Source organism: Shewanella maritima (assembly GCF_043643735.1).
Lineage (GTDB): Bacteria > Pseudomonadota > Gammaproteobacteria > Enterobacterales > Shewanellaceae > Shewanella > Shewanella maritima_A.
In genome coordinates this window covers 1-115,343 of record NZ_JBHZSM010000011.1, presented here as the reverse complement: position 1 = coordinate 115,343, position 115,343 = coordinate 1, and the positions used below count along the sequence as shown (strand labels likewise).

Sequence of the window (115,343 nt, the reverse complement as noted above, 5' to 3'; positions counted from 1 at the left end):
AACTAAATGGATACCCAAGAAGTTAAATACCCAATGCTGGATGATACTGTTGCTCATTGCTAAGTAAGCAAGCGTAGCCACGAATAAACTACCGCCACCGGCGACAAATACTGAACGGGGGCCTTCTTCTTCCCAAAGGATAGACATACGTTCGATTGTCCAAGCCAGAATGATCATAGGGAAGAAGGTTACCGTTAACCCTTCACTGAGACCAAGTTTGAATGACAGCAACGTAAACAGGCCGATTATAAATATCACCACGATAATCACTGCTGATATTCGGGATATGAGAAGCAGATTTAACTGGGATAAATATGAACGGATCATCAAACCAAAGGCAACGATCAACAAAAAGCCAATTAAACCAGTTAACAGTGTTGTTTGGATAAATGCCATGGCAATTAACACCGGCATAAAGGTACCTGATGTTTTAATACCAATGATCACACGCAGGAATACAACAACCAACACACCAATAGGTATTAACAAAATACCTTTGAATAAGCTTTGCTCTTCAAGTGGCAACTGGTACAAAGAAAAATCCCAACCATCCTGTGCATTTTGCATCATATCAATCGAAGTTGATAAAGCAGGGCGGGTATCCTGTAACATGGAGAAATTAACTTGTGAGTTACGTCCACCAATAACATCTAGCGGTGACTTACCACTGCTATCCCAAATAACCAAATTGTCATTACGACCACTAATGTTATTTGTCACATCAAACAGTTCCCAAGTGCCCTTATGGTATACTTGCACGTACTTTTGTAATTGCTGCCGACGGCGCTGATCTTCTAACGACAGACCATAAACGATTCTTGCAGGGATACCTTTGGTGCTCATCATATTAACGAACAAGTTAGTCTTGGTATTTGAAGAAAGCAGCAAAGACATATTTTGGCTTTGATTAGCGTCGTTTATATTGGCCATTAATTGCTGGCCAAAAGATAAATTGGATGCACTCCGGCTCCAAACCTCTTCAATAATTTGTTCAGCCGCAGAACGTTCAGTCACAGGCCATAAGTATGGCTCAGAAGCTTGAGGCTCTTCAGTGTTAACTTCTAACTTACCTGTAGGGACAAGTGTTACACGGTAATATAACGATTGATTACCTATCGCTTCACGAATTGACCAGACAGCACGTCTAACACCATTATCTTCATTAATACTTAAACCATATCCCGGTGAAGAAGCATTTTCGATGAGAATATCGAAAGCAGGATCATTGGGAAGAGCGAAGTCAACTTCAGCGGCATCACCTGTACCGTTAAAACTGACTTTGGCATCAATAGCCCAGCTTTGTACCTGCTCACCAGGTAAGAAAGGGATGTTATGCTCGATACCACGGTAAATGCTTGATACCAAGCCTGATATGAACAATAGCGCAACGAGAATGTAAAAAGGCTTACGTGAATGCATTACGGATCCTATTTATTATTTGCAGACGTCACTTGTTTATCTGACTTTCCATGAATGAACTGCTGACTAACATCGACTACGGCAATGTCTTTCATAAACTTACGGCCCAGAAGTAATGGATATTCTAAGTGGCTACGATCAGTTAAGTTAACATCGGTTTCTGCTGAATATTTTCCAATTTTTAAATGAGTGTGAATAACCGGTCGGCGATCCTCAGGTGAATCAGCATCCTGTTTGATGCGAACAAAACGAACAACTTTAGACTCAAAGGTATTAGCTGGCTGATCTTTTATATGGCTTAATACATCGAATCTAACCCATTGAGCCCCGTTACGCTCAAATAAAACGATATTACGTGCATCTAATGAAGAAGACTCTGCACCAGTATCAATTCGTGTGGCAAAGTGTGATTTAACTTCTTCGACATAAACACTCTCTACTTCGCCGAGTAAAAACTTTTCACCGATTGTTGATTCTGGACATTGAGAAATGATCTTTAATTGGGTGTCATCTTCAACAGGTATTACAGCGGCTTTGTTATTAACGGACTTAATTGCATCTCTGAGTTCTGTTGTCAGTGTTTTCACTTCTTCAGTTAAAGCGGTAAGCTGCTCATCTTGTTGTCCACATTGCGCAGTTAACGCATCAACAATGCGTTGTTCAGTAGACTGTACATTCTGATTGAGCTCAATGTTTGATAATGTTGGTTCTTCAGCAGTTTTTGGAGTGTTGCTGCAACCTGTTAATAATACTGCTGCAATTGATACAGCAAGAATTGGCTTTAACATAAACCGTCCCATATATGTTTTAAATTAAATCTAAATTCGGTTGGCCTTTCTTAGCGATAATCGTAGCCCGTTTAGGTGCAGGGTAACCTTCAACAGTTAAACTCACATCATTTGGGTCTAAATAATCAACTAAGGATTCATTTTTCATCCAATCAGTAGAGCGTTGTTCTGCTAATGATGTGACATCAATATCAACACATTGGACATCGATAAATTCACACTTCTTAAGCCACAGTACCAGAGCTTCAACTGAAGGTATAAACCACACGTTATTCATCTTTCCATAACGGTCTTCAGGTACCAGTACTTGGTTGGCATCACCGTCTATAACCAATGTTTCTAAAACGAGTTCTCCACCAACCCGTAATTGATCTTTAAGTTGTAATAAATGATCGATAGGAGAGCGGCGGTGATAAAGGACTCCCATAGAGAATACAGTATCAAAAGCGTCTAACGGTGGAAGATCCTGAATACCAATTGGTAAAAGGTGTACTGGATGATGATTACCCGCAACACGCTTAACCGCTTCAAATTGACATAAAAATAAGGGAGAAGGGTCAATACCTACTACTTGTTTAGCGCCTTCACCCAGCATACGCCACATATGGTATCCACTGCCACAGCCAACATCTAACACGGTACGGTTGTTTAATGGTGAAATATGCTTGCTTACACGATCCCATTTCCAGTCACTTCGCCACTCGGTATCAATGTCGATACCATGAATAGTAAAAGGGCCTTTACGCCATGGCTGAAACAAACCTAAAAGATTACTCAGTTTTTGCTGTTGTCCAGCTTCGAGTTGATCACCGCTGCCAATTGTCACTCCATCTTTGAAATTGGTCATATCAGGCTGTGGGTAATTGAGCTTGTTGAGTACTTTTTCCCACTTAGGTAAATTTCCGTGCTTATGTTCACGTTGCCATTTGCCAAGGATTGAAGGGAGGTCTTCTAGCCAATGCTGTAATTCAGAATCGGCTATTTGTTTGTAAAAGGAACTAAAACTGATCACTTGATGGCCACCATTGAACAAAAATTAAAACACTGATACCAGACCGAGAAATGACTAAACCCAGCGCTTTGAAAGCGGCGTTGGTGCGTCGTAAGTGGATCAGGGAGCATGACATTTTCTAAGGCACTGCGTTTTTGACTGATTTCAAGTTCACTATAGCCATTTGAACGCTTAAAGTCTAAGTGATGTTTATCAAGTAATTGCTGAATGGCATTGTCTTCAAAGCATAATTTTTCAGAAATGATCAACGCACCACCAGATTTTAAGCCTTGGTATATCTTATTAATCAAGGCGTCTCGATCTACTGATGGCAAAAACTGTAAAGTGAAGTTCAGAATCACTAACGATGCATTGCTAATGTTAATATCCCGGATATCACTGCATATTAAGCTGACAGGTGTTTCACTTTTAAATGCGTTAAGGTTTTCTCTGCAGCGGTTTATCATTGACTCACTGTTGTCTATCGCATAGATATGACATTGCTTGTCTTCAACACGACGACGTATTGAAAGTGTTGCTGCTCCTAATGAGCTACCGAGATCATAAATATTGCTATTTGGCGTGACAAAATCCGAAGCAAAATTGCCTATGGTATTAATAATTTGACTATATCCGGGCACTGAGCGACGGATCATGTCATTAAACACGCCCGCAACTTGGTGATCAAATTTAAAATCATCTACCTTTTCTGCAGCAGTTGCGTAGATATTGTCTTGTTGATCAATCATGAAAGCTAATTTTATAAAATGATGTGATTATTTTAGCTAATGACTAATAAAGGCAGCAAGTTAAAATGCAAATTAAATCAACCAATTTAATCGTTTTTACATTGCCAGTGACGATGCGATGTATTTGCAAGTGTAACTTATGTAAAGAAATGTAAATCGGCTCTGTTGTGTCTTTGTTAATTGTCGCATTGGGATCGCTTTTAGATTAACATGCTTATTTTATAAACCATTAATCATAAACAGTTGTAGTTTAGGAAAAAGATTGAAACAGATAATATGGATTTTATCACTGTCATTTTTGTGTTTACTATCAATGTTTCCACCGGCATATGGACAGTATAAATACTCTGAAGCAGCAGAGGAACAGCGTCATTTCACCATTGTCATGAGTCAAAACACTTATCCATACCAATTTGTGGATGATGATGGTTTACCCCGAGGTGTTCTTATTGACATTTGGCGTGAATGGGCCAATAAAACAAACTCACAAGTGACGTTTAAACCTATTCGTTGGGAAGAGACGCTTGATTACGTTTCACAACATGAAAATATTATCCACGCCGGTTTAGCTATCACGGATTCCAGACTAGAAAACTTCTCATTTAGCGAAACCATTTCAAACTTATCTTCTTATCTCTTCATACATGAGTCTGTTGATATTAGACAACAAGTGTCTGATTTAGTCCCGTTTCGAATTGGTATTGTGTCTGGGTCAGCTCACCAAGATAACTTACTTGCAATAGAACCTAAATTAACCTTTAAAGCGTATCCAACACGTAATGATTTATTAGATGCAGCTGCCAATGGTGAGGTCTATGTTTTTGCTGGCATAGAAGGTTATCAGCGTAATTTGACTCGAGAACAAAAAATTACTCACGATTTTAACAATGCTTCTAGATTACCCATTAAACAAATCGCTTTAGCTGCAGCTGTTGCAAAAGGGAATAATGAGTTAGTTAAATTCATCAATGACGGTTTTTCACTCATCGACCCCGTAATCGTTAAGCAAATTGAACGTCGATGGTTAGGTTACAATAATGCAGAAAAAGCAGTGTTGATTGCGATGCAAAGTGGTGTAGAACCCTATGCTGATATTGGTGCGGATGGTTTACCTCATGGGTTGCTGGTGGACTTATGGCAGTTATGGTCGGAAAAAACAGGGATCAAAATTGATTTTGTGAGTGGTGATATGAACAGTTCAGTCGATCTTATTAAAAGAGGTTTAGCTGATGTGCATATTGGATACCCTGAAAGTAACGAATTAAGAACAGGTTTAAAGCAAGCTTGGCATATCACTTCTGCAAAGAGCCGATATTTTAGCTTGCCAGATAAACTGAATACGCTAAACCCAAATGCCAACCTTCGTATTGGTGTATTCCCTACATCACCCTATATCAATGAAGTTAAGAGCTATTTTCCTAACGCACAGGTTAAGTTTTTTGAAGATATTGAGTTAATGACGCTTGCAGTACAAAAAGGCCAGCTAGATGGTTTTGTGGCATCATCAGCGATGACATCTCATCATCTATTAACTCACAAATTATGGGCCGAGTTCACTCAATATAGTGATGTTGAGTTCAATACCATGATGTATAGCTTAACGCGCCTGGATGACAGTGGGCTGTCGACTCGTATTAGAGAAGGTTTTAATCTCATCACCGCAGAAGAGCAATTTGCCATTGAACGTAAATGGCTTATTAATCCTGAAGACCGTTACTTTGATTCTTCAAACTACGCTATTAAATTAACGTCCCAAGAGCAGGCTTATTTGTCTACCATAGGTGCAATCAAAATGGGCTATGTAAAAGATTGGCCTCCTATGGAATATCAAGGTGCTAATGGTGAGTTTTTGGGGATAAATGCTGATATTAAAACTAAGATATCAGAGCAGTTGGGGCTGACTATCGTTCCTGTGGCTTATGGTGACTTTCGTGATGTACTGGCTGACTTGATAAGCGGTGAAATTCAAATGGTTGCATCAGTGGCATATACCCCAAAAAGAGCAACACAATTGTCATTTTCTGAGCCCTATTGGCCATCACCATGGGGCATCGTAACCAGTTTAACTCAGCCTCCAATATTTGATATAGGCCAAATAACTGGTCAAAGGTTAGCGGTTATCGAGGGTTATCACTTAGTCGATAAAATTAGACAAAGATACCCCAATGTGCAGATTGTACAGGTTGATAATATTCAGGCTGGTATGCAAGCGGTTGTGGATGGCAAAGCTGATATGTTTGTTGAAAAAGTATCTGCTTTAGCCACACTGCTTAACACTGGCACCTATCCATCGCTTAAATTGTCTTTAATTTCTGACCTAGCAGAACAACACAGTCAGCTAGCATTGTTTCCTGATCTTAAGAATTTAATGCCACTTATTGATCGTGTAATTGGTTCGATTGATGAGAATGAACAGCATAAAATTAATCAAAAATGGAATAGTTTAACGGTTAAAACAGACACGACAGTATATCAACGCTGGATAAAAATTATGATGTTCAGCTTGGTACTACTAACAGTGATTGTGTTAACGGTGGTATTTGCTAATCGACGATTGAATTTTGAGATTAAGCGTCGTGAATTGGCCGAAGAAAAACTTAAACACATGGCAAATCATGACAATGTAACTCAACTGCCCAATAGAATGTTGTTTAATGATCGCTTGTCACAGTCCGTGTTAACTCATCAAAGGCAAGGTAATCGTTTCGCTGTGTTGTTTATGGATCTTGATGGATTTAAAACGGTAAACGATGTTCATGGGCATCACGTCGGTGATAAATTACTAAAGATGGTCTCTGAGGTATTGAGTGATTGTGTGCGAGAGTCAGATACAGTGGCGCGTTTTGGTGGTGATGAGTTTGTTGTGATTTTAAATAACATTCAGTCAAAAGAAGCCGCCAAACAAGTTGCTGATAACATTTTAAATAGACTTAACCTAATCAATCATGTGGATGATTACCGGATTGCTATTTCTGCCAGTATTGGCATTGCGATATTTCCAGATGAAGCGTCGTGTGCGAGTGAAATACTCAATCTTGCAGATAAATTGATGTACCAGGCTAAAAAGTTTGGTGGTCATCAATGTAAGCTGAGTTAAGGGATAGTATTTTTTTACTCAGCATAATTATGCACACACGTTTTTAGTCTAATTTCTAACAATGCACTTGTCACTTGTCTGCGTCATATTGTTTATGTTCAATTGTTTATCATAATCCTTTTATCAATACGGTAAAGTGCTGAGTTTTTATACGATTAAGCGGATTTACTGCTTCTTTGCTAGATTCTTACTCCATTCTAAAAGATACTGCGCACTATATACGTTGGTTTGTGGTTGTATAGCAGTATATAATGCCACGTTTAATCATAATAATTGTCACACTACTTTGTGGATGAAAGGATAAAGTTCAATGCGCAGTCATTATTGTGGAGACGTAAACAAGTCTCACTTGGATCAAGAAGTTACCTTAGTCGGTTGGGTAAACCGTAGTCGTGATTTAGGTGGGGTAATTTTCCTAGATTTACGCGATAGAGAAGGGCTTATTCAAGTTGTTTACGACCCAGATCTTGCAGACGTCTTCGAAGTGGCTAGTAGCCTGCGTAGCGAATTTTGTGTACAGATTAAAGGTATCGTGCGTGCTAGACCGGATAGCCAAATCAATTCACAAATGAAAACCGGTGAAATTGAGGTGCTAGGTAAAGCATTAACGATTATCAATACTGCTGCACCATTACCACTGAGCATGGATAATCACCAGAACAACAGTGAAGAGCAACGTCTTAAGTATCGTTACTTAGATTTACGTCGTCCAGAAATGGCTGAGCGTTTAATCTTCCGCTCTAAAGTGACCAGTGCAGTACGTCGCTTTTTAGACGACAGTGGCTTCCTAGATATGGAAACGCCAATCCTGACTAAAGCGACACCTGAAGGTGCTCGTGATTATTTGGTGCCTAGCCGAACTTATAAAGGTCAGTTCTTTGCATTACCTCAGTCACCACAAATCTTCAAACAATTACTGATGATGTCGGGTTTTGACCGTTACTATCAAATTGTTAAATGTTTCCGTGATGAAGATTTACGTGCTGATCGCCAGCCAGAATTTACCCAAATCGATATCGAAACGTCGTTTATGTCATCTGAACAGGTGATGCAAAAAACTGAAGAAATGGTGCGTGGGTTATTTAAAGATTTACTGAATGTTGATCTTGGTGAATTCCCACGTATGCCATATTCAGAAGCAATGGCACGTTTTGGTTCTGATAAACCAGACTTACGTAACCCACTTGAATTAGTTGACGTTGCGGACTTAGTTAAAGATGTTGAATTTGCAGTGTTTAGTGGCCCAGCTAACGATCCCGAAGGCCGAGTTGCAGCACTTCGTATCCCAACAGGTGCTTCATTATCTCGTAAGCAAATTGATAATTACACTAAGTATGTTGGCATCTATGGCGCTAAAGGCTTAGCTTGGATGAAAGTGAATGATTTAGCTGCCGGTATGGACGGTATTCAATCACCTGTTCTTAAGTTCCTAAATGAATCAATTGTTCAACAAATCATTGAGCGCACCGGTGCACAAACAGGCGACATCATTTTATTTGGTGCAGACAATGCTATGACCGTTGCAGAGGCAATGGGTGCATTACGTCTTAAAGCCGGTGAGGACTTCGAGCTGCTTCAAGGTGAGTGGAAACCTTTATGGGTTGTTGACTTCCCAATGTTTGAGAAAATTAAAGGTAGTTTCCATGCGGTTCATCACCCATTTACAGCACCGCGTGGTGTGAGCCCAGAACAGTTAGCCGCTGACCCAGCTGGTACCGTATCTGATGCGTACGATATGGTATTAAATGGTTGTGAACTAGGTGGTGGTTCAGTGCGTATTCATGATGCAAAAATGCAGGCCACTGTGTTTGATATTTTGGGTATTGATGAGCAAGAAGCTAACGAAAAATTTGGTTTCTTACTTGAAGCCTTGCGTTACGGTACTCCACCACACGCGGGTTTAGCGTTTGGCCTAGATCGCATCATTATGTTGATGACAGGTGCAAGCTCTATTCGCGATGTCATGGCATTCCCTAAAACCACAACGGCAGCATGCCCGCTAACCAATGCACCAGGTGAAGCAAATCCACAACAATTAGTGGAACTTGGCGTAAGAGTGATTGAGACACCAAAAGAACAGTAATAATTTTTTGTTTTTGTTCTAAATATAAGCACATATTTAACGCGTTTAGATATGTGCTTTTTTATCGCTGCAACTCAAGGTATGGTATTCATACTTAGCGCTATGTATAACGGGGTAACTCCATGGCTGGACACAGTAAATGGGCCAATATTCGGCATCGTAAAGCTGCACAAGATTCTAAACGTGGCAAACTATTCACAAAATTCATTCGTGAGTTAACAGTAGCGTCCAGAGAAGGCGGCTCAGATCCTGACTCTAATCCACGATTACGTGCCGCCATTGATAAATCTTTATCAAATAATATGACCCGAGATACTATCGAGCGTGCCATCAAACGAGGCGCAGGTGAGCTTGATGGTCAACAGCTTGAAACCATCGTTTATGAAGGTTATGGCCCAGGTGGTACAGCTGTTATGGTAGAAACCATGACAGACAATAAGAATAGAACTGTTTCAGGTGTACGTAATGCATTCAGTAAATCAGGCGGAAACCTTGGAACAGATGGTTCAGTGTCATATTTATTTACTAAGCAAGGCATGATTTCATTTGATGATACTGTTGATGAAGATACGCTAATGGATATCGCCCTTGAAGCGGGTGCAGAAGATGTTATCTCTCACGAAGATGGTTCACATGATGTATGTACTACTCCTGAAGCGTTTGGTGCAGTAAAAGATGCATTAGATGCTGCTGATCTCACAGCCATCAACGCTGAAGTCACCATGGTTGCCTCTACCAAGTCTGAACTTGATGCGAGCACCGCAGAAAAGTTTTTACGATTAATTGATAATCTTGAAGATAATGATGATGTTCAAGAGGTATATCACAATGCGGATATCTCAGAAGATGTTATGCGACAACTTAGCGATGCTTAAGCGTAATTAATGGCAATTATATTAGGTATCGATCCAGGCTCAAGGATTACCGGCTATGGCGTAATCAAATGCCAAGGTAGGCAACAACTGTACCTTGGAAGTGGCTGTATTCGTACCTCTGGCGATAATTTAGCAGAGCGTCTACAGCAAATTTTTACTGGGATCAGTGAGATCATTCGCCAATATCAACCCGAGCAATTTGCCATTGAAAGAGTGTTTATGGCAAAAAATGCTGACTCAGCTTTAAAGCTCGGTCAAGCGCGTGGGGCGGCCATTGTTGCCGCCACGAATGCAGGATTAACCGTAGCAGAATATAGTGCTACACAAATAAAAAGCGCGGTGGTTGGTACTGGACGTGCGCAAAAGTCGCAAGTTCAACACATGATAACGCAAATGCTTAAATTACCTTCAGCACCACAGGCTGACGCAGCAGATGCATTAGGTGTCGCTTTATGTCATTACCACACGAATCAAAGTTTGGTCGCTATGGGTGGAAAAGCCACCTTAAGAACATATGGAAGATATAAATGATAGGTCGTCTACAAGGATTACTTGTTGAAAAGCAGGCTCCTGAAATAGTTTTAGATGTGAATGGTGTTGGTTATGAGCTACAAGTGCCAATGACTAGCTTTTATGAGCTCCCTGAGTTAAATCAGCAAGCTACACTTTATACCCATTTTGTTGTGCGGGAAGACGCTCAGTTGTTATATGGCTTCATCACTAAGCAAGAGCGATCATTGTTCCGTCTATTAATTAAAACTAACGGTGTTGGCCCTAAATTAGCACTCACCATCTTATCTGGGATGAACGCCAATGAGTTTGTTAATTGCGTTGAGCGTGATGACATTGCAACGTTAGTAAAATTACCAGGTGTTGGTAAAAAGACGGCTGAAAGATTAGTCGTAGAAATGCGCGACAAACTGAAGAACCTATTGGAGGCATCTTCTGGTTCTGAACGTGAATTCGTATTACAAAGTAACTATAAGCCGGCACCTGTCACTGATACTGTTGAAGAAGATGCAATTGCTGCATTATTATCATTGGGTTACAAACCTACGCAAGCCAGTAAAGCTGTTGCAAGTGCATTCACAGAAGGTATGGATTCAGAGATGCTTATTAAAGCAGCTCTAAAGTCTATGCTGTAAATTCGTAACGCGAAGGGTAATCTAATTTATGATTGAAGCTGACCGCCTCATTGAGCCACAAATACAAGGACAGGACGAATCTATTGATCGTGCTATGCGTCCCAAATTATTGGATGAGTATACTGGGCAAGATGAATCTAGAGCTCAGTTAAAAGTGTTTATTGAAGCAGCAAAAAATCGTAATGAAGCATTAGATCATATGTTGATTTTTGGCCCTCCAGGACTAGGTAAAACAACATTAGCCATGATTGTTGCCAATGAAATGGGGGTAAATATTAAATCAACCTCTGGTCCTGTATTAGAAAAAGCAGGTGATTTGGCCGCTCTTTTAACTAACCTTGAGCAAGATGATGTACTTTTTATTGATGAAATTCATCGCTTGAGCCCTGTGGTTGAAGAAATTCTTTATCCCGCAATGGAAGATTATCAGCTCGATATCATGATTGGTGAAGGGCCTGCAGCGCGGTCAATAAAACTAGATTTACCGCCTTTTACATTGATTGGTGCTACTACCAGAGCTGGCTCATTAACATCACCTTTACGAGCAAGGTTCGGTATTCCGTTACGTCTTGAATTTTATAATGTCAAAGATCTTACATCAATCGTCAGTCGCTCAGCTGATGTAATGGGAATTGAAGTTGAAGCAGAAGGCGCGGTAGAAATCGCACAACGCTCCCGTGGCACACCGCGTATCGCTAATCGATTGTTACGGCGCGTACGTGATTATGCCGAAGTAAAACATGATGGCATTGTCACAAAGGCTGTTGCTGAACAGGCGTTGGATTTACTTGATGTAGATATCCAAGGGTTTGATTATTTAGATCGCAAACTGTTGCTTGCTATTATTGATAAATTTATGGGTGGCCCTGTTGGTTTAGACAACCTTGCCGCTGCTATTGGTGAGGATCGTGAAACGATTGAAGATGTACTGGAACCGTTTCTCATTCAGCAAGGTTTTATCCAGCGAACACCAAGAGGCAGGGTAGCAACAGAACGTGCTTATCAGCATTTTAATGTGTTCATGCCTAGTAAGTAGCATTATTTTCAAACCATCTGTTCATATTATTAATGAGTAGATGGTGCTCTCCAAATTGGTCTAACACTATTGGTTAAATCAACCTCATTAATATCACACACGCTGTTGAATTTTCACGAGCCAATCATTGTTTTAATACAGCATCTGGGTGACAAATCTAGCTAAATATCAGATCTCACCTATTCTTTTAAATAGAACCTAGTAGTAAATTTATTTATCTAAGTTTTATATGGGTATAGCTATTAGAGATGGCACAAAACAATAAGTACATTAGACGAGTGAGTTAATGAATATAAGTCGAAGATTTAAAATCATTTTTTCACTATTAATCCTTCAATTGGCAGGCATTATTATTGTTATGTTCCTTTGGATTGATAGTGCTCGAAAAGTTGCTGAAGCGGAGTCTCAAGGGCACCAGCTAATGGACTTAGCCCACATACTAAGACAAAGTTCAGACGATCTTACCCGAATGGTAAGAGTGTATGTCACAACAGGGGACAAGGTTTATTTAGAATATTATGAACAAATTTTAGCTATTAGAAATGGAAAGCAACCTCGTCCTAGCAATAAGTATGACTTGCATTGGGATACGTTGGTCTCACAGCAAAATTTTGACAGCTCAGCGATCTCAGCTTCAACAATGGAACAAATGATATTGAATGCACCGCTAGATAGCCAAGAGCGGGCTTTATTGTTTGATGCATTAGCTCAATCAAATGAGCTGGTCAGTTTTGAGTTAAATGCTATTGAATTAATTAAAAATCATACATACGAACAATTGCCATTATCGGTTAAATTATCTGCCCAAGATAAAGTTTTTAATAGTTTATACATATCTCAATAAGCACAAATCATGATACCAATCCAGCGCTTTTATGAACGTATGGATATTAAAAAAAACGAGATGGTCTCACAGTTATCTTCCAATCAAGTTCTTTTTCAGAACCTTACCATAATGCTGGTGATATCATCTTTATTGACAGTGATCTTAGGTTACATGCATTTAATGCATTGGATTGTAAAACCGATATTATCGCTATCAACACAAGTTAACCGTATCAAACAAGGCGATAGTAAACTCAAACCTCTGCAAGTGTCACAAGATGAAATAGGTGAGCTAGCTGCTAGTTTGAATAGTATGAATGTCACTATTTATACACAAATTAAACAGTTAGAAGCCATCTCACTATTAGATAGCCTTACACAACTAGCCAATAGACGTGCATTTGATCTAGCTATCACTTCTGAATGGGGCAGGCACCAGCGTATGAATGAAAACTTGTCTTTACTTGTGCTAGACATTGACGATTTCAAGACATTCAATGATAAATATGGGCACCTATGAGGGGATAAATGTATTCAAATTGTCGCCAATGTGCTCAAACAGTCAGTGAATCGAGCTGGTGACGTGGCAGCAAGATTTGGAGGTGATGAGTTTGTCATCCTTTTGCCAATGACGAATGCATTGGGTGCTAAAAACATAGCTGATCATATTCAGCAAACCATTGATAGTGTGTCCATTAACTTAGCATCATTGAAAATCTCAAATGGTATTACAGTCAGTATTGGCTGTGCCACGCTAACTCCCAGCCATGAGAATAGTGTTGAAGAGCTAATACACAGAGCTGATGAGGCGTTATATCAAGCAAAAGCTTTGGGGAAAAACCAAGTTGGACTGTCTACTGTTAGGCAGTCAGAATCTTAAAAGGAGTTGAAAGAGTCATGGCATCATTGTTGAACATGATTGTCTAGTCGATGCAATTCTATCGTGAACGAATGCGCATATCAGCCTGTGTTCATATGATTAAATCAAGTGTTTTGGTTTTATTCAATAATATGTAAATGATAGACTTATATAGTTTATCTAAAATTATTCATTTCTTTCCTAACAGTATTAGGAGCATCTTTTTAGATATAACCTGCCTTATACATTGCTAATAAACATTTAATTGTAGGGTTCAATCCATCATCTGAGATTAAATGATTGGACATAACATCAGTAAACTGCAGCCCAAATCAACTCACCAACAAAATAAACAAGTCAATTTTAATGGAATTTAGATTCTCATTAATTACCACGTTTATCCCAAAAAGGGGGAAACGCGACTTGGTAACTCGATTAGGGCAGATAGCATGTTTACTATTTTGAAAGTCAAAAACCAACTTCGAATAGGGTTGTTAGCGGTATTACCGTTTTTACTAAACATCTCTTATGCAAAAGATAATCAAGAGAACGAATTACACACACTTAAAGGAAAAGCTGTGTTTCAGCATTATGGTATTGATGAAAGTCTACCAAAATTGGCAATGAGTTCATTGATGCAAGGTGAACACCTTGTCGAGTTCGCAACTAGGAAAATTGAAATTGGTGATGATGTAAAGGAATCACATGTGTATTTGGTCAAAGATACTGATACTAAGGGCAATATTGATCTACGCATTAAGTATCGACCAGATCAAATAGCAGATCACGAGAATGTTGTCGATGAAATTGAAACATTTACTCGTCGAGAATATCGCTTACGAAATTATGCAGAAAGTTTTGATAAATCATCTGTAAAGGCGACTGAATTAAGTGGGCATCAAGTGTTAGTGACATTTGATTATTCTAAATATGGTCTACCACAGGATATTTCTTATTTTCGTTTTTTAAGCGTTAAGTTGTTTGTTGAACATGGCAAACCTACACAAATGGTTATTTACAACAAAAAACCATTTACATTTGATAATTACAAAGTGGAAAACTATCGACAAACGATTGATTTTAAACACTTAGCCTCAGGGAAGATTATTTTGGCACGAAAACATACTGAGGCTACAGGTACTAGCAAGAAAAAACCTTTGAAAGTCACCATTGATGTGACTCCAGTCGCAATCTATGACGACGAAGAAGGGGTGAATATTTTAGACCACGATAAATTGGACGATGTTTCTGATCCTCGTATGCGTGAGCAGCGTGTTGAGTTACATAGATTGTTTCCGTTAATGGGTGACATGGTTAGGCGTCAGGGGATCGACTTGCCGTTACCATTTGGTGTGTCAATTGCTTATCGCAATCAAGATATGAACATTCCCTTTAATGATTTTACGATAGACGGTATCCGTTTAAATGACTTTTTTGATCCAGCTGACACGATTGGGGTGGTGAATGCGCAGAGTCTCACCTTAAGAGGTGATGTAAATATTCTGCCGTTTTGGAATGTGTTCGGTTATGTCGGTCAAATTGATGTTGATGCACAAGTTGATGCTGCTTACACAGGTAAAGCAGGGCAAATTATAAAAGAGAAACTAAATAACAAATTTCCGCATTTGGGAGATGCATTTTGCAAGGAGTTAAGTGCCATTTGTCAACCTGGAAATCTTAATGTGCCATTACATTTACAATACGACCTTGCCGGAATTGGTACCACTTTATCGGTTGGTTATAGAGAGTTTTTCGCTTCTGTTACGGGTACATACAGCATAACCCGAATGAAAGGAACGGATAGATGGGGTGATGGTATTGTTACAGTACAACCTATGTTGGGCTATCAGCTAGCCGATTACAGAGCACAATTGTTTGTGGGTGCTGAGTATCAAGGTCTTGATTCTCGGATGGACGGCCGAGTAGTGAGTGGAAATATCGCGTTCGACTATGACATTGGTGTTGAGTTGAATCAGTGGGCATATTTAGTCGGCTTTAATAAGCAGTTTGGTAAAAACTACAATTTATCAGTGCTTTACAATAAAGGTGAAACCCGTGAGGCATTCACTATCAATTTTGGTTACCGTTTTTAGGCCTTTCCTTGTGCTTAAAAAATTGAGCACAAGCTAATGCATATTAGCCGGTCATTGGTTCAAATCGAAACTAAGTAGCAATATGAAAAAACTAAATTACCCATATACAATATACCTGTTCATCTGCTTTTTTCTTGTTGCATGTGCAACACCACACAAAGCAGAACAACGTGTTAGCCAAGCCCATTACAAACAAGTAGTGGTGCCAAATTTTGACAAGTCAAATGAGCCTATTCGAGTATTTGATACAGACTCTACACAACTGTTTTTTGATGACGTAAACAATACAACACCAATAGCCGTGCAGGGTGAGCAAATGTATGTACTGGTGCTATCTGGTGGGGGAGTGAATGGCGCTTACGGTGCCGGTGTGATTAATGGGTTACATGAATCTAATCAACTACCAAACTATAGCATTATCACGGGAATAAGTGCCGGGGCATTGATGGCGCCATTTGTTTTTGTTGGGGATGAAAACATAAAACATATGAAGCAATTGATATTAGGCATAGATGATAAAAGCATTATTGGTAAAAAGCATTTTCTAAATACAATTTTCAAAGATGCACTATCAGAAGGCCAACACTTATACGACCTTATTGAGCAGCACTACAGTGACGAACTGATTGATCAAATCTCAGTTATGCATCAACAAGGGAAAAGGTTGTTGATTGGCACCACACATTTCGACTCAAATGAACTGGTTGTTTGGAATATTGGTGAAATTGCCTCCAGCCAAGTTGTTAATCGATATAAATTGATTCGCCAAATCATTGCTGCAAGTGCATCTATACCAGCAGTTTTCCCGCCTCAATTTATTGATGTTGAACTGAATGGGGAAACAATGGAAGAAATGCATGTCGATGGTGGATTAGCTAATCAACTATTTTTATTTGCTGAACATATTGATTTTAATGCTATTAATAGCAGTTTAGGTTTATCAACGCAGCCAGTAGTGCAAGTTATCCGTAATGGGGTATTAGATATGCCTTATCAAAAAATAAATGATAAAGGTATCGACTTGATTACACGCACCGTAAAGTCGATGACAGTCAATCAAGGCGAAGGAGATTTATACCATATTGCTTATATGTGCCGACAACAAAATCTGGCGATGAGATACACCAGTATTGATCAACAAAATGTACCTGAAAAAGGGAGTAAAGACATGTTTGATCAGCAGTATATGCAAGCACTGTTTAATATGGGGTATGAAAAAGCCGTTAACGGGCAACTTTGGCAAAGGTTATAAAGTTAGTTTGCAGTGTTAATTACGTTAAAACTGCATCAATTAGGGTTTAGATGTTTAAGATACCAACATGAATACAAGTGATTATATTATTGAAACAATTACAGTATTAGGGACAGCAGCATTTGCCTTATCTGCGGTATTGGCCGCATTAGATAAGCAATTAGATATATTCTCAATCACGGTACTTGGGATTATTACGGCAGTAGGCGGTGGCACAATTCGTGATTGTATTTTGAGTGTGCCAGTTTTTTGGGCATTGGACATTTCATATATTACCATTGCAATTGTCGCATGCATTATCGGTTTTTTCGCCTTTCCGCTGGTGCAACTGGGTAGAGCGAACAAGTTATACCTTTACATTGATGCAGTAGCCATTGCCATGTTTGCGATTCAAGGGGCAAATAAAGCCTGGGAAATGGGTTTTGGCTTGCCCGTTGCACCTGTGATGTTAGGTGTGATTACGGCAACTGGTGGAGGTGTTATCAGAGATGTGCTATTGCACCGGCCGTCATTATTACTCAATAAAGAATTATATGCGATTCCAGTCGCTCTAGGCTGTATCTTCTATACCATTATATATTTATTTTTACCTGAATATATCGAGTTCGGCGCGGTTGCTGCTTGTAGCTTGATTGTATATTTACGTCATTTGTCCATTCAAAAACACGTGTGTGTACCCCAGTGGGCAATTATCAAACACCATTGAAATAACTAACAGTAATTTAGCGCTAACGTTTATTGTCACGGCTAAACAAATAATTAGGCAGAAAATGAAAAACATATTTAGTCAATATCAAGTTTTATTCGCAATGACCATTTTGCTTTTTTCTCAGCATTCAAATGCCTCATCAATGTTCATGGATGAAGTTGATGGACGTTTTGATATGGGGGGATATATCGCTGAAAATGCTCATGGTTTTTTACCGGTTCCCATCATCATCACTGAGCCTGCTGTAGGCTATGGCGGCGGTTTAGTTGGTGTATTTATGCATGAATCAGCTGAAGAAAAACAAAAACGCAAACAAGCGGCATTGGAAGCGATTGATGGTGGAGCAAAACTGATCCCATCGGCGATTACTGTTGCTGGTGCAGCGGGTACACAAAATGGTACCTGGTTTGCATTTGGCGGTCATCGACGTAGTTGGAATAATGATGCGATTAGATATATTGGTGGTGCTGGTGCGGGTAGTGTGAATTTAGATATTTATCAAAGTTTATCTACTTTAGAGCAGCAATTACCAGCCATTACAAGCGATAGATTCGGCTTTAATACCAAAACGACTGGCGGAGCATTACTACAAAAATTGCAATTTAGACTTGGAGACTCACCATTAATGCTAGGGATGAAACAGTTCGCTGGCTATTCTTCTGTTGAATCTGATAATGACATTATAGATAAAATACTCGAATTGATTCTGGGTAAGGACAATATGCTCTCAGGGTTAGGTGTTATTGCAGAATATGATACTCGTGACAATATTTTTTACCCAAAACAGGGATATAAGATTGAAGCAGAGTATATGATTTATGATGAGAAAATTGGCAGTGACAGTAACTATGATCAGTTTACGCTAGATGCTGAGGTATTCTTACCAGTAGCTGAAAAATGGACATTAGCGTTAGCAGGTAATTATCAAAAATTCGATACAGATGATTTATTCGTCACCCCCACAGCTAAACCTTATATTGACTTACGGGGGGTGTCTGCTTATCGATATCAAGGTGATGAAGTTTCAACTGTGCAAGCGCAGATTAATTATGCAATTGATCACCGTTGGGTGGTATCAACCTTCTATGGCATTGGCACTACCGAACAAAGTAGTGAGTTATCGAAAGATGAATCAATCGACGCTTATGGTGTAGGTTTTAGATATCAAATTGCTCGACGTTATGGTCTATTCATGGGGGTGGATATAGCGAAGAGTAAAGATGATAGTGCGTTTTATATTACAGTAGGGAGCGGATTTTAACGGCTATATTTCATGTAGGATATAGTCCATCAAATACGATTAATAGAATACATTGTGCACACATATAATCTAACCAACTTCAAATAAATTTACGGAATAATTTAGCTTTAGGATGAGCTTATTTGGCCATTTAGACTACTAGCATTTTGGACACGAATATGACAACTAAACTTTCTATTATTTCGCTTTGCTTAGCGTTATTTTTAATGGGTTGTAGTGGTGATGATGAAAATAACCAAACACCGATAAAACCCGAACCATTAGAGCCAGGCCCTACAGAGCAGATTAATGTGGATTTAGGCTTTGCTAATATCACAGCTTTAAAAGAGTCAGTTGTTGTTACTCGTGTAGATGATGAGCAGTTACTGGTTGATATTCAGAGTTTTAAAGGCATTGAGTATGCTAATTCGACACGTTTTCAACATAGCCAACTCAAGCCATTAGTCGATGAGATTACAGCCACGGACTTTGGTTTTTCGTGTCCACAATTAAAAACGACTCTGCAACAGCAAGATGAAAATTGCCTATATCTGAATATGTGGCGTCCAGACAACACCATCAAAGGCGATAAATTGCCTGTTTATGTATTTATTCACGGTGGCGACTTTGAATATGGTGCAGGCTCTGAACCACTATTACACGGTGATACCGTTGTGGCACAAAATTTTGATGAGCAAAACCCAATCATTGTCGTCACCCTGAATTATAGACTTGGTGCATTAGGTAGCCATTGGGAAAAAGGAGAAAATATTGATGGCAACTATGGGATTGGTGATCAACAGCGCGCATTAGAATGGGTACAAACTTATATTGAAGATTTCGGTGGAGATAGCACTAATGTCACTTTGATGGGGCAGGGTGCTGGTGCAATGTCGATAAGTATTCATCAACAACAAGTCACTCAAGGAAAAATACCTGACACTTTGTTCAGTCAAGCGATTATGCAAAGCAATCCGCAAGGGTTTGAATATCGCACTTATAAAACGGCTAAAAGTCAGGACGAAAGTCTTGACTTAGAGAATGCGTCAATCGAAGAAATTTTGTCAAAACAAGCTAATATTCTCGGTATCGAGAGTCGTTTAATGTCATGGCTGATGGCAAGTGTCGACCCACTTGGCACATCAGATCAAAAAGTGCCAATGGGTGAATTAATGCCGTTTTCTCCCTATGTTGCTTGCCTAGAGACATCAGATGGGCTGCTGGGTCATAAATGTAAGGTCAATGATGACCAGCCATACCTTGCTGATTTAGCTGTTCCCACAGTGATGGGGACAAATACCAGTGATGCTGCAACAATGACCATGCTGCCAAGACTAACATTCTTGATCCCTAAAATCATTGACCTTTTAGTAAACGATCCTGATGTCGATCCACAAATGGCGAGGGGTGAGTTGCTTGAAATGCTTCCGCTTTGGCTCTCTGACGTGCGTAATCAACAGCTGGTGGCTCAGGTGTTAAAGCAAGAAATCGCAGAGCCAGATTTAGAAATGCCAACATTACCTAGTACTGCCTATGAGGCTGTAACATCGTTATTTTTTGGTTTAAGCAATACGAGTCAAACATCACAATTGATGGCCTATAAAGACTTTATGCCAAATAATGAAGTTGATCTGTCATTGGCTTTAAAAAATATGGCTCAATTTAACACCATGATGTACGACATGATGTTTATGGGCCCCACATGGACTAAAGCACGGACTACCAATCAATCAGTAAGTTTATATTCATTTTCATATGAGCCGAGCTTTAATGTATGGGCATATAATACAAAAGGTGAAAAAGGTGAATTAGATGTGTTTGATCTACTGAAAACCATAAGTTGTATCAGCGGCGCGTGTAATGGCTCTGAATTACCATTTATATTTAATAAACCCTTAAAGCTTGATGGCAGTTCAGTGAGCCCGTCAGCAAAAGATCTTTCACTCATGGCTCAGCTTTCGCGTTTATGGTTTAGCCCGGCTTTATTTAAAGATTACACATATGACAGTTCAGATAATGTGCTTGTTATTAATGGCGCTGATGACATAACCCCTAAAGCAAATTGGGACCAAAGCACCCAAGCAGGTGATGACCCTTCACTGAGTCAAGGCCGTTTAGCCGGCCTAGAAGCATCAGGGTTACTGGCGTTTTATCTCAACTCATTGTAGTTATCTTTGAACGTTAAATGCTCAGTTAATGCTGAGCATTTTCTTTTTCAGGCAATCAAAATGTGTTTTACAGGAAAACCTGTTTCTAAATAAAGAGATATATTTGCGATATAGCTTATTTTCTCTCTACAAAGTAGCAAGCCTAAATTAAACCTGCATTGATAAGCCATCCAGTTTAATTCAACTATGATGTGTTGCCTTTCGACGTATTACATCCTACATATGGCAGTTATTGATTAATGACATCCATTTTATATTAACGGCCACTGAGTTAGGTCAACAAAATGAAATTTGTAGAGTTATAACTGTTTTTCTACATGTCATTTGTCATTCTTGAGGTTACTTATGCCGTATGAATTTACACTTGGGGAAGTGTATTTCCCACCTTTATTGATCGTTGCATTGATGGCTTATGTGTTGGCGAACATTCTTACTGAAATTGGCGCCAAATTGGGTTTATACCAGTTGGTCGCTATGCCTGCATTATTCGAATTAAGCCTATTTGTTTTGCTAGTAGCAGTCATTGGCTATTTTCTACCATTTGCTTAAGGTATATGAAATGAAAAAATATTTGTTAACTATAATAGTCGTTATTGCTGCGAGTGTCGTCGCTTATAAATACTATCTGCATAATCAACAAAATCCATGGACACGAGATGGACAAATTCGTGCACAAGTTGTTCAAATCACGCCTCGTGTAACAGGAGAAATAACAGCCTTAAATGTATATGAAAACAGACAAGTAGAAAAAGGGGAACTGTTATTTGAAATAGATCGAAAGCCATATGAGTTAGCATTAAATAAAGCAAAAGCCGCAAATGCTCAAGCTGCTGCTGTACTGAGTAAAGCAAAAAATGAAATGCAACGTGCTAAAGGTCTAGAAGCACGTTCTCCTGGCGCAGTAGCCACGTTGGATTTAAATAATTATCAGTATGCCGTTGATTCTGCTACAGCTGATTTTTTAGCATCAAAAGCCGCAGTTGATGATGCTGAGTTAAATTTAAGTTATACCCAAGTTTTTGCACCAGCTAATGGTTTTATCACTAACCTTCGTCATCATGTGGGGGCACAAGTTGTAGCCAATAGTGCAGTCGTTGCTCTGATAGATGAGGATAGCTTTTGGGTTGAAGGTTTTTTTAAAGAAACGGATCTCATGGGAGTAAAAGCTAAACAAGAAGCCAGTGTAACTTTGCTATCAAATAGTAGAGACACCCTGTCAGGTGTGGTTGAGAGTGTTGGGCACGGTATTGCAAAAAGTGATGGCAGTACTGGAAACGAATTATTACCCAACGTTAACCCAAGTTTTCAATGGATCAGGTTAGCCCAACGTATTCCTGTCAGAATAAAGTTGACGCAACTTCCTCAAGATATCGAATTAAGAGTGGGTACTACAGCTTCAGTTCAAATTCATAAATAACGGATATTGAGCCTAATTATGTTATCTCATTCAATGCAACACACGATTAAAACAGGCCTAGCCTTATCGTTAACTATGATTGCAGCACATTGGCTAGGCTGGCAAAAAACATCTTGGGCGATGCTAACTGTCATTGTTATGTCTGTAACACAAGTTTATGGTTATTCAGCTTTAAAATCACAAAATCGCATTATAGCGACTTTGTTAGGCGCGGGTGTTGCATTTACTTTGCTATGTCTCTTTCCGCAGGACAGAACCTATTTTTTCATCAGCATTTTGCTTTATACCGGCTTCTGTATCCATATGGGGTTTGACAAACGTCGCGGTTATATTTACAGCTTGTCATTATGTATTGCGTTAATTATATCCAGTTCAGGCTTTACTGATGGGGCAACAGGCTTTGCAACAGCTATCATAAGACTGCAAGAAACTTTACTCGGCCTAGTTATTTTTTCTTTGGTGTTTAGGCTCTTGTGGCCAAATACAACTGCTAGTGAATTTAAAAGAGTGTCCTCAGAAACGGTAAAAACATTACGAGATGAACTTGCTGATACCGATAATAAGAAGCGAGAAGCCATACTAAAAAAATTGAATTCCAATATAGCCTTACTGCATGATTTGGTGTCACTGCCGGAGTCTAGAAAAACTGAAATTTTTAGATATGAAAATGAATTAACTTCATTAGTGAATGCATTGCAATATTTGGTAAGTGGGTATGCAGAGGGTAAGTTAACTGAAAAGGATATTGAATATTATATCGATATTATCGATGAATCAATTCAAGATCCAAGCCAGTATAATCCAAGTAATTTTGAAGGCATACCCTATGTACTTCAAAATAAACCTACTAATGGCACAATAAAAGATCATCTAAAGCCTCTTGCTATAGGGTTGAGTATGACTTTGACTATTCTAGCCCTTTGGGTGTATTTACCTGTGCCTGGCGGTGCGCTTTTCCCGATTTTAGGCATTGTAGTAGCAACAAACATGTGTATGTTTCCAGCAAAGTTAGCAACACCTATCTTATTTGCATTCATGACTTTTACAGTATCAATATTGATACAGTATGTTTGGTTATTCCCACTGTTTACAGAATCATGGCAATTAGCGATTGTGTTTTTCTTGAATATAATTTTTTGGCATAGTGTCTTGGATTTTGTCAATCTAGGCGCAATTAAAATTCTAATGGGTAATGCATTAGTCAATATACCCGCGAGTGCAACAGAATTAACACCAACCTACAGTATCGTTGGTCCAGTGACTATGGTGATGAATATATTTGTCATATTAGCCATATTTCGGTTCTTTGCCTTACTCTATGAAAATTTAGGCGAGTCAACTTAGCATAAGCACCTACGGGTGCTTTTTTCTTCTTAGCTAGCGTTTTTTGGGCTCTCTAGCTATGTCTCAACAATGAGAAACTTTGCAGTACAGTCTTATCCTCATACCGATTGCTATAATCCTAAGATATAAGCTTTGATATTTTGACATATTGTTTATTTGTTTCAATAGAGGGAGTGATCCTACACAAGAGAGTTATCCAAATATTTGTTTGCGATTATCCTGCCACTAATTAATTAATCATTGTGTCAATCACATAATGCTAGATGAAATATGCGTGATGGGAATAGGTAAATGAAACGATCGAATAACTTTATATTGTTGATTATTGTCAGTGTGGTTATACAAGCATGCACCTTGTCATATCCTGACATTGACGATGATTTCGAACAACAATGGACAGCAGCAACGTACCAAGCGAATGCTTATGTAATCCCTAGTGCACCTGAGGCATTAGCAACTCGGATTACTATGATACGGGAGGCGAATGCAACTATCGATATGACTTATTTCTCATGGGATAAAGATACGGTAGGGTTAGTGTTAATGAACGAGTTGCTTATAGCTGCAGAGCGCGGTGTCAAGGTCAGGTTAACGCTAGATGATTTACTCGTGTTTAATGAGAATTGGCTGGCCAGTGTTGCAAGTCACCCTAACATTCAAATTAAGATTTTTAATCCTTTTAAATCGCGTAAATCCGGTTGGGCAGGGCGAATATTTGATTTTGCTATCCACCAGAAGAAGCTTGACCATAGATTGCATGAGAAATATTTCAATGTAGATCATCAGCAGATGATTTTAGGCGGTAGAAATATTGGGGATGCCTACTTTGGCTTTAGCCAAAAAGGAAACTTCTTTGATATGGATGTGCTATTTACAGGTGAGCTTATTTCAGCTTTCGCTGATAATTATGAGCAATTATGGCAGGGTGATTATGCTGTACCTATTGATGAACTTATCATGATAAAACAACCCGGCTATGATGAATTTTATCATGAATTGACGAAGGTATTAAATCAAAACCAGCCAGTTGTAGACGCAATTTATCATGCGGTAGCTAATTTAGTAGATGCAGAATTAATTGCGGTTCATGCCACTCCAATTTTCGATTCAGTGGCTAAATTAACTAATAACAAGCCCTACTTCAGGTCACGTTTAGAGCATGAGGCAAGCATTCATTTGACTGATGCTAGTTCAGTCACAATATCAACGCCTTATGCTATTAAAGATGAACATTACTTTTCTACGATTTCAAAACTTGCAGCGCAACAAACGGAAGTGACTTTAGTCACTAACTCGGCTAAATCTAATGATTCAGCTTTCATACCCGCATATTATGAACAATATCGAGAAGAGTTATTAGATAAGCAAGTCAATATTTTTGAATATAAAGCTAATGCTGAAAATAAAGACCACTTTTATCATGAGCAAACTTATTACCATAATAAAGCGGTGATTATCGATGAACAAGTAAGTTATGTTGGATCATCTAACTTCGATCCACGTTCAGATTATCTCAATATAGAGTTTGGTGTATTAATTGAGAGCGCAAAGATTGCTAAAGCGATTAATAGTTATATATTTGAGCAGAAAGACTTATTATGGCAAGTAAAACGTGATAGTGAAGCAAAGACTTTCTGGCAGTCAGATGATGAAATCATTTATGATTCACCTGATTATCATTCAATGCACAAATTACCTGATTGGGTTTTACGTCACTTAAGGTTGAGCATCGAGCTGTAATGAGGTGTTTAAGCCCACTTGTTACTATGCCGTCTACGTATGTGGATGGCATATGTAAATGACAATTTATTCACTCCATGGCAACTTAAAACGCTGTAGAGAGTTAGTTTTCTAAACTGCCTAAGAGACTATTTTGACCAGCCAAGCGCTGGTTAAGTATTTTGTGAAAAATTCAATGCTTTATAGTGATTATGTGGAAAGTTGAAAATTAAACGACTGAATATACAAGAAGCCTTCACATTCTTAATAGGCTATGTTCTATAGATGGTCTCAGAGTTATTGAAGAACAGATTAATTGTTTTAAAACTAATAACCTAGTTTGTGATTGAGTAGTTTGTAACTGTCTTAATTGCTGACGAAATACTGGTTCTAACAACCCTCCTTAAGGTAAAAAGTGAAGGATTGAAATATAAATCCTAAAATACTCCGCTGTCTTGCTAAGACATGTTCCCCCATGCTAAATAAACCCCATAGCATTAATATATTAGTGATAGATGGTAGTATTGCTAAAACTGAGATCACAAAATTATTAGTATGAAATACGTTGCTACCTACGCTTGGTTTAAACATTATGAATGACAGGTTTAAGCGATAGATAAGTACCTGAAAGCAGCGGCTAGTAACTGGTTAAATAAACTTCTCAACTGAATCGGCTAGTCAGTTCCATTGATAATTTTTGAGTACCTGTTGAATCAGGCTGGTTAAAAAGTTCAATATTTGCATTTTCTGGCTGGTGATTGTGGCATTCGTACGGCTACTGATATAGTCAATAATTCTATCATGGATTTATATAGCTTACGTCAACTACAAAAAGGTGAGGGGGGCGAATTACCAGGCCCTGAGTTTACTAATAAATTAAATTGAAACATTTCAGGTATCTTTTAGTAATCCAGAAGCCTTAGGTGAGTTAGTCAGGTCGGATAATATCCATGTTATCAACTTTTACCATAGTATGGAGTTTATTTATATGACAAATTACTCATGCAGTCGGTTGTATAAAAGATTAAATATAGTACATATGCGTTATTAATGGGTAGCTAGACTCTATTGGGTAATTATTAAATTGTTTGTGAATAAAGAACGATATATGTTTGAATAATACAGTAGCTGTTTTGCGGGTGAGGGTTTTATTTATTTATTGATTTATTTTTGGAAGGTTAGAGTTAATATTACTTCTGAAAGTTCAAGTCACCCCCTAAATGAATTTATGCCCAATAACTATCATGCATGATAATGAATTATGCGAGAAATGATTTAAACTAGACGCACTTGAACGTTATATTCATGTGCGTCATAATTATTTTAAACGTACATTAAGCTGTATAAAATATCAGTATTATTACATCCAGTGAATCATTTCCATTGGCTTGAGTTGACTACTTACATTGCCTAAATTTGCACCTTCACCATCAACGATGGTCCCCACGATTTGAGCTCCTTTACTTAGATCTAGCTCGTCAAGATTTACCCAAAACAGACCAGGCTGATGTGCTGATTCAAAGAAATATGTTTTATTGCTGTGATCAGCTAGGGTGCGCCATAGCGTCGCAGAGATATTTGGGTGATCAGGGTCCGCCATGCCAAGTGGTACACCAATCGAGCGCATAATTGACATAGCTGCTGCCGTTGCGTCTTTTCCATCTTCAAATTTTGGCGTGCTATCGAGAAGATAGTCAACACGCACAAAGCGATCTGCAGCGTTAATTGTCCCCGGAAGCATACGATTTCCACCAACAGTTTTCCAGTATTTATTGATTGCGAGTTGTTCATCAAATGTTGGAGAGTTTGTCATGACTGTGAACTCTTTTCCATGGTGGATTATTAACTCCCCTTCAAGATATTCAAGAATAGCATTGTCACCTGATTCATCTGACAAAGAAACATGAGCCGTTGCAGCACGGCCATTTGCTAGAGGAGCTGCACAAATTACAAATGCAGGATCTTTCATCGCGTCAACGACCTCCTTAACTGTTGCAAAGTTATCTAAGAAATACTGTGTCCAAGCGCCTATTGATATTAAAGGCTTATCAGATGTGCTGTAGTCGCCATAATCTGCTTCTGCAAAATAAAGCGCATTCGCTGCAAGACCTGCTTCATTTAAACCATCAGTAGATGCAGCACCATACATTGATGTAAAAACAGAACCATATTTTGAGGTCCACGTTAACGCATTTTTATAATTACCACCTGATTGTTTGATGCCGCGTGGCATCGCTATTACGGCGAAATTTGAAGTTGGATCATTCCAATCCATACCACTACCAGTAATATATTATTCAGACTGAGTTTGGTATACAATTCTAGTACACATATTGATTCCTATTTAGTTTGAGGATAAATTAATTTTCATTCAAATATTTCTGAACTTGTGTTTAATATATCCTTATTTATTATTTTTGATGAATCGCTCATGATGGATGTAACTCATCAAGTTAAACGTATTCATAGGGGCAATTAATATCTACAAAATTATTGTATTCGTTGAATATAAAAAAGCCTTGCTCAGAAAGAGCAAGGCTTAAAATAGTTTATAATAATTTCTAGCTAGTTATATTTATAACAAAATTTTTAACTTAAAGTTTTACCATGAATGAATTATCCAGTGGAATACGGAATTTTTTACCCATCATTTCATACACTTTGAATTGAACTGTATTCCAATTGTCTTCAAAATTATATTCAAACACACTTTCACCAGTTTCAAGGCTTTGTGTTAGCGTCCACTCAGTCGCGTAGCTTGATACTCCTTGACCGTTACCAAAATCTTTATATGGTGCATCTGCAGGCACGCGAAAAGGTACAGTTGACAGCTTCATCATTGCACCGCGATCACTGTTTGGTTGGTGTAGCTTACTGGCAAAATAGCTAGCGTGTACAAAGCGGCTAGGTGAGTTACCATTACCGATTGAACCGTAATCTGTATCGCGTGTTGCATCTTCCCAAGTGTGTTTAACATTGTTTCGAGTTTCAATTTGATACTTCATTGACGGATCGTTTGTCATTACCATGGCTTCTTCGCCGCGGTAAGTGTTTAGTCCATCCTCATCCATTTCGATGACTAAGCGATCACCGCTTTTATCTGTGACAGACCAGTGAAGCTTCATCTCAACAGGCATTCCATCCATCATTAGAGAGCCATATTTCAGTGTTGGCAGTGCTTCTACTACTTCTTCAACAGATGCATAGTTAGCTAATAAATATTCTGCCAGAGTGAAATGAGATAATTCATTGTCACTTTTCACTGAGTTCATGGTCATGTCGGGGTAGAAAAGTGTATCAACCTTCATCCCCTCACTGTTGACACCATCAGCAACTAGCTCACCATACGCTAATACAGCGACTATATTGTATTTCACCGTGTACATATCACCATGACCGTTACCCTGCATTGAACGAACGTCACCTTTGTTGATATTACCTAGCACTGGTTTAGTTGACTCCATCCAATCCATGGTGCGTGAAGTGTAGGTACCCAGATGAGTATTCCACGCAACCGAAGTACAGGCGTGTGCAAAACCTGCAGTAAGTGAACCCGCCAAAATCGCGATAGTAAGAGCTTTTAGTTTCATGTTTTTCTCAAATTCATTAAGGAACGGGACGAATCTTATTCGGATTTAATGCTCTATATAAGTCGCGTATGATGGGTCAAACCCTTCAATTGAAAGTAAAACGCTTCGAGGAAGCGACTTGGTTATTTGGCTAAATTAAAATTTAGTCGAGATACGGATCTAATAGATGCACTTCTTAAAAATGAGGTACGTTTTTGGGACTTGGTTAAAATAGGCGAAATTAACCAACATGGGATTTGTTAACAGGCAGTACTTAACCCGTGAGTTTACGTTGCAGTGAACATAGTAAAGTTCAATATAATAAAGCTCAATAAGGTTGTGTTGTTAATTGAAGTTAGGAAATAAGTTCTAATATTTAGCCATAAACGAGTCATTTCTGAAATTTAAATGTGGGAACCTTCTGTCAAAAATATGTGCAAATAAAAGTCATTGACACAAGTTGTCAGCATTATCTGTTCTTATTTCATTCTGTTTTTCTCAATACTTGTTATCATTGATGCGTTCAATCCTTCAAATGTGATTAATTGTATGGATGTTTCATCGTTAATATAGGTGCCACTTAAACACCAACACTCATATTAGAGGTCAAAATGAACACATCAACACTTAAACAAATTTCTGTAGCTGGTAATGGCAAAATGTTTGAAACCGGCGAAGATATGCTTTACGTACTGCAACTCCAAGGTAGCTGGTATGACATGGGCAAACAATATGGCGAGTTGTCGAAGCATCACATGCAACTAATGTATGACAAAATAGTGCAACCTGAGTTTGACAGAGGATTTATTAGCCAAGATGAAGCTTTTGAATTGTTTGGTAAACGCGTTTTCGCCGCATTAACTTTACGTAGAAAACAATATTTTCAGGGTGTCGCTGATGGGTTAGGTTGGCCATTAGAAAAGGTTATTGTATTGGATCAAAGTGGCCCGATGGCTATCTACCTTGGCAAGCTCCATTCTTTTTCTGGATGTACTTCCATCGCGTCATGGGGAGTGAACACTACTGATGGTCACACAATTGTTGGTCGCAATATGGACTGGAGTGATCTGTTTTTAGATTTTCCTGTTTATGTCACAGTTTACAACCCGACAGACGGTTCAAATTCACTTGTTAATGTTAGCTGGCCTGGTTGGATGTGGTTGGTTACAGGTTTTAATGACAAAGGTGTGTACACTGATCTGCATGATGGTACCTCTATGGGAGGCAACATAGTATCTACCGAAAAGCCATCATTTCTAAATTCTGTATTCGACTTCATGACAGAGTCAAACACGGCTACTGCAATGAGTGCACGTTTTCAAGCTACACATTCAGATGTTGCAGCAATCTGGATGCTTGCAGATAAATATGGCGAGGCTTGTGCTTTTGAAAATACAGTACACGAGAGTCGAAAGCGTGTGAGTGACAAAGACGCTTCTTCATTTATTACTGTAAATACATTCTTAAACCCGGATTGGGGACTAGGACCTCGTGAAACACAAAGCTTTTCATTAAAACGCTTAGATAACCTAACAGATAGACATAGTGAGCAAGCAGGCCAAATCGACGCAAAAGCTATGCGTGATATTTTTGACCTGCCATTATATGAGCCAGACGGTAGTTTTAAAGTGAATGGTGGGGTGACCAAACCAACAAATCAAGATGTTGACTTGACTAACTACCAGGTGGTTACAGACCTTAATGAACTGCAACTTTGGGTTAAATTACCTGCTTTGGGTGAAGCATCTTATTGGGCACATATTGATGTAAAAAGCTTGTTTACCGCAGGCTAATGAGACCATGAACTTGTGAGTTTGCAAGGATGCAACTCCTCTCAATTCAAATCAAAATAAAGTGCCAGGAGTTAAAAATACAAGCTAACAAAAATATACTCTGACGAATTTTTACCGGTGATACTGCTAATTTATTTGGCAGTGGGGTTTACCGCTTGTTTCTGGAAAATTAAAGTGGCTTTTGAGCTAAATGATCACTTCATATCCAAACTAACCCTAACTATTCACATCTGCCTAGTGGTTTTGGTTAACTGAGTTGACAGTAATATGAACATAACAAGTTTGGTTATAACCTTATAAAATGCGACAGATTAAGCTGTTATGACACTAATTATAGAAATTAGATAAGCAGTGAATCTAGGTGTTTAACACACTTTCCTGTGGTTATGTGTTTAATATCACCTAACTTACAGCACTCAATTAACATCTATATGGAAATTAGATTAACTCACCGTAAACACGAGCTGTAGCTTTGATTAAGGGAAAACGATTTTTAATCAAGGGTACTGGTTCTGTATATCGCGAAAGTGAATAATATAATTGTCGATAGCACTAATAATTGATTTCTTAATCGAGAGAATTTGTTGTGAGTGAGGATTCCACAATGAAAACGACAATTTTATGCCATGCTTTAATTCGTCAAACATAACGGGCTCTAGATGCTCGGTAACGTATTGAGATTCTGACATTACCTTTGGCAACCAAGCCCAGCCCAAATCACTTTGTATTAACTTAATAACCAATGCTAATTGATCCACCTGCTCATTGTTTGCAGACATGACGACTTTATCTTCTAAGCCTTCATCAATAAATGCACTCAAGACAAACTGGCGGGTAGTGCGAAGCGCCGCAAGAATGCTACTGTTGGGCAATTTTGTTATTGCACTTCCTTTTTTAACAAAAGGCAAGAACTCAACGTGACCTATAAAAGTGACATCCTTGCCATACATCCCTTTACCTTTGTCAGAGTTAACCAATCCAAATTGGATTTCACCCGACTCCAGTCCATCTTCAATTTGCTCTTTTGTTTTAACGACGAAATTGACTCTTAGATTAGGGAAGTCTTGGCTAAGTTGCTGTCTTATGTCAGAGAGTATGCCATGGGGTACTACGCTGGAGTAGGCGAAGGTGATGCCTTCAATTGCTCCATAAGCAAGACTAAGTGCTATCTTATCGAATGTATTGGATTGCTCAATAGTCGCCTTGGCGTAATGGTATAATAGGCTACCTTCTTCTGTTGGTTCGACTTTTCGCCCAATGCGTTCAAATAGTTCGACCGCCAGTACATCTTCTAAATTAGCAATCACCTGACCTGTGGTTGTTCGATGTTTGTTTAATTTGGCAGCTGCTTTACTGAAAGAACGCTCTTCGTACACAGTAACAAAGGCAAGTAACTGTTCAATACTAAAATTCATTACTCAATATCTCTTTTGTAGGTATCAAATTAAAACTAGCATGCTTTTCTTGGGGGATCATGACATTTAGTGACAAAGATGATTGTTTGTGTAGCAAGTTAAAATAAATAAAATGAAAAGAGAAGGTTGGTATCAGTTTTTTTTAATAAACGTGAATTAAGATAACTTTATGCAGAATACAAATATTGAAATAAAGTGCTAGCGGGAAACCTTAGAAATGGTACAACCGAGTGGATTCGAACCACCGACCCCCACCATGTCAAGGTGGTGCTCTAACCAACTGAGCTACGGTTGTATTGCATTGACTGAAGAGTTGGTACAACCGAGTGGATTCGAACCACCGACCCCCACCATGTCAAGGTGGTGCTCTAACCAACTGAGCTACGGTTGTAACGCTGAGACTTTCTCTTCAAAGCGGGCGTTATATTAAGTGCCTAATTAGATCCTTGCAAGCAAAAATACACAAATTTGTATTAAGCGGCCAATTGGTATGCAAATTGATGTAATAATCTACGTTTAAGAACTTAATTCGACACGGATTTTGTTTCTTTGAACATACAATAATCGCCAAGCAAATAAGATTGCGGCTGTAGACAGTCCAGCTATTAAGCCAATCCAGAATCCCCTAGCGCCCATAGGTTCTACAATATAATTGGTATAAGCAAGCACATAACCGATAGTCATGCCTACTAACCAATATGAGACAAAAGTAATGTAAAAGGCACTCTTAGTATCTTTGTATCCCCTGAGTGCGCCTGCAGTCACAACTTGTATTGAATCTGAAATCTGATATAAGCCTGCAAGCAACATGAGACTTCCAGCCATTGCAACAACCTCAGGGTTATTATTATAGAGTAGGGCAATTTCATATTTGAATAACACGGTGAAAATTGCTGTACAAGTGGCAAGGCCAAGGCCGATAAATATCCCGACCTTAGTGGCTAGTTTGGCAATATCGAGTTTCTCTCGGCCTAAGTAATAGCCGACTCGAATGGAAACGGCTATACCAATTGAAAGTGGTAGCATGAATACGATCGATGAAAAGTTTAATGCAATTTGATGGCTGGCGACCACATTGGCACCTAAAGGCGCTAATAACAATGCAATAACGGCAAATAAACTCACTTCAAAAAATAATGCCATCGCAATTGGAAAGCCTAGCTTAACCATCCGGAATATTTTACCAAAATCAGGTTTGTGAAATTTTCCGAAAATATCTAAGCTTTTTAGCTTTTTATCGATAAACATGTAGACCAACATCGCGATAAACATAGCCCAAAAAACAAGTGCTGTAGCTACACCACAACCCGCACCACCAAGTGCAGGCATACCAAACTTGCCATGGATGAAAATATAGTTGGCTGGGATATTTACCGCTAAACCCACAAAACTAATAATCATTGGTGGTAAGGTGTGAGATATCCCCTCACTGCTACCACGCAATACCTGATACAGTAAAAAGGCAGGTGCGCCCCATAAAAAGTAATTAATATAGCCAGTTGAAAGAGAATGAAGCTGTGGTTCTAGATCCATTTTGTCCAGTATAATGGTCGAACTGCTCAGCAATAACATAACACCGAGCGCCCCAAATAAAGCGATATAACTGGCTTGGTGTACTAATGGTTGGATGGCACTTCTTTGGTTAGCACCATCTAGTTCAGAGAACACAGGTGTAAAGACCAATATTAAACCCTGTACAAATAATAATGTGGGTAACCATAAACTTGTACCTACAGCGACAGCAGCCATATCTACCGCGCTTATTTGGCCGGCCATGACCGTATCAATAAAGCCCATTAACGTTTGGGTTATTTGTGCAATGAAAACGGGTATCGCAAGTTGCAGTAACCGTTTGGCTTGATAGCCGGAGTTATTCATAATCGCCTTAATGTAAGAGAGAGAACATGTTTACAGGTATCGTTCAAGCCACATGTGAAGTGGTTAATATCGAGAATAAACCAGGATTGAAAACATTTGATATTCAATTAACACCTGAGTTGTCACAAAACCTAAAGATAGGTGCAAGTGTAGCGAATAATGGTGTTTGTTTAACCGTGACTCAATTGCGCGATAATATCGCTAAATTTGATGTGATGGAAGAGACTTTATTGATTACTAACTTAGGTAAAGTGAAACAAGGTGATCAAGTTAACATCGAGCGGTCGTTGACCTTTGGCAGCGAAATTGGCGGGCATGTCATGTCGGGTCATATTCATACACAAGCGAGTGTGGTTGAAATTAGTCAAACTGCTGAACACTACAATATTTTACTTGAAGTACCACAAAAGTGGATGGACTACATATTCTTCAAAGGCTTCATTGGTATTAATGGCTGTAGCTTAACGGTTGGTGAAGTCAAAGATAATCAATTTTGGTTGCATTTAATCCCTGAAACGTTATCAATTACAAATATATCTGATCTTGTAGTAGGTGACTTTGTAAACATTGAAATTGATAGCCAAACTCAAGTTATTGTTGAAACCGTCAACAAGATTATGCAAAGAAAATCATCAGCACAACCAGCGTAAAATTGACATACAATTAACATTGATGGATGAGCAGGTCAGTAAACTTGCTCATCATCTGCATCGATAAATAACTCAACGCACTTTCTTGATTCATCAATATGTGTTCGTAGGTGTATTGGATTACAGCAAATTCGACAATCATCATAGTATTCTTGATCGCCTAAACTCATATCAATGTTAATGTGTTGATGATGACCACAATGCGGACAACTAATAATTTTATTGATTAATTGCATCATTCACTCCTTAAGCAAAACAGCTACAACAAAGTCACTCCTTTATTGATTACTATAGCTTCCAAAACAAGCTGTGTAGTGCATCACAGGGCAAATCAGTGATAAGTTGAATAGTTTTTATCGACGATAAAATTGATATTGAATACACCGGTAGAGGTTAGTTATTGATTCATAAAGCACGTTGTTGTGAAATAAATTGAATGGTGTTTATGTTTATGACGCGGCAATCTAAGCTCATTCAGCCATTCATTGATACAACAGATTACTTAAATCGGTAATTATTACTTGTTTACAGTTGCTTGTTTTACAGCCTTTCCAGTAGAATGCCTGTTCGCATTTAAATGATTAAAACAATTGTAAAGTTTTAACTTGGATGCCGAATCTTTTTAAGACTAACTCATTAACCAAGTGGCCCTACGTGTGGGTCACCACTGGATAAGGAAATTTCATGCCTATTATTACCTTGCCTGATGGCAGCAAACGCGAGTTTGCTAACCCTGTCTCTACCCTAGACGTTGCTGCGGATATTGGTCCTGGCCTTGCAAAAGCTTGTATTGCCGGTCGCGTTAACGGTGAATTAAAAGATGCTTGTGACATCATTTCAGAAGATGCAGAGTTGTCGATCATTACGGCTAAAGACGAAGAGGGTGTAGAAATCCTTCGTCATTCATGTGCGCATTTATTAGGTCACGCTATTAAACAGCTATGGCCTGAAACCAAAATGGCAATTGGTCCAGTGATTGATAATGGTTTTTACTATGACATCGATCTAGACCACAAGTTGACCCAAGAAGATATTGATGCCCTAGAAAAACGCATGCAACAACTCGCTAAAACAAATTATGCAGTTGAAAAGCGCGTCGTATCTTGGCAAGAAGCGCGTGATGCTTTTGAAGCTCGCGGTGAAGAATACAAAATTCAAATCCTTGATGAAAACATCAGCAAGGACGCTACGCCTGCTTTATACCACCACGATGAATACACAGATATGTGTCGTGGGCCGCACGTACCTAATATGAAATTCTGTCAGCACTTTAAATTAATGAGTGTTGCAGGTGCGTATTGGCGTGGTAACTCTGACAATAAAATGCTGCAACGCATATACGGTACTGCTTGGGCTGATAAGAAACAGCTTAAATCTCACTTAAACCGTTTAGAAGAAGCTGCAAAGCGTGATCACCGTAAAATTGGTAAAGCATTAGATTTATTTCATTGGCAAGAAGAAGCACCGGGTATGGTGTTTTGGCATGCAAATGGTTGGAGCTTGTTTACCGATCTTGAATCTTTCATGCGTCGTCAGTTAGACAAATACGGTTATGAAGAAGTCCGTGCGCCACTTATTCTTGATGTGGGTATGTGGGAAAAGTCAGGTCACTGGGATAAATACGGTGACATGATTTTCTCGACTGAATCAGAAAAGCGTACCTATGCAGTTAAACCAATGAACTGCCCTGGTCATGTTCAGATCTTTAACCAAGGTTTAAAGTCTTATCGTGATTTGCCATATCGTATGGCCGAGTTTGGTTTAGTTCACCGTAACGAACCATCAGGTTCTTTACATGGTCTAATGCGAGTACGCTCATTTACTCAAGATGATGCACATGTATTTTGTACTGAAGAGCAAATTCAGCAAGAAGTGAGCGCATGTATTGAAATGGTATTCGATACATACAAAACCTTTGGTTTTGAAAACATTGATATCAAACTCTCTACTCGCCCAGAGCAGCGTGTAGGTAGTGATGAAGTGTGGGATAAATCAGAACAAGCATTAGCCGATGCACTTGCTGCTAATAATCTTGAATACCAAATTCAAGAAGGTGAAGGCGCATTCTATGGTCCTAAGATTGAATTCACATTACATGACTGCTTAGGCCGTGATTGGCAATGTGGTACAATTCAGTTGGACTTCTCTATGCCTGGTCGTTTAGGTGCAAGTTATATTGCTGAAGATGGCGAGCGTCATATTCCAGTTATGATCCATAGAGCAATCTTAGGTTCGCTTGAGCGTTTCATCGGAATTTTGATTGAAGAATACGCTGGTAAGTTCCCAACTTGGTTGGCACCACAGCAAGTGGTTGTTATGAATATTACTGATAAACAGTCAGAATATGTGAACGAAGTTGTTAAATTCTTTAAAGAACAGGGCATTCGTGCATCTTTGGACTTGAGGAATGAGAAAATAGGCTTTAAAATACGCGAACACACTCTAAGACGTGTGCCTTATTTATTGGTCGTAGGCGATCAAGAAATGGAAAATAAGGAAGTCGCGGTGCGTACACGTGATGGTGTCGATTTAGGTAAGATGAAGTTAGAAGACTTCTCTACCATGATACGTCAACAAATTTCGCTCCGTAGTCTCAAATTGTTGGAGGAATAGGTCATAAAGATCAAGAGAGCAGCAGGGCGACAGCAAGCCCCTAATCGAATCAATGAAGAAATCACTGACGTACCTGAAGTACGCCTTACAGGTCTAGATGGTGAATCCATTGGTATTGTTAGTATCAGAGAAGCTCAAGACAAAGCAGATGACGCTGGCGTCGATTTAGTTGAAATCAGCCCAAATGCTGAGCCTCCAGTCTGTCGCATCATGGACTACGGTAAGTTCCTTTTTGATAAAGCTAAGGCTTTAAAGGAACAAAAGAAGAAGCAGAAACAGGTTCAGGTTAAGGAAATTAAATTCCGTCCTGGCACTGATGAAAACGACTATCAGGTAAAACTACGCAACCTGATTCGTTTTCTAGAAGATGGGGACAAAGCGAAAATTACGCTGCGTTTCCGTGGTCGCGAAATGGCTCACCAAAGCTTAGGTATGGATCTTTTGAACCGTATTAAAGCTGATTTGGAAGAGTTTGCAGTAGTTGAATCCTTCCCGAAAATGGAAGGTCGACAAGCTGTGATGGTTCTCGCACCTAAAAAGAAATAGTAGGGCAACCTAATTAAAAGTAGCGAAGACTCTTTTGAGGACTTCGCTCGCCTTACGTTTTATTAATCCCCCAATGCGGAGTTTTAGCAAATGCCTAAAATGAAAACAGACAAGGGTGTTCAAAAGCGCTTCAGAAAAACCGCTAATGGTTTCAAGCGTAAACAAGCACACTTACGTCACATCTTGACCAAGAAGAGCACTAAGCGTAAACGTCACTTACGTGCTAAATGTTTAGTTGCAAAGTCTGATGTGCCAGCAATCGCACGTCAACTACCATACGCTTAATTAGAGGAGTAAAGAACAATGCCTAGAGTTAAGCGTGGTGTAACCGCTCGTGCTCGTCACAAGAAAGTACTTAAGTTAGCTAAAGGTTATTATGGCGCACGTAGCCGTACTTACCGCGTTGCAGTTCAAGCTGTAACTAAAGCTGGTCAATATGCTTACCGTGACCGTCGTCAAAAGAAACGTCAATTCCGTCAACTATGGATTGCACGTATCAATGCGGCTTCTCGTCAAAATGGTCTGTCTTACAGCCGTTTCATTAACGGTCTGAAAAAGGCGTCTATCGAAATCGATCGTAAGATTTTGGCAGACATCGCTGTATTCGACAAAGTTGTTTTCGCAACTTTAGTTGAAAAAGCAAAAGAAGCTTTAGCTAAGTAATTAGCGAATAGTTTTTAAAAAGGAACCTCAGGGTTCCTTTTTTTATGTCTGAGTGTTTATTCATGAATGTTGTGGCATGCTGGTCTACAAAACGTTGGTTAATTAAGGAATGATAGTGCAAACAAGGATTGAAACAGATAGTTTGATTATTCAACTGATGAGGTTAGACGAAGCCGATTTGTTGTTCGAATTAGATCAAGACCCAGAAGTCATGAAATATATCAATGGTGGTAAACCAAGTAGCCGACATGATATTGAGCAGAGAATGCTCCCAAGAATTAGTCGTTTTCTTAATCCTGATAAAGGCTGGGGCTTCTGGAAAGTTACTGCAAAAGCATCTGATGATTTACCTGCTAACCTTCATAACCAGTTCTTAGGCTGGGTTTTAATTAGACCAATGGGCTTTTTTACTGAACACGCTAATTATCAAGATATAGAAGTTGGTTGGCGCTTCAAGCAAATAGCTTGGGGAAAGGGTGTTGCTACACAATCAGCAAAGCATTTGATGCAACATATAACTAAAAACCAAACTGATATTGAAAAGTTTTCAGCTATAGCCGTGCCAGATAACATGGGCTCAATTGCGGTAATGAAGCGCCTTGGCATGGATTTTATCGAACAAACACACGATCCAGAAACACAAACTTTAACTGTTGTTTTGTACTCAGTAGAAGTCAGTGAAATATAAATAAATGAATTATTAAGGTAATACTGTTCATCATTAAGTTATAAGGTTCAGTAAAGAATCCACCTTCTGAAGAAGAGGCTTTCATTCAGCCCCCTAAAAGGGGGCGTTTCAGTTATTTTGTAGCCTTAGTAGCATCTATGAGTAATGATATTTAAAGCCGTTGAAAACATGGATGTTTTCGTCGAGCCCACAGGGATGTGCTTGCTGCGTGCTTTAAATATCATTGCATAGCTGAATCAACCTCAAGCTGGCATGCCATACAAACAAAGATACAGGCAAACCCTAATTGATGATAACCACCTACTGAAGTAGGTGGTTTAGGGCTGAAAATAAAAAAGCCAACATTTTCATGTTGGCTTTATAGTGTATCTGCTGGATTATCTCATTGTGAGATTATTTAGCATCTAAAAATCTTTCTGCATCTAGTGCTGCCATGCAACCTGTACCAGCAGAGGTAATTGCTTGACGGTAATGCTGATCCATTACATCGCCACAGGCATAAATACCTTCGATACTTGTTTGTGTTGCGTTACCTTGCAGACCACTGTTAACTTGAATATAACCGTGGTTCATGTCTAATTGGCCTTCAAAGATCCCAGTGTTTGGTGAGTGACCAATTGCAACGAATACACCAGCGACTTCTAAATCGGTAATTGAACCGTCTTTAGTGCTTTTTTTCTTCAAGCCTGTCACACCCATGTTGTCACCAACGACTTCATCAAGCGTTTGGTCTAGGTGGAGGATAATGTTACCGGTTTCCACTTTATCCATTAAGCGCTTGATCAAAATCTTCTCTGATCTGAAAGTGTCACGACGGTGAATTAAATGAACTTCAGAAGCAATGTTACTTAAGTAAAGTGCTTCTTCAACCGCTGTGTTACCACCACCGATGACGGCCACTTTTTGGTTACGATAGAAGAAGCCATCACATGTTGCACATGCTGATACGCCTCTACCCATGAATGCTTCTTCTGATGGTAAGCCAAGGTATTTGGCTGAAGCTCCGGTCGCAATGATAAGTGCATCACAAGTGTACTCACCATTGTCACCTTTCAATTTGAATGGGCGTTCCGTTAACGTAACTTCATTGATGTGATCAAAAATGATTTCTGTATCAAATTTCTCTGCATGTTGCTGCATTCTTTCCATTAATGCTGGGCCAGTTAAGCCTTCTGCATCGCCAGGCCAGTTTTCAACTTCTGTTGTTGTAGTTAACTGTCCGCCTTGCTGCATACCTGTGATCATGACAGGCTTTAAATTCGCACGTGCCGCATATACTGCAGCAGTGTAGCCAGCTGGGCCCGAACCTAAGATTAATAGGTTGCTGTGACGTGTTTCGCTCATTTTTTATTCTCCATTTGATGCAAACTGCATTATCGCAAGGATTGTATGGAATAAAGCTGTGTGGGTAAAGCAAAGTTAACCAGAGTAAATCGATTAGGCTAATCGAGACTGTAAAGAATGAGTTTCACTTTGAACAATCGAAATGATTAACCTTATATAAAGGGGGGATTGTGACCTGATTAAAAACTGATATGACAGCTTGGTAAATTATTCTTTTGCAGATAGTTTTGGTGATACTCTTCCGCTATATGAAAGCTTTGTACCGGTACAATTTCAGTGACTATCTGTCTTGCTCCCCATTTAGCTGATTTAATTAGTGACAACTTTGATGCTTCAGCCAGTGCTTTTTGTTCCGAGGTGTGAAAAAAGATGCTACTGCGATATTGACTCCCAATATCGCCACCTTGTTGATTGAGCGTAGTAGGGTTGTGATTAGCCCAAAAGATTTCAAGTAGTTGGCCATAAGTCACTACGGTCGGATCATATTCTACTTGCACAACTTCGGCATGACCTGTTGTGCCTTGCTTTACTTGATCATAAGTGACAGATTGCTCATCACCGCCCATATAGCCACATACCGCATCTTGAACGCCATCCACTTCACGGAAGAAATGCTCTACGCCCCAGAAACAACCTGCACCAAATGTCGCTAATGCCATAATACTACCTTTTGGATGTTTAGATTTTTAGATGTTTAGATGGCTAAAAATTACAAAATAAATGTGGAGTTGGCAAGCATTAATTTTTTAAGAATAATTCTAACTTATAGCAAACCGCTCAGGTGGCAGGTGTGATAGAATCTGCCAGCAATATAAAGGCACCATTAAGGAGAGTAGAGTGTTAAAGCAATTAATGGCCAACCATGACTTTTTAGCGCTGACATTAGCTAACCCAGAATCCATCCCGTCTTCATTTAATTTTACGCTAGACAATCAAACACATGTTGAAGTCCTCGACACTGGTGTCATTAGCTTTACGCCTGAGCATAAATGTGGAAAAGACATCGTACTATCTTGCGCAGTGCATGGTAACGAGACTGCACCTATTGAGATTTGTAATGAATTAATCTCTTCCTTGCTACAGCAAAAGTTACAAGTAAAACATCGCGTGTTATTCCTGATTGGTAACCCTGCCGCTATTCATAATAAAACTCGATTTATTGAAGAAAACATGAATAGGTTATTCAGTGGGGCTCACTCTAAAGGTGAAGGTTTAACCAATAAAGAAAGAATTCGTGCTAAAGCGTTAGAGCAATATGTGGCTGATTTTTATAATGAGCACAATGACAGCCATCGAATCCATTATGATTTACATACTGCAATAAAACCGTCTAAGCATGAGAAGTTTGCAATTTACCCTTACAGACCAGGACGTGCTTTCAGCGGCGAACAAATGATGTTTCTCGCACAATGTGGCGTTGATACCATTTTATATCATCATGAACCAACAACGACATTTAGCTATTTTTCCAGTGAACAGTTTCAGGCAGATGCTTTTACTGTTGAATTGGGTAAAGTGATGCCATTTGGTCAAAATGATATGAGTAAATTCGCAGCAACCAAAGCCATGTTGACGGAATTAATTGCTAACGACACAGTCAAATTACCGGAGTTTAATGCTGATGCATTGAATTTATACAAAGTGTCACGTTCAATTAATAAACATTTTGAGGATTTCGCATTCAGCTTTGCGGATTCAACCGAAAACTTTACATCATTTGAACATGGTGAAGTGTTAGCAACGGAAGGCGATACCGAAATCCTGATTGAACACCCAACAGAAGCGATTGTATTTCCAAATGCTAACGTTCCAGTAGGCCAGCGTACTGTGCTATGTTTAGTGCCGGCACCCAATGAGAACGTACAGTAAGCTGCTAACGTAAAGCAATTTATACAATTAGTTGAGCAGTAAAATTATCATCTATAATCAACTGCTATTGCTAGGTAGTTTACGTTAACGTAATGTTTAGTCGCATATTAAAACAGGTAAGTATAACTTACCGCAGAATAAAGAGCCCAATATGAGCAACGCAACACTGAATAGTGAAACAGTGCACCGTGTCAGCTTCTTAGATAAAGCGTCATTGCACATTCCAATCTTGCGCATCTTACAAGCAGATGGCACCACTTACGAACAGTCTGTATTACCTAATATTGATCAGGCATTAGCCGAAAAAATTTATGATACCTGTGTTTTTACACGTGTATTAGATGAACGAATGTTAGGCGCTCAGCGTCAAGGTCGTATCAGTTTTTATATGACTTGTACGGGTGAAGAAGCAGCCGTTATTGGAAGTACTGCTGCACTAGATGATGGCGATATCATTTTAGCGCAATACCGTGAGCATGCATCATTACGATACAGAGGCTTTACCACTGAACAATTCATGAACCAAATGTTCAGTAATGAAAAAGATCTGGGTAAAGGGCGTCAAATGCCAATCCATTACGGATCAAAAGCATTAAATTATCAGACGATTTCATCACCTTTAGCAACTCAAATTCCGCAAGCGACAGGTGTTGCTTATGGTTTAAAGATGCAAGGCAAACGTAACGTTGCCATGTGCTATTTCGGTGAAGGTGCAGCGTCTGAAGGTGATTTCCACGCAGGTTTAAATATGGCTGCAGTGCTTAATTCGCCGACTATTTTCTTCTGTCGAAATAATGGTTATGCCATTTCTACACCAACAGAAGAGCAATTTGCAGGTAATGGTATTGCAAGTCGTGGTGTGGGTTACGGCATGCATACCATACGTGTTGATGGTAACGATATGTTAGCTGTATTAGCAGCAACGCAACAAGCAAGAGCCTATGCACTTGAGCATAATGCTCCTGTATTGATTGAAGCAATGTCGTATCGTCTAGGTGCTCACTCTTCATCTGATGACCCATCTGGTTACCGTTCAAAAGAAGAAGAACAAAAATGGCAAGAGCATGATCCTGTACAGCGCTTCAAATTATGGATGATTAATAAAGGCTGGCTAAAAGAAGAAGATGATTCTGCTTTGCATGATAAATATCGTGAAGAAGTATTGGCTGCTGTGAAAGTCGCTGAAAAGCTTGACCCGCCACATATTGATGAAATCATTCAAGATGTGTTAGACAAGCCAACACCTGCGCTTGAGAAGCAACTGAAAGATTTAAAAGAGCATATCAATAAATATCCGAAAGCATATCCAAAAAGTGCAGGGAGAATCTAAGCCGTGGCTCAAATGAACATGTTACACGCCATTAATGAGGCGTTATCCATTGAGATGGAAAAAAACCAGCGTATGGTGGTTTTTGGTGAAGATGTTGGTCATTTTGGCGGTGTTTTCCGTGCAACATCAGGTCTACAAGAGAAGTTTGGTAAAGATCGCTGTTTTAATACGCCATTAACTGAGCAGGGTATTGCTGGTTTTGCCAATGGTCTTGCCTCTAATGGTATGACTGCGGTTGCTGAAATTCAGTTTGCTGATTATATTTTCCCAGCCTTTGACCAAATTGTGAATGAATCAGCCAAGTTTAGATATCGTAGTGGTAATGAATTTGATGTTGGCGGTCTGACATATCGCACACCTTATGGTGGTGGTATTGCAGGTGGTCATTATCATTCACAGTCTCCAGAAGCTTATTTCACACAAACGCCGGGTTTAAAAGTGGTTGTACCAAGAAACCCTGAGCAAGCAAAAGGCTTATTACTCGCTGCTATTCGTGATCCTAACCCTGTTATCTTCTTTGAGCCTAAGCGTTTATATCGTGCCTCTGTGGGTGAAGTTCCTGAAGGCGATTATGAAATTGAGTTAGGTAAAGCTGAAGTGGTTAAAACCGGTACCGATATTACCGTACTGGCTTGGGGCGCTCAGATGGAAATCGTTGAGAATGCTTGTAAGAAGGCTGAGAAAGAAGGTATTTCATGTGAGATTATCGACTTACGCTCACTCGCGCCTTGGGATGTGGAGACTGTTGCAGCTTCTGTTAAAAAGACAGGTCGATTACTGATTAACCATGAGGCACCACTAACAGGTGGCTTTGCTGGTGAAATCGCAGCCACGATTCAACAAGAATGTTTCCTACATCTTGAATCACCAATTAGCCGTGTTTGTGGCTTAGATACACCATACCCATTGATCCATGAAAAAGAATATATGCCAGATGAGCTGAAAACTTTTGAAGCGATCAAAGCATCGGTCACATTCTAGGAGTTGGTGATGATTAAAGATTTTATTTTGCCAGACATCGGTGAAGGTGTTGTTGAGTGTGAGTTAGTTGATTGGTTAGTGAAAGAGGGCGATCGTGTAGAAGAAGATCAACCTATTGCTGATGTAATGACTGACAAAGCTTTAGTACAAATTCCTGCGCCGCACGCTGGTGTGATCACCAAGTTATATTATGGAAAAGGTGATATCGCCATTGTTCACCAACCACTCTATGCAGTGGAAATTGCAGGTGAATCATCTGCTGAAGCACCCGCTGCCATAACAGAGCAAGTTAATACAGCACCAGAGACAACAACAGAAGTTGTTTCTGCAACTAGTGTTGAAGACTTCTTATTACCTGACATTGGTGAAGGTATTGTTGAGTGTGAGCTTGTTGAGTGGCTGGTTGCTGAAGGTGAAATGGTTGAAGAAGATCAGCCGATTGCTGATGTCATGACTGATAAAGCATTAGTGCAAATACCCGCTATTAAAGCCGGTAAAATGGTAAAACATTACTACCGTAAAGGTCAGTTAGCCAAAGTACACTCACCATTATTTGCCATTGAAGTTGCAGGTTCAGCAGTGGCTCAGTCAGCGCCAGTTGTTGACACACAAGAGGCCGCTCCAGTGAATACCTCGAGTGAACCTGTTGCTCAAGGTAAAGCGTTAGCAAGCCCAGCAGTAAGACGCATGGCGAGATCATTAGATATTAATATTGCTGATGTTCAAGGTTCTGGTAAAAATGGCCGTGTTTATAAAGAAGACATTGAGCGTCATCAACAAGGTCAATCTGCACCAGTGGTTGCTGATATGACGCCTGCATCTGCACCATCATCAACTCAGCAGGTTGCCGTTGCTTCTGCAAGTGATCGTGTAGAGCCTATTAAAGGTGTTAAAGCGGTGATGGCGAGAATGATGGTTGAGTCAGTTTCTACCATTCCTCATTTCACTTATTGTGAAGAGTTTGATTTAACCGATTTGGTAGCTTTACGTCAGTCGATGAAACAGAAATATTCATCTGATGAAGTGAAGTTGACCATGATGCCTTTCTTCATGAAAGCTATGTCTCTAGCCATCAATGAGTACCCAATTCTGAACAGTCAGGTTAATGCTGATTGCACTGAATTAACTTATAGGGCAAGTCATAACATTGGAATGGCTGTGGATTCAAAGGTGGGTTTACTGGTGCCGAATGTGAAAGACGTTCAAAGTAAATCTATTTTGGAAGTGGCAGCGGACATTACTCGTCTGACCAATGACGCTCGTAGTGGACGTGTAGCACCAGCAGATTTGAAAGAGGGTTCAATTTCAATCTCTAATATTGGTGCATTAGGTGGCACAGTAGCTACACCAATTATCAATAAACCTGAAGTGGCAATCGTTGCACTTGGTAAATTACAGACCTTGCCACGCTTTAATGATAAAGGTGAAGTCGAAGCGCGTAAGATCATGCAAGTTAGCTGGTCGGGCGATCATCGAGTGATTGATGGTGGTACCATTGCACGTTTCTGTAACCTTTGGAAACACTACTTAGAGCATCCACAAGAGATGTTGATGGCCATGCGTTAAGCATGTGTTGTAAATAATTTAAAAGGACGCAATTTGCGTCCTTTTGTTTTATGTAAGCATTCCGTATAATTCTCACAATCTAATTAGTATCAGGAAGTATTATGAGTCTGTCGGCACCTCAACTTGAAAAAATTGACTATCCTTTCCCTGCGAAACCTGCCGTGTTGTCTGACGATGAAAAATCTTATTACAAAGCACGTATTAAGCAGTTATTGAAAGAGCAAAATGCGGTACTTGTTGCCCATTATTATACCGATCCTGAGATCCAAGCACTTGCTGAAGAAACGGGTGGCTGTGTTTCTGATTCTCTAGAAATGGCACGTTTTGGCCGCGACCATCCGGCTGAAAAAATGATCGTCGCTGGTGTGAAGTTTATGGGTGAAACGGCAAAGATATTGAGCCCTGAGAAAACGGTTTTTATGCCAACCCTTGAAGCCACCTGTTCGTTGGATTTAGGTTGTCCAATTGAAAAGTTTAATCAGTTCTGTGATGCTCATCCTGATCATACAGTTGTGGTATATGCTAATACATCGGCAGCAGTTAAAGCACGTGCAGACTGGGTTGTGACTTCTAGTATTGCACTTGAAATAGTTGAACATTTAGATAGTGAAGATAAAAAGATCATCTGGGGACCAGACAGACACCTAGGTTCTTATATTGCCAAGCAAACAGGCGCAGAGATGCTAATGTGGCAAGGTGATTGTATTGTGCATGATGAATTTAAATCTAAAGCCCTCAAAGAACTAAAAGCTCAGTATCCAAATGCTGCAGTACTGGTTCACCCAGAATCTCCTGCCAGTGTGGTTGCAATTGCTGATGCAGTTGGTTCAACGAGTCAATTAATCAAAGCTGCGCAAGAGATGGACAATGATACGTTTATTGTCGCCACTGATAAGGGCATCTTCTATAAAATGCAACAAGCTGCGCCTGGTAAAAACCTGATTGAAGCGCCAACAGGTGGTAATGGCGCAACCTGTAGAAGTTGTGCACACTGTCCTTGGATGGCCATGAACGGTTTAAAATCGATATATACTTCGCTTTCTAATACAGACAAGACCGATCATGAAGTGTTTGTAGATGACGAATTACGTGTAAAAGCACTTAAGCCATTAACACGCATGTTAGACTTTGCTAAAACGTTGAATATGAAAGTGAAGGGCAACGCCTAGTATTAAGTGTTTCATTTACTGAGAAGTAAGTTTTAGACATCGATTTTCGTTATCAGAATCAGATACAAAAAACCTCGCTATTGCGAGGTTTTTTATTGCTATAAATGTTGACTAAATTATATGTTATTTAGCATTCATCAGTGCAACAGTATTATCTAACATGCGGTTACTGAAACCCCATTCGTTATCATACCAAGCCATAACTTTCACTAATCGACCATTAACACGAGTTTGAGTCGCATCGAAGTTAGATGAGAAAGCGTTATGGTTAAAGTCGATAGACACAAGTGGTTCTTCATTCACGGCAAGCACTTCACTTAAAGGCGCAATGGCTGCCGCTTTTTTGATAATCTCGTTAACTTCTTCAACGGTAGTATCACGAGCTGCTGAGAAGGTTAAATCAACCAAAGATACGTTGACTGTCGGTACACGAACAGCCATACCATCAAACTTACCTTGAAGCTCAGGCACAACTAATCCTACAGCCGCCGCAGCACCTGTTTTAGTTGGGATCATAGACATTGCTGCTGCACGAGCACGACGTAAATCTGTGTGGTAAACATCAGATAGACGTTGGTCATTTGTGTAAGCGTGAATGGTTGTCATTAAACCTGATTCAATACCAATAGCATCATTTAACGGCTTAGCAAATGGTGCTAGGCAGTTAGTTGTACAAGATGCGTTAGAAATAACTGTCATATCTGAAGTCAGAACTTCACCATTGACACCGTATACAACCGTTGCGTCGACATTTTTGCCTGGTGCAGAAATAATGACTTTCTTAGCCCCAGCATCAAGGTGAGGTTGTACACTTTCTTTTGAAGTGAAGATACCAGTACATTCATACACAACATCGACGTTGAGCTCTGCCCAAGGAAGCTTAGATGGATCACGCTCCTGGAAGGTAAGGATTTTGTCGCCATTGACGTAAATGGCTTCATCATCATTTTCAACTTTAGCATTGAAGCGACCATGTACAGAATCATACTTAGTTAAATGCGCGTTGATTGATGCATCACCTAGATCGTTTAGTGCAACGATTTCGATTGGGTAATCCTTTTCACTTTCATAAAGTGCTCGTAAAACATTTCTACCGATACGGCCGTAACCGTTAATTGCAACACGGATAGTCATCTCATATCCCTCAATTGAAAATAATTTGGTGGCTCGTAAAACGCCTAGTAGTAAAATTACCAAAATTAACATTTTCGTCAAGCTAAAAAGCACATTTAACCATCAAATAGACCTATTATTTCGTACTTTTTTTACAAAACTGTGCTCGCGTACAAATATCTGTAAATGATAGATGGTTTATTAGACAAGGTGGCATGAATTTACCAAAATTTATTTAACTGAAAATGTGACTACTTCGGCATGAGCGATACAGCAAACTGACTTTGACTAAAGCTGCCATCATTCAGCACAGAAACAAGCAATTCAGCTTGTTGATCCAATTTTGCAATTGTATTTTTATCACCAAATACCATGCTCTGCATTTTTTGCTCATTGGCAGTATTGCTACTGATTAATAGGTTGGCTCTGGTAAGCATATAACTCATCTCAAAATCTTGTTGTTGTCTATAAATAGTGGCTAAAGCCAAAAGCCAATCTGGATTAATACTTTGGTACTCGGTTTGCTTAAGTAAGCTGACAAAAACTTTTTGTGCAGTTTGAGGTTCCTCTCTAACAAAATGCTGTCCTATCGATTCGAGCATCTCAGGTTCATCTATTAAGCCTTGCCTAAAATGTTCAATTACAATTTGTTGTGAAGGATTGTCGTTAAACCGCTTCCAACGGTAATAAGCTAAGTACACATCGGGATTGTCTTTAGTTGTTTCTCTTAATTGTTGTAGTGTTTGAGTGCTGATTGCATAAGCACGTTGTCGGTCATCAGAACGTTCTGGGTGGAGAATATGTTTCACACCTGCAGCAAGTTCAATACAGGCTGAGTACGTTTCCAAGTATTCAAGAAGTTGATAAAGTTGCTCACCTGTTGGCGACTCTGTCCGTTTTAGTGCAAAACGATGACGAATTAGATCAGCTTTTTCATATCTACACCAACTATCTTTATGCAGATCGGCACAAAGTTCAGGATTATTTTTACAAATAAGGTCTGTATTACGGTCATTTTCACAGCCAAAAAGCCCCAAAAATAACGTTAAAAATAAGATTGATGTAATTATTACTAGATTCTGGTTCAAATCGTGCTCCAAAACTGTAAATTGTCTAATAAAATTACACATTTACAGGAAATTTGTTACTGGCGAAATGTGTCACTTTTCATTACAATGTCGCCGACCTAGCAGGGCATAGCCCTATTTATATAATGATTATTGGTCTTTTCTTTTTGTTACTCAATCTTTTCTACAAAAATAAAGAAAAGCGAGATAAAGGATCCCTACATGAGCGCAGATAAACACTTACAAAGCTGGCAAGAACGATTCGAAATGGCAGAAGCAATGCAACCTTTGCTTGGTAAGCTCTATCGAAATCAAGGTGTTGAAGTTGAAGTATATGGTAAACCATTATTAAACGCTTCTACTATTGATATTATTAAAGCACACCGTTTAGTTCGTCGTCATGTGGGAGATAAGCTTCGTTTACGTGAAAGCTTTCCATTTGTAAATGCATTAAGCAAGCTTGCTGTTAAGCAATGTAAAGTTGATATCGGAAAATTAGCTGTCAATTACTGGAAAGATCATTCAGACGACAGTGAAATTGAAGCGTACATGACGCGTGAATTATCAGATGCTATGAACTTTGGCGATGATGATAAAGCCCGTGATGTCGTGTTATACGGATTTGGCCGTATTGGCCGTCTTCTTGCTCGTTTAATGATTGAAAGAACAGGCAAGAGCAATAAGCTTTGTTTACGCGCTATCGTATTACGTGGTGGTAAAAAAGGTGATTTAGAGAAGCGTGCTAGCTTACTTCGTCGTGACTCAGTGCATGGTCCCTTCAATGGTTCTGTAGAAGTTGACGAAGAGAACAACGCTATCATCGCTAACGGTACTTTCATTCAAGTGATCTATGCTAACTCTCCAGATGAAGTTGATTACACTAAATACGGTATTAATGATGCATTAGTGGTTGATAACACGGGTATTTGGAAAGATGAAGCGGGTCTTGGTTTACACCTTAAGAGTAAAGGTGCAAGCAAAGTATTACTGACTGCACCAGCTAAAGGCGAAATCAAGAACATCGTATATGGTGTCAATGAAAATGACATCTTAGCTGAAGATTTAATTGTTTCTGCAGCTAGCTGTACAACCAATGCCATTACGCCGGTATTAAAAGCCGTAAATGATAAGTATGGTATTGAAAATGGTCACGTTGAAACGATTCACTCTTATACCAACGACCAAAATCTGATTGATAACTACCATAAAGCAGACCGTCGTGGTCGCAGTGCACCTTTAAACATGGTGATCACTGAAACGGGCGCGGCTAAAGCTGTTGCAAAAGCGTACCCTGAACTTGCAGGTAAATTGACAGGTAATGCGATTCGCGTTCCTACTCCGAATGTGTCTATGGCGATCATCAGTGTTAACCTAAACGGTGAAACCAACAAAGATGAGCTCAATGAATATTTGAAAGACATGGCACTTCAGTCAGATCTTCAAAATCAAATTGACTTCACCGAGTCTACTGAAATTGTTTCAAGTGACTTAATTGGTTCTCGTTATGCAGGTGTTGTTGATTCGCAAGCAACTATTGCTGACGGTAAGCGCGCAATCTTATACGTATGGTATGACAACGAATTTGGTTATAGCTGCCAGGTAGTAGGTGTGATGCAGAAAATGCTAGGTCTGACAACTTTGTCTATGCCTGTGTAATTTCTTCCATTACTGATTAAAGCACCTTTCGAGGTGCTTTTTTATTGCCTGTAAATAAGCTCACTGAAAATTTATGGTATGGCGAGAACTAGGGGAAATTAAGCAGTTTTGGTTTTTTGTGATAACTCAAATAAACCATTAAAAACTCATAAATCGATCATTTTATATTGAGAAAAATGAATATTGTTCAAACAATGCTAGTTTGATTACAACTTGTGTATTTGTCACTATTAACTGCACTAATACAGTGGTATAAGGAATTTAAATTCTTTGACTCATTGTAATTTAGGACAACATAGCATGATCTTTTCTGATATCACGCAAGCCGCAGCCGATCCCATTTTAGGTTTAACCGAAGCATTCAAAGCTGATCCACGCCCAAATAAAGTTAATTTAGGCGTCGGTATTTATAAAGATGATTCTGGACAAACACCGGTACTAAATTCAGTTAAGAAAGCTGAAGCTAAATTACTTGAGATTGAAAAAACCAAGAGCTATCTCGGCATTGAAGGTGTCAATGCTTATAACGATGCAGTCCAAACATTATTATTCGGTGAAGGCAGCGATATTATCATGCAAAAGCGTGCCAAAACCGCACAGGCACCAGGTGGCACTGGATCATTACGCATGGCTGCAGAGTTTTTGGTAAATAGCACAAACAGCAACACCATTTGGGTGAGTAATCCAACATGGGCAAATCATCAAAATATTTTTACAGCAGCCGGTCTGTCTATTGAAACTTATGATTATTATGTGCCGCAAACACATAACATTGACTTTGATGCGATGAAATCAAGCTTATCGGCAGCAAAAGCCGGTGATATTGTATTGATGCATGGCTGTTGTCATAACCCGACGGGAATCGATTTAAGTACTGAACAATGGCAGGAGTTTGCTGAGCTGTGTGTTGTTAAGCAATTGGTACCACTTTTTGATTTCGCTTATCAAGGTTTTGGTGAAGGAACTGAAGAGGATGCGCAGGGGCTGCGTATTGTGGCAAGTAAAGTATCTGAACTCATCATTGCAAACTCATTCTCTAAAAACTTTGGCTTATACAACGAGCGTATTGGTGCTGTGACAATTGTCGCAGAGAATCAGCATGTTGCTGATACAAGCTTTAGCCAAGTGAAGAAAACGATTCGTTCTAGTTATTCAAATCCACCAGCACATGGTGGTTTAATTGTCAGCACTATTTTGTCAGATAAGCAATTACGTGAAGAATGGCAACAAGAATTAACACAGATGCGTGAACGTATTAGCGAAATGCGCCACCGATTTGTAGCAATGCTTAAGCAAGAAGGTGTTAGTCAGGATTTCAGCTTTATTGCTGAGCAAAAAGGCATGTTTAGCTTTTCAGGCCTAACAAAAGCGCAAGTAGAACAGTTAAAAACAGAACACGGAGTTTATATTGTCGGCTCTGGGCGTATTAGTGTTGCAGGACTCACATCAGATAATTTACCTGTTGTGTGTAAGGCAATTGCTCAAGTATTGTAATGTATATATCTCTATTCTAGATAAATGAGAACAGGCAGCCAAATGGCTGCCTATTTTTTACCTACAAGTCATCATCATTATTACTAATAAAAAACAGTGACATGGTTTATACTGGCATCCCATTCATTATTTTTTTGAGATATGTTATCTACAGGTAGAATCGGAAAAATCACTGTTGCTTTGGCAATCTTGATTCTAATCCTATTGGCATTCCGAGCATGGTTTATCCCATTTATTTCAGTTGATGATAGTCAACGGCAACCTATTGTTGAGAATGAATTAGAGCAGGTAGATACCAGTCCAGATTTTATATCCATAAGTGATGTGACGGAAAAGAAACGCCAGTTTTTTAATTATTTTCGTCCAATGATAAAGAAAGAAAATGCCTTGATCACTGCTGAACGAAATTTGCTCAAGTCCATGATTAGTCATATTGAACAAGGTAGTGAACTTACCGATGCAGAGTCCTATCAATTGGCTAAAATAACAACAAGATATAAATTCAAATTATCGCAACCTGTTACAATCCAACAACTAGATGACCTACTGATAAGAGTTGATACCATTCCTGCTGAGTTAGTGTTGGTACAAGCTGCAAATGAAAGTGGCTGGGGCAGTTCAAGATTTTCTCAAGAAGGTAATAATTATTTCGGTCAATGGTGCTTTTCCAAAGGGTGCGGCTTGGTGCCGTTATCTAGGAGAGAAGGGCTAAGCCATGAAGTGGCCAAATTCGATACTGCTAATGATTCTGTTATTGCCTACATGAACAACCTTAACACTAATTCAGCTTATACAATGCTGCGTGCAATCCGTGCAGATAAGCGTGCCCAACAGCTAGATGCCAGAGCAGAAGAGTTAGTTTACGGTCTGATAAATTATTCAGAACGAAAAGAAGCCTATATTGAAGAGTTATTGCAAATGCTTAGGCACAATAGAAAATTATTAAAGGAAAATACTAAAGATGTATAAGATCATCATGAGTCTTATTTGTGTGTTTTCAGTCGTGACGTCAACTCATGCTGCAACATTTTCGTTAGAGTACAAAGGCTTCCATGAGCGAATGAAGCGGGTACACAAAGGAAACTTCCCACAAACCGAATTAGTATTTAGTGTGCCACAAGTTAACGGTTGCACGATTCAATCAGGTTATATTGCTACTGAAAAACGTCAGTTTCCATTGACATATAATGAATATCAACGTGTATTCATTCCTTTTGACGAAGAGCTTAAAAATAACCGTGGTTTAATCAATATTGAAGTCGATGGTGATGGTAAGAGTTGTGGGATTGCAATGCAGATCCGCGTTAAACAACCTAAACAACAATATGATGCGAAACAGTTATTGACTGTGATTGATGAGATGGATGCGATGTTTGATAAGCTTCATGGATTTCCAATGAAATATTTCCGCGATCCACTTGAAGGGTTAACCATTGCATTTGTTGCAAATGACGAAGCTTATGTCGAAATTGATGGTCAAAGCAAAATAGCTGATAATGGCATGCTACAGATCAGTCGGCAAACTTTAGTTAACAGCCATGATATCTCTTTCAGTACTGAACCACTCGTTATCAGTCCGTACCTTAAACAAGATTGATTTATAGTTTCATACAAAAAGCGCTTAACTAGTAAAGTCTAGTTAAGCGCTTTTTTATACACTAACTTGTATTTTATGGCTTAAATGTTGTGACAATATCTATCGATTGAGTGTTATCTAATTTAATATGCCCGCTATTTTGCACATCAAAAAAATCAAAAGCAGGTAAATCAGCCTCGGCTACATCACCTTTTAGTGGCGCGTCAGCATTTCTTTCTAGATTGATAAAATCAAATTGTTCACGGTCAACACCTTGTGAGGGGGCCGTATTCTGCATCGCTGTGAAAATAGTTTCTATACGACCAGGGTGTTGTTTGTCCCATTGTTTAAGCATGTCTTTCACTGCTTGGCGCTTAAGGTTCTCTTGTGAACCACACAAATTACAAGGAATGATTGGAAAAGCTTTTAACTTGGCATATTCAGCAATATCTTTCTCGCGACTATAGGCTAAAGGCCTTATCACCATGTTCGCTCCGTCATCTGATAATAACTTTGGAGGCATGGCTTTTAATTTTCCTCCATAGAACATATTTAGGAACATGGTTTCTATTATGTCATCACGGTGGTGGCCTAAAGCAATTTTAGTTGCACCAATTCGCTGTGCGAAACCATAGAGTGATCCACGTCTTAACCTTGAACAAAGTGAGCAGGTAGTTTTACCTTCTGGTATTTTATCTTTAACAATGGAGTAGGTATCTTTTTCTAGAATATGGTAGGGCACGTCCAAAGTATCGAGATATTTAGGCAGGATTTCTTCAGGGAAGCCAGGTTGTTTTTGATCAAGGTTGACAGCGACCAAATCAAATTTAACGGGCGCACGCTTTTGCAAGTTAATAAGGATATCAAGCATTGCATAGCTATCTTTCCCGCCAGAAAGGCAGCACATAATCAAGTCGCCTTCTTCAATCATGTTGTAGTCAGCAATAGCTGAACCGACTTCACGGCGTAAGCGTTTTTGAAGTTTGTTCATGCGGGTTGTTCGTTTTTTTACTTGCTCGTTTGCTGCTTCAGACATAAAAATGCGCCCAGTAACTAAGATTAAGGGCGCGTATTATTCCAGTAAACAAGGGAAGGGTAAAGTGTTTACTCTTCTAAAGGCGACTTATAGCCGTCAGGCTTAACTGCCAATAAATCACAATTAATACTGTCAATAACATGTTCAGCAGTATTGCCAATTAATGCAGCACTGAAACCTGTTCTACCTACGGTCCCTAAGATGACTAACTCTGCATCAAGTTTTGCTGCAAGTTCTGGAATAACATCTTCAGGTAAACCTTCTTCTACATGGCAGTTTTCAAATGGAATCTCATAAGATTGTGCCATATATTGCACACGTTGCTCATGTTGCATTCTAATCGTATCGTTGTAGGAGTTTGCATCAAAATCTGGTAGTTCAATTGCTAAATTTACAGGCGTACCAGGATAACCGTTAACTAAATGTACTTGAGCTTCAAACTTAGTTGCCAAATCTGTGGCGTACTCAATAATCTTACCATTCAGATTTTGATGCTCTTCATCTTCACAGGCGACGTTAATCGCACATAAAATTTTGCCTTCAACTGGCCAGTCATGCTCTTTTACCATAAGCACAGGCATAGGCGCTTTGCGCATCAAATGCCAATCTGTGGGGGTAAATATCACAGATTTTAATTTGTCATGCTCATGAGTACCTTTTACAATTACCTCATAATCTCCCTCAATAGCATAATTAATAATGCTTTCGAAAGGACGGTTATGCCAAATAACTTTGGTGTTTATTGTAATCCCTGTCTTTTTGTAATCATTGATTATTTCATCTAACCAAGCAACTCGCTGATCAATCACACCTTGGCGCATTGATTCACGTTCTTGGTTTGAAAGAATAGATGTCATCTCATAAGAGAAGTCAAAAATAGATAGGAATGCGGTGATTTCAGCTTGACTTTTACCTGCTAAATCAACGGCTCGAGCAAGGGCAGATTGGTGATCTGTAGTAGGATTGATTACAACTAATATCTTTTTATAAGCCTTCATAATAGACTCCGTCGAATTAGATTTATAATAATTTCAACTATCTACAGTATCACCTTTGGCTAATAAATAAACATTGAGATGGATCAAAAAATTGAATCTATGTCGCAATTCTGGCGTTACCAGCAAGAACACTTAATGCGCTTTGATCGACAATCGAAATATACTTTCCTTTGACCTCAATCATGCCCGCTTTTTGAAAGCGTCCAAGTAAACGACTGATGGTTTCAACGGTTAAACCTAAATAATTACCAATGTCACCACGGGTCATAGTCAAGCGGAATTCATTAGGAGAAAACCCTCGACTGCCAAACCTATTGGCTAAATTACTAATGAATGCGGCAAGACGTTCTTCTGCATTCTTTTTAGAAAGTAATAAAATCATTTCTTGATCAGACATAATCTCATTGCTCATTAAACGCATAATCTGTTGTCTTAGCTTTGGCATACTGCCAGATAATTCATCTAATGTTTCAAAAGGGATTTCACAAACCATTGAGGTTTCAAGTGCCTGTGCGAAGCTTTGGTGCTGATGAGCGTGGATTCCATCAAAGCCGATAACATCACCCGCTAAATGAAAGCCTGTGATTTGCTCATCACCTTGTTCAGTAATGGTGTAGCTTTTAATTGTACCTGAACGGATTGCATAAAGTGCTTTGAGACTATCACCAGATTTAAAAATTTGATCGCCTTTTTGTACAGGCTTTTTTCGCTCAATGATGTCGTCGAGTTGATCTAATTCGGCGTCATTTAACGTAAAGGGGATACACAATGTACCCATACTGCAATCATGGCAATGTATTGCACAACCGCCAGTTGAAGCACGGCGTGGTTTATTAAACTCTTTTGGCATAACTTGTCTCAATCAATTTATACATCTATATGGTAAACCAAAACGCTATTTACAGCTAGTTAACCTGACCAATCGCTACATAGATAGTCTGTAAACCAAATGCGATGATCAATAACCCGCTAATAATTCTTACAGTACGTTTATGAACAAACTCGCTCAGCTTCTTAGCGGCTAATCCGGCACTGAGTAAAGCTGGTAGTGTTCCCATGCCAAAAGCCAACATGATAGCACCTCCGTTTAATGCACTACCTGAGGCAACTGACCAAGTTAACATGCTATAAACTAAGCCACAGGGTAGCCAACCCCATATCATTCCTGCAACAATCGCTTGGGTTGATGTTTTTATTGGTGCGAGTTTATTGGCGACTGGTTTTAATACTTGCCATAGTTTATTACCAAGCTTCTCAATGTGAACAATAATCATCCATAAATTGGCAATATATAAACCGGTGAAGATCATCATTATGCCCGCAAAGAACCGCAAATAAAGCAGGTAATTGTCTAGCACAAATAAATGATTTAATGCTGCTGCACCACCACCAATTAATGCCCCAGCTACGGTATAGCTGACAATCCTACCTAAATTGTAAGACAGTAAAAAACGTAACTGATTAGCTAAGCGGTTTCCTGGTAAATTGGGGATATTGGCTGAAAAAGCACCTATCAAGCCACCACACATGCCAAAGCAATGTGCTGCACCCATTAAACCTACAATAAACGCACCTGTAACACTGATTTCCATTAATCTATTTTACTCTGTGATGCAGTAGGTTCTTGTTTATTAGTTTCTTTATCTTGAGTTTCAGGCTCATCAAATAAAATTGATACACTCTGACGTTCTAAATCATCGAACTGTTCACTTTTTACAGCCCAGAAAAAAATGGCAACGGCAATTAGTACAAATACCATAGCAATTGGAATTAACACGTAAATAATGCTCATATATATGGGCTCACGGTTTTATTTTAAGAAGACGTAAGCTGTTGCTTACCACAATGATCGAGCTAAATGACATACCTAAAGCCGCAATATAGGGCAATACATGTCCCGTAACGGCTAATGGAATGATCAACACATTATACCCTAAGGCCCAAAATAAATTCTGTTTGATTATGTTGTCTGTTTTCTTTGCTATGGATATTGCATCACTAAATCGTGACAGCTTATCGCCAAGTAAGATAAGGTCTGCACTGTTTTTAGCCAAAGCACTGCCACTTCCCATTGCGACTGATAAATTGCTACCTGCTAACACTGGGGCATCATTTATACCATCACCAAACATGGCGACTTGTTTAGTTTGCTGTAACTGTTGCACATAGGAAAGTTTTTCCGCGGGCGATAAACCAGAATGTAGCTGGTTAATATTTAGCTTAGTTGCTATATAACATACGTGATTTGAGCTATCACCACTGGCAATACTGATATCAATATTGGCATTCTTGAGCGCATGTACGGTATCTTGTGCATCCGATCTAATGCTATCTTCAATGCAAATCTTTGCCTGTAATTTTTGTTCAACACACAGATACAGAATTTGCATGTGCTGTTCATTTTCTTGCTGTTGATTTATGTTGCAGTCTACAAACTCTGCCTTGCCCAGTTTTACCATTTTACCTCGCCAAGTAGCAGCGATACCATGGCCAATGTGGTTATGGATATTGGTGACATCACCCATTGGCTGTATAGTTTTAAACGCATATGCAATTGGGTGAGAAGAGGCTTGCTCTAAGGCACTGGCTAAGCTGAGTACTTGATCAGCGGTTAAGTCTGCATAACATTGGACATCACAAATGTTAAATCGGCCACAGGTAAGGGTACCGGTTTTATCGAAAACAACATGATCAATTTGTGGCATTTTCTCAAATACACCACTTTTGCGGGTAATAATGCCCATTCGAGTAAACAAAGATGTGGCACAGGTAATGGCAGTTGGTGTTGCTAATGCAAGCGCGCAAGGGCAGGTAGCAACTAAAACTGATAATGTGACCCAAAATGCATCTTCAGGCGATACAAACTGCCAAACAACATAGGTCAACGCAGCAATAATAAGAATAACACCAGTAAAATAGCTTGCTGCTCGTTCAGCTAGAATGGCAATTTTAGGCTTTGCATTTGTAGCAACTTCTTGCAGGCGAATAATTTCAGCAACTAATTGATCTTGCCCTAACGCATTGACTTTTATTTTGATGGCTTGGTCAACATTGATTGTGCCTGCATACACTTGTTCATTTATTCCCTTGGGTAAAGGAAGGTGTTCACCTGTAAGCATCGCTTCATTGATACTGCTATTACCATCGATTATAAGACCATCGGCGGCAATCATTTCACCCGGTTTTACTAAAATGACATCATCAATGCGTAGTTGTTTGGCTGCGATTTGGGTGACATTATTATTGGTAACAATACTGGCTGTTAGTGGCACTAATTTATGTAAATTACTAGCATTAATACTGGCTTTTTGTTTTGCTGCTTGTTCAAAGTACCGCCCCAGTAATAAGAAAAAGGTAAACATAGTGACAGATTCAAAATAGACTTCACCATCACCATTAATTGTGGCTATGCAGCTTGCGATATAAGCGCCTGCGATGGCGATTGATACTGATAAGTCCATATTGAGGGACTTACTTAATAACCCACGAATGGCACTAAAATAAAAAGGTTGTGCGGAATAAAAAACCACTGGCGCCGCAAAAATGAGGCTCACCCAACGAAAGTAGTCACGATATTCGAGTTCTAAATCGGTAAAGTAGCCTGAATATAATGCAAGGGCGAACATCATGACTTGCATAGTCGCAAAACCAGCTAGGCCTAATCGAAGTAGAAACTTTTTACTGTTGGCTTTACTGAGCTTTTCTTGTTCATCCACTTGATAAGGTGCAGCTTGATAACCTATAGCGCTAATTTGATTAAGAATTTCACTCAACTTAACAGTTTGTTCATTCCAGCTTACTAATGCACGTTGTGTGGTGGAGTTAACTTGAATTGAGATAACACCGGATAGTGTTTTGAGTTTGTGTTCAATCAACCACGCACAAGCAGCACAAGTGATCCCATCGATGAATAAAGACGTTGTTTGTTTGCTGTCGCTATTGTGTACAAAATCTTTTTGTACTTCAGCCAAATCATAGGCGAGGAATTGTTGGAGCTGATCAGGTACTAATACGGTTTGTTTTTCACCTGGTTCACTACGGAATTTGTAATAGCTGATTAAATTGGCATCAACAATCGCTTGAGAAACTGCTTGGCAACCTAAACAGCACATTGGTTGCTCAATGTTGTCGATGGTGGTGTGTAAGTCTAAGCCAGTCGGAACTGGCTCAGAGCAGTGATAACATTTAGTCATTGATAATTAATTCAACCAATACTCAATATCATCTTTTATTTCAATACGTTGTTGTATACGCCATGTGTTGTCATAGCCTTCCAGCCTTACTTCCCATGGGCCTGAAATTGCATCGGAAAGAGCGATACGATAAGTGCCTTTTGCATTTGCTGTCGTGTTTACATTAAAGTCACGGTCAGCCAAAGTAGGGTGGAAAAATCTCACACTTAAAGCGGCTTTATATTCAGGTCCACCATGTTGCGTGATAAGTAATTCATCATCATGCACTTCGACCAAAAACTGCATACCAATATTCTTGGCATGTTGAATTTTGCGTAAGTCCATATTAATACCACGGCCTTGCTTGTAATAGTCTTCAGCAACTAATGAATCTTTATTGTCCAATGCAATTTTGAACGTTGTAAGGCTTGCTATAACGACACACAAAGGCAAAATAATTAAAAACCAAGGCCAGAATTGTTTATACCAAGGTTGGATATCAGACATACTGCTTCCTATTTTTTATTGTTTTAAGCTAGGTATATTTTACCTTTAATTTGCTTAATTAACACTTAAAAAAAAAGCCTCGATGAATTCGAGGCTTTTTAATTAACACATGTAACTACTTGTTATTTAAGCTATAAACATAAGCGGAAATAACGTGAACCTTCTCTTCGCCTAAAATGTCTTTCCATGCTGGCATTACACCTGCACGGCCATTTTTAATAGACTCAAAAATGTCTTCACGTTTACCGCCATATAACCAAGCATTGTCAGTTAAATTCGGTGCGCCCATGAATTTATTACCTGAGCCATCCATGCCATGACAGGCAAAACAACCTTTCATGAATGAACCTTGACCTTGTGCAGCAAGTGCCTCATCGTGGTCACGACCTGATAACTTTAACACGTATTCAGTTAAGCCTTTTAGCTCGCTGTCTTCGATTGGTAAACCACCTTTTGCTGGCATCATGCCATTGCGGCCATCCATGATCGATTTCTTGATATCAGCAAGTTCACCACCATATAACCAAGCGTTGTCTGCTAGGTTAGGGAAGCCAACAGAACCACGTGCGTCAGAACCATGACATTGAGCACAGTTTTGTAAGAACAAACGCCCACCGACCTTTAGAGCTTCTTCATCTTTGATCAACTCTTCTAACGGTTGAGCCAGATAAGCTTGAAAGATTGGATCGTATAACTTAGCAGCCGCTTCTACTTCACGGTCATATTGTGATAATTGGTTATTTGCTTTTGCTGTTTCAACGGCTGCTTTTGAGTCAGCAATTGATACGACGCTTTGGTTTGCACTTGTCCAACCAAATAAGCCTTTAAAGCTGCCTAAACCAGGGTATAAAGCTAAATAAACAACACCAAACACAATCGTGATGTAGAACATATATGACCACCACTTAGGTAGTGGGTTATTCAGTTCTTCAATTCCATCAAAACTGTGGCCCATTGACTCACCTTCATCTACACCAGTGTTGTTCTTAGAACATGCAACTAGTAAGACTACACAGCCCACAATGACCAAAATTGTTGGAGCGATAATCCAAATATTCCAGAAGTTACTCATTATTTTTTCTCTCCTGAGTCCTTCGACATATCTGCGATTTCTTCTTCGGTAAATACAAGGTTGGCAGCTTCGTCAAATTTAGCCTTACTGCGTGAACTGTATGCCCAGTAAAAAATCCCAATAAAAGTCACCATAACAATGATTGTTAGAATGCCTTGAAAAGTGCCATAATCCATAAATGCCTCCTATTTGAGCGCGTGACCCAATGATTGCAAGTAAGCGATTAGCGCATCCATTTCAGTTTTTCCTTCAACCGCTTTTTGCGCGCCAGCGAATTCTTCTTCTGTGTACATATTATGAGAAGGGTGGAAATTGCTTAAGATTTCCATCTTTCTTCTGGTCAATTTGCCATCCAGCACATTGTCCATTAACCAAGGGTACGCAGGCATATTAGATTGAGGGACAACTGCACGTGGATCAATTAAATGAACCTCATGCCATTTATCACTGTAACGACCACCAACACGCGCTAAATCTGGACCTGTACGTTTAGAACCCCACTGGAACGGGTGATCCCATACAGATTCACCAGCAACAGAGTAGTGACCATAACGTTCTGTCTCTGCTCGTAATGGACGGATCATTTGGCTGTGACAGTTATAACAACCTTCACGCACATAAATGTCACGACCTTCAATCTGTAACGCAGTATATGGAATTAGACCTTCTACTGGTTCAGTTGTGTCTTTTTGGAACAACAGCGGGGTAATTTGTACTAAACCACCAAAACTAATGGCGATTACAGTAAAAATACCAAGTAAGCCGATGTTCTTTTCAATTAACTCATGATTAAATTTCATCGAATCGGCTCCTTATGCTTCAGCTGGTGCTGGTAATGAATCTTTTGGTGCTTTAATTGTCTTCATTACGTTGTATGCCATGATAAACATACCAAGTAAGAAGAATGCACCACCAATAAAGCGTACAAAGTAGAATGGGTATGACGCTTCTAAACTCTCAACGAAACTATAAGTTAACGTACCGTCAGAGTTTACTGCTCGCCACATCAGACCTTGCATAACACCAGAAATCCACATAGCCACAATATATAGCACAGTACCGATTGTCGCTAACCAGAAGTGTACGTTGACTAAGTTGTTGCTGTACATGCGACCATGGCCGAACAATACAGGAATAAGGTGGTACAAAGAACCAATAGAAACCATTGCAACCCAACCTAATGCACCAGAATGAACGTGACCGACAGTCCAATCCGTGTAGTGAGAAAGTGCGTTTACAGTTTTGATTGCCATCATTGGGCCTTCGAAGGTAGACATACCATAGAAAGACAATGAAACAACAAGGAATCTAAGTACAGGGTCGGTACGTAGTTTATGCCATGCACCGGATAGCGTCATGATACCGTTGATCATACCACCCCAAGAAGGAGCGAATAGGATGAGTGACATCACCATACCAAGTGATTGAGTCCAATCTGGAAGGGCAGTGTAGTGTAGGTGATGAGGACCAGCCCAAATGTACAATGCAATTAATGCCCAGAAGTGAACGATAGATAAACGATAAGAATAAACAGGACGGCCAGCTTGCTTAGGTACGAAGTAGTACATCATACCGAGGAAACCTGCTGTCAGTAGGAAACCTACCGCATTATGTCCGTACCACCACTGAACCATTGCATCAATTGCACCTGAGTACATTGAGTAAGATTTGGTCATGCTAACAGGCACAGCCATTGAGTTAACAATGTGAAGTACTGCTACGGTGATGATAAATGCACCAAAGAACCAGTTTGCAACATAAATATGTGATGTTTGCCTTTTAATTATCGTGCCAAAAAACACGATGGCATAACATACCCAAACGATAGTAATGGCAATATCAATTGGCCATTCTAGTTCTGCATATTCTTTACCAGATGTGAATCCTAGTGGTAGTGAAATGGCTGCAGAGAGGATAATTGCTTGCCAGCCCCAAAAAGTAAACGCAGCCAATTTAGGTGCAAATAGTTTGGTTTGACAAGTTCTTTGAACGATATAGTAAGATGTTGCGAATAGTGCTGAAGTACCGAACGCGAAAATCACAGCATTGGTATGTAACGGTCGTAAACGACTGTAGGTTAACCAAGGAGTTTCAAAGTTCAATTGTGGCCAGATTAACTGGGCCGCAATAAGTACACCTACTGCCATACCAACAATTCCCCACAACACTGTTGTGAGGGCAAATTGACGAACAATAGTGTAATTGTAATCAGCAGCTGTAGACTGGGAATGATTCATCATAATGCTTCCACGGCTTATTACTTTTGCTTTTAGTTATAGTAAAGAAGTGTCTTTACCTGTTAAAAATGACTTCCGAACAAAAAATAAACATAACTTGTTTAATATTTGTCTAGTTTGTCAATGATTTACATCGAAATATTGCTCTCTATCACGATGTGCGTTAATGATACGTGAGCTTACTCAAAAAAGATACCTGAAGTCAGCGGCCAAAGTTGATCTAGATCAATATCCGCAAAATAAATGTTACTGAATTTGTTACAAGGAAACGAAATGCAAACATCATTAAAATATTTTTCTTTATTAGCATTTTTACTCATTTTATTAGTGGGCTGCAGGGATGTAGAGGAGGAAGTTATAAAAAAACACCCACTGGATAATAGTTTATGTAACTTTAATCAGGGTGAGTGTAACCAGATTGTTGCAGATTTAACTGTTTCTTTATCAATAACACCAGAGCATGCTCCTAGCGAATTACCTCTCAATGTAAAATTGAATTTTTCTCAAGATGTAGAAAACGTAAAATTTCTAGTAGAAGGACGCGATATGTTTATGGGGATCATTCCAGGATCGTTACATCAAGTAAGCGATAGTAAAACACAATATGAAGGCGAATTGATTTACGGTTCATGTAGCAGTAATTACATGGTATGGCGCATGTTTGTTAGTTTTGATTACCAACAACAATCACAAACCGTATTATTTGATTTCTTAGCTGATAACCAAAGTTAATTAAACGAAGTTAGGTATCAAGCCAGTGAGTTTTAATGCGCTCAAATATATTTATATTATCAATGAAGAGTGATAATAGTGTTGGATCGAAGTGGCTACCACTGCAGCGCTTCATTTCATCTAGCACGTCATCCAAGGCCCACGCTTCTTTATAACAACGTTTATGAGTTAAAGCGTCGTAAACATCTGCAATAGCCACAATACGAGCAAAAATATGGATATCTTCACCAGCTAATCCATTTGGGTAACCACTACCATCATACTTTTCATGATGTTGCAGAGAAATGATAGCTGCAGCTTGTAAAATAGGGCGGTTAGAACTTTCTAGAATTTGATGACCAATAACAGGGTGTTGCTTCATGACTTGCCACTCTTGATCATCAAGCTTTCCAGGTTTTAATAATACTGCATCAGGTGTCGCAATTTTACCGACGTCATGCATTGGAGAAGCATGTTTAAGCAAGTCAGCTTCTTGCTCATCTAATCCTGCAAGTATTGCCAGTTCATAACTGTATTCAGCCATTCTTTTGACGTGATTCGCAGCTTCCTTTGATCGACTCTCAACGACATCACCTAAACGTAAAATTAACTCAGACTGCGTATCTTCTACTTCTTGATTTAACAATAGATTCTCAAAGGCAATACCGACATTAATAGCAAAGATATCAATGAGTTTACGATCTAACTCATTTATTTCATTGATGCCATCAACATAAAGTAAGTTTATCCATCTACTTGTTTTAGTTGGGAAGTAACCGATAAAAACAGATCCTTCATATAAGCATTGTTTCTCGGCCAGGGCCTTATTTAACAAACAATAAATTGAATCGGGAATATCTTTGCTGCTGCAATTATGAAAGTTACCAGTCCCCGCAAGTACTTCAATCTCAGAAGAGTCGACTGGACCACTCATTGCATCTAGTGAATTACATGTTAAAAGCAGTGTTTCAGACTGTAAATTTAAAAGTCCCGCAACCTGATTAAGAAGGCCGTCAGCAAACCTGTGTAATGTGCGTAGTTCAAATAATCCAGAAGTCGCTTTTAATACTTTCTCTAAACCTTGTCTATGCTGTTGCTGTGTTAACCTTCCTTGTTCAATGAGCATAATGTCTCTGTAGGATCGTAGAGCAGAATAAACGCTGGTTGTCAGTTTTCGGGAGTCTAACTCTGCTTTAGCTTTATAATCGTTGATATCATAATGAACGATGACATCTTCTTCTGGCGCTTGACCTGGTTGTCCTGTCCTAAGAATAATTCGAAGTTTATTATTTTTAAGATCACTACGGATCCACTTTACTAATTCTAACCCTGCATGGTCACTCTCCATTACAACGTCGACAAAAGCGACTGCAATGTCTTGGTGCTCTTTAAGTACCACTTTAGCTTGTTCACCGCTATAGGCATTTAGAAATGAAAGAGGGCGGTCATCTAATTTGAAACGGGATAAGGCAAGCTTGGTAACTGAGTGGATATCGGGTTCATCGTCAACAATGAGTACTTTCCAGCCAGCTACTGAAGATTGTGGTGTTGTATTCTTATTACTCGAAAAAATAGGGCTCTTTTTGGCCTTTTCTAGGAACATGTAATACCTCAAATATGATGAAATAGAATGCCGTTCAAACAAAGCACTAGCCTTTTTTACCTTAGTAAAGTGTAGACCAAGTTTTTTGCTAAACAGAAACAAAATAATTGAAAATCATTAATAGTAATATATAATGATAATCATTCTCATTATATTGGGTATTATTATGAAATCATTAAACATCACTATCAGTAATGACAAAATCCAGAAGCTAATCGCTTCTGGCCACTTATGTGCAGCTGACTTTCAATGTCTTGATAAGCAGACTAAACAAGCTGTATGGCAGATTTGTTTAGTTAATTGCCAAAAACGCGTGGTTTGTAATCATCAACAAGCAAAACTTGACAGTGAAACTATGATTGAAAATCAAACTTTATCGGTTGGGCAGCATGTTCACTTGACGAATGTATTGTAAGTTATGTAGATACTTTGGATTTAGTAGGATTTAGTAGGATTTAGCTGGAGTCAGATAATTTTCTTACTTCAATATTGAGATTAACATTGACCAGCGTGAAAGCTTGTTTCAATGAGTGAGTTGGTGTGCGATAAATTACTTTGTTGCAGCACCATGCTTAATCGTATCTCTGAAGCATAATCTATGACTTTAAATTTCGTTATCAATTTTTAAGTATTCAACAAAATGATGAACATAAACTGGAACTGATAGGTTTCGTAAACAAGTTGAACATTAAAAAGCGACGTGATTGGCATGTGATAGATACGTGACCTGATACACAGATAAATTCAGCTAAGCTATGCATCGTCATTTAGCTGGCTAAATGCCTATATTTTTTAACAACAATTGCGTGCCATTTAAGTTCAATCTCTGTTTTAGGTTAAATTCTGGCATGCATTAGCCACATACTTTTGAAAGTAGGCAATCTCAGACACATGGTTGGTTTAACTAGACAAGAATAAAGCTAAACCTGAATAATACATGCAACTGCGCACAATGTATAAAACGGTAAATCACCACATACCACTTAATGTATGATTTACAACGGAATATTTGATATTACCGTAGGAAATTTTTTCCATATCTACCGCTTTGCCTTCTGCCTTTTCAATGAATGAATCGTCAAAATTCGCATTTGCGATTGCGTTGATTAGCGCGTTTAATTCCGCTTTGGCTTTTTCGTTCTTTTCCCGCCATGTAAGGCCGTAGAGCATTAATAGCCCTGCATTAACATCTAGAATCTCAGCAAATCGAATTAATACATCATTCTTAGGAAAAGCGCGATTAGTTCGCCAAGCTGATACACCAGCCGATGAAAAGCTATATTTCTTCATAACCTTGTAGTCAGTTTCTAGGCCAGTCGCGGTTTTAACGAGGTCGAGCAATTGAGAGGGTTGCATTTTTAGTACCGTCCAGAGTGCTAATAGCTCAAAGTATAGTAGACGATACAAAGTGCAACAACGCCTTTTGTTGTATCATGGTAACTTAATTCGGTTTGAGTTATGTTTGTTTTCGTCCAGCAGTGCAAGGGCGGCGCAGCGAAGTAGCTACGCTGTTGCCGCCCCAATCCAATGCGCTGTTACATGCACTAGAGGGAATTAACATGAAATTTAGCAAGCCGATTGGTAACACCACAATTCAACTAGCAAGTTGGTTGCCCACATCAATGATTGTCACTCAGGAAAATTTTTCCACTGAGAAATTAGAGCGCAGCCGCAAAGCAATTGCATTCCTAAAGGCGAAGTTACAGCGCTGTGGGGGTGTGAAATGAATCCTCAATTATTCGAGTTAATCAAAAAGTACCTGCTTAGGCAGGCGGGCGGGTTTATTGATGCCAGTCGTCAAGCTAGAGACTTAGGGTTATCAGCTCGTTATGGGCATACCTACCAAAATATGACCGCTGAGGTTCGCGGAGCTATTTTGGAGTTGACCCAGTATCAAAAAGAGGCGAGCCAGCCAGAAGATAATTTGATTTTGATGTTGCGCGAATCCGCAGAGGAAAACGCGCATCAATGGGTTGAGCTGGAAAACGCGAGAGCAGCCAATGTTAGAGCAAGCAAGCTTATCACTGAGCAAGAAAAGCAGCTTGATGATAGCGCTCTGCATATTGATATTTTACACGCGCTAGTTAAAGCGGGTGATTTAGATGTATTACGTGTGATGGTCGCCGATTGGGAGGCTAAGTAATGAAAAGACCTACCATCATTGCACCGAAAGAAGTTTTTAACCTGTCAGAAAGTCAAGCGGTTGTCTTTTCGGAAAAAATAAACGAGCAAAACAACGCGCTTTATCATCACAAAATATCCCTGCTTATCGGTATTCATGATGCAGCATTCTTAACGAGTCTGCTTTGTTTGATTAAGACTAAGTTGGGAGGTGACACATCTAGTGATGCTTATGAAGCTATTGAGACTGACCTAGATTTTTGCCTAACCCAAGTTGAGCGCATAGATGAAAACCTAAAAGAGCTAAGTTATTGGGAGGGTGAGTAATATGCGCCAGTTATTACAGCGAATCCTAGATGAGCAATATGTAATTGAGTCAAACATCAATCTGGCTAAGTCACTGCTTAATTATGCGAAATACTACCGCAGGGTAGGCAATGCGCCCAAGTATCAAGAAACAATGAGATTAGCGAGAGAGGCAAGACTACGCGCCGCTGAGTTATTAGGTGGTGAGTAATGTTCACGATTGATAATTTTATGAAATTTTTACTAATACTTTCGGTGGTTGGGTATGGCGTTTGCCTTGCGTTGTTCGCTCGCACTTTTATCTTGGCTGCTAAAGATATATTAGGGGTTGACCAGAATGAAGATTAAAGCAGGTAGTTATTACCCAGCTGGGCATGTTGACAATTACATGCCTAATTTTGGAGAAAATCAGCAGTTCAAAGAAAATCAAGGTGGTGAAGTTTGTGTGTCAACTGTTGAGATAACAGATGATTTACCGCCAATTGAACATATTGAAAAACTAAACTTAACCGCCCCAAAGGGCGGTATTTTTATGTCTGGTCGTGAGCAATCAGAATTAAATCAGCTAAATGATGGCTTTGCCATTTTAGAGCGTAATTATTTTAATTCGAATTACTATAAAACCCTAAGCCCCGCAGGGCGGCCAAAGGCCGAGAAAGCTAGGCTGGTCAAGGATTGCAAAAGTCCGACACGGAAAAAGCAAGCCATAGAAAGACAGCAAAAGTCGATGGCATTAGCTGCGTATGCGCAGCATTTGAGGAAAAAAGGCATTAGTTTAGCGCCAGCAGCGGAAAAAGCGTTAGCTCAACCACAGTCGCTTTACACGCCCGAGATAGGCGCATTAGAAACGCCCACAATTAACAAAGAAACGGGCGAAATTACCCATATTGACCGTGAGCGCCGTGCGCCAGTTGCGCGAATTAGCCGCAGAAAATGGTCAGATGAATACCGCATTAGTGTTACAACCAATAACAGCCCGACCCAAGCCCCGCCGCAGCAAGCAGGCGACAGAGTAACCAAGTTTTTAACCACAAAAGCAGCAAAGAACATTTTAGACAGCGGCGCATACGTTGCCGCTGTTCGTGGTGGTTATACCACATTTTTAACGTTGACTTTTAAAGATGAAGCAAGACAGCGAATTATTGACGGTGAATCAACAATTGGTGCTGAATGTTCACGCTTTTTTGATGCAATGCAGAAGATGTACCAGCGCGGCTGGGCAGCTGAACAATTCCAGATTCCAGAGCGTGAATTGAAAAAAGACATGTTTCACAGCAATCAGTTTGCTTGCATTGCCAATGATGAACAAGTGATAGAGCCAATCGGCGATAAACTTGATTATCTATGGGTAGCCGAAGCACCTGCAAAATTTGAAGTTGTCGGCCATAAAAACGGCTTTAATTCAATTGATGCAAGGCCGAATCCGCATTGCCATGTTTTATTGCGATGGCAAGTCGAACCGCATTTATTCAGAGCGTGGGCAAGTCGTATTGAATCGCTTTGGGGGCAAGGGTTCGCCAAGCTTGAACGCATCAAAAATGCAAACGCAGCAAGCGGCTATATGCTCAAAGCATTGGGTTATTTGCTTAAAGGTGAGCAAGGTCAAGTGAGCGACCAAGGCACAATTAAAGGTAATCGTTACAACATTTCAAAAACCGCGCGCGCTTTACCGTGGGAGCATATCGCCAGTTTTCACGCTGAACATATGGCTAGCCTAATTGGTGAAGTTAAAACCAAGTTAGCCCGTAAAAATGAGCCTGTTGTTTACCGCATTAAAGATAATTACAAAAAACTGAAAAACGTTATCAAAGGCAAAGCGTTTGCTATTCAAGCTAAAAAGCCAGTACACAGAATTAATGAGCGCATCAAGCAAATTGAATCATACATAAAGCGCGACAAAGCCCAGTTGAGAAAATCGCCCATCATGGCGTTTGACTATCACATTAGTTTTAAAGGTGAATACCCGTTTAAAAAATTCTTTAAATGGGCGGTGGGTGCGCGCCTTTGGGGTGCATTTGATTCTTTATCTGAAAAACCAGTAACCGCCATTGATGCACTGATGACGGTTTGCCCAAAAACATTGCGCAAGTCGTTTAGCAAGGTTCGCAATCGGTTAATTGAAAGCGAAACGGAATGGGCGCAAAGATTAAAACAGGTAATCGCGCCACTTGTTGATATTGAGCAAGCGACAAATGAGCGTTTACAAGATTTTGAAAGTTATCAATCAATTTTGCAGGGGTGATAATGGGTGTTTCAAAAGGGGTTAAATGTCATTTTGCGCCACCAAAGCTTGATATTCATAAGCAGATATCACAAGGCTTAAACTTGCGGCGTGATGTTTTTGAAGAATTTAAGCGAAAGCGGAATGAAAGGTTAAACAAAACTACGCCAGCCAAAGGGGGATAAATGGTTAATCAAAGCAAGGTTAACGATATGCTTAAAAGTCATAAAAAAATAGGTGACTTAATGCACCGTGCTGAATCTGAAGTGTGGCCTGCTAACAAAATGAAGTTAGCCAGCCAAGCGGCAAAAGAAAGCCATAAATTAATCGGTGATTTGCTGACTGCATTATCACAATAATTAAAAAAAAGGTGGGAATGATGGGAAATCATGCCAATAAACGAGCAGCAGCCGCAAGGTATAACGCTCAATTTGAATCATTAGGCGCTGAAATAACCGCCGCAATTAACCATAAAATCATCAAAGCTGGAGCCAAAGGCAAGCAAGCTGCAAAGCAGGCAGTCAAGAAAAGCGAGATTATTAGACGCCGCACTATTAACACTGTAACAGCGGGGTTAGTCGTGGGTTTTTCCGCTTTTGTTGTACTTGGTCAGGGGGTGTTTTATGGCGGGTGAACCATTAGCGTGTGTTGAGTGTGACGCTTGCGGCGGTCAAGGCGTAATCAAAAAACTAAGTAATTCGCCATTGCTTTATTTGCATTGCAAAAGCTGTGGTTGTGACCGAAGAAGTGGCAAGCGGCTTCAAGCCAAATGGAATGCGGCAATCAGCAATTCAGCGCTTGAAGATGATACGCAAACGGCCAGTAATCCAGAGTCGGACGAATGGCAACCAACGCGGCAAACACAATCAGCGCCGCAAGTGGGTGAGCATATCCCAGCCGATGAAGTCGAGCCAAAACAAGATAATCCCATTAAATCAGTAATCACAATTACCGCAGTGCTATTAGGCATTGCGGGAATGCTAGTTAAAGCAACCAGAGGCTAATACCTATGAGCAAGAAAACAGACGCGCCAGCAAAGGCCAAAAAAGCACAGCAAATCACGGAAAGCACAGAGCAGCCGCAAGATGTAGTTGAATTGGCAATGCAGGATGAGCCCGCAAATGATGCCGCAATGAATGCCGCAAATGATGCCGAATGGTCGCCCGAAGTGTCAGCGGAATTGTTAGGTATGGATGCCGCGCAGCAAGCGGAAATCCCAGAGCAAAACACCACTGAGCCACAACTACCCAAGACCCAAGTTGAGCAAGCGCAAACACTCGCCAATGAAATCGCGGGATTGGTGGCGGTAACAGTTGAAAGTGTCACAGGGCGTGATTACGGGCTAAACCCTGCCAGTGTTCAAAAATGGGCTGAGGGTGTCGCGCCTTGCCTTGTTAAATACGGTTTAACTGATATGGGCGAAATTATGAATAAATGGGGTGTTGAAATTCAAGCAGGCATTGCAACCGCCAGTATGGGTTTTGGTGCATATGCTGCACATAAGCGATACCAAAAAGAAGATGAAGCCAAGGCAAACGCTGAGGCCGAAAAACAGCAGGCGGCATAAATGGCTATCAATGCAAATAATGCGCTAGAAGTTCGACACAAAAGCTATTGCGGCGCATCGGGCAGCGGTAAGACTGCGGCTTTTAAGCGCTTGCAATTATACGGTCAGCATATCGCAGGTTTTGATATGTACAGCGATTACAAAAAAGGCGGCTTGCGTAAATTGTCAGGTGTGGGTGATGGTCGTGCAGTGCATCATTACACTACAAGGCAAACATTTTTAAGGGCATTTACCGAGGCATGGGCAAGCGGTAAAAGGTTTGCGGTGTTTTACTTGCCACACGTTGAAAAGTCTCAAATGCGAAAGGAAGCAATTTGGTTTGCCAATGTGGTTTGGGCTGCAAGTGATGGTAATCGAGAATTGCACGTTGTGTTTGAAGAATACGGAAAATATGCCGAGGGCACAGCCGCCGAGCGTTCACGCATTGGTGAAATTGCCACGGGTGGCCGCAAGTTTGGCTTAGTTGGTCATTATCTTTTTCAGCGACCAAGTGAAGTATCAAAAACCATTATTGGCAATTGCGCTGAATTTATTGTCGGCGCACAGCAAACAAAACTTGATGCGCGTAAATGGGTTGATGAATTGGATTGTGATATTGGCGAGATAATCGAACTCGACCGATTGAACAAAAAACGCCAAAAGTTTTACCTACACAAAACAAATGGCATTGGTAATTACAAGCAAGTAAATGTGCAGTTTTAATCAATATTGCGGGAAATTCCCGCAATATTCCCGCATTTATTTTGTAAAACACTTGTGACAATGATTAAAGTTTAAGTCGGTCAAGCGCAGCCGTTAGGTTGCGCACTAATCACGCCGTGAGGCGCTACGTTCCCAAGGGGATTCAAAATGAAACAGTATCTAATTACAGCAGCAATCGCAGCGGCGGTTGTTTGGGCGTCTAACAACGTGGTCACGGTTCGCCGTGTCATTGGTTAGGAGTACGCCCAATGAGACAGACGAAACTACTTCCATCGTTCGCTAATGTAGCGAAAGGTAACACCACTACGCTTGAACTGCCTTTAGGCATGACTTACGACAAAATCCACCTAAGTTACAGCGGCGTAACGCTTGCGCAGCTTAAAGAAATCAAGGTTGATGTGAACGGCAAAACCATTCAGCACTTTAAAGACGGTGACGAATTGCAATCACGCAATAAAAACCTTGGTCTAAATGTGGCTGCGGGTACGCTTGATTTTCACTTCAAAGATGACGTAATGAAAACGCTAGAAGAAGCGCGCATGTTCGGATTGGGTACGGCAAATGCCGACGGTCACCCAGTAGTGCAAAATGTCACTATCAGCATTGATATTGACGGGGCGGCAACAGCGCCAGTGCTATCTGCACACGCTATTCAATCTAACGCCGCGCCAATTGGTGTTATCAATAAAGTAAAGCGTTTCCCGTATGCACTCAACGCGGGTGTGAATGAAATTGATAACATTCCGACTAACCCGAATGCGCGTATCGCACGATTTACCATTAAAACCGATGCAGATATTGAAAAAATTGAGCTAGAAGTGGATAGCCGCAAAATGTACGAAATGCCCAAGATACTTGGTCAAAAAGTGCAGGTTGACCACGGCCGCGCACCGCAAACGGGCTATTACTACGTTGATTTGGTATTAGAAGGTGACATGTTGCAAGCATTGACGTTAGTCGGTGTGCAAGATTTGCGCTTACGTTTACATGCCAAAGATGACACAACCGCAAGCACAGCATGTGTTGTGATTGTTGATTATTTTGATGGCTTGCCAGGTTTATAAATAGGGGGGGGGCGGCATGGTTACATCATTACCAGTTGCCACCATTCAACCAGTTGCGCCGACAATCCAAAGTGATACGGCATTTAGCAACAGTTGGACGGCAGGCGCACAAGACTTTTTAAAATTTGGTCTTGATTCTTGGATGCAATACGAGCAAATCGAGAAAATCAAAGATTCAACGCCAGTAGGGCAAAAGCAAGCACTTGAAACGGTGCAAAGTCCGACCAAAAACACCACAAGCCAAGTCGACTCAAACGGCAATGCAGTAAGTCAGCAGATGGCAAGTATGGGCGCAAACCTAATGCAAAACGGTGTATTGATTTTGGGTGGCATTGTTGTTGCGGTGGGCGCGATGTATTTTCTAACAAATCGCAAATAGGTGAATGTTATGAATTTTAACTATAAAGCGTTTGCTTTGCAGGTGGCCGCAGCAGTGATTGCGGGTGTTATCCTGACCAAAGTTAATAAGCGCATTGAAGAAACAAAGGCGTAATCATGTTAGGTGCATTAACAAGTTTGACAGGTGGTGGTGGGTTAAGTAACTCAAGCGCAGCCAGTTCGCAAACAGGCCAACAAAGTCAAGATGGCACGTTTCACGGTGGCGGCGTTAGCTTTGGTACCGGAAACGAAATGAACGCCAGCATGGTAATTGCGGCGGTGACTGTTTTGGCGGTGGTATGGCTAATCAGCAATCGCAAGAAATAACGCAAGCATGGAATAAGTTGGCTTTTGCTTTGGGTGACGACTTGCGCACAATTCAAAGCGAAGTGCAGCAAGGCATTAGTCAGCTTTATTCTTTTAATCATGGTGAGTTTTTCGCGGTACTGCGTGAAGAAATCGCCAGCAATGGCAAAGAATTAGTAATTGTGGCCGCGGCGGGTAAAAACTCAATGCCATGCATTAACGAGATTCACCGAAAAGCCAAAGCAAACGGCTTTTATTCAATCAGGCTGCATACATTACGCCCAAAACCAATGTTGAAAATGGGCGCTCACTTAGGATTTAAGCCAGCGGAAACAATTTTAAGGGCGGTTTTATAATGGGCAGTTCATCAAAATCAAATTCAAGCCAAGCCACAGAAAACAACTCAATATCACAGGGTGTGGATGGTGACAATAACGGCATTATTCTCAACGGCAACGGCAATACAATCACAGATGGCGGCGCGTTCGATATCATTAAAAATATTGTTGATGTGTTTTTGCCAGAATTCACAACCCAAGGCGCAAACATGGTTGCAGGCGGCTTTAATGCCGTGACCGATGTGGCGCAAATGGGTGAGAATCAAACAGAGCAAGCGTTTAATACTGCACTTGATTTGTATGGCGAAGCCAATGACGCGCAGCAACACATGTTAGAAGTTGGTCAGCAGGTGCTAACCGAATCGGGGCGCAATCAGTTAAGGGCTACCGAGGAAAGTTTTAATTTTGGTCGTGATGCGCTTGTTATGGCAGGCGGTGCAATGGATAGCGCAGTATTAGCAAATGAGCGGGTAACGCTTGCGGCTATGGATAGCAACACTGATTTAACATCGCTGATTGCAGGGGCGCTTCAAAACGCAAACAACAATAATACTGACCTTGCGCAATTCTCAATGGAAAACAACACCAATTTTGCCGACCGCGCATTAGATAGCGCAGCCAACGCCAGCAAAGACGCAACCGCGCAATTGGTTGAGGGTTACGACATGATGTTAAACAATATGAAAGATTTTAGCCGCTCTGATGGTGTCGCTTTGGCAGAATCAAGCAATAAAACCATGCTGATGTTAATCGGCGGTCTTGCGTTATCGGGTGTCATTATCGCGGTAATCGTAACAAAGGGTAATAAATAACATGGGCATTATTAACCAAAACATTCACAATGGTGTGCTAACTATTGCTGTGGGCACCTGTTATCACTTCAATCTAATTTCAGCAAGCGGTGTGGTAAAAGTTGAGTTACAGAACAACGGTAAAACGGTTTTAGATACAGACTTTTGGGTCGGAATGAGCCTGCCCAACCCAACGCAATTCGATAAAATTATCATTCAAGGTGATAGCGCCCCTATTGAATTTTGGGCAGATGAGGTTGCCATGTCGCAAGCGGGTAATATCAATGTTGCAGCCGCAAAAGCATTGCGAACAAGTGTTGTTTATGTGCAGGGACAAAAGCAATTAACAGGTAATGACTTAGTGCGTCAACAGGTAGAAGTGAGGTCGGATAAAGATATATTGCTTACAGGTGCGGCATTTAATGACGGTTGGTTATTAAAAGCTGGTGATGAGAAAAAGCTACCATTGGCGGGTATATTAAATGGTTATTTTCCATACCCTAAAATAGATTTGTCAGCAACAACATTGAATCAAGAAATTAGCGAGATGTGGAGCACTGGAACTGGGCTGTTTTTGAACAACCTGTATGTGTCTGATGATAAAACAGTATATTTAGCTGGTCACTCTCAATCGTTAATGGCAAATTTTGATGGTGCGGGGTGGGTTAAGCATCAACAATTTGCGCATGCAAATGATGAGTATGTTTTGTTTCCGTCCGCAGATGGCGTTATTTACATGTCAAAGCGTGATAACAATCTGATGAGTATCTGGAAAAGTACAGATGACGGTCGTAATTTTTCAGTTGTTACTACAACATTTGACATCAGCGTTCTGGCAGGTTCGGATGTTAACTTTTCAGTCCACGCGCATCAACATTACTTTATAAATGATGTTATATCTCAGGTGTTTTCTGATGTAGATATTAATTTCAACATTAAAACCGAACGCGTAACAGTCAATAAACACGCTGACCCAAGCTATAAAATGCTAGCTAAATTAAGTGATGCAAATTGGTTAATGGTAGAGCATCACGGTTATAGCTATTCTGGGGGCAAGCTTTACCGCTCAACAGATGGCGGCGTTTCTTGGGTTGCAGATGATTACTACACTGATTTATCACCAGATATGCTGATGACAGATAAAACGGGTCAGTATGTAGTGATAAAGCAGTCAAGCGGTCACCTTGCGTTTAGCGCGGATTATGGTGCGTCATTTATTGAATGTCTAGCTAAGTCGTTTTATTTATCGGCCAATCCGTGCTTTGTATCGGGTGGTGTGTGGGTGTTGCCGTATGAGGGTAAATTCTACGGGTTTCAGGTGCGTGAAACTGATGTCTTAATGCTTGAATCCGTTGATTTGCCGCTTTCTGTAAATCGCAATATACAATCATATATGAATAAAATTGGAGAAGTATTCACTCGTGATGGTTTAGTAGGAGCAGAAATACAGCTTAGTGTTGACGGTGATTTATCACCTGCAAAAGTTGAGGTGATGGAGTATTTAGGGTGATGCGCAAATTCATTGCGCTATTAACCATTGCAACCGCTGTGGGTGCGGGGTTTTACTTCTACCGCAAGCAGCAAGGCACATCTAGCGACCCGTTAATATTGCCAGATGTGCCGCAGTGGCAACCGCCGCAAATGGATTGGTTAAATCTAAACTTCGATTCGTTATTGTCGGGAGACAGCGACATGCAAAACAATAATCCGTATCAAGGGGAGCAGGGCGACCCAATCCCAAAAGGGATACGCAACAACAACCCGCTAAACGTGGAATATAGCGCGGCTAATCCGTGGAACGGTCAAACGGGCAGTGATGGTCGATTTTCTACTTTTACAAGTGCCTTTTACGGTATCCGCGCCGCAGCAAGAACGCTTAAAACCTATCGTGACAAATACGGCTTAGATAATGTTTACGGCATCATCCACCGATGGGCCCCGCCAAGCGATAATAACCCGACTGACAAATATATTGAGTTTGTCGCGCAAAAGGCATTTGTCGCCCAAGGTCAGCAGCTAACAGAAGCGGATTATGTTCACGTTGTGGCAGCTATGATTCATTTTGAAAACGGATACAATCCCTATGAGCTATCAGAAATTAGCGCAGCAGTGGCCGCAGGTTTTAAGTAGTGCCAAAAATTTAGCCGTGGCAATTGCGGTAATTTACGGTGTTTACATGGCAAGTAAGGCATATAAAAAAGGTGATGAAGCTGCCAACGAAATCACCAAACCAGCAGGTGATTTATTATCAGATATTACTGCTTGGTCAAATGGCAATCACCGCATTGAAGTGACTGATTTAGTCATTCAGCCGTGGTATTTAGACAGCGATTACCGCATAAGTAATGATGCGTGGAACGCTTTAAATAAAATTCCAACGTATACCGCGCTAATGCAAAAGCTATTTGATGACCGAATATTAAAACCGCAATACCGCCAGTACATTGGTAAACCGATAAGCGGGGCTTAATATGTCATGGATTAGTGGGTTATTAAGCTTTTTAACCAATCCCATTGCAGATTTAACGGGGGGTTATCGTGAGCGTAAACGCATTGCAGCAGAAAACGCCGCAGACATTGCCAAGGCAGAAATAAGTCAAAAAATCGCCAAGATTAACGCCAAAACCGAGCGGCTTAAACAGCGTGAGTCTAATGATAATGACTATGACATGCAGGTATTGCAAAACCGCCGCGATTCATTAATGGATGAAATTGTGATTGGGGTGTTTTTGTGTTTATTCCTGATGCACTTTGTACCCGCGTTGCAGCCATACATGACGGGTGGTTGGTTAGCTATGGGCTACGATGGCGCGCCTTGGTATTTTGAATTTGTCATTGTGGGAATTGCGGTTAGCACATTGGGATTAATGCGATTATTTAGGGCGTTTTGGCAGGTAAGAGGTAATAAAAATAATGACAGTAAATGACCGTGAAGTATTTAAAGCGGCTAAAGATGGCGGCGTGGGCGTGTTTTGCGCAGTGTTGCTTTACATGTTATCAAGCATCAATCAGGGGATTACTGATTTAAACAAAGCAGTAAGCGAGAATGACAGCCGACTAGATTTAGTTGAATGGCGATTGGATAAGGAGTCATAACTATGTTTGATGGTTTACCAAGCGATTACAGTGTGGCGGTAAAAACGCCCGACCCAGTGACAGTTAAAGTCGTGCCAAGTGACGGGCTGTTATTAATTATGAGTGCAGCGCTAATTGTGGCCGCAGCATGGGTAAAGAATAAAATCCGCTAAGGCTGTTTAACGCTTTTTGAGTATTTCCCCTTGTGCGCCAGTATGGGCGAATCTTTAAGCTTTTTAATCGACTGTATTAAAAAATCTAATTCGCCTTTTAATGCCTCTGTTTCTTCCTCGCTGCGCAAACTATCAACTTGTAGCCTTAATTTTTTATTTTCTGACTTATCCATGCGGTGAAATTGCGTTTCATAAAACAGGCCAAGCAATTGGTTTGCTGTAAATGAGTGCCGCTTGAATGGTGTTAGTAACTCTTTTCCGTCATGGCTAAATCTGAAATCTTGCCATTCTTTAGTATTGGGTATTGAGCGCTTGTAAAGCTTGATGTAATTATCAACCCATGCAGGGCAACCAGTGCGCCACCAATTTGTAATGGTTCGGGGTGTAACACAAAAGAAAGCGGCCGCTTTATCTTTATCAAGGGTGTGGTGGGAGTGTTCCGACTTTTTGAATGTAAACAAAAAGAACTCGCGAGTGGCGGGCGTCATGTTTTCAAATCCTTTTGGGTGTATATCTTTAGACTGTTTTTTCATAATAACCGCCTTAATAATTCCATTTAATTATTAAAAACACAGTTAAACGGGTTAACTGTATAAAATATCGGCGGTAATAAAACGTATTAAAACAAACGTTTCATGGTCATTCTAAAGTATTAGCCGATTTAACAACACTATTGATTTTAGGAAAGTTTTTCCTTATGCGTACAATGTATATTATGTTAAATATGGTTTGTGCTTAACCCTTCTACCCAACATCTCCTCATCATTTCATTATTACTATCTATCTTAGCAAGTCACTCTATGGCTCCTCATTGTCTAATGATCTTCAATTTTGTAAAACATAAGAAATTAGCAAATACAGAACTAGTTAAATTTCTTATCTCCTCTTTTATTAAGTAACCTACGCAATGACATTTCATGCACGTAGCAATGACATCCATCTCTTGTATAAAATGGTTTGATGGTTACATCTAAATTTTCAACCGTAGTAAATGTAAACGCATGTCGATTAAATTTAGACTGCTTAGAAGCTGAACGGCCTCTTTCTGGACAAGTACCAAGTCGTCTTCCTCATATATAGAGTTGTTTATTATGGTGACTCATTTCCAATAAGCCTGTTTGTTGTTTTTACTTTACCAACAATCTAAATCTTTTTGTCATAGATCTTTTCTTCAATATCTCTATACGCAGTTCCAGATTTTGCGTTCGTGCAAATATGCATATCTGTTAATCATAGTCTCCTCTTTTAAAATCCCTAAAATAGATTTCGTTATATGGAGATTACTAATTAAGACGGATCAACAAAACACTTAAAGAGAGAGTTATTATGAACAGAATCAGTATTTTATCAGCAGCCATTCTTGCTACTTTATCTGCAACTAATGTTGTTGCTGAAGAATCTTCTAGATGGAGTGGTGAGTTTATCTTTGCTACTGGTTATATGTCTTCTAACTCTAACTTAAATACCGAAGGTGATGCGATATATAAAGATATCAATCAAAAAGGTACACAAGAAGAAGAGTACTTTGTCGCACCACTAGGTAATGTTGCTTATAGTTTTGGTGAAGGCCTAAACCAGCGTGTTTATATGGGTACTTCACGCGATGATCTTGCTGTTGGTGATTTAGCATTTGAAATTGGTTATCAGCTAGATATGCAAAATGGTACGCAACTTGATATCTCATTTTTACCGACTGTAGTAGCGGGTGAAGTATGGCAAGATCCTTACTATGAAGGTAAGCGTCGTAAAACAGACGTCGAAGGCAATGCTTTCAGAATGCAACTACATCACATCGCTGGTACTGGTTTTTCAGCTGAAATGGCTTTCGGTACACAAGAAGTTGATGAAGAAAGAATTATTCATGATGACCTACTACGTGATAGTGACATGTTCTCTTTAAAGGCTAGCTATTTATGGCCATTGTCAGCAAGCTCAGGTTTAAAAACTACGGTAGGCTTTTTTCACAATGATGCCGAAGGCATTGCGCAAACATATGACCAATATGAACTTGAAGCAACCTACTTTATGCACACTGGTAGTTATATGTTGGCATTAACAGCTAGCTATGCTTCTCGCGAATATGATGGCACACATCCAATATTCAATGAAGAACGTAAAGATGATAAATCTCGTCTATTTGTTGCATATGAGTATGCTAACTTCATGGGGCTAGAAAATTGGGATTTTGTTTCGTTTGCTGGTGTTGATGTGACTGACTCAAACATTAACTTTTATAAGAGTGAAGATTACGTCGCATCGATTGGTTTAAGCTACAAGTTTTAATCTTTGATAGATTTGATAAGTTTTTTGTTTAGCACTGACTAAATCATTGAATAAATAAGGCCAATAACTGACGTTATTGGCCTTATTGCTTTGTAAATCAATATTGATGATTTAATGTTTAGTTCGATTTTAATGCTGCATCTATCATTGCTTTTGCATCTTGAATCATTAAATCAAGGTGTGCCTGGCTCACAAATGATTCAGCATAAAGCTTAAATAAAGCTTCAGTACCAGAAGGACGTGCTGCAAACCAGCCATTTTCCGTAGTTACTTTTATGCCGCCAATGGCTGCATTATTCCCCGGTGCTGTGGACATAATGGATTTGATACCATCACCGGCTAATGTACTTTGGGTAAAGCTCGCTTCTGTTAACTTGGCAAACTTTTGTTTTTTGTTCATGCTAATTGGACTATCAATTCGCGTATAAAAGCTCTCACCAAACTCTTGAGTTAAGCGTTGGTAATGCTGGGCTGGTGTTTTGCCTGTCACCGCTAAAATTTCTGCCGCCAATAAAGCTAATATGAAACCATCTTTATCAGTACACCAAGTGCTGCCGTCTTTTTGTAAAAAACAGGCTCCTGCACTTTCTTCACCGCCAAAGGCGATTTCACTATTTGCGAGTCCTTCAACAAACCATTTAAAGCCGACAGGCACTTCAATGCATTGTCTACCAAGACGATGGCAAACTTTATCAATCATTGCGCTTGATACTAAGGTTTTACCAATAGCCAAGTCTTTAGACCACTGTGGGCGGTGCTCACAAAGGTATTCGATTGCGACTGCAAGAAAATGGTTTGGGTTCATCAACCCTGATTCGGGGCAAACAATACCGTGTCGATCGTAATCTGGGTCGTTACCTAAACAGAGGTCATAATCTTGGCAGTGTGCTAATAACCCTGCCATAGCATAAGGAGATGAACAATCCATTCGAATTTTGCCATCCTTATCCAAAGTCATGAACCCAAAAGTTGGATCAACATTGTTATTGACCAAGGAGATGTCAATATTGTAAGTGTTACGGATGACATCCCAATAATGAATACCCGAGCCACCTAGCGGATCGACACCTATTTTTATCCCAGCTTTTGCAATGGCTTCAAAATCAATTACATTTGCTAATGCATCTACATATGGCTGGATCAGGTTTTGCTCATCTAGCCACTTAGTTTGTTTAACAACATCGTAATTAACTTTTTTTATGCCGGACAGTTGTTCAGCAAGATATTGGTTAGCAGTTGCTTGAATTTGATTGGTGATATCTGTATCTGCTGGCCCGCCATGAGGTGGATTGTATTTGATTCCACCATCTTGTGGTGGGTTATGTGATGGCGTAATGATTAGCCCGTCAGTTAAATTATCTACTTTACCCTTATTAGCAACTACGATGGCTTGTGACACTACAGGGGTTGGCGTAAATCCTTCATCTTTTTGCACAATCACTTTTACTTGATTAGCCGTGAGCACTTCAACCACTGATAAATAAGCTGCATAAGACAGAGCATGTGTATCAAAACCAACAATCATTGGCCCAGTTATGTTTGCTTGCTGACGATAATCGACAACGGCTTGAGTGATTGCCCAAATATGGTGTTGGTTAAAGCTTGAAGCAAGCGCACTACCGCGATGACCTGAGGTTCCAAAACTGACCGCTTGTGCCTGATTTTGTATATTCGGAATAAGCCGATAATAGTGGCTCATAAGTTGCGGAATATTAACTAAATCATGTTGAGTCGCGTGCTGCCCTGCTCTGTCATGTACTGCCAAAATAACGTTCCTTTTATTTAGATATTTGCTGAAATTGATTTGGCTTTTTCAGCGTCACAACCGAGTTGGCTTAAGACTGCATTTAAAATAGTACGCTTTTTAGCGGTATTGTTATTGGTGCTGACCCAATAATTGAATTCACCAATTTGCTTTGGGTTAGCAGACTTGCTGGCATCTAACAGCTCTTGTTTAGTGCGGGCAAAATACAAACGACCTTTACCCTGTACTTGTAACACTTGTGAGAAATCTTCTCCCGTAAGCTGAGCAAGATTTTCTAACAGATACATGAATCGGCCTACTGCACCTTTTTGCTGAGCCAACTCACTTTGATTGACAATATCACTGTGTTCTACATTGGAGGTTTGCGACAAAACGACGTCAGCTCCATTATCAGTTTGTGTCTCTGTTTCAGCTGTGACTACAAGTTTCGCTTCAGCAGGTTGATTGTCAATGGCATCTGTTGTCGTAGTGGCAGTTTGCATGTCACTAGTTTGAACATGTTTGGTGCTTACCAATTTTTCTACTGCTTCTTTAGCCTTGATAAACAGAGCATTTTGTTCTTCATCAGACAATGGTTTGGTTTCTAAACCCGGCTGGCTAATGTGTACCGTTTCATTGGCTTGTACATCACTAACTGATAATCCTAGTAAACGACGTAATATATCTGAGGCGCTCTCGCCAATTCGTTCCGTTTTACCTGCAATAAAACGATATAATTCTTCGTCTATTTCGATGTATTTCATCTTAGTCATGTCCTTTGGCCAAATGGGCAGAATAAAAATGCGATCTATTGCGATCGCGTAATTAAAAATAGTTTACGGCAAGGCGGCGCTGATAATAAAGTGTAAATTGCAAAAATGGAGACTTGATTAGTATTAATTTGTAAATTCGAATGTTTTTAGAGCAATTTCATGTTCAGTTTAGTTAGATAATTGATTTGATAGTCACTTTCGCTCACAATCTGCAGCAAATAAATATAGGTAGTAATTTCACATGCATGTTGTTTCTCATGGTCAGGGCGACCCTGTTATCATTATTCATGGTTTATTTGGTAATTTAGATAATCTAAAGAACCTTGCGCTTAGCTTAGAAAGCCATTTCACTGTTTACCGATTTGATGTGACGAATCATGGTGACAGTGAGCATAGTGATCACATGGACTATCTTACCCTCGCTGATGATTTTATTCACTTCATGGACCAACATGGTATCTCGAAAGCCCATTTTGTCGGCCATTCAATGGGCGGTAAGATTGCCATGGCAATCGCCTTACAGCATCCTCAAAAAGTATCTGGACTCGTTGTCGCGGATATTGCACCTGTGGCATATCAACCAAGACATGGCCAAGTGTTTAATGCATTGACAACAATGCCATTTGATTCGATTAGAAACCGTAGTGATGCATTAGCTCATATGAAGCAAATGGGTATCGATGATGGTACAGCGCAATTTCTATTAAAAAACTTAAAGCGAATTGATAGCGGGTTTGAATGGAAAATGAACCTAGATGGTTTATTGGCTTCTTATGACGATATTATCGGCTGGCCATTTAACCAAGACAATAAAGATCAATTATGGTCCCCTTACCTATCCCCGTGCTTGTTTATCCGTGGTGGAGATTCTGATTATGTTCAAGCTAGTCATCGTGAACAAATTCTTGCTCAGTTTCCTCAGGTGACGGCTAAAACTCTCAATGGTACCGGCCACTGGTTACATGCACAAAAGCCAGTCATTTTTAATCGATTAATAAATGAATTCTTTACACAAAAAATTAGTAAAAATTAAATTCGATTAATAGGGCCTGTTGAACTTTCAAGATTATTTTTGCAGCGACTTGTTGGAAGTTTATACAAGACAACGACTTTGATGTGTGGTTATTCCACATGATAAGTCATTAACGCAGCAGAAATGACAACAAGTGCTGCCTGTAAGGTTCGTTTAAAAGCACTTTACTCATTGTTATGAGCAAATTTGTTTAGGTTACTAAACGACATTGCTCACGCCTCGATTAAAGTGCTTTTAAATCGAACAAACTCTAATCAGCAAAGATCAGCAGGCCCTAGCAGACGCTTTAGCAATGTGTTATATTCGCGCCTCTTTTTCACCATACGTTTAACGCTCAGGTAGTTTTATGTTGAATCAGTACATTGAACAAATTGAAGCTTTTGGTCTTAATTTGTTTTTTGCAGCCATATTTTTCTTTATCGGAATGGCAATTCGCGATGTACTGAAACAAGGTAATGTGCCTAAATTTGGCCAATACATCGTATGGTTAGTTTTATTTCTTGGATGTGCAGGCTTTGTTGCTAAGGGTATCATTCAAATGACCTGGGAAGGTTCAGGGGTCGGTTAAAAATTAATGGCAAAAGAAACAACAGATAGAACAACAATTGACCTATTTGCCACAGAGAAACGTAGAGGAAGACCGAGAAGTAATCCTCACTCACGTGAACAGCAATTAAAGATCAATAAACGTAATCAAATAAAGCGTGATCGCGCTAATGGTTTAAAGCGAATTGAGTTAAAGGTGTCACAAGATTTGTACGACGCCTTGAACCAACAAGCATTGGACAGTAACATCAGTCGAAGTCAGTTAATTGAGTGTATACTGCAACAACAAATCAATAGCTGATGCGTATTTCGTCATCGCCTTACAGCGAATTAATATTTAAAGGATAGACAATGGCAACTGTAGGTCTTTTTTTCGGTAGCGACACTGGTAACACCGAAGCCGTCGCCAAAATGATCCAGAAAAAACTGGGTAAATCTATGGTTGATGTAAAAGACATCGCCAAAAGCACCAAAGAGCAAATCGCAGAGTTCGATTTGTTATTATTCGGTATTCCAACTTGGTATTACGGTGAAGCACAATGTGATTGGGATGACTTTTTCCCTGATCTTGAACAAATTGACTTCACTGATAAATTAGTCGCTATTTTCGGCTGCGGTGACCAAGAAGATTACGCAGAATATTTCCTAGATGCCATGGGTATGGTCGGCGATATTGTTGAAGCGAGAGGCGGTATCATTATTGGTAACTGGTCAACAGAAGGTTATGACTTTGAAGCGTCTAAAGCACTTGTTGATGACAACACATTCATTGGTTTAGGCATTGACGAAGACCGTCAACCTGAACTAACTGAAGAGCGTGTTGACGCATGGGTAAAACAAATTTATGAAGAAATGTGTTTAGCTGAATTAGTTGACTAACATTACTTCATTGAAAAAAGCGGCTTAAGCCGCTTTTTTTATATATTCAATTCAATAAACTTTCAATATGACACACACTTTAGTCGCTGATCAAAACGGCAATGATACACAAGCATCAACACCACAGTGGGACATCTTTTGTGTCGTTGTAGACAATTATGGTGATATTGGCGTGACATGGCGTTTAGCTAAACAGCTAGCCGCTGAATATGCTATCACAGTCAATTTGTGGGTAGATGATCTGAACAGTTTCCATCACATATTGCCTGAGATGAATCCATTAACCAGTTTACAGTATGTGAGCGATGTGAATATTATTCACTGGAATAAAGAAGCTTCTCCAAGATATTTAGCTGGGGATGTTTTAGTAGAGGCTTTTGCTTGTGAATTGCCTTCACAGGTAATTAAAAAACTTATTTATGCAAGACACAATCATCAGCAACCAGTTTGGATTAATTTAGAGTACTTATCAGCAGAGTCCTGGGTTGATGGTTGCCATGGTTTACCCTCATTACAGGCAAATGGCCTTAATAAATGGTTCTTCTTTCCTGGCTTCAATGAGAAAACTGGCGGGTTGTTGCATGAAACCAACTTGGGTGAGCTTCGAGAAAAATGGCAAGCTGATGAAAGCAATAAATTGAGGTTGTTTAACCAACTTGGCTTACATGGCATAGAAGCCCATCACCAAGTTATCAGCTTATTTAGCTATGAAACTAATATATTAGGCTATTACATCTCATTCTTGTCATCTGATGACAATGAAACACCTTTAGGTGATACCCTGAGACCAACTAAACACCTACTGGTGCCGCAAGGTAAGTGTTTAACCAGTATCCGTGCCCTGCTCTCTGATAATTACAATATGATAGTTGATGAGATAAATGTTGGTGATTGCCTCAACATTAATCAACTTGCCATTCATATTATCCCTATGACAGATCAGCCTAGTTATGATCGCCTATTATGGAGTTGTGATATTAATATTGTGCGAGGTGAAGATTCGTTTCTACGCGCACAGTGGGCAGCAAGGCCATTTATCTGGCATATCTACCCGCAAGATGAAGATTATCACTTGATTAAACTCAATGCATTTTTAGATTATTATCAACAAGTTTTACCCGAATCTCTGATACAGAATTATCGTGACTTAGTCGTTGGTTTTAATTGTGCTAGTGATGAGATGACATCCAATAATATTGATATATTGCAAAAGCAGTATGCAGAATTGCTAAATGCGGCTCAAAAATGGGCAAAGATGGCATTAAATCAAACAGATCTTGCTTCACGACTAGTCGCTTTCACTAAAAGTCGTTAATATACGGCAGCATAAATCAAAACCTAAATATAGGAATCATTGTAATGAAAACTGCTCATGAACTCCGCCCTGGAAACGTGATCATGTTAGATGGCAGCCCTTGGGTTGTTCTAAAAACTGAAACGACTCGCTCTGGCCGTAACGCTGCAATCGTTAAATTGAAGCTTAAGCACGTTTTACAAAACTCAACCACTGAAAGTACTTTCAAGGGTGAAGATAAGATGGAAGATATCATTCTAGATCGTCTAGATTGTACTTACTCTTATTTTGCTGATCCTATGTATGTGTTCATGGATGCAGAATACAATCAATATGACGTTGAAGCTGAAAACCTAGGTGATGCAAAAGATTACATCGTAGATGGTATGGAAGAACAGTGTCAGGTTACCTTCTATGAAGGTAAAGCAATTTCTGTTGAGTTACCAGCAACGATCATTCGTGAAGTCACTTATACCGAGCCTGCTGCACGTGGTGATACTTCAGGTAAAGTCATGAAGCCTGCAACCATTGAAGGCGGCGCAACCATTACTGTTGCAGAATTCGTAAAAACCGGTGATAAGATTGCTATCGACCCAAGCACTGGTGAATTTAAAAAGCGTGTATAACACTTGCACCCTTTTACTAAAGCCAGCATAACTGCTGGCTTTTTTGTACTTAAATAATTCTCAACTTAACGACTATTACACACAAGCCCTACGTTATAAGTGAATTTATCTACATAAAGTCAATTTTAATGAGTTAAGGCCTTTCTCTGCTTATTGTAATTCGCTATTGTGCTAGCAATAGTTACCGATAATTGCGAGTTGTTATGCGCCCAATCATAAAATCCACCAAGTTAGATACAGTTTGTTATGACATTCGAGGACCAGTGCATAAAGAGGCACGTCGCCTTGAAGATGAAGGTCATCGTATTCTCAAATTAAATATCGGTAATCCAGCACCTTTTGGGTTTGATGCACCTGAAGAAATTGTACGTGATGTGATTTTAAATCTCCCCAGTGCGCAAGGTTATTGTGAATCAAAGGGCTTGTTCTCAGCGCGTAAAGCGATTGTTCAGCATTATCAGTCTCACGGAATTTTTGGCATTGACGTCGAAGATGTCTATATCGGTAATGGTGCATCTGAATTAATTTGCATGGCGATGCAGGGTTTATTAAATACTGATGATGAAGTACTTATCCCCTCGCCCGATTATCCTCTGTGGACAGCAGCTGCTAATCTTGCTGGTGGTAAGGCTATTCATTACCGTTGTGATGAAGAATCTGATTGGTTTCCTGATCTTGAAGATATTAAAAGTAAAATTACCTCCCGCACCCGAGGTATTGTGCTAATCAACCCCAACAATCCAACGGGTGCAGTCTATAGTCGTGAGTTGTTATTAGACGTTATTGAGTTGTGCCGACAGCATGATTTGATTTTATTTGCAGATGAAATATACGACAAAATTCTTTATGACGAGTCACAACATATTCATGCTGCATCGTTATCAGATGATATTCTTACAGTAACGTTTAATGGCTTATCAAAAGCCTATCGTGCTGCAGGTTTTCGCGTTGGTTGGATGGTACTAAGCGGAAACTTGAAAATCGCCAAGAATTATATTGAAGGCTTGGATATGCTGGCATCTATGCGACTATGCTCAAACGTTCCTAATCAACATGCTATTCAGACTGCATTAGGAGGATATCAAAGCATTAATGAGCTTATTTTGCCAAATGGTAGACTTACCAAACAAAGGAATGTGTGTTTTGATGCACTAAATAGTATTCCTGGCGTATCAGTTAAGCAACCTAAAGGAGCACTTTATGCTTTCCCCAAGCTAGACGTTAAAAAGTTTAACTTAAGGGATGATGAGCGATTAGTTTTAGACTTATTAAAAACTGAAAAGATGTTATTGGTTCAAGGCAGCGCATTTAACTGGCCTGAGCCTGATCATCTACGCATTGTCTTCTTACCTCATAAAGAAGATTTACAAAAAGCAATGGACGGTTTAGCAAGATTTTTAGATGGGTACTCGCAGTAAATCAATAACTTCATTATTTTTTTAATCATTAAAAACGCCATACTACTTAGTATGGCGTTTTATGTGTATAACCGAGCATTTTGATTATAGTAATGGGCTAAACAAGTAAAAGAACTGCTCATAAAATCGATGATGTACGGGTCTATTACGCCACTGCTCAATATCGACTTGCTCTGACTCATCCATATATTGCTGTTGTAGATTAGCTAACTTTTGGCAGAATTTAATATCGTCAACGGCTAAAGTCAGTTCGAAGTTTAGCCATAGGCTTCGCATATCCATATTAACTGTGCCAATCAGGCAGTGCTCATCATCAACTAATACAGATTTAGTGTGCAATAAGCCGCCGGTAAATTTATGAATTTTGACACCAGCCTTTAATAATTCTGCAAAAAAGGAACTACTCGCCCACCGTACCATAATGGAGTCATTGTATTTAGGGATGATTAAATTAACATCAACACCACGCAGAGAAGCTGTCACTAGCGCATTCATCAAGTTTTCGCTTGGAACAAAGTATGGCGTAGTGATCACCACTCGTTTCTCAGCCTGATATAAGCTTTGCAAAAACACTTGATGAATAACGTCTTCGGGCATACCTGGGCCTGAAGGAATGGTTTGAACTAATGAAGTTGTTGCAGAGCACTGTGATAAAGTTGGATGTAGCGGTACATTGCGCTCATTGGTTTCAACTTCCCAATCCCATGCATTAATGGTGTTGAGTACAGGCACTACTGGGCCAGTGATCCGAACCATCACATCTATCCATTCGCCAACCCTACTGCCAGCTTTAAAAAACTTTGGGTCGACTAAATTCATTGAACCTGTATAACCAATATGATTATCAATCACGACTACTTTTCTATGTAATCGTAAATCTAATCGGCGAAAGAACATTCTCAAAGGGCTTACGCGTAATGCAGGTCTAACATCTATACCTGCTTTTTGCATACGTTTAGGCCAGCCAGATTTGAAGAAGGCTCTACTCCCTGCAGCATCTAATAAGATATGAATATCAACCCCCCGTTTAGCGGCGTGGATTAACGCATTGGCTACGGCATCAGCAAGCCCGCCCGGGTGCCATATATAAAATGCCATACTGATTTCAGTTTTAGCCTTATCAATATCATCTACGATTGAATTTAATATTTGTTCAGGAGTATTTTGCAGTGAGAGTTCATTAGAAACTAAAGAAGGAATATGTAACTGAGAATTACACAGGTTGCTGATCGTCGTTGCATAATTGCTCTGACTATTAGGTTGATGTGAGGCATGATCATACAATTTAGTGAACCATTGAGCATAAGGCTCGAACATGGCTTTAGCTCGGGTTGCTCTTGTCTTTCCTAAATTCAACTCGCCGAAAAGCATGTAAGCGAAAATGCCCACAAATGGCACAAAATATATAATTAATAACCAAGCGAAGGAAACACCAATACTTCTACGTTTGATCACAATTCTAATTGCTATACCAGCTAAGATTAACCAATAGATGGCCACACTGGCGATAGCTAGAAACTGTGTTAGTTTGTCCATGAAAAAATAAATAACTCATACAGAAGGTTAGCGAAGTTTCATTGTACCTATTTGAATTAAATTAGGTATAGTTCATTTATATAATTGGCAATTCAGACTGACTATTGAACAAGAAAAAATCAATCATTGCCCTGATCATAACTGCAGTTGTGTTTGTGGGTATTTATGTATCTGTTATCCAGCTACTTAATGGAGCGCCGCAAATTATGCTAAGAAAACAAGATGCACATTTTGTCGGCAGGTGTGAACAGCAAACAAGTCATGGCTATTTAGATCATAATGGTCAGTTGAGTGTCGCGGTTTGGAATATTTTTAAACAAAAAAGACAACTTTGGCAAAATGAATTGACACAGCTAACTGATTATCATCAGCTTGTACTATTACAAGAGGCTAAACTTAACACTAGCCTTTACGAATTCATCAATAAAATCGATCAACATGTAGCCATGGCGAAAGCTTTTAAAATCTTAGACACTCCAATGGGAGTCATGAATTTATCAAAAACTAAACCTGAGTCAGCATGTGTATATAGGCAAATTGAACCTATTATTCGATTTGCCAAATCGAGTTTGGTTGCTGAATACCCTTTGTCGAATGGGAAAACAATATTAGTCGTTAATTTACATGGGGTTAACTTCGATTTAGGTTTACGCCGTTATCAGGCGCAGATCCGTCAAGTATTTAATGATATAGAGTCACATCAAGGCCCAGTTCTATTTGCAGGTGACTTCAATACTTGGCGAAAAGAAAGACTGCACACGATTCAGCACTTAGCGATAGAACATGGTTTACATGAAGTGCGCTATGAAATCGATGTAAGAAAACGCGTATTAGGCTTACCTTTAGATCATCTTTACTATCGTGACTTGAATTTAATTGAAGCCAACTCATTACCAACAACAGCATCAGACCACACGCCAATACAGGCAAAATTTTCAATTTAGTTAATTGCAAGGTACAAAATTTAAATTAGCGTGAAAAAAATTGATGTGTTAAACAAATTATTTATTGGCTTAAGGAGTTCCAATGAGTATGCAACAACAAAGCACTTTTATGGCATGGATAACGCGCATGCCTTTATTGAAGCGATGGGCATTAATGCATTGTTTTCAGGAAGAGAATGTTTCTGAACATTGTCATCAAGTCGCGGTAATCGCTTATATGCTGGTAGTCATAAAAAATAAACGCTATGGCTCTAACCTCAACCCTGAACATGCCGCAACATTAGCCCTATTCCATGAAGTATCTGAAACTAAACTTCAGGATATGAATAGCAATACTAAATATCACAACCCAGAATTTACTCAAGCCTTTAAAAAGCTGGAAAATTTAGCTGAGAAAGAATGCCTAGCAACCTTGCCAGAAGACTTACGAGAAGAAATGGCACCACTGATAGTTCAATCGCAAGTTGACCCTGAGTACAAATCTATCGTTAAAGCAGCAGACTTATTACAAGCTTATGTTAAAACTGCCAATGAGCTTCGTTTTAATAATGATGAGTTTCATCATGTAAAACAAAATCTTGATGAGAAACTTGAGTTGTTTAAGCAAACCATGCCAGAGGTAAAGTGTTTTATGGAAATATTTCTCGATAGCTGCACATTAACCCTAGATAAGTTAAGTCAATCAGAATAGTCTGTTGTTAGAAGCCTTCTGAGGTTTGTCAATCAGGTTGACCAGAGAGTAGATAGATACGCAAGTAATAGTAATAATATCAAATTTTCGTAAATTGAGAGGTGTGATAACGGTGTCAGATCTAACATTACATGCAGCATTAGACGACCAGGCTTGGCATGCAAGACAACACGGTGAAGACAAACATCGTCGTCATGACTTGCGAACCCCCTATCAACGTGACCGTGCAAGAATTTTGCATTCAGCAGCTTTCCGACGCTTACAAGCGAAAACGCAAGTATTAGGTATTGGTTTGAATGACTTCTACCGAACTCGCCTTACCCACTCTTTAGAAGCCGCACAAATTGGAACGGGTATTAGTGCTCAATTATTACAAAAGCATGCTGACTTAGCGCCGTTACTCAACACAAATAGTCTCATTGAATCCTTATGTTTAGCACATGACATTGGCCACCCGCCATTTGGTCATGGTGGTGAGGCTGCATTAAATTATATGATGCGCAATGATGGTGGCTTCGAGGGTAATGGGCAAACTTTTAGAATTCTTACTCGGCTTGAGCCATATACCCTCAATTGGGGAATGAACCTTACCCGTCGAACTTTGTTAGGTATGCTGAAGTATCCTGCTACACACCAACAACTTTATATTGATACAGCAAAACCAGAAATAAACAATTTTAGACAGTTAAAGCCCCTTGAATGGCAATCAGTTAAAGGCATATTTAATGATGATCAGGACAGTTTAAACTGGGTATTAGATTGTCTGTCTGAACAAGATAAAGCGCGCTTTATTACAAGTGAGCAAAGTGCTGTTGGCACCTACCCTCATTTAAAAACGCGTTTTAAATCACTAGATTGTTCCATAATGGAGTTAGCAGATGATATTGCCTATGCTGTGCATGATCTAGAAGACGCTATCGTCATGGGTATAGTTAATCAATCACATTGGCAGCTTGCAGTTGTTGAACAATTGGTACAAATCAACGACAAATGGTTAAGTAAAGAAATAGATGTTATTACCAATAAATTGTTCTCCCATGAACACCATTTAAGAAAAGATGCAATTGGGACTTTAGTTAATGCTTTTGTCACAGCAATCGATATCGAGCAGGATGCAGATTTTGATCAATCATTATTAAAATACAATGCAGTAATGCAAGCTGATTTTGCTCAAGCACTGCATATACTAAAACAATTCGTGTATCAGTATGTTATCAGGAAACCTGAAATTCAGATGTTGGAGTTTAAAGGTCAACAAATCGTTATGGAATTATTTGAAGCTTTTGCATGCGATCCACAACGCTTGTTACCCGTAAATACTCAAAACCGTTGGCTGTTAGAGCAAGAAAATGGAAGCGGAATGCGAGTTATTGCTGATTATATTTCTGGTATGACAGATGAATTTGCAGGCAGATTACACCAACAACTCTTTGGTCCCAAATCCACTGGGATTTTTGAACTCAGTTTAGAGCGGTAAATATACAGGCTGCTAGATATAAGCCTTTGCTAAATAGTCAGTAAAAGCACCCTCTACTCTAGTAAAGTAGAGTATCAGCCTTTTCAAGCACATTACATCTGGCCTAGGTGACATCAAATTGTTAGCTATGGCTCGCTAGCTCATCACTATTTTCCCTGATGGATACCTTCATTAATTTTCACGTTGTGTCCTTATCGTGAATACATTTCAAATTTTCATAAAATATTCTGTAATTAAATTTCACAAATTATTAAATTGTGGGGCTGATCACGACAAAAACCCCAATTAATCGGTAATTTTAAAACATAGTATTTTAAAAGGAAAACAAAGAGTCGTTAATTAAATAATTTTAGTTAACAACTTTTAAGGGAGTGAAGATTATGTCTATCACCAATTCAGAGCAATTAAACCAGCTCATCGACCGTGTCGCAAAAGCACAAAAAACCTTTGCTAATTATTCGCAAGAACAAGTTGATACCATCTTTAGAGCCGCTGCGCTCGCTGCAACTGATGCTCGCATTTCACTAGCAAAAATGGCGGCAACTGAGACAAGTATGGGGTTATTAGAAGATAAAGTGATCAAAAACCATTTTGCTTCTGAATATATATACAACAAATATAAGGATGATAAAACCTGCGGCATCATTGACGAAGATACCACTTTCGGTACTATCACAATTGCTGAACCAGTCGGTATTATTTGCGGCATTGTGCCAACAACCAACCCCACCTCCACTGCCATATTTAAAGCATTGATCAGCCTTAAAACGCGTAATGGCATTATCTTCTCGCCTCACCCAAGGGCAAAACAATCGACAACAACAGCAGCAAGGATCGTTTTAGATGCAGCTATAGCAGCTGGTGCCCCAAAAGATATTATTGGTTGGATTGATGAGCCTTCAGTTGCATTATCAAACGAGCTGATGACGCACGATAGTATCAATCTGATCCTTGCCACTGGTGGCCCAGGTATGGTTAAGGCAGCTTATTCTTCTGGTAAACCTGCCATCGGTGTTGGGGCGGGTAATACGCCAATTATTATTGACGAAACAGCAGATATTAAACGTGCAGTTAGTTCAATCTTAATGTCTAAAACGTTTGATTATGGTGTTGTCTGCGCTTCAGAGCAGGCGGTTGTTGTAGTAGACAGTATTTATGAACAAGTAAAAGAACGGTTTGCAAGCCATGGTGGTTATATGTTGTCTAAGAAGCAAACAAAAGCCATGCAAGGTGTTATTTTGAAAAATGGTGGCTTAAATGCCGATATTGTCGGCCAAAGTGCTTCAACTATTGCTGCCATGGCTAATATCAAGGTACCAAGTTGGACTAAAGTGTTGATTGGTGAAGTTGCTGATATAAATGAAGCAGAAGCATTTGCACATGAAAAGCTCTCACCATTGCTAGGTATGTACCGCGCAGCTGATTTTAATGATGCGATGGATAAAACAGAAGCTTTGGTCACACTCGGTGGTATTGGGCACACATCAGGATTATATACAGATCAAGATAGTCAAAGTGAACGCGTAAAAGCATTTGGATTTAGAATGAAAACGGCCAGGATCTTAATCAACACCCCTGCTTCTCAAGGTGGTATTGGCGATCTGTATAATTTCAAACTCGCTCCATCACTGACCTTAGGTTGTGGTTCGTGGGGCGGAAATTCTATTTCTGAAAATGTCGGCCCAAGCCATTTAATCAACAAAAAAACTGTCGCTAAAAGGGCTGAAAATATGTTGTGGCATAAACTCCCGTCATCTATTTATTTCCGCCGTGGTAGTTTACCAATCGCGTTAGAAGAGCTGGCTAGCAAAAAACGTGCGCTAATTGTGACCGATAAGTTCTTATTCAATAATGGCTATTGCGACGAAACAATTAAAATTTTGAAAGCTCAAGGGTTAGAGACGGAAGTTTTCTATGAAGTAGAGGCCGATCCAACGCTAGCGATTGTGAAACAAGGTGCGAAAGTTGCTCAAAGCTTTCAACCAGATGTCATTATCGCGCTAGGTGGTGGTTCACCGATGGATGCAGCCAAAATTATATGGGTATTATATGAACACCCAGAAGTTGATTTTGCTGATTTAGCGCTACGCTTTATGGATATACGTAAGCGTATTTATAAATTTCCTAAGTTAGGTGTTAAGGCACAAATGGTAGCTATTCCTACTACTTCAGGGACGGGGTCAGAAGTGACACCATTTGCTGTTGTTACTGACGAAATAACGGGCATGAAATATCCTATTGCCGATTATCAGTTAACACCCAATGTTGCCATCGTAGACCCTAATTTAGTGATGGATATGCCGAAATCCCTAACTGCTTTTGGTGGTATAGATGCTGTTACACATGCCTTAGAAGCTTATGTTAGTGTCATGGCCAATGAATTCAGTGATGGACAAGCCTTGCAAGCACTAGATTTATTGGTTGAACACCTACCTGCAGCATACGAATTAGGCGCAAATGCACCTGTTGCACGTGAAAAAGTACATAACGGAGCAACAATTGCAGGCATTGCATTTGCCAACGCATTTTTAGGGATCTGTCATTCACTTGCACATAAACTTGGTGCGGAGTTCCACCTTGCTCACGGTTTAGCTAATGCATTGTTAATTAGTAATGTAATTCGTTTCAACGCAACGGATATACCGACTAAGCAAGCGTCTTTCAGTCAGTATGACCGACCAAAAGCTTTATGCCGTTATGCTGCCATTGCTGATCATTTAAAGATTGATGGTGTTGATAAAGCCAAATCAGATAGTAAGAAAGTTGAATTACTGATTGCTACAATCGATCAACTTAAGTCGGTTGTGGGAATACCTGCTTCAATTCAAGAGGCAGGTATTAATGAAGCAGACTTTTTGGCTAAATTAGATGAGCTTGCAGAACATGCCTTTGATGATCAGTGTACAGGGGCAAATCCCCGTTTCCCACTGATAAGTGAACTTAAGCAGATTCTGCTAGATAGCTTTTACGGAAAGGCATATCAGGATAATCAACAGTAACCATTTAAATTAAAGTCAATGAACAGCTAAGGTCCATGCCTTAGCTGTTTTTTTGTCCTAATCTAACTAATTAAATGTTTAGGTGGTGATCATTAGATTAGGCTTTGAATAACATGTTAGTTTTAGTCTAAGAGTGACATTGAGTCCACTAGGCAAGACATCTAAACCATGCACATCCCCTGCTTGATTTTATAAAAGGCTAGACGAAATAACATACATGCTTCAAATGACTTTCAATGTCATCGCTAAAACCTGTCATTAAAAGTACAATAAAGTTACAAACTCCATTTTAAAGGGATACATAAAAACACTGTCTTAAGAAGTGAGATTGTATACTAGCGTGTTGAATGTTGAATGTTGAATGTTGAATGTTGAAGGTAGAGGAATGATTCAATAAAAAAGCCTGCATCAGCAGGCTTTTTCATAGATATCAACAAATTAATTCAGACCATCAAGAGCTTCTTTACACAACTGTGTAATACGTGCCCAGTCTTCATTATCAACCGCGTCTGTTGGTGCAATCCAACTGCCGCCAATACAATCAACATTCTTTAGTGACAGATAGTCTTTGTAGCTGGCAGGGCCTATGCCACCTGTTGGGCAAAAACGAATGTTAGCCAATGGGCCGCCAAATGATTTAAGTGCATTTACACCACCAGATGCCTCAGCTGGGAAGAACTTGAAATGATCATATCCAAGTTCCATACCCACCATCACTTCAGAAATACTCGCAACGCCAGGGATCAAGGGAACAGTACCTTGTTGAGCAGCTTTTAATAGGTCAACGGTCGCACCTGGCGTAATAATAAATTGTGAACCAGCATCAATGGCTTGCTGAAGCTGCTCTTCATTCAAAATTGTGCCAGCGCCAACGAGCGCTTCTGGAACTTCTTTTGCAATTAATGCAATAGCTTCAAGTGCACATTCGGTACGTAATGTTACTTCTAATACAGAAATACCACCTGCAACTAGTGCCTTGGCTAATGGCACAGCATGTTCAATATTGTTGATAACCATTACCGGAACAACAGGACTACGTTTAAAAACATCTTGTGGTTGAATAACCCAATTATTATTTGACATCTATCAGTGTTCCTTAAGCTACTTTTTCATCAATTGCTGCAGTACAGCGTGCACCTGTTTCAGGACTGCTTAAATTACTGCGTAATGCACCGAATAATTCTCTTCCCATTCCAAAACTTACTGGTGTAAGATCAATCGTTTCGGCTTGTCTTTGACCTAACTCAGAATCATCAACAAGCAAACTTAATTCACCTTTAATACCATCAACACGGATTAAATCACCATCTTTAACTTTGGCAATTAAACCACCATCAATAGCTTCTGGAGTGAGGTGAATTGCTGCGGGGACTTTGCCTGATGCACCAGACATACGACCATCAGTAACAAGCGCGACTTTAAAACCCTGATCTTGAAGTGAACCAAGATATGGTGTGAGTTTGTGTAGCTCAGGCATACCATTAGCTTTAGGCCCCTGACCTTTAACTACAACAACACAATCACGGTTTAAATCACCAGCTTGGAAAATTGCATCGAGTTTATTTTGATCATCAATGACAATTGCAGGTGCTTCAACTACTCGGTTTTCTTCTTGCACTGCGGATACTTTAATGACCGCACGTCCAAGATTACCCTTCATTAGTTTCAAACCACCATTTGCTTGGAATGCGTCACTAACTGGCGTTAACACTTCAGTGTCTAAACTATTAGTCGGTCCATCAACCCAGGTGAGTTCACCATCAATCAGGCGAGGCTCTTGGGTATAACGGCGTAATCCAAACCCAGCCACGGTTAATACATCTTCATGTAATAAACCTGCATCCAATAATTCTTTAATCAGGAAAGCCATACCGCCGGCTGCGTGGAAATGATTGATATCGGCATGACCATTAGGATAAACACGAGCAAGCAAGGGCGCTGCATCTGATAGTTCAGAAAAGTCATCCCAGTTAATGATAATGCCAGCTGCACGAGCTGCTGCGACGATGTGCATGGTTAGATTGGTTGAGCCGCCAGTTGCCAATAAAGCAACAATGCCATTAACCACTGATTTTTCTGACACGATTTCACCAATAGGTGCATATTGAGTGCCCATCGATGTTATACGACATACTTGTTTAGCCGCCATGTTGCTTAGCGCTTCACGTAATGGATCATCAGGATTAACAAAAGAGGAGCCAGGTAATTGCAGGCCCATTACTTCAAGCATTAACTGATTTGAGTTCGCAGTACCATAGAAGGTACACGTGCCTGCACTGTGGTAAGACTTAGATTCCGCATCTAATAAAGCCTCACGATCAACCTTACCTTGAGCAAATTGTTGTCTAATACGTGCTTTTTCTTTGTTTGGAATACCACTTTTCATTGGGCCTGCGGGCACAAATAACATGGGTAAGTGACCAAAACTTAATGCGCCGATTAATAATCCAGGGACAATTTTGTCACAAATACCCAGTAATAAAGCGCCATCAAACATGTTGTGTGATAAGCCAACTGCAGTAGACATAGCAATGACTTCACGACTCAGTAAACTCAACTCCATCCCTGGCTGGCCTTGGGTGACACCATCACACATAGCAGGTACACCACCGGCAACTTGAGCAACACTGCCAACTTCAGAACATGCTTCCTTCAATAGTTCAGGGTAATGTTCGTATGGTTGGTGTGCAGAAAGCATGTCATTAAACGCCGTTACAATACCGATATTCGCTTTGGTTAATTGTCGTAATGAATCTTTCTCTACAGGCTGGCATGCTGCAAAACCATGGGCCAAATTGCCACAACTTAATGCACTACGGTGTACGCCTTTTGATTTAGCATCTTGCAGTGCTGCAAGATAAGCTGCTCTAGTTGGCTTACTACGTTCAATAATTCGATTGGTTACCGCTTGAACCACTGAGTTCATAACTTACTCCTTATGCACTATAGAACACATCGACTGGCGCTTTTCGTTGGGCTAGCACAGCTCTTATAGGCATTTCATTGACGTTATCGCTCTGTAAAGCCTGACGATAAACAGATAATTTTGACTCGCCAACTAAATGTAAATAGATTTGACGACTTGATAAAATTGCATCTTTAGACAGTGTTATACGTGCATGTGGCGCTGTGGTTGGATTAACTGCTGCACATAATTTTTTAGTCTCTAACGCTCCGTTCAATTCCTTACTACATGGGAACCAAGAACAAGTGTGACCGTCCGTTCCCATACCTAGAACCACGACATCAAATGGTCTTGGAAAGTTAGCTAGCGACTCTGCTGTCATATCACACCCTTTTTCTGGGGTGGCAAACATATTCTTCAAACCTCTGAACTTGGCACTAGCCGCTCTATGCTGCAGTAAGTTCTCACGAACTAATCTTTCATTTGAATCTTTTTCATCAGCATCAACCCAGCGTTCATCTGCCAAGGTGATATATACATCACTCCAGTCAATGAGCTTTTTACTTAACAGTTGAAATAATTTCAATGGAGTTGAACCGCCAGAAACCACTAAACTTGCTTTACCACGAGCATCAACGGCATCTTGTAATTGATTGGCAATTTTCTCTGCCAATGTTTGTTCAAGATCAGCTGTGTTTTCAAAGTGTTTGAATACGCTTTCTTTAATCATATTGCCTCCTACTCGTCCCAAGAACGACCATCTTTTGTGATTAACGCAACAGAGGCAACAGGTCCCCACGTACCAGCAGGATATGTCTTAGGTAACTCGCCGCTTTGTTCCCATGATTGAATAATACCGTCAACCCATGTCCAAGCTTGCTCAACTTCATCCCGACGAACAAACAGTGCCTGATTGCCTAACATTGCTTCTAATAACAAACGCTCATAAGCATCAGCAATACGATCATTTTTGAAGGTGTCAGTAAAGCTTAAATCTAATTTTGTTGTTTGTAGTCGTTGCTGTTGCTCTAGACCTGGTACTTTATTCATCATTTGAATTTCAACCCCTTCATGAGGCTGTAAACGAATCGTCAGTTTATTAGGCGGCAAATTACGGTAACTTGAGCGATAAAGGTTATGAGGCGGATTTTTGAAATAAACAACAATTTCGGAACTCTTAAATGGCATACGTTTACCGCTTCGAAGATAAAACGGTACACCGGCCCAACGCCAATTGTCGATATCTACACGAAGTGCCACAAAGGTCTCAGTATTAGAGTTGGTGTTAGCTCCCTCTTCTTCTAAATAACCTGGTACAGGTGAGCCTTTCAAGTAACCGGCAGTGTACTGACCACGTACTGTGTTTTCATATACGTTGTCACGGTTAATTGGTCGCAACGATTTTAGCACTTTGACTTTTTCGTCACGAATACTATCAGCATCAAGATTAACAGGTGGATCCATAGCGACTAAAGTGAGCACTTGTAGTAAGTGATTTTGGATCATGTCGCGCATTTGACCAGCGCCATCGAAGTAACCCCATCGGCCTTCAATGCCAACTTCTTCAGCAACAGTGATTTGTACATGGTCAATAGTACGATTGTCCCACTTGGATGCGAACAATGAATTGGCAAAGCGTAATGCAATAAGGTTTTGAACAGTCTCTTTTCCTAAGTAATGGTCAATTCGATAGACCTGATTCTCGTTAAAGAATTCTGCTACTTGATCATTGATAACATGTGAGGAAGCAAGATCAGTTCCGATAGGTTTTTCAAGAACGACACGTGTATCGTTATGAATAAGGTTTTGTTCATGCAAACAACGGCAAATATCACCAAATATTGAAGGAGGTGTAGCGAAGTAGTTAACCATGACGCGTTCGTCAGGATTGAGTAAACCATTGAAAGCTTTATAACCTTCAGAGTTTTTGAAATCAGTACCAATATAGTGGCATCGTGACAAAAAACGCGACAAGGTTTCTTGGCATAATTCTTCTTTTACAAAAGTGTTTAATGCTTTTGTTACTAACTCAATGAATTCATCTGCAGTAAACGCATCTTTAGCAACGCCGATGACTTTGGTTGCTTCATCTAATAAGTTGGCTTTATCTAACTGATATAAAGACGGCAGTAACTTACGTCTTGCTAAATCACCTTTTGTACCAAAAAGTACAAAATCACAGGCTTTTGCGCCTTTTGAATTGGTCATTGCTGATAACTCTCCATATTCTCGTGCGTTTTTTAGATGTTAATCTAATGGAAAAACTACGCTTTTGTTGTAATATAACAACAGAAAGTGTCGATTGCATCAATAATTTGCAAATAATCTATTGTTATCAATCTAGGCATTGCCTTCTATAATCTGATATGATTTTGAAACACAACGGTTTACTATTTTTCAATTTTGATCAATAAAGTACGTGTAAGATTACTACAGAGGCAATGGTTATCATTGTAGGTTGTGTTAACTACACTTTCTTTACTGTTGTTTTAAAAGCCAAAAATTGATGATACACCCATTTTAGCGGATACATGCATATGAATACTCTGGAAAAGGTCCAAAAGAGCCTTACACAATTTAGTAAGTCTGAACGTAAGGTTGCTGAAGTTATTTTGGCTTCACCACAAACAGCCATCCACTCTAGTATTGCAACACTGGCTAAAATGGCTGATGTAAGTGAGCCTACAGTTAACCGCTTTTGCCGTCGACTAGACACTAAAGGCTTCCCTGATTTTAAGTTACATTTGGCACAAAGTCTCGCTAATGGGACACCTTATGTCAGCCGTCATGTAGAAGAGGATGACTCGCCAGATTCATATACAACTAAAATATTCGAATCTTCAATGGCATCGCTTGATACTGCCAGACAGAGCTTAGATCCAAGTGCTATTAATAAAGCTGTAGATATATTAACTCAAGCTAAGACCATTTCATTCTTTGGCCTTGGTGCATCAGCATCTGTTGCTCATGATGCTCAAAACAAGTTCTTTCGCTTTAACGTCCCTGTTATTTGTTTTGATGATGTACTCATGCAACGTATGAGCTGTATTAATTGTAATGAAGGTGATGTAGTCGTTTTGATTTCTCATACAGGACGTACTAAGTCACTGATTGAGATCGCAAGAATTGCACGTGAGAATGGTGCTGCGGTATTAGGAATTACAGCTAGAAACTCGCCCTTATCAATGGAATGTACGCTACCTGTGACTATGGAAGTGCCTGAAGATACTGATTTATACCTTCCGATGGCATCGCGCTTAGCACAATTAGTTACTGTAGATGTACTCGCAACTGGTTTTACATTGCGTCGCGGACCTCGTTTCAGAGATAACCTAAAGCGTGTAAAAGAAGTACTGAAAGAATCGCGAGTGAATAAAGACTTAACTATCTAACTTGTTAACTTATCAAATTGTGCTTAAATGATAGGCAAATTTAGTAATTTTATTAACAGTGTTTGTTGTTCATTTAATAAACTCGCAATGATTAAAGGCTAAGCTGTTTTCACGGTTTAGCCTTTTTTATATCAAAAACTCTTAGTCCGTCACAAAAAATAAACACTATTATGGTCTATTTTGTTTGTAACTTTACTACATTTTCAGTCTATGTCTGGTAGAATGCGTTTATCTTGAAAGTACCAAGTTAGTAGCTGTACTTTTAAAACAGATTCTTTCAAATCATTAACGGAGTATCACATGTTCCGCAGAACTAAAATCGTAACGACCTTAGGTCCAGCAACTGACCGCGATGACAATCTACGTAAGATTATTAAAGCTGGTGCAAATGTTGTCCGCATGAATTTTTCCCACGGTACACCTGAAGATCATCAAAAGCGTGCTAATGAAGTCCGTGCTATTGCTGCTGAGTTAGGCACACACGTTGCTATCTTAGGTGACTTACAAGGTCCTAAAATTCGTGTTTCAACTTTTAAGGACAATAAGAAAATCCAGCTTAACCTTGGTGATGTTTTCATTTTGGATGCTGAACTAGGTAAAGGCGAAGGTGATGAGCAACAAGTTGGTATTGATTACAAACAATTGCCAGATGATGTAAATATTGGCGATATCTTAATGTTAGACGATGGCCGTGTTCAATTACGTGTCGAGAAGGTTGAAGGTCGTCGAGTTCATACAACAGTTACAGTTGCTGGTCCTTTATCTAATAACAAAGGTATCAACAAGCAAGGTGGCGGACTGACAGCCCCTGCTCTAACTGACAAAGATAGAGCTGACATTAAAACAGCTGCACTGATTGATGTTGACTACTTAGCCGTGTCATTCCCACGTACTGGTGCCGATTTAGATTTAGCACGTTCATTAGCCGTTGAAGCCGGTAGTAATGCGCTAATTGTTGCTAAAGTTGAACGAGCAGAAGCCATTGCAAGTGATGAAGCAATGGATGATGTCATTAATGCTTGTGATGTTGTGATGGTTGCCCGAGGCGATTTAGGTGTTGAGATTGGTGATGCTGCTTTAGTTGCAGTTCAAAAGAAACTTATCTTACGTTCACGCCAGTTGAATAAGGCCGTTATAACAGCTACACAAATGATGGAATCAATGATTTCAAGCCCAATGCCAACACGTGCAGAGGTTATGGACGTTGCTAATGCTGTTTTAGATGGTACAGATGCGGTTATGCTTTCAGCAGAAACTGCTGCAGGTGACTTCCCAGAAGAAACCGTTAAAGCAATGGCTAATGTTTGTGCTGGTGCTGAAACTCACCCAAGCGTTGTTGTATCAAAACATCGTTTAGATCAAAGCTTCTCTTCAATTGAAGAAACCATTGCTTTATCTACTATGTATGCTGCCAATCATTTAGAAGGCATGAAAGCAATTATTTCATTAACTGAGTCAGGGCGTACAGCTAAGTACATGTCACGCATAAGCTCATCTTTGCCTATTTTTGCGCTTTCACGTCACGATAAAACATTAGCGAGTATGGCGTTATATCGCGGTGTTCAGCCAATGTTCTTTGATTCAACTCAATACCGTGCAGACGAACTAGCAAAAGCAGCGTTAAAAGCTATGGTTGAAGCAGGTTACCTTAAGTCAGGTGATAAAGTGCTAATGACTAAAGGTGATGCTATGGAAACTATTGGTGGTACGAACACTTGTAAGATCCTAGTTGTCGCTTAAATCTTAGTTCCTTAGCTAACGATATTTGAAAGCCGAAGTAAATGCTTCGGCTTTTTTGAGACTAACGTTTGCTAGTTTTTCTAACAAAGTTAAGCATAGATATAAAATGGGCTTGTCTAGAAAATTTGAACTTTAAAATTGTTAATAAAAAAGCAGGCTTAGTGCCTGCTTTGTTTTATGAGTTATCAACACTATAACTTTTTAAACTCATCCACATTAATAGCTGCTAAACGAAGTGCGTCAGCTTCCACTAATTGTTCAAATTCCTGTTGATTAATTACCTCATTGGCTAATGCTATATCAAATAAAGTTAGCATTGGCACTTTCGCTGGTAACTCCCCTTTCTTTTGTGCTTGTTTAAGACGTTTGAATAAATCTTTAGCTTGGTATTTTGCAATGAAGGCCGCTTCAACTTCAGCTATTCCACTCGTGTCTCCATCAAACTCACCACATAAGAAGGTTAATCTGTCACGTGCTGGACTGGGTTTCATCATTTCCATACATAATTTAACTGCAGCTTGATCACTCGGGGCATTAAAGTGATTCCCTAATGGGAAAACAATAATACGTAAAAGCAAACCGATGAATTTACTTGGGAAGTTACGAATCGCCTCTTCTAAAGCTTTAGCAGCAAAGTGCAAACGTTGTTGCATGACATAGTGAACAACAGGCAAATCATCATGTTGACGGCCATTATCTTCATAATGCTTAAGCGTTGCTGATGCAAGATACAGCTGGCTCAGAACATCACCCATCCGTGCTGAGATCATTTCTTTGCGCTTTAAATCTCCGCCAAGAATTAACATAGATATGTCAGTCATAGTGGCTAATGCAGCAGATATACGTGTCATATCTTTATAGTAACCACGTGTTGGCCCACTAACAGGAGTGCCAGCAAATTTACTTGCCGTGAGTGCGTTTGCTATAGATGATAATGCATTACGTGTTGCATAACCGATATGTCCTAATAACAAGGTATCGAATCTTGCTAAGCCTGCAGAGTAATCTTCCATACCAGCAGCTTCCATTTCAGGAAGAACATAAGGATGACAACGTGTGGCACCTTGACCAAAAATCATCAATGATCGGGTTAGAATATTTGCACCTTCAACCGTAATTGAGATTGGTGTCGCCATAAAGGCATGGCCAAGATAGTTTTTAGGCCCAAGCTGAATACCCTTACCCGACTGAATATCCATAGCATCATTAACAACTTCACGTCCAAGCTCAGTCATATGATACTTTGCAATGGCAGTCACAACTGATGGTTTAACTTTTAAGTCAATTCCTAATGTCGTTAACCTGCGCGAAGCTTCAAGTTGATAAGTGTTAGCGATAATTCTTGCCATCGCTTCCTGTACACCCTCAAAATAACCAATCGGCATACCAAATTGTTGTCGAACATAGCTATATGCTGTTGTGGTTTTGGTGGTGACATGACCAGATGCTGTAGCAAGAGCAGGTAAAGAAATACCACGACCTGCTGATAAACACTCAACTAGCATGCGCCAACCGCGACCGGCATATTGTGGGCCACCGATAATCCAATCTAATGGTATAAAGACATCTTCACCAGAAGTTGTACCATTCATAAACGCCATTGTTAAAGGGTTATGACGGTTACCGATTTCAACGCCAGGATGGTCTGTTGGGATCAGGGCACATGTGATGCCGATGTTTTCTTGCTCACCTAGTAAGCCATCAGGATCACGCATTTGGAAAGCAAGACCTAATACTGTCGCTACAGGAGCAAGCGTAATATAACGTTTGTTCCACGTTAAACTAATGCCTAATACTTCTTCATCGTTAAATTCACGGCGACACACAATGCCTATGTCTGGAATGGCGCCTGCATCACTACCCGCTTCTGGTCCAGTTAGTGCGAAACATGGGATATCATCACCTTTTGATAATGAAGGTAACCAATGATCTTTTTGCTCCTGCGTACCATAGTGAGTTAATAACTCACCAGGACCTAATGAATTAGGCACCATAACAGTAACAGCTGCACTGATACTGCGCGAAGCTAGCTTAGCCACAATGGTTGAATTTGCATAAGCTGAAAACTCACGACCACCGTATTTTTTAGGAATAATTAAGGCAAAAAAACCTTCTTTTTTGAAGTAATCCCATAGCTCTGGCGGTAAATCTTTGCGCTGATGGACGATGTCAAAGTCATCAATCATTGCTAGCGCAGTTTGCACTTGATTATCTAAGAAATGCTGCTCTTCAACCGTAAGCCCGGGTTTACCATAATTGAGCAACTTGTCCCAATCAGGCTTTCCTTTAAATAACTCACCTTCCCACCAAACATCTCCTGCTTCCATTGCCTCTTTTTCAGTGCTTGATAAAGGAGGTAAGACTTTCTTAAAAAACTTAAATGCTGGCTCGGTAATAAAGCGAATACGGATACTACGAATACCAAAGAGTACCGCAACCGCGATAATTAAAACTATAACAATACTCAACATTGGAACCTACTTAGTGACTAACTCACAGGAACAGCTACACCAGCTGCCATATATGGAATTACTTTACGGATAATAGCTTCAGTATCATTATGCTCATCATAATCTGCAGCAGCAATCTCATTAAGCGCATCAGCAGAAGCCATAGTGAACACAATGGTGCCCAGCGTGAAGTGTAAACGCCAAAACATTTCAACCGCGGGTATATGCGGCGCACTTTTGGTAACGGCACTAACAAAAGTAGCAAGGTGTTCACCATAATGCGTAGTGATAAACCATCTTAAATGACCTTGGCTTTCTATGTAGCCGCGACCTAGCAACTGTAAAAAGATAATTGTGCCACCAGTACGTACCTGATTTAATTCAAGTAGAGGTTTGATTAACGTCGAAAAAATTTCATTTAACGATGCTTGTTCTGGTGCTTGCTGTAAACTCACGATCTCATTCGCTGCACTTGGCATAAATACATCTAGGTACCTAGCCAATACAGCCCGAATTAATTCTTTTTTAGAACCAAAATGGTAGTTTACTGACGCTAAGTTAACCTCAGCTTTACTGGTGATTAACCGTAAAGAGGTTTCTGAAAACCCGCGTTCTGCAAACAACTTTTCTGCTGCATCCAGAATTCTGGTTTTGGTATCGGTGCGACTTGCCATCCTTATAACCCAAGTAATTTAAAACACCCGTTTAAATTAATCATTGAGCGAACAGATGTCAATGTTATTTACATGTAAATTTTAGTCTTTTACCGACTAGAAGTGTCTTTGGTAGGACATTTAGAACAATATTTAAAAGCGAACTGTTATACAGGGATAATCAATAGGCGAATAAGCACAGTAGGAATATGGAATTTGTTTACTTTAAACAAACGTATAAAATGGGTGTGCAAATTTAACGTAGAGCAACCTTAAACAAGTAATTATCATTAAAAAGTCATAAACAAGGTTGATTTTTGTTATGTAAAATAAAATTACTAGCTCTGCTATCGTCTGCCACTTCCCTTTCTATTTTGTTCACTTGTTTCAATTCTTGCTCGATGAGATTTACTTAACATAACGAACATTGCACCCGTGCCACCTTTGTCTTTTGTTGCAGATGAATAGGCTTGCACAACATCTATTTGAGTTAACCATTGCGCGACTGCACTCTTTAAGATGGCAGGGTAAGGTTTATTGTGATGACCTTTACCGTGAATAATGAGTAAGGTGCGATGGCCCAATTGGTGACTTTGACAAAGATGCTTATACAAAAAATCTCGCGCCTGTATCAAGCTTAAGCCTGTTAAATCACAAATTGATTTACACTCATACTGACCTTGTCTTAATTGTTTAAATACGGCGTGTTGTACACCTTGTATATGAAACTCAACATATTCGTCAGGTTTAACTGGATGTATCAATCTAGATTCCACACACAGACTCATTATCTGTTCATTGGTAGCAGCTGCATTTTGTCTAGCCAGATGTGACTCACACGATTTAAACTGATGTTGAGCAATTACGTTGCCTGTTGTTGATTGTTGTTTTAGCGGAGCAACATCTGCCATCTCGGCATAAAATAGTGAACTGTCGTCAATCATTTGCCACCTCTTACACACTTTGTAAACATTCTAAACTTTGGCTAAGGCTAAGAATAAATTATAGTTATCATATTACTTAGGTTAACTTGCTCATAAAAGTCAGAAATGTGTTTCATTATTTATCCAATACAATTCTGCATATACAGAGATACCGTTTTATATGAATGTGATGTTCCGTTTCAAGGCTTTTTATCTACTGTTTGTGTTGGCTGTGTTATGTTTCAGTCAAAATCTTACTGCAGGAGAAAAGCAAATCCACAATGAGCTCAATGAAGCAGTGGTCAGCTTTTACATAGGCTTTGAAGAACTTAGCATAGATAAGCTTGCAAATGTGTACACTGATGATGCTGTGTTTATTTCTGAAAGTAGAAAAGATCCAATTATTTTGGGTAAAGATAATATTTTGGCATTGTATAAGAAATTTTTTGCAAAAGTGCGTCAAAAAGCGGCACATATTGAAGTTGATTTCAGAGTGATTGACCGTAAGATTAATGTCAATTCAGCCACTGACGTGGGCTACTACCTAGTGCGTGTTCACCCGCGAGATGACAAGGGGGAACCTGTCAGTGAGTTTGCTGGTAAGTTTGTAAATCGATATGCTTATATTGATAAAAAGTGGTTGATAGCTGTTGATTCAAATACACGATCTAAACCAGAGTTTTACTATAATTCTAAACCAACGGCTAACTTATACTTTGGAAGGCAATTTATCGAGCCTGATACTGAAAAACCAGCTGAGTCAATAATTGATGATGATATCAATCAAATCCAAGAGCGCCCTTTATGAGTTACGTTTGTCCCTGCGGTAGTAAAATAACTTACGCAGAATGTTGTGAGATGTTACACCGACAACAATTAACTGCCTCTTCCCCACTACAATTGATGAAATCCAGATACTGCGCTTTTGTAAAACATCAGTTTGATTATCTAATTCAAACTCACCACCATGATTTCTTAAACGGTTTAACTGCTGACATTCTGGCACAAGGTTCACCTCAATGGCTTGGATTGCAAATCATGTCTCACACTGAGTCACAAAATGCAGGAACAGTTACTTTCCAAGCATGGTATAAAGAGGGAAACAAAATCGACGCTATTCATGAATGTTCTAATTTTTTAAAAGTAGATCATACGTGGTTTTACACAGATGGGACGCAATTACAAGCTAAGTTGCCAAAGCGCAATGAACCTTGTGTTTGCCATAGTGGTAAAAAATTCAAAGCCTGTTGTTTGAAGTAACAATTATCGGCTAACTATTTAACCTTTTATCATTCGCAATAAACTGACTAAATTCATTTACGCGTAAAGCTGGGCTATATAGGAAACCTTGAGCGTGATGACAACACAAATCAGTTAAGAATCTCTCCTGCTCTTGTGTTTCAACCCCTTCTGCGGTTAACGATATTCTTAGTGCTTTTGCCATCGCAATAATGGCGCTCACTATTTCACGACTTTCATGGCTCGAAGTAATATCCATGATAAATGAACGGTCTATTTTAAGCTTAGTAATTGGGAATTGCTTAAGGTATTTCATCGAACTATAACCGGTGCCAAAGTCATCAATTGCAAGCCCCACTCCAAGATCAGCAAGCTCTTGACAAAGCATAGTGGCATAGCGAATATCACCCATTAACTCTGTTTCAGTAATTTCTAAAATCAAACTTTGTGGTTTAATTCGGTATCGAGTTAATAAAGTCCAAACCTGCTCAAACAAATTACCACTAAAGAATTGCCTTGCTGCTACATTAACATGCATGCTTATTTCAAGATTGTTATGTTGCCAAATATTGAGCTGCTTACATGCGGTTTCAAGTACCCATTCACCCATGGCATTGATTAAACCAGTTTGTTCAGCAACTTCAATAAATGCGCCTGGGTATAACACACCTTTTTTTGGATGATTCCATCGAATAAGTGCTTCAGCACCGATATAATCTTGCTGTTGTAAATCTTTTAACGGCTGATAATAAAGTTCAAATTGACGCCCTGAAATCGCTTTTCGTAAGTCACGTTCAACCTCAGCGTTACTTTCAAAGGTATTGAGCAAATCATTATTGAAAAACTGTAAATGAGTTGAAACTGATTTTTTTGCGTTCTGCAGTGCAATATCAGCGCATGATAATGGTGCATAACCACTGGCTAAACTCTTAAGATCGACAACGGCGATAGCCGCTTTGGCCTCAATCTTTTCTCTGTTAACCATTACAGATTGATTTAGCTTTTGATACAGTTTTTGCATTAGTTGCTCAGTCTGCTTCAATAAGCCTGATTCTGGTAAAATAAGAGCAAACTCATCACTTCCAATTCGGGAAACATTGATTGCTTTATTAGCCTTAGCAAAATGTTTAATCCGTCTAGCGAATTCTATTAATAACGCATCACCCGATTCATGACCATGAGTGTCATTAAAACGCTTAAAACCAATGATATCGACAATAACTAAATAACCTGATTTTGTCTTATCTAATAGTGGTTTAAAATAACTACGATTATTCAGTCCCGTCAGACTACAATGCCAAGCAAGCTTCTCAAGCTCTGCTCGATATTGATATTCAGATGAATTATCGTAACTTGATACTAAGGCGTACTGATTGCCTTGTTCAGTGGTAAATGGAGTAATATGGTAATGCAGGTAGTATTCACTGCCATCAATCCGATTTAATTTTGTGTTACCAGACAAGACTTCCGCGCGTTTAAGACGTTCCACGGCTAACGCCAAGTATTCAGGATTATTTCTAAAAATGTCTAAGTTGCTGACATGTCCGTTTATGACTGTTTCACGTTTAAGACCAGTCATCTTTTGGTGGGCAATGTTGACGTAATCGACGAGCTGGGTTTCTAAATTTACTAACATCACTACATGCTGAGATTGATCAATTGCATTTCGCAACAAGTGTATTTGTTCATTTTTATCATAAGCTTGGCGTGTTGCAAGCGTTAGAGCTAATTGATCCGCACATTGAATAAACAGCTGTAGTTCATCTTGAGCAAAATCGATTGAATGAATATGCTCAATGGATAAAACCCCTTCTATGTGACCATTGATTCGTATAGCAATATCCAAGACACAGTTGAGTTTTGTTTGATTTAAATAGTCATAGAAAGGGTCACAATCTAAATAAGAAGAAGGGTCTTGTGTATAAACGTAACGATGCTTTCGCAAAGATTTAAAATAAGCATCAGGAAAGCTTAATTTTGCGCGTAACTCTTGAGTACCTATTTTCCAGTCGTGATGACTACGTTTGGCTATTAAAGCGTTATTATAGGTATATGAAACTTCTTGCTGGTAATTGGGGAGTATTTGATCTTGTAAACTGAAGTCACGTCTGAACAGCCAAACTGAAACTTGGCTTGCATCACTATATTGCCTAATACTGTCACAGACTAATTCTGCTGTACCAGTAAAGTCACCTTTTTGTTTAGCACTGGAGTTTACAATTAACTCCAACAAGTGCTGATCTTGTTCTTGGTTCATTACAATCCCAAAAAAAGCTTGCTTAAGAGTTACGATAAAACAACCTTAAAATGTTGCTTATCAAGCCCTCTTATTATCATGCAAGGGGAAAATACTTCATTAGCCATGTAGTGGTTTTTAGTGTTATTTCACAAGGTTACACATCTTAACAATAAAGCGCAATTAATTTGATACAAGGATTTCAATATGAATCATGTTAACTGCCATGCAGTGTTTACAATTGATTTTCTAACTGGAAAATCATTTTTTCCGCTGCAACATCGAAAACCAAGATTAAAACTTGCTCATTATCTTGGGCTCTCAATTCTGATTTCACATTCGAAAATCGTTTTTTGGCTTTATCCAGTAAATCGGCTAATTGTTGCTTTGTTTCTGATGACTTAATTTCAAGCTGTGTATCAAATTCATCAATGACAGTGCCAATATCGGCATAGCTTCCACAATCAGTGCAAGTATCATTAACGTTAGTTTGTTTCTCAATAATTTTATTAACCATAATCAATCCTCTATTACGCTGATAATTTGAGTTGATTCATTTAGAGTATTATATCTAACAATAGCGCTATGTACTTCTAAATACATCACAATTATCAGGATATCGTCTATTCATCAAAAAGCTAGTTGGATTGATTTTTTGAAACTACCTGAATGAATTTAAGCTGCTGCAAGGTGTTTAGAAAAAGTTCGTTGTTTTTCAAGTTCTTCAACGAAACAATGCTCTTCCATTAATGCAGCCAGTTGTTTCTGCCTCGAATGTTCATTACTACTTTGATCATTATTGAATCTGGCACGACAGTGTAGACTTGTGTTGGTTAATACTGTTTGCATGTCTGCATCATATTGGCCGCGCGTAACAAACGCTTCAGGTACAAGGGCGTTTGCAAGATTAAACTGCTGCTGCCCTTGTTGGCGAAATGCTTTACTCTGATCAATACAATCAGGCTTGTCAGATAAATTGTGGAGTAAGGCTTGTTTAGGTGGAAGTTGCAGCTCTTTTTGTAGCTTTTCATCAGCAGTTATATGTTTATCTAGGTTAAATTGTGCCATTTCACGTACATCATCTGACAACATTGCCAGAATCAGTCCAAAATCACCGCGTTGATCTTGGTGAATATCCGTATTTAAACGGTCACCTAGATTCAACTCATTGATTGTTGGAAATGGAATTTGCATATAAAAACATCAGCAGCTACGTATCTTGATACTTTATCGACCAGTCACACGCATACTTGAGGATTTTTTTGTTTTTTGACTTTACATAAGAAATGATTGTGACTACTATGGCGACCGCAATTGAGGAGGGGTTCCCGAGTGGCCAAAGGGATCAGACTGTAAATCTGACGGCTCAGCCTTCGAAGGTTCGAATCCTTCTCC

The 115,343-nt window shown here is 39.6% G+C and carries 111 protein-coding genes, 2 tRNA genes and 1 pseudogene (1 of these 114 running past the window's edge); 72 read left to right on the top strand and 42 right to left on the bottom strand.

The features are described from left to right. The 4 genes in view from ACHUGF_RS12890 to cmoA are tightly spaced (at most 19 nt apart) and all read right to left on the bottom strand, a layout consistent with a single transcriptional unit that may run on beyond the window. Nucleotides 1-1,419: the 5' portion of a UUP1 family membrane protein gene (locus tag ACHUGF_RS12890; protein WP_394131761.1), read on the bottom strand. Its footprint begins 90 nt before the window's first position; 1,419 of the gene's 1,509 nt are visible here — the first part of the coding sequence; the start codon lies at nt 1,417-1,419; its stop codon lies off the left edge, out of view. Between the two features lie 8 nt (nt 1,420-1,427). Further along, nucleotides 1,428-2,207: an ATP-dependent zinc protease family protein gene (locus ACHUGF_RS12885; protein ID WP_394131760.1), complete on the bottom strand. Its 780-nt coding sequence runs from the start codon at nt 2,205-2,207 to the stop codon at nt 1,428-1,430. 19 nt (nt 2,208-2,226) lie between these two features. After that, nucleotides 2,227-3,219, bottom strand: a complete 993-nt coding sequence (gene cmoB / locus ACHUGF_RS12880) for a tRNA 5-methoxyuridine(34)/uridine 5-oxyacetic acid(34) synthase CmoB (RefSeq protein ID WP_394131758.1) — start codon at nt 3,217-3,219, stop codon at nt 2,227-2,229. Next, entirely contained in the window at nt 3,216-3,947 is a 732-nt protein-coding gene (gene cmoA, locus ACHUGF_RS12875) for a carboxy-S-adenosyl-L-methionine synthase CmoA (protein ID WP_394131756.1), read from the bottom strand. The genes cmoB and cmoA overlap by 4 nt, the downstream gene beginning before the upstream one ends. Nucleotides 3,948-4,209: 262 nt before the next feature. On the opposite strand from cmoA, the gene ACHUGF_RS12870 reads away from it, so the two are divergent. The 17 genes and pseudogenes from ACHUGF_RS12870 (at nt 4,210) to ACHUGF_RS12790 (ending at nt 25,830) form a co-directional block, all read left to right on the top strand. After that, nucleotides 4,210-7,044 carry a diguanylate cyclase domain-containing protein gene (locus tag ACHUGF_RS12870; RefSeq protein ID WP_394131755.1) on the top strand — a complete coding sequence of 945 codons (2,835 nt, stop codon included), beginning with the start codon at nt 4,210-4,212 and terminating at the stop codon, nt 7,042-7,044. Nucleotides 7,045-7,354: 310 nt separating this feature from the next. Beyond that, nucleotides 7,355-9,127 carry an aspartate--tRNA ligase gene (gene aspS, locus ACHUGF_RS12865; RefSeq protein ID WP_394131754.1) on the top strand — a complete coding sequence of 591 codons (1,773 nt, stop codon included), beginning with the start codon at nt 7,355-7,357 and terminating at the stop codon, nt 9,125-9,127. Nucleotides 9,128-9,249: 122 nt separating this feature from the next. Beyond that, entirely contained in the window at nt 9,250-10,002 is a 753-nt protein-coding gene (locus tag ACHUGF_RS12860) for a YebC/PmpR family DNA-binding transcriptional regulator (RefSeq protein ID WP_394131752.1), read from the top strand. Nucleotides 10,003-10,011: 9 nt separating this feature from the next. Beyond that, nucleotides 10,012-10,533 (top strand): crossover junction endodeoxyribonuclease RuvC, encoded by a 522-nt coding sequence (gene ruvC / locus ACHUGF_RS12855; protein WP_394131750.1) that lies wholly within the window; start codon nt 10,012-10,014, stop codon nt 10,531-10,533. After that, entirely contained in the window at nt 10,530-11,147 is a 618-nt protein-coding gene (gene ruvA / locus ACHUGF_RS12850; RefSeq protein ID WP_394131748.1) for a Holliday junction branch migration protein RuvA, read from the top strand. Before ruvC ends, ruvA begins: the two co-directional genes overlap by 4 nt. Nucleotides 11,148-11,175: 28 nt before the next feature. After that, nucleotides 11,176-12,183, top strand: a complete 1,008-nt coding sequence (gene ruvB, locus ACHUGF_RS12845; RefSeq protein ID WP_394131747.1) for a Holliday junction branch migration DNA helicase RuvB — start codon at nt 11,176-11,178, stop codon at nt 12,181-12,183. 286 nt (nt 12,184-12,469) lie between these two features. After that, complete coding sequence (locus tag ACHUGF_RS12840) at nt 12,470-13,027, top strand: hypothetical protein (RefSeq protein WP_394131745.1); 558 nt, start codon at nt 12,470-12,472, stop codon at nt 13,025-13,027. A 9-nt stretch (nt 13,028-13,036) separates the two neighbouring features. Continuing rightward, a pseudogene (locus tag ACHUGF_RS12835) lies at nt 13,037-13,888 on the top strand (sensor domain-containing diguanylate cyclase). A gap of 428 nt (nt 13,889-14,316) precedes the next feature. Continuing rightward, nucleotides 14,317-15,960 carry a hypothetical protein gene (locus ACHUGF_RS12830; protein WP_394131744.1) on the top strand — a complete coding sequence of 548 codons (1,644 nt, stop codon included), beginning with the start codon at nt 14,317-14,319 and terminating at the stop codon, nt 15,958-15,960. An 82-nt stretch (nt 15,961-16,042) separates the two neighbouring features. After that, a complete protein-coding gene (locus tag ACHUGF_RS12825; protein ID WP_394131742.1) occupies nt 16,043-17,212 on the top strand; it encodes a patatin-like phospholipase family protein in 1,170 nt (389 codons plus the stop codon). Between the two features lie 67 nt (nt 17,213-17,279). Continuing rightward, a complete protein-coding gene (locus ACHUGF_RS12820) occupies nt 17,280-17,918 on the top strand; it encodes a trimeric intracellular cation channel family protein (RefSeq protein WP_394131741.1) in 639 nt (212 codons plus the stop codon). A gap of 64 nt (nt 17,919-17,982) precedes the next feature. Further along, the gene (locus ACHUGF_RS12815; protein ID WP_394131739.1) at nt 17,983-19,182 is read left to right on the top strand and encodes a BamA/TamA family outer membrane protein; all 1,200 of its coding nucleotides are present in this window, start codon (nt 17,983-17,985) and stop codon (nt 19,180-19,182) included. 158 nt (nt 19,183-19,340) lie between these two features. Beyond that, entirely contained in the window at nt 19,341-21,329 is a 1,989-nt protein-coding gene (locus ACHUGF_RS12810) for a carboxylesterase family protein (RefSeq protein ID WP_394131738.1), read from the top strand. 345 nt (nt 21,330-21,674) lie between these two features. After that, complete coding sequence (locus ACHUGF_RS12805; protein WP_394131737.1) at nt 21,675-21,878, top strand: DUF1656 domain-containing protein; 204 nt, start codon at nt 21,675-21,677, stop codon at nt 21,876-21,878. A 10-nt stretch (nt 21,879-21,888) separates the two neighbouring features. Further along, on the top strand, nt 21,889-22,746 hold the full coding sequence (locus tag ACHUGF_RS12800; protein WP_394131736.1) for an efflux RND transporter periplasmic adaptor subunit: 858 nt from the start codon (nt 21,889-21,891) through the stop codon (nt 22,744-22,746). An 18-nt stretch (nt 22,747-22,764) separates the two neighbouring features. Further along, a complete protein-coding gene (locus ACHUGF_RS12795) occupies nt 22,765-24,090 on the top strand; it encodes an FUSC family protein (protein ID WP_394131735.1) in 1,326 nt (441 codons plus the stop codon). Between the two features lie 291 nt (nt 24,091-24,381). After that, entirely contained in the window at nt 24,382-25,830 is a 1,449-nt protein-coding gene (locus tag ACHUGF_RS12790) for a phospholipase D family protein (RefSeq protein WP_394131733.1), read from the top strand. A gap of 1,339 nt (nt 25,831-27,169) precedes the next feature. Here the strand turns inward: ACHUGF_RS12790 and ACHUGF_RS12785 are convergent. Both ACHUGF_RS12785 and ACHUGF_RS12780 read right to left on the bottom strand, forming a co-directional pair. Further along, on the bottom strand, nt 27,170-28,084 hold the full coding sequence (locus tag ACHUGF_RS12785) for a linear amide C-N hydrolase (protein WP_394131732.1): 915 nt from the start codon (nt 28,082-28,084) through the stop codon (nt 27,170-27,172). A 319-nt stretch (nt 28,085-28,403) separates the two neighbouring features. Continuing rightward, nucleotides 28,404-29,399: a linear amide C-N hydrolase gene (locus ACHUGF_RS12780; RefSeq protein WP_394131731.1), complete on the bottom strand. Its 996-nt coding sequence runs from the start codon at nt 29,397-29,399 to the stop codon at nt 28,404-28,406. A 590-nt stretch (nt 29,400-29,989) separates the two neighbouring features. On the opposite strand from ACHUGF_RS12780, the gene ACHUGF_RS12775 reads away from it, so the two are divergent. Continuing rightward, on the top strand, nt 29,990-31,171 hold the full coding sequence (locus tag ACHUGF_RS12775) for a C45 family autoproteolytic acyltransferase/hydolase (protein WP_394131729.1): 1,182 nt from the start codon (nt 29,990-29,992) through the stop codon (nt 31,169-31,171). Nucleotides 31,172-31,668: 497 nt separating this feature from the next. Here the strand turns inward: ACHUGF_RS12775 and ACHUGF_RS12770 are convergent, their stop codons facing one another. From ACHUGF_RS12770 to ACHUGF_RS12755, 4 genes are all read right to left on the bottom strand, one after another. After that, entirely contained in the window at nt 31,669-32,586 is a 918-nt protein-coding gene (locus ACHUGF_RS12770) for a LysR family transcriptional regulator (protein WP_394131728.1), read from the bottom strand. A 218-nt stretch (nt 32,587-32,804) separates the two neighbouring features. Further along, nucleotides 32,805-32,881: transfer RNA gene (locus ACHUGF_RS12765), tRNA-Val, on the bottom strand. Nucleotides 32,882-32,900: 19 nt separating this feature from the next. Beyond that, nucleotides 32,901-32,977 (bottom strand) — tRNA-Val (locus ACHUGF_RS12760). A gap of 125 nt (nt 32,978-33,102) precedes the next feature. After that, nucleotides 33,103-34,464 (bottom strand): MATE family efflux transporter, encoded by a 1,362-nt coding sequence (locus ACHUGF_RS12755; protein ID WP_394131726.1) that lies wholly within the window; start codon nt 34,462-34,464, stop codon nt 33,103-33,105. 26 nt (nt 34,465-34,490) lie between these two features. Between ACHUGF_RS12755 and ACHUGF_RS12750 the strand changes: the two genes are divergently transcribed. Beyond that, entirely contained in the window at nt 34,491-35,114 is a 624-nt protein-coding gene (locus ACHUGF_RS12750; protein WP_394131725.1) for a riboflavin synthase subunit alpha, read from the top strand. Between the two features lie 35 nt (nt 35,115-35,149). On the opposite strand, the gene ACHUGF_RS12745 is transcribed toward ACHUGF_RS12750, so the two are convergent. Beyond that, a complete protein-coding gene (locus tag ACHUGF_RS12745; protein WP_394131803.1) occupies nt 35,150-35,350 on the bottom strand; it encodes a CPXCG motif-containing cysteine-rich protein in 201 nt (66 codons plus the stop codon). Nucleotides 35,351-35,798: 448 nt separating this feature from the next. On the opposite strand from ACHUGF_RS12745, the gene thrS reads away from it, so the two are divergent. From thrS to ACHUGF_RS12720, 5 genes are all read left to right on the top strand, one after another. After that, the gene (thrS, locus tag ACHUGF_RS12740) at nt 35,799-37,727 is read left to right on the top strand and encodes a threonine--tRNA ligase (RefSeq protein ID WP_394131723.1); all 1,929 of its coding nucleotides are present in this window, start codon (nt 35,799-35,801) and stop codon (nt 37,725-37,727) included. A 3-nt stretch (nt 37,728-37,730) separates the two neighbouring features. Next, complete coding sequence (gene infC, locus ACHUGF_RS12735) at nt 37,731-38,273, top strand: translation initiation factor IF-3 (RefSeq protein ID WP_394131801.1); 543 nt, start codon at nt 37,731-37,733, stop codon at nt 38,271-38,273. A 90-nt stretch (nt 38,274-38,363) separates the two neighbouring features. After that, nucleotides 38,364-38,558, top strand: coding sequence for a 50S ribosomal protein L35 (gene rpmI / locus ACHUGF_RS12730; RefSeq protein WP_055023949.1), 195 nt, complete (start codon nt 38,364-38,366; stop codon nt 38,556-38,558). Between the two features lie 18 nt (nt 38,559-38,576). Beyond that, nucleotides 38,577-38,936, top strand: coding sequence for a 50S ribosomal protein L20 (gene rplT / locus ACHUGF_RS12725; RefSeq protein WP_028775125.1), 360 nt, complete (start codon nt 38,577-38,579; stop codon nt 38,934-38,936). A gap of 115 nt (nt 38,937-39,051) precedes the next feature. Then, nucleotides 39,052-39,624, top strand: a complete 573-nt coding sequence (locus ACHUGF_RS12720) for a GNAT family N-acetyltransferase (protein ID WP_394131722.1) — start codon at nt 39,052-39,054, stop codon at nt 39,622-39,624. A gap of 393 nt (nt 39,625-40,017) precedes the next feature. Here the strand turns inward: ACHUGF_RS12720 and trxB are convergent, their stop codons facing one another. Together trxB and msrA are read right to left on the bottom strand one after the other, a co-directional pair. Continuing rightward, the gene (gene trxB / locus ACHUGF_RS12715) at nt 40,018-40,968 is read right to left on the bottom strand and encodes a thioredoxin-disulfide reductase (protein WP_394131720.1); all 951 of its coding nucleotides are present in this window, start codon (nt 40,966-40,968) and stop codon (nt 40,018-40,020) included. A gap of 179 nt (nt 40,969-41,147) precedes the next feature. Then, nucleotides 41,148-41,627 (bottom strand): peptide-methionine (S)-S-oxide reductase MsrA, encoded by a 480-nt coding sequence (gene msrA / locus ACHUGF_RS12710; RefSeq protein WP_394131718.1) that lies wholly within the window; start codon nt 41,625-41,627, stop codon nt 41,148-41,150. Nucleotides 41,628-41,805: 178 nt separating this feature from the next. Here msrA and astE point away from each other — a divergent pair, with 178 nt between their 5' ends. The 5 genes from astE (at nt 41,806) to nadA (ending at nt 47,883) form a co-directional block, all read left to right on the top strand. Then, on the top strand, nt 41,806-42,837 hold the full coding sequence (gene astE, locus ACHUGF_RS12705; RefSeq protein ID WP_394131717.1) for a succinylglutamate desuccinylase: 1,032 nt from the start codon (nt 41,806-41,808) through the stop codon (nt 42,835-42,837). Between the two features lie 151 nt (nt 42,838-42,988). Then, a complete protein-coding gene (locus ACHUGF_RS12700; protein ID WP_394131715.1) occupies nt 42,989-44,167 on the top strand; it encodes a thiamine pyrophosphate-dependent dehydrogenase E1 component subunit alpha in 1,179 nt (392 codons plus the stop codon). A gap of 3 nt (nt 44,168-44,170) precedes the next feature. Then, nucleotides 44,171-45,148 carry an alpha-ketoacid dehydrogenase subunit beta gene (locus ACHUGF_RS12695; RefSeq protein ID WP_394131714.1) on the top strand — a complete coding sequence of 326 codons (978 nt, stop codon included), beginning with the start codon at nt 44,171-44,173 and terminating at the stop codon, nt 45,146-45,148. A gap of 9 nt (nt 45,149-45,157) precedes the next feature. Beyond that, nucleotides 45,158-46,714, top strand: a complete 1,557-nt coding sequence (locus tag ACHUGF_RS12690; protein ID WP_394131713.1) for a dihydrolipoyllysine-residue acetyltransferase — start codon at nt 45,158-45,160, stop codon at nt 46,712-46,714. A 101-nt stretch (nt 46,715-46,815) separates the two neighbouring features. Continuing rightward, complete coding sequence (nadA, locus tag ACHUGF_RS12685) at nt 46,816-47,883, top strand: quinolinate synthase NadA (protein ID WP_394131711.1); 1,068 nt, start codon at nt 46,816-46,818, stop codon at nt 47,881-47,883. A gap of 123 nt (nt 47,884-48,006) precedes the next feature. Here the strand turns inward: nadA and gap are convergent, their stop codons facing one another. Both gap and ACHUGF_RS12675 read right to left on the bottom strand, forming a co-directional pair. Further along, nucleotides 48,007-49,017: a type I glyceraldehyde-3-phosphate dehydrogenase gene (gap, locus tag ACHUGF_RS12680; RefSeq protein ID WP_394131709.1), complete on the bottom strand. Its 1,011-nt coding sequence runs from the start codon at nt 49,015-49,017 to the stop codon at nt 48,007-48,009. Between the two features lie 230 nt (nt 49,018-49,247). Next, entirely contained in the window at nt 49,248-50,084 is an 837-nt protein-coding gene (locus tag ACHUGF_RS12675; protein WP_394131707.1) for a DUF2989 domain-containing protein, read from the bottom strand. Between the two features lie 201 nt (nt 50,085-50,285). Here ACHUGF_RS12675 and ACHUGF_RS12670 point away from each other — a divergent pair, with 201 nt between their 5' ends. The 4 genes from ACHUGF_RS12670 to ACHUGF_RS12655 all read left to right on the top strand — a co-directional run bounded on the left by ACHUGF_RS12670 (nt 50,286) and on the right by ACHUGF_RS12655 (nt 54,810). Further along, a complete protein-coding gene (locus tag ACHUGF_RS12670; RefSeq protein WP_394131706.1) occupies nt 50,286-51,719 on the top strand; it encodes a glyceraldehyde-3-phosphate dehydrogenase in 1,434 nt (477 codons plus the stop codon). Nucleotides 51,720-52,019: 300 nt separating this feature from the next. Continuing rightward, a complete protein-coding gene (locus ACHUGF_RS12665; RefSeq protein ID WP_394131704.1) occupies nt 52,020-53,213 on the top strand; it encodes an amino acid aminotransferase in 1,194 nt (397 codons plus the stop codon). Between the two features lie 141 nt (nt 53,214-53,354). Next, entirely contained in the window at nt 53,355-54,182 is an 828-nt protein-coding gene (locus ACHUGF_RS12660) for a glucosaminidase domain-containing protein (RefSeq protein WP_394131702.1), read from the top strand. Beyond that, nucleotides 54,175-54,810 (top strand): DUF2987 domain-containing protein, encoded by a 636-nt coding sequence (locus ACHUGF_RS12655; protein WP_394131700.1) that lies wholly within the window; start codon nt 54,175-54,177, stop codon nt 54,808-54,810. Before ACHUGF_RS12660 ends, ACHUGF_RS12655 begins: the two co-directional genes overlap by 8 nt. A gap of 73 nt (nt 54,811-54,883) precedes the next feature. Here ACHUGF_RS12655 and ttcA read toward each other — a convergent pair whose 3' ends face one another. From ttcA to ccoN, 11 genes are all read right to left on the bottom strand, one after another. Then, on the bottom strand, nt 54,884-55,825 hold the full coding sequence (ttcA, locus tag ACHUGF_RS12650) for a tRNA 2-thiocytidine(32) synthetase TtcA (protein WP_394131698.1): 942 nt from the start codon (nt 55,823-55,825) through the stop codon (nt 54,884-54,886). A 68-nt stretch (nt 55,826-55,893) separates the two neighbouring features. Continuing rightward, a complete protein-coding gene (uspE, locus tag ACHUGF_RS12645; RefSeq protein WP_394131697.1) occupies nt 55,894-56,823 on the bottom strand; it encodes a universal stress protein UspE in 930 nt (309 codons plus the stop codon). A gap of 97 nt (nt 56,824-56,920) precedes the next feature. Next, the gene (gene etrA / locus ACHUGF_RS12640; RefSeq protein ID WP_394131696.1) at nt 56,921-57,673 is read right to left on the bottom strand and encodes an electron transport transcriptional regulator EtrA; all 753 of its coding nucleotides are present in this window, start codon (nt 57,671-57,673) and stop codon (nt 56,921-56,923) included. 55 nt (nt 57,674-57,728) lie between these two features. Beyond that, nucleotides 57,729-58,415: a sulfite exporter TauE/SafE family protein gene (locus ACHUGF_RS12635; protein ID WP_394131695.1), complete on the bottom strand. Its 687-nt coding sequence runs from the start codon at nt 58,413-58,415 to the stop codon at nt 57,729-57,731. Continuing rightward, entirely contained in the window at nt 58,415-58,615 is a 201-nt protein-coding gene (ccoS, locus tag ACHUGF_RS12630) for a cbb3-type cytochrome oxidase assembly protein CcoS (RefSeq protein WP_394131693.1), read from the bottom strand. The genes ACHUGF_RS12635 and ccoS overlap by 1 nt, the downstream gene beginning before the upstream one ends. A 10-nt stretch (nt 58,616-58,625) precedes the next feature. Continuing rightward, on the bottom strand, nt 58,626-61,016 hold the full coding sequence (locus ACHUGF_RS12625; RefSeq protein ID WP_394131692.1) for a heavy metal translocating P-type ATPase: 2,391 nt from the start codon (nt 61,014-61,016) through the stop codon (nt 58,626-58,628). A gap of 6 nt (nt 61,017-61,022) precedes the next feature. Further along, nucleotides 61,023-61,502: a FixH family protein gene (locus ACHUGF_RS12620; protein WP_394131690.1), complete on the bottom strand. Its 480-nt coding sequence runs from the start codon at nt 61,500-61,502 to the stop codon at nt 61,023-61,025. Nucleotides 61,503-61,617: 115 nt separating this feature from the next. Further along, nucleotides 61,618-62,574: a cytochrome-c oxidase, cbb3-type subunit III gene (ccoP, locus tag ACHUGF_RS12615; RefSeq protein ID WP_394131688.1), complete on the bottom strand. Its 957-nt coding sequence runs from the start codon at nt 62,572-62,574 to the stop codon at nt 61,618-61,620. Continuing rightward, complete coding sequence (locus ACHUGF_RS12610; protein WP_394131687.1) at nt 62,574-62,750, bottom strand: cbb3-type cytochrome oxidase subunit 3; 177 nt, start codon at nt 62,748-62,750, stop codon at nt 62,574-62,576. The genes ccoP and ACHUGF_RS12610 overlap by 1 nt, the downstream gene beginning before the upstream one ends. A 9-nt stretch (nt 62,751-62,759) precedes the next feature. After that, nucleotides 62,760-63,374 carry a cytochrome-c oxidase, cbb3-type subunit II gene (gene ccoO / locus ACHUGF_RS12605; RefSeq protein ID WP_394131686.1) on the bottom strand — a complete coding sequence of 205 codons (615 nt, stop codon included), beginning with the start codon at nt 63,372-63,374 and terminating at the stop codon, nt 62,760-62,762. Between the two features lie 12 nt (nt 63,375-63,386). After that, nucleotides 63,387-64,814 (bottom strand): cytochrome-c oxidase, cbb3-type subunit I, encoded by a 1,428-nt coding sequence (ccoN, locus tag ACHUGF_RS12600; RefSeq protein ID WP_394131684.1) that lies wholly within the window; start codon nt 64,812-64,814, stop codon nt 63,387-63,389. Nucleotides 64,815-65,084: 270 nt separating this feature from the next. On the opposite strand from ccoN, the gene ACHUGF_RS12595 reads away from it, so the two are divergent. Next, nucleotides 65,085-65,543, top strand: coding sequence for a hypothetical protein (locus ACHUGF_RS12595; protein ID WP_394131682.1), 459 nt, complete (start codon nt 65,085-65,087; stop codon nt 65,541-65,543). A gap of 10 nt (nt 65,544-65,553) precedes the next feature. On the opposite strand, the gene ACHUGF_RS12590 is transcribed toward ACHUGF_RS12595, so the two are convergent. After that, the gene (locus ACHUGF_RS12590; RefSeq protein WP_394131681.1) at nt 65,554-67,125 is read right to left on the bottom strand and encodes a DUF3369 domain-containing protein; all 1,572 of its coding nucleotides are present in this window, start codon (nt 67,123-67,125) and stop codon (nt 65,554-65,556) included. A gap of 166 nt (nt 67,126-67,291) precedes the next feature. On the opposite strand from ACHUGF_RS12590, the gene ACHUGF_RS12585 reads away from it, so the two are divergent. Continuing rightward, nucleotides 67,292-67,540 carry a hypothetical protein gene (locus ACHUGF_RS12585; RefSeq protein ID WP_394131679.1) on the top strand — a complete coding sequence of 83 codons (249 nt, stop codon included), beginning with the start codon at nt 67,292-67,294 and terminating at the stop codon, nt 67,538-67,540. Nucleotides 67,541-68,094: 554 nt separating this feature from the next. Here the strand turns inward: ACHUGF_RS12585 and ACHUGF_RS12580 are convergent. Beyond that, complete coding sequence (locus tag ACHUGF_RS12580; RefSeq protein ID WP_394131677.1) at nt 68,095-68,481, bottom strand: hypothetical protein; 387 nt, start codon at nt 68,479-68,481, stop codon at nt 68,095-68,097. Between the two features lie 203 nt (nt 68,482-68,684). Between ACHUGF_RS12580 and ACHUGF_RS12575 the strand changes: the two genes are divergently transcribed. The 21 genes from ACHUGF_RS12575 (at nt 68,685) to ACHUGF_RS12475 (ending at nt 80,167) form a co-directional block, all read left to right on the top strand. Next, nucleotides 68,685-68,852, top strand: a complete 168-nt coding sequence (locus tag ACHUGF_RS12575) for a hypothetical protein (protein WP_394131675.1) — start codon at nt 68,685-68,687, stop codon at nt 68,850-68,852. Next, nucleotides 68,849-69,268, top strand: a complete 420-nt coding sequence (locus ACHUGF_RS12570; protein WP_394131674.1) for a hypothetical protein — start codon at nt 68,849-68,851, stop codon at nt 69,266-69,268. Before ACHUGF_RS12575 ends, ACHUGF_RS12570 begins: the two co-directional genes overlap by 4 nt. Next, complete coding sequence (locus ACHUGF_RS12565) at nt 69,268-69,573, top strand: hypothetical protein (RefSeq protein ID WP_394131672.1); 306 nt, start codon at nt 69,268-69,270, stop codon at nt 69,571-69,573. The genes ACHUGF_RS12570 and ACHUGF_RS12565 overlap by 1 nt, the downstream gene beginning before the upstream one ends. A 1-nt stretch (nt 69,574) precedes the next feature. Further along, nucleotides 69,575-69,763: a hypothetical protein gene (locus tag ACHUGF_RS12560; RefSeq protein ID WP_394131670.1), complete on the top strand. Its 189-nt coding sequence runs from the start codon at nt 69,575-69,577 to the stop codon at nt 69,761-69,763. 126 nt (nt 69,764-69,889) lie between these two features. Beyond that, complete coding sequence (locus ACHUGF_RS12555) at nt 69,890-71,794, top strand: hypothetical protein (protein ID WP_394131668.1); 1,905 nt, start codon at nt 69,890-69,892, stop codon at nt 71,792-71,794. Between the two features lie 164 nt (nt 71,795-71,958). Next, a complete protein-coding gene (locus ACHUGF_RS12550) occupies nt 71,959-72,132 on the top strand; it encodes a hypothetical protein (protein ID WP_394131667.1) in 174 nt (57 codons plus the stop codon). Nucleotides 72,133-72,149: 17 nt separating this feature from the next. Next, nucleotides 72,150-72,407: a hypothetical protein gene (locus ACHUGF_RS12545; protein ID WP_394131665.1), complete on the top strand. Its 258-nt coding sequence runs from the start codon at nt 72,150-72,152 to the stop codon at nt 72,405-72,407. After that, complete coding sequence (locus ACHUGF_RS12540) at nt 72,397-72,777, top strand: hypothetical protein (RefSeq protein WP_394131663.1); 381 nt, start codon at nt 72,397-72,399, stop codon at nt 72,775-72,777. Before ACHUGF_RS12545 ends, ACHUGF_RS12540 begins: the two co-directional genes overlap by 11 nt. Nucleotides 72,778-72,782: 5 nt before the next feature. After that, nucleotides 72,783-73,340 carry a hypothetical protein gene (locus ACHUGF_RS12535; protein WP_394131661.1) on the top strand — a complete coding sequence of 186 codons (558 nt, stop codon included), beginning with the start codon at nt 72,783-72,785 and terminating at the stop codon, nt 73,338-73,340. After that, nucleotides 73,341-74,042 (top strand): hypothetical protein, encoded by a 702-nt coding sequence (locus ACHUGF_RS12530; protein WP_394131660.1) that lies wholly within the window; start codon nt 73,341-73,343, stop codon nt 74,040-74,042. A 248-nt stretch (nt 74,043-74,290) separates the two neighbouring features. Beyond that, a complete protein-coding gene (locus tag ACHUGF_RS12525; protein WP_394131658.1) occupies nt 74,291-75,106 on the top strand; it encodes a major capsid protein P2 in 816 nt (271 codons plus the stop codon). 16 nt (nt 75,107-75,122) lie between these two features. Next, the gene (locus ACHUGF_RS12520) at nt 75,123-75,485 is read left to right on the top strand and encodes a hypothetical protein (RefSeq protein ID WP_394131657.1); all 363 of its coding nucleotides are present in this window, start codon (nt 75,123-75,125) and stop codon (nt 75,483-75,485) included. 116 nt (nt 75,486-75,601) lie between these two features. Then, nucleotides 75,602-75,811, top strand: coding sequence for a hypothetical protein (locus tag ACHUGF_RS12515; protein ID WP_394131655.1), 210 nt, complete (start codon nt 75,602-75,604; stop codon nt 75,809-75,811). Next, complete coding sequence (locus ACHUGF_RS12510; protein WP_394131654.1) at nt 75,784-76,146, top strand: hypothetical protein; 363 nt, start codon at nt 75,784-75,786, stop codon at nt 76,144-76,146. Before ACHUGF_RS12515 ends, ACHUGF_RS12510 begins: the two co-directional genes overlap by 28 nt. After that, nucleotides 76,146-76,940, top strand: coding sequence for a hypothetical protein (locus ACHUGF_RS12505; protein WP_394131652.1), 795 nt, complete (start codon nt 76,146-76,148; stop codon nt 76,938-76,940). Before ACHUGF_RS12510 ends, ACHUGF_RS12505 begins: the two co-directional genes overlap by 1 nt. 1 nt (nt 76,941) lies before the next feature. After that, entirely contained in the window at nt 76,942-78,429 is a 1,488-nt protein-coding gene (locus ACHUGF_RS12500; RefSeq protein WP_394131651.1) for a beta propeller repeat protein, read from the top strand. Next, the gene (locus ACHUGF_RS12495) at nt 78,429-79,049 is read left to right on the top strand and encodes a hypothetical protein (RefSeq protein ID WP_394131649.1); all 621 of its coding nucleotides are present in this window, start codon (nt 78,429-78,431) and stop codon (nt 79,047-79,049) included. The genes ACHUGF_RS12500 and ACHUGF_RS12495 overlap by 1 nt, the downstream gene beginning before the upstream one ends. Continuing rightward, nucleotides 79,003-79,389, top strand: a complete 387-nt coding sequence (locus ACHUGF_RS12490; protein ID WP_394131647.1) for a hypothetical protein — start codon at nt 79,003-79,005, stop codon at nt 79,387-79,389. The genes ACHUGF_RS12495 and ACHUGF_RS12490 overlap by 47 nt, the downstream gene beginning before the upstream one ends. A 1-nt stretch (nt 79,390) precedes the next feature. Further along, on the top strand, nt 79,391-79,846 hold the full coding sequence (locus ACHUGF_RS12485; RefSeq protein ID WP_394131646.1) for a hypothetical protein: 456 nt from the start codon (nt 79,391-79,393) through the stop codon (nt 79,844-79,846). Further along, the gene (locus ACHUGF_RS12480) at nt 79,833-80,015 is read left to right on the top strand and encodes a hypothetical protein (RefSeq protein WP_394131644.1); all 183 of its coding nucleotides are present in this window, start codon (nt 79,833-79,835) and stop codon (nt 80,013-80,015) included. Before ACHUGF_RS12485 ends, ACHUGF_RS12480 begins: the two co-directional genes overlap by 14 nt. A 2-nt stretch (nt 80,016-80,017) precedes the next feature. Next, the gene (locus ACHUGF_RS12475; protein WP_394131642.1) at nt 80,018-80,167 is read left to right on the top strand and encodes a hypothetical protein; all 150 of its coding nucleotides are present in this window, start codon (nt 80,018-80,020) and stop codon (nt 80,165-80,167) included. Here ACHUGF_RS12475 and ACHUGF_RS12470 read toward each other — a convergent pair. Beyond that, nucleotides 80,164-80,700: a DUF3653 domain-containing protein gene (locus ACHUGF_RS12470; RefSeq protein WP_394131640.1), complete on the bottom strand. Its 537-nt coding sequence runs from the start codon at nt 80,698-80,700 to the stop codon at nt 80,164-80,166. The genes ACHUGF_RS12475 and ACHUGF_RS12470 overlap by 4 nt on opposite strands. Before the next feature lie 793 nt (nt 80,701-81,493). On the opposite strand from ACHUGF_RS12470, the gene ACHUGF_RS12465 reads away from it, so the two are divergent. After that, nucleotides 81,494-82,450: a DUF2860 family protein gene (locus ACHUGF_RS12465; protein WP_394131639.1), complete on the top strand. Its 957-nt coding sequence runs from the start codon at nt 81,494-81,496 to the stop codon at nt 82,448-82,450. A gap of 118 nt (nt 82,451-82,568) precedes the next feature. Here the strand turns inward: ACHUGF_RS12465 and pgm are convergent, their stop codons facing one another. Continuing rightward, entirely contained in the window at nt 82,569-84,215 is a 1,647-nt protein-coding gene (gene pgm / locus ACHUGF_RS12460) for a phosphoglucomutase (alpha-D-glucose-1,6-bisphosphate-dependent) (protein ID WP_394131637.1), read from the bottom strand. Nucleotides 84,216-84,232: 17 nt separating this feature from the next. Further along, on the bottom strand, nt 84,233-84,958 hold the full coding sequence (gene seqA / locus ACHUGF_RS12455; protein WP_394131635.1) for a replication initiation negative regulator SeqA: 726 nt from the start codon (nt 84,956-84,958) through the stop codon (nt 84,233-84,235). A 250-nt stretch (nt 84,959-85,208) separates the two neighbouring features. On the opposite strand from seqA, the gene ACHUGF_RS12450 reads away from it, so the two are divergent. From ACHUGF_RS12450 to ACHUGF_RS12420, 7 genes are all read left to right on the top strand, one after another. Beyond that, nucleotides 85,209-86,000 carry an alpha/beta fold hydrolase gene (locus tag ACHUGF_RS12450; protein WP_394131633.1) on the top strand — a complete coding sequence of 264 codons (792 nt, stop codon included), beginning with the start codon at nt 85,209-85,211 and terminating at the stop codon, nt 85,998-86,000. A gap of 346 nt (nt 86,001-86,346) precedes the next feature. Continuing rightward, entirely contained in the window at nt 86,347-86,568 is a 222-nt protein-coding gene (locus ACHUGF_RS12445; RefSeq protein ID WP_394131631.1) for a DUF2788 domain-containing protein, read from the top strand. Between the two features lie 6 nt (nt 86,569-86,574). Further along, nucleotides 86,575-86,847 (top strand): LexA regulated protein, encoded by a 273-nt coding sequence (gene ybfE, locus ACHUGF_RS12440; protein WP_394131629.1) that lies wholly within the window; start codon nt 86,575-86,577, stop codon nt 86,845-86,847. A gap of 50 nt (nt 86,848-86,897) precedes the next feature. Beyond that, nucleotides 86,898-87,425: a flavodoxin FldA gene (fldA, locus tag ACHUGF_RS12435; protein ID WP_394131627.1), complete on the top strand. Its 528-nt coding sequence runs from the start codon at nt 86,898-86,900 to the stop codon at nt 87,423-87,425. Nucleotides 87,426-87,492: 67 nt separating this feature from the next. Continuing rightward, the gene (earP, locus tag ACHUGF_RS12430) at nt 87,493-88,740 is read left to right on the top strand and encodes an elongation factor P maturation arginine rhamnosyltransferase EarP (protein WP_394131625.1); all 1,248 of its coding nucleotides are present in this window, start codon (nt 87,493-87,495) and stop codon (nt 88,738-88,740) included. Between the two features lie 44 nt (nt 88,741-88,784). Continuing rightward, on the top strand, nt 88,785-89,345 hold the full coding sequence (gene efp / locus ACHUGF_RS12425) for an elongation factor P (protein WP_394131623.1): 561 nt from the start codon (nt 88,785-88,787) through the stop codon (nt 89,343-89,345). A gap of 203 nt (nt 89,346-89,548) precedes the next feature. Next, nucleotides 89,549-90,763: a pyridoxal phosphate-dependent aminotransferase gene (locus ACHUGF_RS12420; RefSeq protein WP_394131621.1), complete on the top strand. Its 1,215-nt coding sequence runs from the start codon at nt 89,549-89,551 to the stop codon at nt 90,761-90,763. An 84-nt stretch (nt 90,764-90,847) separates the two neighbouring features. On the opposite strand, the gene cls is transcribed toward ACHUGF_RS12420, so the two are convergent. Continuing rightward, entirely contained in the window at nt 90,848-92,299 is a 1,452-nt protein-coding gene (gene cls / locus ACHUGF_RS12415) for a cardiolipin synthase (RefSeq protein ID WP_394131619.1), read from the bottom strand. Nucleotides 92,300-92,403: 104 nt separating this feature from the next. On the opposite strand from cls, the gene ACHUGF_RS12410 reads away from it, so the two are divergent. The 4 genes from ACHUGF_RS12410 (at nt 92,404) to adhE (ending at nt 98,410) form a co-directional block, all read left to right on the top strand. Next, nucleotides 92,404-93,243 carry an endonuclease/exonuclease/phosphatase family protein gene (locus ACHUGF_RS12410; RefSeq protein ID WP_394131617.1) on the top strand — a complete coding sequence of 280 codons (840 nt, stop codon included), beginning with the start codon at nt 92,404-92,406 and terminating at the stop codon, nt 93,241-93,243. An 88-nt stretch (nt 93,244-93,331) separates the two neighbouring features. After that, a complete protein-coding gene (gene yfbR / locus ACHUGF_RS12405) occupies nt 93,332-93,934 on the top strand; it encodes a 5'-deoxynucleotidase (protein WP_394131800.1) in 603 nt (200 codons plus the stop codon). Nucleotides 93,935-94,046: 112 nt separating this feature from the next. Further along, on the top strand, nt 94,047-95,411 hold the full coding sequence (locus ACHUGF_RS12400; protein WP_394131615.1) for an anti-phage deoxyguanosine triphosphatase: 1,365 nt from the start codon (nt 94,047-94,049) through the stop codon (nt 95,409-95,411). A gap of 380 nt (nt 95,412-95,791) precedes the next feature. Continuing rightward, the gene (gene adhE, locus ACHUGF_RS12395) at nt 95,792-98,410 is read left to right on the top strand and encodes a bifunctional acetaldehyde-CoA/alcohol dehydrogenase (protein ID WP_394131613.1); all 2,619 of its coding nucleotides are present in this window, start codon (nt 95,792-95,794) and stop codon (nt 98,408-98,410) included. A gap of 438 nt (nt 98,411-98,848) precedes the next feature. Here the strand turns inward: adhE and ACHUGF_RS12390 are convergent, their stop codons facing one another. From ACHUGF_RS12390 to zwf, 4 genes are read right to left on the bottom strand one after another with little or no spacing between them, the layout of a single operon-like run. Then, nucleotides 98,849-99,493 (bottom strand): bifunctional 4-hydroxy-2-oxoglutarate aldolase/2-dehydro-3-deoxy-phosphogluconate aldolase, encoded by a 645-nt coding sequence (locus ACHUGF_RS12390; protein WP_394131611.1) that lies wholly within the window; start codon nt 99,491-99,493, stop codon nt 98,849-98,851. Nucleotides 99,494-99,506: 13 nt separating this feature from the next. Continuing rightward, nucleotides 99,507-101,336, bottom strand: a complete 1,830-nt coding sequence (gene edd / locus ACHUGF_RS12385) for a phosphogluconate dehydratase (RefSeq protein ID WP_394131609.1) — start codon at nt 101,334-101,336, stop codon at nt 99,507-99,509. Nucleotides 101,337-101,346: 10 nt separating this feature from the next. Next, nucleotides 101,347-102,045: a 6-phosphogluconolactonase gene (pgl, locus tag ACHUGF_RS12380; protein ID WP_394131607.1), complete on the bottom strand. Its 699-nt coding sequence runs from the start codon at nt 102,043-102,045 to the stop codon at nt 101,347-101,349. An 8-nt stretch (nt 102,046-102,053) separates the two neighbouring features. Next, nucleotides 102,054-103,523 (bottom strand): glucose-6-phosphate dehydrogenase, encoded by a 1,470-nt coding sequence (gene zwf, locus ACHUGF_RS12375; RefSeq protein ID WP_394131605.1) that lies wholly within the window; start codon nt 103,521-103,523, stop codon nt 102,054-102,056. A gap of 329 nt (nt 103,524-103,852) precedes the next feature. Between zwf and ACHUGF_RS12370 the strand changes: the two genes are divergently transcribed. Both ACHUGF_RS12370 and pyk read left to right on the top strand, forming a co-directional pair. Continuing rightward, entirely contained in the window at nt 103,853-104,707 is an 855-nt protein-coding gene (locus ACHUGF_RS12370; RefSeq protein WP_394131604.1) for a MurR/RpiR family transcriptional regulator, read from the top strand. Between the two features lie 300 nt (nt 104,708-105,007). Continuing rightward, nucleotides 105,008-106,447, top strand: a complete 1,440-nt coding sequence (gene pyk / locus ACHUGF_RS12365; protein WP_394131602.1) for a pyruvate kinase — start codon at nt 105,008-105,010, stop codon at nt 106,445-106,447. A 191-nt stretch (nt 106,448-106,638) separates the two neighbouring features. Here pyk and ACHUGF_RS12360 read toward each other — a convergent pair whose 3' ends face one another. The 3 genes from ACHUGF_RS12360 to smrA all read right to left on the bottom strand — a co-directional run bounded on the left by ACHUGF_RS12360 (nt 106,639) and on the right by smrA (nt 110,494). Then, nucleotides 106,639-108,918, bottom strand: a complete 2,280-nt coding sequence (locus ACHUGF_RS12360) for an acyl-CoA dehydrogenase (RefSeq protein WP_394131600.1) — start codon at nt 108,916-108,918, stop codon at nt 106,639-106,641. Nucleotides 108,919-108,935: 17 nt separating this feature from the next. Next, nucleotides 108,936-109,571, bottom strand: a complete 636-nt coding sequence (gene psrA / locus ACHUGF_RS12355) for a TetR family transcriptional repressor PsrA (protein WP_394131599.1) — start codon at nt 109,569-109,571, stop codon at nt 108,936-108,938. A 326-nt stretch (nt 109,572-109,897) separates the two neighbouring features. Then, nucleotides 109,898-110,494, bottom strand: coding sequence for a DNA endonuclease SmrA (smrA, locus tag ACHUGF_RS12350; RefSeq protein WP_394131597.1), 597 nt, complete (start codon nt 110,492-110,494; stop codon nt 109,898-109,900). A gap of 169 nt (nt 110,495-110,663) precedes the next feature. On the opposite strand from smrA, the gene ACHUGF_RS12345 reads away from it, so the two are divergent. After that, nucleotides 110,664-111,281: a YybH family protein gene (locus ACHUGF_RS12345; RefSeq protein WP_394131595.1), complete on the top strand. Its 618-nt coding sequence runs from the start codon at nt 110,664-110,666 to the stop codon at nt 111,279-111,281. Continuing rightward, complete coding sequence (locus ACHUGF_RS12340) at nt 111,278-111,733, top strand: YchJ family protein (protein WP_394131593.1); 456 nt, start codon at nt 111,278-111,280, stop codon at nt 111,731-111,733. Before ACHUGF_RS12345 ends, ACHUGF_RS12340 begins: the two co-directional genes overlap by 4 nt. A 10-nt stretch (nt 111,734-111,743) precedes the next feature. Here the strand turns inward: ACHUGF_RS12340 and ACHUGF_RS12335 are convergent, their stop codons facing one another. The 3 genes from ACHUGF_RS12335 to ACHUGF_RS12325 all read right to left on the bottom strand — a co-directional run bounded on the left by ACHUGF_RS12335 (nt 111,744) and on the right by ACHUGF_RS12325 (nt 115,142). Then, the gene (locus ACHUGF_RS12335) at nt 111,744-113,969 is read right to left on the bottom strand and encodes a bifunctional diguanylate cyclase/phosphodiesterase (protein WP_394131592.1); all 2,226 of its coding nucleotides are present in this window, start codon (nt 113,967-113,969) and stop codon (nt 111,744-111,746) included. Nucleotides 113,970-114,183: 214 nt separating this feature from the next. Then, complete coding sequence (locus ACHUGF_RS12330; RefSeq protein ID WP_394131590.1) at nt 114,184-114,465, bottom strand: DUF406 family protein; 282 nt, start codon at nt 114,463-114,465, stop codon at nt 114,184-114,186. A 158-nt stretch (nt 114,466-114,623) separates the two neighbouring features. Beyond that, nucleotides 114,624-115,142 (bottom strand): VC2046/SO_2500 family protein, encoded by a 519-nt coding sequence (locus tag ACHUGF_RS12325; RefSeq protein ID WP_394131588.1) that lies wholly within the window; start codon nt 115,140-115,142, stop codon nt 114,624-114,626. Nucleotides 115,143-115,343: the final 201 nt, after the last annotated feature.

Bases quoted from the DNA above. Each gene is read 5' to 3' on its own strand.
- ACHUGF_RS12885 (WP_394131760.1), bottom strand. From the start codon at position 2,207: ATGTTAAAGCCAATTCTTGCTGTATCAATTGCAGCAGTATTATTAACA.
- cmoA (WP_394131756.1), bottom strand. From the start codon at position 3,947: ATGATTGATCAACAAGACAATATCTACGCAACTGCTGCAGAAAAGGTA.
- aspS (WP_394131754.1), top strand. From the start codon at position 7,355: ATGCGCAGTCATTATTGTGGAGACGTAAACAAGTCTCACTTGGATCAA.
- ACHUGF_RS12860 (WP_394131752.1), top strand. From the start codon at position 9,250: ATGGCTGGACACAGTAAATGGGCCAATATTCGGCATCGTAAAGCTGCA.
- ruvC (WP_394131750.1), top strand. From the start codon at position 10,012: ATGGCAATTATATTAGGTATCGATCCAGGCTCAAGGATTACCGGCTAT.
- ruvA (WP_394131748.1), top strand. From the start codon at position 10,530: ATGATAGGTCGTCTACAAGGATTACTTGTTGAAAAGCAGGCTCCTGAA.
- ruvB (WP_394131747.1), top strand. From the start codon at position 11,176: ATGATTGAAGCTGACCGCCTCATTGAGCCACAAATACAAGGACAGGAC.
- ACHUGF_RS12840 (WP_394131745.1), top strand. From the start codon at position 12,470: ATGAATATAAGTCGAAGATTTAAAATCATTTTTTCACTATTAATCCTT.
- ACHUGF_RS12830 (WP_394131744.1), top strand. From the start codon at position 14,317: ATGTTTACTATTTTGAAAGTCAAAAACCAACTTCGAATAGGGTTGTTA.
- ACHUGF_RS12825 (WP_394131742.1), top strand. From the start codon at position 16,043: ATGAAAAAACTAAATTACCCATATACAATATACCTGTTCATCTGCTTT.
- ACHUGF_RS12820 (WP_394131741.1), top strand. From the start codon at position 17,280: ATGAATACAAGTGATTATATTATTGAAACAATTACAGTATTAGGGACA.
- ACHUGF_RS12815 (WP_394131739.1), top strand. From the start codon at position 17,983: ATGAAAAACATATTTAGTCAATATCAAGTTTTATTCGCAATGACCATT.
- ACHUGF_RS12810 (WP_394131738.1), top strand. From the start codon at position 19,341: ATGACAACTAAACTTTCTATTATTTCGCTTTGCTTAGCGTTATTTTTA.
- ACHUGF_RS12805 (WP_394131737.1), top strand. From the start codon at position 21,675: ATGCCGTATGAATTTACACTTGGGGAAGTGTATTTCCCACCTTTATTG.
- ACHUGF_RS12800 (WP_394131736.1), top strand. From the start codon at position 21,889: ATGAAAAAATATTTGTTAACTATAATAGTCGTTATTGCTGCGAGTGTC.
- ACHUGF_RS12795 (WP_394131735.1), top strand. From the start codon at position 22,765: ATGTTATCTCATTCAATGCAACACACGATTAAAACAGGCCTAGCCTTA.
- ACHUGF_RS12790 (WP_394131733.1), top strand. From the start codon at position 24,382: ATGAAACGATCGAATAACTTTATATTGTTGATTATTGTCAGTGTGGTT.
- ACHUGF_RS12785 (WP_394131732.1), bottom strand. From the start codon at position 28,084: ATGGATTGGAATGATCCAACTTCAAATTTCGCCGTAATAGCGATGCCA.
- ACHUGF_RS12780 (WP_394131731.1), bottom strand. From the start codon at position 29,399: ATGAAACTAAAAGCTCTTACTATCGCGATTTTGGCGGGTTCACTTACT.
- ACHUGF_RS12775 (WP_394131729.1), top strand. From the start codon at position 29,990: ATGAACACATCAACACTTAAACAAATTTCTGTAGCTGGTAATGGCAAA.
- ACHUGF_RS12770 (WP_394131728.1), bottom strand. From the start codon at position 32,586: ATGAATTTTAGTATTGAACAGTTACTTGCCTTTGTTACTGTGTACGAA.
- ACHUGF_RS12755 (WP_394131726.1), bottom strand. From the start codon at position 34,464: ATGAATAACTCCGGCTATCAAGCCAAACGGTTACTGCAACTTGCGATA.
- ACHUGF_RS12750 (WP_394131725.1), top strand. From the start codon at position 34,491: ATGTTTACAGGTATCGTTCAAGCCACATGTGAAGTGGTTAATATCGAG.
- ACHUGF_RS12745 (WP_394131803.1), bottom strand. From the start codon at position 35,350: ATGCAATTAATCAATAAAATTATTAGTTGTCCGCATTGTGGTCATCAT.
- thrS (WP_394131723.1), top strand. From the start codon at position 35,799: ATGCCTATTATTACCTTGCCTGATGGCAGCAAACGCGAGTTTGCTAAC.
- rpmI (WP_055023949.1), top strand. From the start codon at position 38,364: ATGCCTAAAATGAAAACAGACAAGGGTGTTCAAAAGCGCTTCAGAAAA.
- rplT (WP_028775125.1), top strand. From the start codon at position 38,577: ATGCCTAGAGTTAAGCGTGGTGTAACCGCTCGTGCTCGTCACAAGAAA.
- trxB (WP_394131720.1), bottom strand. From the start codon at position 40,968: ATGAGCGAAACACGTCACAGCAACCTATTAATCTTAGGTTCGGGCCCA.
- msrA (WP_394131718.1), bottom strand. From the start codon at position 41,627: ATGGCATTAGCGACATTTGGTGCAGGTTGTTTCTGGGGCGTAGAGCAT.
- ACHUGF_RS12700 (WP_394131715.1), top strand. From the start codon at position 42,989: ATGAGCAACGCAACACTGAATAGTGAAACAGTGCACCGTGTCAGCTTC.
- ACHUGF_RS12690 (WP_394131713.1), top strand. From the start codon at position 45,158: ATGATTAAAGATTTTATTTTGCCAGACATCGGTGAAGGTGTTGTTGAG.
- nadA (WP_394131711.1), top strand. From the start codon at position 46,816: ATGAGTCTGTCGGCACCTCAACTTGAAAAAATTGACTATCCTTTCCCT.
- gap (WP_394131709.1), bottom strand. From the start codon at position 49,017: ATGACTATCCGTGTTGCAATTAACGGTTACGGCCGTATCGGTAGAAAT.
- ACHUGF_RS12670 (WP_394131706.1), top strand. From the start codon at position 50,286: ATGAGCGCAGATAAACACTTACAAAGCTGGCAAGAACGATTCGAAATG.
- ACHUGF_RS12665 (WP_394131704.1), top strand. From the start codon at position 52,020: ATGATCTTTTCTGATATCACGCAAGCCGCAGCCGATCCCATTTTAGGT.
- ACHUGF_RS12660 (WP_394131702.1), top strand. From the start codon at position 53,355: ATGTTATCTACAGGTAGAATCGGAAAAATCACTGTTGCTTTGGCAATC.
- ACHUGF_RS12655 (WP_394131700.1), top strand. From the start codon at position 54,175: ATGTATAAGATCATCATGAGTCTTATTTGTGTGTTTTCAGTCGTGACG.
- ttcA (WP_394131698.1), bottom strand. From the start codon at position 55,825: ATGTCTGAAGCAGCAAACGAGCAAGTAAAAAAACGAACAACCCGCATG.
- uspE (WP_394131697.1), bottom strand. From the start codon at position 56,823: ATGAAGGCTTATAAAAAGATATTAGTTGTAATCAATCCTACTACAGAT.
- etrA (WP_394131696.1), bottom strand. From the start codon at position 57,673: ATGCCAAAAGAGTTTAATAAACCACGCCGTGCTTCAACTGGCGGTTGT.
- ACHUGF_RS12635 (WP_394131695.1), bottom strand. From the start codon at position 58,415: ATGGAAATCAGTGTTACAGGTGCGTTTATTGTAGGTTTAATGGGTGCA.
- ccoS (WP_394131693.1), bottom strand. From the start codon at position 58,615: ATGAGCATTATTTACGTGTTAATTCCAATTGCTATGGTATTTGTACTA.
- ACHUGF_RS12625 (WP_394131692.1), bottom strand. From the start codon at position 61,016: ATGACTAAATGTTATCACTGCTCTGAGCCAGTTCCGACTGGCTTAGAC.
- ACHUGF_RS12620 (WP_394131690.1), bottom strand. From the start codon at position 61,502: ATGTCTGATATCCAACCTTGGTATAAACAATTCTGGCCTTGGTTTTTA.
- ccoP (WP_394131688.1), bottom strand. From the start codon at position 62,574: ATGAGTAACTTCTGGAATATTTGGATTATCGCTCCAACAATTTTGGTC.
- ACHUGF_RS12610 (WP_394131687.1), bottom strand. From the start codon at position 62,750: ATGGATTATGGCACTTTTCAAGGCATTCTAACAATCATTGTTATGGTG.
- ccoO (WP_394131686.1), bottom strand. From the start codon at position 63,374: ATGAAATTTAATCATGAGTTAATTGAAAAGAACATCGGCTTACTTGGT.
- ccoN (WP_394131684.1), bottom strand. From the start codon at position 64,814: ATGATGAATCATTCCCAGTCTACAGCTGCTGATTACAATTACACTATT.
- ACHUGF_RS12595 (WP_394131682.1), top strand. From the start codon at position 65,085: ATGCAAACATCATTAAAATATTTTTCTTTATTAGCATTTTTACTCATT.
- ACHUGF_RS12590 (WP_394131681.1), bottom strand. From the start codon at position 67,125: ATGTTCCTAGAAAAGGCCAAAAAGAGCCCTATTTTTTCGAGTAATAAG.
- ACHUGF_RS12585 (WP_394131679.1), top strand. From the start codon at position 67,292: ATGAAATCATTAAACATCACTATCAGTAATGACAAAATCCAGAAGCTA.
- ACHUGF_RS12580 (WP_394131677.1), bottom strand. From the start codon at position 68,481: ATGCAACCCTCTCAATTGCTCGACCTCGTTAAAACCGCGACTGGCCTA.
- ACHUGF_RS12575 (WP_394131675.1), top strand. From the start codon at position 68,685: ATGAAATTTAGCAAGCCGATTGGTAACACCACAATTCAACTAGCAAGT.
- ACHUGF_RS12570 (WP_394131674.1), top strand. From the start codon at position 68,849: ATGAATCCTCAATTATTCGAGTTAATCAAAAAGTACCTGCTTAGGCAG.
- ACHUGF_RS12565 (WP_394131672.1), top strand. From the start codon at position 69,268: ATGAAAAGACCTACCATCATTGCACCGAAAGAAGTTTTTAACCTGTCA.
- ACHUGF_RS12560 (WP_394131670.1), top strand. From the start codon at position 69,575: ATGCGCCAGTTATTACAGCGAATCCTAGATGAGCAATATGTAATTGAG.
- ACHUGF_RS12555 (WP_394131668.1), top strand. From the start codon at position 69,890: ATGAAGATTAAAGCAGGTAGTTATTACCCAGCTGGGCATGTTGACAAT.
- ACHUGF_RS12550 (WP_394131667.1), top strand. From the start codon at position 71,959: ATGGTTAATCAAAGCAAGGTTAACGATATGCTTAAAAGTCATAAAAAA.
- ACHUGF_RS12545 (WP_394131665.1), top strand. From the start codon at position 72,150: ATGATGGGAAATCATGCCAATAAACGAGCAGCAGCCGCAAGGTATAAC.
- ACHUGF_RS12540 (WP_394131663.1), top strand. From the start codon at position 72,397: ATGGCGGGTGAACCATTAGCGTGTGTTGAGTGTGACGCTTGCGGCGGT.
- ACHUGF_RS12535 (WP_394131661.1), top strand. From the start codon at position 72,783: ATGAGCAAGAAAACAGACGCGCCAGCAAAGGCCAAAAAAGCACAGCAA.
- ACHUGF_RS12530 (WP_394131660.1), top strand. From the start codon at position 73,341: ATGGCTATCAATGCAAATAATGCGCTAGAAGTTCGACACAAAAGCTAT.
- ACHUGF_RS12525 (WP_394131658.1), top strand. From the start codon at position 74,291: ATGAGACAGACGAAACTACTTCCATCGTTCGCTAATGTAGCGAAAGGT.
- ACHUGF_RS12520 (WP_394131657.1), top strand. From the start codon at position 75,123: ATGGTTACATCATTACCAGTTGCCACCATTCAACCAGTTGCGCCGACA.
- ACHUGF_RS12515 (WP_394131655.1), top strand. From the start codon at position 75,602: ATGTTAGGTGCATTAACAAGTTTGACAGGTGGTGGTGGGTTAAGTAAC.
- ACHUGF_RS12510 (WP_394131654.1), top strand. From the start codon at position 75,784: ATGGCTAATCAGCAATCGCAAGAAATAACGCAAGCATGGAATAAGTTG.
- ACHUGF_RS12505 (WP_394131652.1), top strand. From the start codon at position 76,146: ATGGGCAGTTCATCAAAATCAAATTCAAGCCAAGCCACAGAAAACAAC.
- ACHUGF_RS12500 (WP_394131651.1), top strand. From the start codon at position 76,942: ATGGGCATTATTAACCAAAACATTCACAATGGTGTGCTAACTATTGCT.
- ACHUGF_RS12495 (WP_394131649.1), top strand. From the start codon at position 78,429: ATGCGCAAATTCATTGCGCTATTAACCATTGCAACCGCTGTGGGTGCG.
- ACHUGF_RS12490 (WP_394131647.1), top strand. From the start codon at position 79,003: ATGAGCTATCAGAAATTAGCGCAGCAGTGGCCGCAGGTTTTAAGTAGT.
- ACHUGF_RS12485 (WP_394131646.1), top strand. From the start codon at position 79,391: ATGTCATGGATTAGTGGGTTATTAAGCTTTTTAACCAATCCCATTGCA.
- ACHUGF_RS12480 (WP_394131644.1), top strand. From the start codon at position 79,833: ATGACAGTAAATGACCGTGAAGTATTTAAAGCGGCTAAAGATGGCGGC.
- ACHUGF_RS12475 (WP_394131642.1), top strand. From the start codon at position 80,018: ATGTTTGATGGTTTACCAAGCGATTACAGTGTGGCGGTAAAAACGCCC.
- ACHUGF_RS12470 (WP_394131640.1), bottom strand. From the start codon at position 80,700: ATGAAAAAACAGTCTAAAGATATACACCCAAAAGGATTTGAAAACATG.
- ACHUGF_RS12465 (WP_394131639.1), top strand. From the start codon at position 81,494: ATGAACAGAATCAGTATTTTATCAGCAGCCATTCTTGCTACTTTATCT.
- seqA (WP_394131635.1), bottom strand. From the start codon at position 84,958: ATGAAATACATCGAAATAGACGAAGAATTATATCGTTTTATTGCAGGT.
- ACHUGF_RS12450 (WP_394131633.1), top strand. From the start codon at position 85,209: ATGCATGTTGTTTCTCATGGTCAGGGCGACCCTGTTATCATTATTCAT.
- ACHUGF_RS12445 (WP_394131631.1), top strand. From the start codon at position 86,347: ATGTTGAATCAGTACATTGAACAAATTGAAGCTTTTGGTCTTAATTTG.
- ybfE (WP_394131629.1), top strand. From the start codon at position 86,575: ATGGCAAAAGAAACAACAGATAGAACAACAATTGACCTATTTGCCACA.
- fldA (WP_394131627.1), top strand. From the start codon at position 86,898: ATGGCAACTGTAGGTCTTTTTTTCGGTAGCGACACTGGTAACACCGAA.
- earP (WP_394131625.1), top strand. From the start codon at position 87,493: ATGACACACACTTTAGTCGCTGATCAAAACGGCAATGATACACAAGCA.
- efp (WP_394131623.1), top strand. From the start codon at position 88,785: ATGAAAACTGCTCATGAACTCCGCCCTGGAAACGTGATCATGTTAGAT.
- ACHUGF_RS12420 (WP_394131621.1), top strand. From the start codon at position 89,549: ATGCGCCCAATCATAAAATCCACCAAGTTAGATACAGTTTGTTATGAC.
- cls (WP_394131619.1), bottom strand. From the start codon at position 92,299: ATGGACAAACTAACACAGTTTCTAGCTATCGCCAGTGTGGCCATCTAT.
- yfbR (WP_394131800.1), top strand. From the start codon at position 93,332: ATGCAACAACAAAGCACTTTTATGGCATGGATAACGCGCATGCCTTTA.
- adhE (WP_394131613.1), top strand. From the start codon at position 95,792: ATGTCTATCACCAATTCAGAGCAATTAAACCAGCTCATCGACCGTGTC.
- ACHUGF_RS12390 (WP_394131611.1), bottom strand. From the start codon at position 99,493: ATGTCAAATAATAATTGGGTTATTCAACCACAAGATGTTTTTAAACGT.
- edd (WP_394131609.1), bottom strand. From the start codon at position 101,336: ATGAACTCAGTGGTTCAAGCGGTAACCAATCGAATTATTGAACGTAGT.
- pgl (WP_394131607.1), bottom strand. From the start codon at position 102,045: ATGATTAAAGAAAGCGTATTCAAACACTTTGAAAACACAGCTGATCTT.
- zwf (WP_394131605.1), bottom strand. From the start codon at position 103,523: ATGACCAATTCAAAAGGCGCAAAAGCCTGTGATTTTGTACTTTTTGGT.
- ACHUGF_RS12370 (WP_394131604.1), top strand. From the start codon at position 103,853: ATGAATACTCTGGAAAAGGTCCAAAAGAGCCTTACACAATTTAGTAAG.
- pyk (WP_394131602.1), top strand. From the start codon at position 105,008: ATGTTCCGCAGAACTAAAATCGTAACGACCTTAGGTCCAGCAACTGAC.
- ACHUGF_RS12360 (WP_394131600.1), bottom strand. From the start codon at position 108,918: ATGTTGAGTATTGTTATAGTTTTAATTATCGCGGTTGCGGTACTCTTT.
- psrA (WP_394131599.1), bottom strand. From the start codon at position 109,571: ATGGCAAGTCGCACCGATACCAAAACCAGAATTCTGGATGCAGCAGAA.
- smrA (WP_394131597.1), bottom strand. From the start codon at position 110,494: ATGATTGACGACAGTTCACTATTTTATGCCGAGATGGCAGATGTTGCT.
- ACHUGF_RS12345 (WP_394131595.1), top strand. From the start codon at position 110,664: ATGTTCCGTTTCAAGGCTTTTTATCTACTGTTTGTGTTGGCTGTGTTA.
- ACHUGF_RS12340 (WP_394131593.1), top strand. From the start codon at position 111,278: ATGAGTTACGTTTGTCCCTGCGGTAGTAAAATAACTTACGCAGAATGT.
- ACHUGF_RS12335 (WP_394131592.1), bottom strand. From the start codon at position 113,969: ATGAACCAAGAACAAGATCAGCACTTGTTGGAGTTAATTGTAAACTCC.
- ACHUGF_RS12330 (WP_394131590.1), bottom strand. From the start codon at position 114,465: ATGGTTAATAAAATTATTGAGAAACAAACTAACGTTAATGATACTTGC.
- ACHUGF_RS12325 (WP_394131588.1), bottom strand. From the start codon at position 115,142: ATGCAAATTCCATTTCCAACAATCAATGAGTTGAATCTAGGTGACCGT.